89 protein-coding genes, 1 tRNA gene, 1 rRNA gene and 1 pseudogene (1 of these 92 running past the window's edge) are annotated in these 115,343 nt (G+C 70.2%); 30 read left to right on the top strand and 62 right to left on the bottom strand.

Features of this window, described 5'->3' with window-relative positions; translation table 11 throughout:
* From ACFWXQ_RS08440 to ACFWXQ_RS08430, 3 genes are all read left to right on the top strand, one after another.
* Positions 1-651, top strand: the 3' portion of a protein-coding gene (locus ACFWXQ_RS08440) for a sucrase ferredoxin (protein ID WP_383941048.1). It extends 300 nt beyond the left edge of the window; only the last 651 of its 951 coding nucleotides appear in the window; its start codon lies off the left edge, out of view; it ends in the stop codon at positions 649-651.
* A gap of 72 nt (positions 652-723) precedes the next feature.
* Complete coding sequence (locus ACFWXQ_RS08435) at positions 724-2,406, top strand: ATP-binding protein (protein WP_383941046.1); 1,683 nt, start codon at positions 724-726, stop codon at positions 2,404-2,406.
* Positions 2,403-3,083 carry a response regulator gene (locus ACFWXQ_RS08430; protein ID WP_383941043.1) on the top strand — a complete coding sequence of 227 codons (681 nt, stop codon included), beginning with the start codon at positions 2,403-2,405 and terminating at the stop codon, positions 3,081-3,083. Before ACFWXQ_RS08435 ends, ACFWXQ_RS08430 begins: the two co-directional genes overlap by 4 nt.
* Positions 3,084-3,218: 135 nt before the next feature.
* On the opposite strand, the gene ACFWXQ_RS08425 is transcribed toward ACFWXQ_RS08430, so the two are convergent.
* Together ACFWXQ_RS08425 and ACFWXQ_RS08420 are read right to left on the bottom strand one after the other, a co-directional pair.
* Positions 3,219-4,271, bottom strand: coding sequence for an ABC transporter substrate-binding protein (locus ACFWXQ_RS08425; RefSeq protein ID WP_383941041.1), 1,053 nt, complete (start codon positions 4,269-4,271; stop codon positions 3,219-3,221).
* A gap of 495 nt (positions 4,272-4,766) precedes the next feature.
* Positions 4,767-4,997, bottom strand: a pseudogene (locus ACFWXQ_RS08420) (ABC transporter ATP-binding protein); the annotation flags it as partial.
* Between the two features lie 160 nt (positions 4,998-5,157).
* On the opposite strand from ACFWXQ_RS08420, the gene ACFWXQ_RS08415 reads away from it, so the two are divergent.
* Complete coding sequence (locus ACFWXQ_RS08415; RefSeq protein ID WP_383941038.1) at positions 5,158-5,850, top strand: response regulator; 693 nt, start codon at positions 5,158-5,160, stop codon at positions 5,848-5,850.
* A 120-nt stretch (positions 5,851-5,970) separates the two neighbouring features.
* Here the strand turns inward: ACFWXQ_RS08415 and ACFWXQ_RS08410 are convergent, their stop codons facing one another.
* The 6 genes from ACFWXQ_RS08410 to ACFWXQ_RS08385 all read right to left on the bottom strand — a co-directional run bounded on the left by ACFWXQ_RS08410 (position 5,971) and on the right by ACFWXQ_RS08385 (position 12,871).
* Complete coding sequence (locus ACFWXQ_RS08410) at positions 5,971-7,563, bottom strand: cation acetate symporter (protein WP_383941035.1); 1,593 nt, start codon at positions 7,561-7,563, stop codon at positions 5,971-5,973.
* Positions 7,560-8,048, bottom strand: coding sequence for a DUF485 domain-containing protein (locus ACFWXQ_RS08405; RefSeq protein WP_383941032.1), 489 nt, complete (start codon positions 8,046-8,048; stop codon positions 7,560-7,562). The genes ACFWXQ_RS08410 and ACFWXQ_RS08405 overlap by 4 nt, the downstream gene beginning before the upstream one ends.
* Before the next feature lie 104 nt (positions 8,049-8,152).
* Positions 8,153-8,839 (bottom strand): response regulator, encoded by a 687-nt coding sequence (locus ACFWXQ_RS08400; RefSeq protein WP_383941029.1) that lies wholly within the window; start codon positions 8,837-8,839, stop codon positions 8,153-8,155.
* Complete coding sequence (locus ACFWXQ_RS08395; protein ID WP_383941026.1) at positions 8,836-9,987, bottom strand: sensor histidine kinase; 1,152 nt, start codon at positions 9,985-9,987, stop codon at positions 8,836-8,838. The genes ACFWXQ_RS08400 and ACFWXQ_RS08395 overlap by 4 nt, the downstream gene beginning before the upstream one ends.
* Positions 9,984-10,508, bottom strand: a complete 525-nt coding sequence (locus tag ACFWXQ_RS08390) for a DUF1453 domain-containing protein (RefSeq protein WP_383941023.1) — start codon at positions 10,506-10,508, stop codon at positions 9,984-9,986. The genes ACFWXQ_RS08395 and ACFWXQ_RS08390 overlap by 4 nt, the downstream gene beginning before the upstream one ends.
* A 239-nt stretch (positions 10,509-10,747) precedes the next feature.
* Positions 10,748-12,871: a type IIA DNA topoisomerase subunit B gene (locus tag ACFWXQ_RS08385; RefSeq protein ID WP_383941019.1), complete on the bottom strand. Its 2,124-nt coding sequence runs from the start codon at positions 12,869-12,871 to the stop codon at positions 10,748-10,750.
* A 440-nt stretch (positions 12,872-13,311) separates the two neighbouring features.
* Here ACFWXQ_RS08385 and ACFWXQ_RS08380 point away from each other — a divergent pair, with 440 nt between their 5' ends.
* Entirely contained in the window at positions 13,312-13,542 is a 231-nt protein-coding gene (locus ACFWXQ_RS08380) for a hypothetical protein (RefSeq protein ID WP_055513118.1), read from the top strand.
* Between the two features lie 140 nt (positions 13,543-13,682).
* On the opposite strand, the gene ACFWXQ_RS08375 is transcribed toward ACFWXQ_RS08380, so the two are convergent.
* From ACFWXQ_RS08375 to ACFWXQ_RS08345, 7 genes are all read right to left on the bottom strand, one after another.
* Complete coding sequence (locus tag ACFWXQ_RS08375; protein WP_383941015.1) at positions 13,683-14,498, bottom strand: S1 family serine peptidase; 816 nt, start codon at positions 14,496-14,498, stop codon at positions 13,683-13,685.
* A gap of 132 nt (positions 14,499-14,630) precedes the next feature.
* Entirely contained in the window at positions 14,631-16,178 is a 1,548-nt protein-coding gene (locus tag ACFWXQ_RS08370; RefSeq protein WP_383941012.1) for an RNA polymerase sigma factor, read from the bottom strand.
* A gap of 400 nt (positions 16,179-16,578) precedes the next feature.
* Entirely contained in the window at positions 16,579-17,466 is an 888-nt protein-coding gene (locus tag ACFWXQ_RS08365; RefSeq protein ID WP_383941009.1) for a FadR/GntR family transcriptional regulator, read from the bottom strand.
* Between the two features lie 162 nt (positions 17,467-17,628).
* A complete protein-coding gene (locus ACFWXQ_RS08360; protein ID WP_383941005.1) occupies positions 17,629-19,392 on the bottom strand; it encodes an ATP-binding cassette domain-containing protein in 1,764 nt (587 codons plus the stop codon).
* A gap of 214 nt (positions 19,393-19,606) precedes the next feature.
* On the bottom strand, positions 19,607-20,365 hold the full coding sequence (locus ACFWXQ_RS08355) for an NUDIX domain-containing protein (RefSeq protein WP_200395482.1): 759 nt from the start codon (positions 20,363-20,365) through the stop codon (positions 19,607-19,609).
* A 128-nt stretch (positions 20,366-20,493) separates the two neighbouring features.
* Positions 20,494-22,569: a glycogen debranching N-terminal domain-containing protein gene (locus tag ACFWXQ_RS08350; protein WP_383941002.1), complete on the bottom strand. Its 2,076-nt coding sequence runs from the start codon at positions 22,567-22,569 to the stop codon at positions 20,494-20,496.
* Positions 22,570-23,577: 1,008 nt separating this feature from the next.
* Complete coding sequence (locus ACFWXQ_RS08345) at positions 23,578-25,008, bottom strand: DUF4192 domain-containing protein (RefSeq protein ID WP_383940999.1); 1,431 nt, start codon at positions 25,006-25,008, stop codon at positions 23,578-23,580.
* A gap of 78 nt (positions 25,009-25,086) precedes the next feature.
* Here ACFWXQ_RS08345 and ACFWXQ_RS08340 point away from each other — a divergent pair, with 78 nt between their 5' ends.
* The 4 genes from ACFWXQ_RS08340 (at position 25,087) to ACFWXQ_RS08325 (ending at position 28,668) form a co-directional block, all read left to right on the top strand.
* The gene (locus ACFWXQ_RS08340) at positions 25,087-25,227 is read left to right on the top strand and encodes a hypothetical protein (protein ID WP_383940996.1); all 141 of its coding nucleotides are present in this window, start codon (positions 25,087-25,089) and stop codon (positions 25,225-25,227) included.
* A 108-nt stretch (positions 25,228-25,335) separates the two neighbouring features.
* A complete protein-coding gene (locus ACFWXQ_RS08335; RefSeq protein ID WP_383940993.1) occupies positions 25,336-25,626 on the top strand; it encodes a hypothetical protein in 291 nt (96 codons plus the stop codon).
* Between the two features lie 28 nt (positions 25,627-25,654).
* Positions 25,655-27,817 (top strand): RecQ family ATP-dependent DNA helicase, encoded by a 2,163-nt coding sequence (locus ACFWXQ_RS08330; RefSeq protein WP_383940991.1) that lies wholly within the window; start codon positions 25,655-25,657, stop codon positions 27,815-27,817.
* Positions 27,818-28,041: 224 nt separating this feature from the next.
* Entirely contained in the window at positions 28,042-28,668 is a 627-nt protein-coding gene (locus ACFWXQ_RS08325; RefSeq protein ID WP_383940988.1) for a hypothetical protein, read from the top strand.
* A gap of 425 nt (positions 28,669-29,093) precedes the next feature.
* Here ACFWXQ_RS08325 and ACFWXQ_RS08320 read toward each other — a convergent pair whose 3' ends face one another.
* The 3 genes from ACFWXQ_RS08320 to ACFWXQ_RS08310 form a co-directional block, all read right to left on the bottom strand.
* A complete protein-coding gene (locus ACFWXQ_RS08320; protein WP_383940985.1) occupies positions 29,094-29,723 on the bottom strand; it encodes a hypothetical protein in 630 nt (209 codons plus the stop codon).
* 68 nt (positions 29,724-29,791) lie between these two features.
* The gene (locus ACFWXQ_RS08315; RefSeq protein ID WP_383940982.1) at positions 29,792-30,493 is read right to left on the bottom strand and encodes a ribonuclease HII; all 702 of its coding nucleotides are present in this window, start codon (positions 30,491-30,493) and stop codon (positions 29,792-29,794) included.
* Between the two features lie 93 nt (positions 30,494-30,586).
* Entirely contained in the window at positions 30,587-31,210 is a 624-nt protein-coding gene (locus ACFWXQ_RS08310; RefSeq protein WP_383940979.1) for a TetR/AcrR family transcriptional regulator, read from the bottom strand.
* Between the two features lie 203 nt (positions 31,211-31,413).
* On the opposite strand from ACFWXQ_RS08310, the gene ACFWXQ_RS08305 reads away from it, so the two are divergent.
* The gene (locus ACFWXQ_RS08305; RefSeq protein ID WP_383940976.1) at positions 31,414-32,967 is read left to right on the top strand and encodes an MFS transporter; all 1,554 of its coding nucleotides are present in this window, start codon (positions 31,414-31,416) and stop codon (positions 32,965-32,967) included.
* Positions 32,968-33,101: 134 nt separating this feature from the next.
* Here the strand turns inward: ACFWXQ_RS08305 and ACFWXQ_RS08300 are convergent, their stop codons facing one another.
* The 4 genes from ACFWXQ_RS08300 to ACFWXQ_RS08285 form a co-directional block, all read right to left on the bottom strand.
* Positions 33,102-34,952 carry a DUF4153 domain-containing protein gene (locus tag ACFWXQ_RS08300; protein WP_383954553.1) on the bottom strand — a complete coding sequence of 617 codons (1,851 nt, stop codon included), beginning with the start codon at positions 34,950-34,952 and terminating at the stop codon, positions 33,102-33,104.
* 287 nt (positions 34,953-35,239) lie between these two features.
* Positions 35,240-36,148, bottom strand: a complete 909-nt coding sequence (locus ACFWXQ_RS08295; protein ID WP_383954551.1) for an ADP-ribosylglycohydrolase family protein — start codon at positions 36,146-36,148, stop codon at positions 35,240-35,242.
* 12 nt (positions 36,149-36,160) lie between these two features.
* Entirely contained in the window at positions 36,161-36,820 is a 660-nt protein-coding gene (locus ACFWXQ_RS08290; RefSeq protein ID WP_383954549.1) for a histidine phosphatase family protein, read from the bottom strand.
* Positions 36,821-36,902: 82 nt separating this feature from the next.
* Positions 36,903-37,508 (bottom strand): YdbC family protein, encoded by a 606-nt coding sequence (locus ACFWXQ_RS08285; RefSeq protein ID WP_383954547.1) that lies wholly within the window; start codon positions 37,506-37,508, stop codon positions 36,903-36,905.
* A 154-nt stretch (positions 37,509-37,662) separates the two neighbouring features.
* Between ACFWXQ_RS08285 and ACFWXQ_RS08280 the strand changes: the two genes are divergently transcribed.
* Positions 37,663-38,196, top strand: coding sequence for a TerD family protein (locus tag ACFWXQ_RS08280; RefSeq protein ID WP_383954545.1), 534 nt, complete (start codon positions 37,663-37,665; stop codon positions 38,194-38,196).
* A 71-nt stretch (positions 38,197-38,267) separates the two neighbouring features.
* Here ACFWXQ_RS08280 and ACFWXQ_RS08275 read toward each other — a convergent pair whose 3' ends face one another.
* The gene (locus tag ACFWXQ_RS08275; protein WP_383954543.1) at positions 38,268-41,162 is read right to left on the bottom strand and encodes a vitamin B12-dependent ribonucleotide reductase; all 2,895 of its coding nucleotides are present in this window, start codon (positions 41,160-41,162) and stop codon (positions 38,268-38,270) included.
* A 148-nt stretch (positions 41,163-41,310) separates the two neighbouring features.
* Positions 41,311-41,862: a transcriptional regulator NrdR gene (nrdR, locus tag ACFWXQ_RS08270; RefSeq protein ID WP_200395495.1), complete on the bottom strand. Its 552-nt coding sequence runs from the start codon at positions 41,860-41,862 to the stop codon at positions 41,311-41,313.
* Between the two features lie 522 nt (positions 41,863-42,384).
* On the opposite strand from nrdR, the gene lexA reads away from it, so the two are divergent.
* A complete protein-coding gene (lexA, locus tag ACFWXQ_RS08265; RefSeq protein WP_055617269.1) occupies positions 42,385-43,164 on the top strand; it encodes a transcriptional repressor LexA in 780 nt (259 codons plus the stop codon).
* A gap of 122 nt (positions 43,165-43,286) precedes the next feature.
* Here lexA and ACFWXQ_RS08260 read toward each other — a convergent pair whose 3' ends face one another.
* The 5 genes from ACFWXQ_RS08260 to ACFWXQ_RS08240 form a co-directional block, all read right to left on the bottom strand.
* Positions 43,287-45,308 carry an ATP-dependent DNA helicase gene (locus ACFWXQ_RS08260; RefSeq protein WP_383953919.1) on the bottom strand — a complete coding sequence of 674 codons (2,022 nt, stop codon included), beginning with the start codon at positions 45,306-45,308 and terminating at the stop codon, positions 43,287-43,289.
* A 112-nt stretch (positions 45,309-45,420) separates the two neighbouring features.
* Entirely contained in the window at positions 45,421-47,379 is a 1,959-nt protein-coding gene (locus ACFWXQ_RS08255; RefSeq protein WP_383953917.1) for an IucA/IucC family protein, read from the bottom strand.
* A gap of 57 nt (positions 47,380-47,436) precedes the next feature.
* Positions 47,437-48,330: a GNAT family N-acetyltransferase gene (locus ACFWXQ_RS08250; RefSeq protein ID WP_383953915.1), complete on the bottom strand. Its 894-nt coding sequence runs from the start codon at positions 48,328-48,330 to the stop codon at positions 47,437-47,439.
* A gap of 39 nt (positions 48,331-48,369) precedes the next feature.
* Entirely contained in the window at positions 48,370-50,475 is a 2,106-nt protein-coding gene (locus ACFWXQ_RS08245) for an IucA/IucC family protein (RefSeq protein ID WP_383953913.1), read from the bottom strand.
* A gap of 277 nt (positions 50,476-50,752) precedes the next feature.
* A complete protein-coding gene (locus tag ACFWXQ_RS08240) occupies positions 50,753-52,261 on the bottom strand; it encodes a diaminobutyrate--2-oxoglutarate transaminase family protein (protein WP_383953911.1) in 1,509 nt (502 codons plus the stop codon).
* A 333-nt stretch (positions 52,262-52,594) separates the two neighbouring features.
* Here ACFWXQ_RS08240 and ACFWXQ_RS08235 point away from each other — a divergent pair, with 333 nt between their 5' ends.
* On the top strand, positions 52,595-53,824 hold the full coding sequence (locus ACFWXQ_RS08235; protein WP_383953909.1) for a trypsin-like serine peptidase: 1,230 nt from the start codon (positions 52,595-52,597) through the stop codon (positions 53,822-53,824).
* 256 nt (positions 53,825-54,080) lie between these two features.
* Entirely contained in the window at positions 54,081-55,280 is a 1,200-nt protein-coding gene (locus ACFWXQ_RS08230; RefSeq protein ID WP_383953907.1) for a trypsin-like serine peptidase, read from the top strand.
* A gap of 192 nt (positions 55,281-55,472) precedes the next feature.
* On the opposite strand, the gene hflX is transcribed toward ACFWXQ_RS08230, so the two are convergent.
* The 6 genes from hflX to miaA form a co-directional block, all read right to left on the bottom strand.
* Complete coding sequence (hflX, locus tag ACFWXQ_RS08225) at positions 55,473-56,966, bottom strand: GTPase HflX (RefSeq protein ID WP_383949807.1); 1,494 nt, start codon at positions 56,964-56,966, stop codon at positions 55,473-55,475.
* Between the two features lie 183 nt (positions 56,967-57,149).
* The gene (locus ACFWXQ_RS08220; protein ID WP_383949810.1) at positions 57,150-58,751 is read right to left on the bottom strand and encodes a M1 family metallopeptidase; all 1,602 of its coding nucleotides are present in this window, start codon (positions 58,749-58,751) and stop codon (positions 57,150-57,152) included.
* 113 nt (positions 58,752-58,864) lie between these two features.
* A complete protein-coding gene (locus ACFWXQ_RS08215) occupies positions 58,865-61,006 on the bottom strand; it encodes a RelA/SpoT family protein (RefSeq protein WP_383949813.1) in 2,142 nt (713 codons plus the stop codon).
* A gap of 172 nt (positions 61,007-61,178) precedes the next feature.
* Positions 61,179-62,048 (bottom strand): diaminopimelate epimerase, encoded by an 870-nt coding sequence (gene dapF, locus ACFWXQ_RS08210; RefSeq protein WP_383949816.1) that lies wholly within the window; start codon positions 62,046-62,048, stop codon positions 61,179-61,181.
* A gap of 109 nt (positions 62,049-62,157) precedes the next feature.
* Positions 62,158-62,679, bottom strand: a complete 522-nt coding sequence (locus ACFWXQ_RS08205; protein WP_383949864.1) for a hypothetical protein — start codon at positions 62,677-62,679, stop codon at positions 62,158-62,160.
* A gap of 108 nt (positions 62,680-62,787) precedes the next feature.
* Positions 62,788-63,726, bottom strand: coding sequence for a tRNA (adenosine(37)-N6)-dimethylallyltransferase MiaA (gene miaA / locus ACFWXQ_RS08200; protein ID WP_383949818.1), 939 nt, complete (start codon positions 63,724-63,726; stop codon positions 62,788-62,790).
* Positions 63,727-63,908: 182 nt separating this feature from the next.
* Here miaA and ACFWXQ_RS08195 point away from each other — a divergent pair, with 182 nt between their 5' ends.
* Positions 63,909-64,223 carry a hypothetical protein gene (locus ACFWXQ_RS08195; protein WP_383949821.1) on the top strand — a complete coding sequence of 105 codons (315 nt, stop codon included), beginning with the start codon at positions 63,909-63,911 and terminating at the stop codon, positions 64,221-64,223.
* A gap of 24 nt (positions 64,224-64,247) precedes the next feature.
* Entirely contained in the window at positions 64,248-64,532 is a 285-nt protein-coding gene (locus ACFWXQ_RS08190; protein ID WP_383949824.1) for an antitoxin, read from the top strand.
* 445 nt (positions 64,533-64,977) lie between these two features.
* Here ACFWXQ_RS08190 and ACFWXQ_RS08185 read toward each other — a convergent pair whose 3' ends face one another.
* From ACFWXQ_RS08185 to miaB, 3 genes are all read right to left on the bottom strand, one after another.
* Positions 64,978-65,727 (bottom strand): class III extradiol dioxygenase subunit B-like domain-containing protein, encoded by a 750-nt coding sequence (locus tag ACFWXQ_RS08185; RefSeq protein ID WP_383949826.1) that lies wholly within the window; start codon positions 65,725-65,727, stop codon positions 64,978-64,980.
* Between the two features lie 55 nt (positions 65,728-65,782).
* A complete protein-coding gene (locus tag ACFWXQ_RS08180) occupies positions 65,783-66,052 on the bottom strand; it encodes a hypothetical protein (RefSeq protein WP_383949829.1) in 270 nt (89 codons plus the stop codon).
* Between the two features lie 65 nt (positions 66,053-66,117).
* Positions 66,118-67,638, bottom strand: coding sequence for a tRNA (N6-isopentenyl adenosine(37)-C2)-methylthiotransferase MiaB (gene miaB, locus ACFWXQ_RS08175; protein ID WP_383949832.1), 1,521 nt, complete (start codon positions 67,636-67,638; stop codon positions 66,118-66,120).
* 133 nt (positions 67,639-67,771) lie between these two features.
* Between miaB and ACFWXQ_RS08170 the strand changes: the two genes are divergently transcribed.
* A complete protein-coding gene (locus ACFWXQ_RS08170) occupies positions 67,772-68,770 on the top strand; it encodes a TAXI family TRAP transporter solute-binding subunit (protein ID WP_383949835.1) in 999 nt (332 codons plus the stop codon).
* Positions 68,771-68,906: 136 nt separating this feature from the next.
* Here ACFWXQ_RS08170 and ACFWXQ_RS08165 read toward each other — a convergent pair whose 3' ends face one another.
* Together ACFWXQ_RS08165 and ACFWXQ_RS08160 are read right to left on the bottom strand one after the other, a co-directional pair.
* Entirely contained in the window at positions 68,907-70,310 is a 1,404-nt protein-coding gene (locus ACFWXQ_RS08165; protein WP_383949837.1) for an ATP-binding protein, read from the bottom strand.
* 9 nt (positions 70,311-70,319) lie between these two features.
* Positions 70,320-71,006, bottom strand: a complete 687-nt coding sequence (locus tag ACFWXQ_RS08160; protein ID WP_200395513.1) for a response regulator transcription factor — start codon at positions 71,004-71,006, stop codon at positions 70,320-70,322.
* Positions 71,007-71,286: 280 nt separating this feature from the next.
* Here ACFWXQ_RS08160 and ACFWXQ_RS08155 point away from each other — a divergent pair, with 280 nt between their 5' ends.
* From ACFWXQ_RS08155 to ACFWXQ_RS08120, 8 genes are all read left to right on the top strand, one after another.
* Positions 71,287-72,063, top strand: a complete 777-nt coding sequence (locus ACFWXQ_RS08155) for an amino acid ABC transporter ATP-binding protein (RefSeq protein WP_383949841.1) — start codon at positions 71,287-71,289, stop codon at positions 72,061-72,063.
* 60 nt (positions 72,064-72,123) lie between these two features.
* Positions 72,124-72,972, top strand: a complete 849-nt coding sequence (locus ACFWXQ_RS08150) for a glutamate ABC transporter substrate-binding protein (RefSeq protein ID WP_383949844.1) — start codon at positions 72,124-72,126, stop codon at positions 72,970-72,972.
* An 89-nt stretch (positions 72,973-73,061) separates the two neighbouring features.
* The gene (locus ACFWXQ_RS08145; protein ID WP_383949847.1) at positions 73,062-73,727 is read left to right on the top strand and encodes an amino acid ABC transporter permease; all 666 of its coding nucleotides are present in this window, start codon (positions 73,062-73,064) and stop codon (positions 73,725-73,727) included.
* Positions 73,724-74,635, top strand: a complete 912-nt coding sequence (locus ACFWXQ_RS08140; protein WP_383949851.1) for an amino acid ABC transporter permease — start codon at positions 73,724-73,726, stop codon at positions 74,633-74,635. Before ACFWXQ_RS08145 ends, ACFWXQ_RS08140 begins: the two co-directional genes overlap by 4 nt.
* A 190-nt stretch (positions 74,636-74,825) precedes the next feature.
* Complete coding sequence (locus tag ACFWXQ_RS08135) at positions 74,826-76,421, top strand: FAD-dependent monooxygenase (RefSeq protein WP_383949854.1); 1,596 nt, start codon at positions 74,826-74,828, stop codon at positions 76,419-76,421.
* Positions 76,422-76,486: 65 nt separating this feature from the next.
* On the top strand, positions 76,487-76,573 hold the full coding sequence (locus ACFWXQ_RS08130; protein ID WP_313960178.1) for a putative leader peptide: 87 nt from the start codon (positions 76,487-76,489) through the stop codon (positions 76,571-76,573).
* Between the two features lie 79 nt (positions 76,574-76,652).
* The gene (locus ACFWXQ_RS08125) at positions 76,653-77,198 is read left to right on the top strand and encodes a cysteine dioxygenase (RefSeq protein WP_383949857.1); all 546 of its coding nucleotides are present in this window, start codon (positions 76,653-76,655) and stop codon (positions 77,196-77,198) included.
* Positions 77,195-77,692: a rhodanese-like domain-containing protein gene (locus tag ACFWXQ_RS08120; RefSeq protein ID WP_383949860.1), complete on the top strand. Its 498-nt coding sequence runs from the start codon at positions 77,195-77,197 to the stop codon at positions 77,690-77,692. The genes ACFWXQ_RS08125 and ACFWXQ_RS08120 overlap by 4 nt, the downstream gene beginning before the upstream one ends.
* A gap of 261 nt (positions 77,693-77,953) precedes the next feature.
* Here the strand turns inward: ACFWXQ_RS08120 and ACFWXQ_RS08115 are convergent, their stop codons facing one another.
* The 6 genes from ACFWXQ_RS08115 to ACFWXQ_RS08090 all read right to left on the bottom strand — a co-directional run bounded on the left by ACFWXQ_RS08115 (position 77,954) and on the right by ACFWXQ_RS08090 (position 85,511).
* Entirely contained in the window at positions 77,954-80,485 is a 2,532-nt protein-coding gene (locus ACFWXQ_RS08115) for an FtsX-like permease family protein (protein WP_386267819.1), read from the bottom strand.
* Complete coding sequence (locus tag ACFWXQ_RS08110; protein ID WP_383943635.1) at positions 80,482-81,228, bottom strand: ArsR/SmtB family transcription factor; 747 nt, start codon at positions 81,226-81,228, stop codon at positions 80,482-80,484. Before ACFWXQ_RS08110 ends, ACFWXQ_RS08115 begins: the two co-directional genes overlap by 4 nt.
* 380 nt (positions 81,229-81,608) lie before the next feature.
* The gene (gene recX, locus ACFWXQ_RS08105) at positions 81,609-82,592 is read right to left on the bottom strand and encodes a recombination regulator RecX (RefSeq protein ID WP_383943633.1); all 984 of its coding nucleotides are present in this window, start codon (positions 82,590-82,592) and stop codon (positions 81,609-81,611) included.
* 3 nt (positions 82,593-82,595) lie between these two features.
* Positions 82,596-83,723 (bottom strand): recombinase RecA, encoded by a 1,128-nt coding sequence (gene recA, locus ACFWXQ_RS08100; protein WP_383943630.1) that lies wholly within the window; start codon positions 83,721-83,723, stop codon positions 82,596-82,598.
* A gap of 273 nt (positions 83,724-83,996) precedes the next feature.
* Positions 83,997-85,256, bottom strand: a complete 1,260-nt coding sequence (locus ACFWXQ_RS08095; protein WP_383943628.1) for an AI-2E family transporter — start codon at positions 85,254-85,256, stop codon at positions 83,997-83,999.
* A gap of 60 nt (positions 85,257-85,316) precedes the next feature.
* Complete coding sequence (locus ACFWXQ_RS08090) at positions 85,317-85,511, bottom strand: DUF3046 domain-containing protein (RefSeq protein WP_055618504.1); 195 nt, start codon at positions 85,509-85,511, stop codon at positions 85,317-85,319.
* An 80-nt stretch (positions 85,512-85,591) separates the two neighbouring features.
* Between ACFWXQ_RS08090 and ACFWXQ_RS08085 the strand changes: the two genes are divergently transcribed.
* The gene (locus ACFWXQ_RS08085; RefSeq protein ID WP_383943625.1) at positions 85,592-86,536 is read left to right on the top strand and encodes a hypothetical protein; all 945 of its coding nucleotides are present in this window, start codon (positions 85,592-85,594) and stop codon (positions 86,534-86,536) included.
* 140 nt (positions 86,537-86,676) lie between these two features.
* On the opposite strand, the gene ACFWXQ_RS08080 is transcribed toward ACFWXQ_RS08085, so the two are convergent.
* The 3 genes from ACFWXQ_RS08080 to ACFWXQ_RS08070 are packed head-to-tail and all read right to left on the bottom strand — an operon-like array spanning position 86,677 to position 88,606.
* Complete coding sequence (locus ACFWXQ_RS08080; protein ID WP_055618726.1) at positions 86,677-86,985, bottom strand: AzlD domain-containing protein; 309 nt, start codon at positions 86,983-86,985, stop codon at positions 86,677-86,679.
* Complete coding sequence (locus ACFWXQ_RS08075) at positions 86,982-87,713, bottom strand: AzlC family ABC transporter permease (protein ID WP_383943654.1); 732 nt, start codon at positions 87,711-87,713, stop codon at positions 86,982-86,984. The genes ACFWXQ_RS08080 and ACFWXQ_RS08075 overlap by 4 nt, the downstream gene beginning before the upstream one ends.
* Entirely contained in the window at positions 87,614-88,606 is a 993-nt protein-coding gene (locus ACFWXQ_RS08070) for an AraC family transcriptional regulator (RefSeq protein ID WP_383943651.1), read from the bottom strand. The genes ACFWXQ_RS08075 and ACFWXQ_RS08070 overlap by 100 nt, the downstream gene beginning before the upstream one ends.
* 294 nt (positions 88,607-88,900) lie before the next feature.
* On the opposite strand from ACFWXQ_RS08070, the gene ACFWXQ_RS08065 reads away from it, so the two are divergent.
* From ACFWXQ_RS08065 to ACFWXQ_RS08055, 3 genes are all read left to right on the top strand, one after another.
* Positions 88,901-93,889, top strand: coding sequence for an ATP-dependent helicase (locus ACFWXQ_RS08065; protein WP_383943621.1), 4,989 nt, complete (start codon positions 88,901-88,903; stop codon positions 93,887-93,889).
* 87 nt (positions 93,890-93,976) lie between these two features.
* Positions 93,977-94,777: an Fpg/Nei family DNA glycosylase gene (locus ACFWXQ_RS08060; protein ID WP_383943618.1), complete on the top strand. Its 801-nt coding sequence runs from the start codon at positions 93,977-93,979 to the stop codon at positions 94,775-94,777.
* 108 nt (positions 94,778-94,885) lie between these two features.
* Positions 94,886-95,650 (top strand): SDR family NAD(P)-dependent oxidoreductase, encoded by a 765-nt coding sequence (locus ACFWXQ_RS08055; protein ID WP_383943615.1) that lies wholly within the window; start codon positions 94,886-94,888, stop codon positions 95,648-95,650.
* A gap of 162 nt (positions 95,651-95,812) precedes the next feature.
* Here ACFWXQ_RS08055 and ACFWXQ_RS08050 read toward each other — a convergent pair whose 3' ends face one another.
* The 10 genes from ACFWXQ_RS08050 to ACFWXQ_RS08005 form a co-directional block, all read right to left on the bottom strand.
* Positions 95,813-96,079 carry a hypothetical protein gene (locus ACFWXQ_RS08050; RefSeq protein WP_383943648.1) on the bottom strand — a complete coding sequence of 89 codons (267 nt, stop codon included), beginning with the start codon at positions 96,077-96,079 and terminating at the stop codon, positions 95,813-95,815.
* A gap of 244 nt (positions 96,080-96,323) precedes the next feature.
* Positions 96,324-96,794 (bottom strand): Dps family protein, encoded by a 471-nt coding sequence (locus tag ACFWXQ_RS08045; protein WP_383943645.1) that lies wholly within the window; start codon positions 96,792-96,794, stop codon positions 96,324-96,326.
* A 217-nt stretch (positions 96,795-97,011) separates the two neighbouring features.
* Positions 97,012-97,386, bottom strand: coding sequence for a helix-turn-helix domain-containing protein (locus tag ACFWXQ_RS08040; RefSeq protein ID WP_055509692.1), 375 nt, complete (start codon positions 97,384-97,386; stop codon positions 97,012-97,014).
* A 109-nt stretch (positions 97,387-97,495) separates the two neighbouring features.
* Complete coding sequence (locus ACFWXQ_RS08035; RefSeq protein ID WP_383943610.1) at positions 97,496-98,041, bottom strand: CinA family protein; 546 nt, start codon at positions 98,039-98,041, stop codon at positions 97,496-97,498.
* Positions 98,038-98,802, bottom strand: coding sequence for a CDP-diacylglycerol--glycerol-3-phosphate 3-phosphatidyltransferase (gene pgsA / locus ACFWXQ_RS08030; protein ID WP_383943608.1), 765 nt, complete (start codon positions 98,800-98,802; stop codon positions 98,038-98,040). Before pgsA ends, ACFWXQ_RS08035 begins: the two co-directional genes overlap by 4 nt.
* Positions 98,799-100,289 carry a 30S ribosomal protein S12 methylthiotransferase RimO gene (gene rimO / locus ACFWXQ_RS08025; RefSeq protein ID WP_383943604.1) on the bottom strand — a complete coding sequence of 497 codons (1,491 nt, stop codon included), beginning with the start codon at positions 100,287-100,289 and terminating at the stop codon, positions 98,799-98,801. Before rimO ends, pgsA begins: the two co-directional genes overlap by 4 nt.
* A 111-nt stretch (positions 100,290-100,400) precedes the next feature.
* Positions 100,401-101,243, bottom strand: coding sequence for a helix-turn-helix domain-containing protein (locus ACFWXQ_RS08020; RefSeq protein WP_383943601.1), 843 nt, complete (start codon positions 101,241-101,243; stop codon positions 100,401-100,403).
* Positions 101,244-101,532: 289 nt separating this feature from the next.
* A complete protein-coding gene (locus ACFWXQ_RS08015; protein WP_383943598.1) occupies positions 101,533-104,298 on the bottom strand; it encodes a DNA translocase FtsK in 2,766 nt (921 codons plus the stop codon).
* A 212-nt stretch (positions 104,299-104,510) separates the two neighbouring features.
* Entirely contained in the window at positions 104,511-105,197 is a 687-nt protein-coding gene (locus ACFWXQ_RS08010; protein ID WP_189841047.1) for a two-component system response regulator, read from the bottom strand.
* A gap of 297 nt (positions 105,198-105,494) precedes the next feature.
* The gene (locus ACFWXQ_RS08005; RefSeq protein ID WP_383943594.1) at positions 105,495-110,978 is read right to left on the bottom strand and encodes a HAMP domain-containing protein; all 5,484 of its coding nucleotides are present in this window, start codon (positions 110,976-110,978) and stop codon (positions 105,495-105,497) included.
* A gap of 321 nt (positions 110,979-111,299) precedes the next feature.
* Between ACFWXQ_RS08005 and ACFWXQ_RS08000 the strand changes: the two genes are divergently transcribed.
* On the top strand, positions 111,300-114,047 hold the full coding sequence (locus tag ACFWXQ_RS08000) for a SpoIIE family protein phosphatase (protein WP_383943642.1): 2,748 nt from the start codon (positions 111,300-111,302) through the stop codon (positions 114,045-114,047).
* A gap of 72 nt (positions 114,048-114,119) precedes the next feature.
* Here ACFWXQ_RS08000 and ACFWXQ_RS07995 read toward each other — a convergent pair.
* The 3 genes from ACFWXQ_RS07995 to rrf all read right to left on the bottom strand — a co-directional run bounded on the left by ACFWXQ_RS07995 (position 114,120) and on the right by rrf (position 115,168).
* Positions 114,120-114,192 (bottom strand) — tRNA-Thr (locus ACFWXQ_RS07995).
* A gap of 82 nt (positions 114,193-114,274) precedes the next feature.
* Positions 114,275-114,937 carry a DegT/DnrJ/EryC1/StrS family aminotransferase gene (locus ACFWXQ_RS07990; RefSeq protein WP_383943639.1) on the bottom strand — a complete coding sequence of 221 codons (663 nt, stop codon included), beginning with the start codon at positions 114,935-114,937 and terminating at the stop codon, positions 114,275-114,277.
* A gap of 114 nt (positions 114,938-115,051) precedes the next feature.
* Positions 115,052-115,168: ribosomal RNA gene (gene rrf, locus ACFWXQ_RS07985) — 5S ribosomal RNA — on the bottom strand.
* Positions 115,169-115,343 lie beyond the last annotated feature (175 nt).

The raw sequence follows: 115,343 nt of genomic DNA, 5'->3' as shown, positions 1-115,343 counted from the left end.
TCTGACCCCGAGCGACTGCTCGAACTTGACTTCACCGAGCTCGGTGAGGGCCTGCCCGGGACCTTCGACACCACCCTCGACGGTGCGCCGCACGCCGGCGACCCGCTCGCGCTCGTGTGCACGAACGGCAAGCGCGATCGCTGTTGCGCCCTTCTGGGCCGCCCCCTCGCCGCCGAACTCGCCGCCTCCGGAGTGGACGGCATATGGGAGGTCACGCACCTGGGGGGCCACCGCTTCTCCCCCACCCTCCTCGTACTGCCGTTCGGATACGCCTACGGGCGGGCCGAGGCCCATGCCGTCAAGGAGATCCTCCAGGGCGTACGGGAGGGCCGTGTCGTCACCGAGGGGTGCCGTGGGAGCTCTGCCTGGGAGCGTCCAGGGCAGGCCGCCGAACTGGCCGTGCGCACTGCCGCGCACGAGGACGCCGCGGGCGCGCTGAGCGTCGTCCGTACGGAGGGTTCGGCGCCCCGCTGGGAGGTGACGGTCGCCCACAGCGACGGCCGCCAGTGGCTCGTCACGGTCGCCCAGGGCGCGGCACTGCCGCCCCGCCCCGAGAGCTGCGGCTCGGCTCTCGGCTCTCCGGCCCGGATGGACGTGATGGCGGTGCGCGAGCTGTTCCGTACGGCTGTCGCGCACCACGTGGCCCACTGATCGCACCTTCCAAACGAGATCCACGCCACACCCCCTGCGGCACCGCGCGCCCCTCCCCGTACCGTCGTAGGCATGAGCCCCACTCCCCCTCGACGACTCCGCCTGGGCATGCCGAAGCGGATGTTCTCGCAGGTGCTGCTGATGCAGGTGGCGATCGCCGCCGGAGTCGCCGTCCTCGCGACCGGTCTGTTCCTCGCTCCGCTGAGCGAACAGCTGGACGACCAGGCGATGCGCCGCGCTCTCGCGATCGCGCAGACCACGGCGGCGCAGCCGAGGCTCGCCGAGGAGCTGAAGTCCACACCGGCCTCGGCCGACGGGCCCGTACAAGCCGAGGCGGAGCGGATCCGCAAGGCCAGCGGCGCCGAGTACGTGGTCGTGATGAACGTCGACGGCACCCGCTGGTCGCACACGAACCCCTCCGAGATCGGCGGGCACGTCTCGACCGATCCGAGGTCCGCCCTGTCCGGCCGTGAGGTCATGGAGATCGACAGTGGCACCCTGGGCCGCTCGGCGCGCGGCAAGGTTCCGTTGCGCGACACCGACGGCCGGATCGTCGGCGCGGTCTCGGTCGGCATCGGGTACGACAGCGTGCGCGCCCGCCTCATCCACGCGATCCCCGGGCTCTTCGCGTACGCCGGAGGAGCCCTGGCCGTCGGTGCGCTGGCCGCCTATCTGATCTCACGACGGGTGCAACGGCAGACCCGTGACCTGGCTTTCTCGGACATCGCCGGGCTCCTGGCGGAGCGCGAGGCGATGCTGCACGGGATCAGGGAGGGTGTCGTCGCGCTGGACCGCGTGGGCAGGATCCGGCTCCTCAACGACGAGGCCCGGCGCCTGCTGGGGATCGGCGACGAGGCCGTCGGACAGCCCCTCGACAGCGCGCTCGGAGAAGGCCGTACGACCGACGTGCTGGCCGGGACCGTCACCGGAACCGATCTGCTCACCGTCCGCGGCCAGCGTGTGCTGGTCGCCAACCGCATGCCCACCGACGACGGCGGTGCCGTCGCCACCCTGCGCGACCGCACCGAACTGGAGCAGCTGGGCCGCGAACTCGACTCCACCCGCGGCCTGATCGACGCCCTGCGCGCACAGGACCACGAACACGCCAACCGCATGCACACGCTGCTCGGGCTGCTGGAACTGGAGATGTACGACGACGCCGTGGAGTTCGTCGGCGAGGTCGTCGGTGACCACAGGGCGACCGCGGAACAGGTCACGGAGAAGATCCACGACCCGTTGCTCGCCGCCCTCCTGGTGGGCAAGGCCACCGTCGCGGCGGAGCGCGGAGTCGCCCTGTGGATCTCGGACACCACGCTGTTCCCGGACAGGTTGATCGACCCGAGAGGGCTGGTCACGATCGTCGGGAACCTCGTCGACAACGCGCTCGACGCCGCCGCGGGCACGCTCCACGCGCGCGTGGAGGTCGAATTGCGCGCGGAAGGGCGTACGGCCGTCCTGAGAGTGCGGGACACAGGTCCTGGAATTCCCGCCGAGCAACGTGAGTTGATCTTCACGGACGGGTGGTCCACGAAGAAGCCCCCGGCCCACCGAAAGCGCGGGATCGGCCTCTCCCTGGTACGCAGGCTCGCCGAGCGGCAGGGTGGCAGCGCCCGGGTCTCGGAGGCGGACGGCGGGGGCGCCGAATTCACCATCGTGCTGCCGGAGGCACTGGCGGAGCCGGGACTCGCACCGGAGCCCACGCCCGGCCTCATGCTGGAGAGCGCCGCCACGACCGTCAACGAGGAGTCGCGATGATCGAGGTACTGGTCGTGGACGACGACATCCGGGTCGCCCGGGTCAACGTCGCCTACGTGGAGAAGGTCGCGGGCTTCCATGTCGCGGGCGAGGCACACTCCGCGGCGGAGGCGCTGCGGCAGCTGGAGGCACTGCCCCGGCTGGACCTGGTGCTTCTCGACCACTACCTGCCGGACGAGACGGGCCTCGCGGTCGTCCAGGAGATGCGCAGACGCGGCCATCAGGCCGACGTGATCATGGTGACCGCGGCCCGTGACGTCTCCACGGTCCAGGCGGCGATGCGACAGGGCGCGCTCCAGTACCTGGTGAAACCGTTCGCCTTCGCCGGACTGCGCGCGAAGCTGGAGGCCTACGCGGACCTGCGCCGCACCCTCGACGGCGGCGGCGAGGCCGAACAGGCCGAAGTCGACCGGATCTTCGGCGCCCTGTCCGCGGGCTCGGAACCGGGTCTGCCCAAAGGGCATTCCCCCACCACCGCGGAGGCCGTACGCCGGGCGCTGATGACCGCGGAAGGCCCTCTGTCGGCCCAGGAGATCGCCGACCGGACCGGACTCAGCCGCCAGACCGCCCAGCGCTATCTGAAGCTCCTGGAGCGCACGGGACGGGCCACGCTGACCCTCAAATACGGTGACGCGGGCCGCCCGGAGCACCGTTACGTCTGGGCGACCCGCGCCTGAGGACACGGCCGCGGTACGGGGGAAGCGACCGCACCCGCCTGCGTACGGCTGTCAGGGGAGTTCAGCCGTGCACAGGGGCTCAGCCCGCGGTCGGGGGAGACCGCTGGTCGGGGGGCAGTTCACGCTGGTCGGGGGTCAGTCCTCGACCTTGTCCACGAACTCCGTGGTGTACGTCCTGCTGAGGTCCACGTCGGCCTTCTTGATGTCGGGGTTGAACGCCTTGAGGACCTTCTCGATGGTCTTGGGACCGTCCTCGGGCATCACACCGTCCTGCGTGAACATCGGCATGGTGCTCTGGATCGCGCTGGCGTAGAGCGTCCCGTTGCCCTGCGAGTAGTCGTCCGGCATCTCGTCGGCGATGTCACTGGCGCTGTGCCCGGCCATCCACCTGAGGGTCTTCACGAAGGCGTTGGCCAGCTTCTGGACCGTCTCCTTGTTGTCGTTCACCCAGTCCGTCTGCATGTAGAGGCTGGACGACGGGTACGCGCCGCCGAGCGCCTCGTCGGAACCCGCCGGGGTGCGCATGTCGAGGAGCACCTTGCCGCTGTTCTCCGCCAGGATCGTGGCGACGGTCGGGTCGGTCGTCATACCGCCGTCGATGGACCCCTTCTTGAGCGCGGAGATGAAGCTCTGTCCCGCGCCGACCGGGACGGTCTTGAACTCGTTGACGGACACACCGTTCTTGACGGCGAGGTACTTGGTGAGGAAGTCGGTCGAGGAGCCGATGCCGGTCACGCCGAGCCTCTTGCCCTTGAAGTCCGCCGGTGAACTGATCTCGGTCGCCGCCTTGTCGGAGACGATCTGCACCTCACCGGGCGCGCGCGAGAACTGCACCACCGACTGGACGTCCTCGCCCTTGACCTGCAGATCGAGGGTGTGGTCGTAGAAGCCGACGGCTCCTTGCACCTCCCCGGACACGAGTGCGGTCTCGGCCTCCACACCGGCGTGCTCGCTCAGCAGCTCCACGTCGAGGCCCTCGTCCTCGAAGTAGCCGAGCCGCTGGGTGAGCATCGCAGGCAGGTAGATGACCTTGTCCAGGCCGCCGACCATGATCTTGACGTTCTCCCCCTTGCCGCCCGCCGCGTCGGCGGCGGCCGATCCGGTCACGTCATTGGCGCAGGCGGTGAGCGAGGAAAGGACAAGCAGGCCGGCGGCTGCCAGCGACCCGTGTCTGAGGGTCTTGGGCATGTTCGTTCACGTCCTTGTGAAGAAGGCGGTGCGGGGAACACGAGTGCCCTGGAGAGACCGGTGACGGGGAACCGGCCGCTCCGCCAAGAGACCGGCCCCGAAGGAAAACCGGTGTCCTGGAGAGGGCTGTCTGCGAAATGCGCCTCCTGGGGAGACGCTCGACAAAAACGGGGACCTAGGAGGGGCATTTTGGGCCTGCGCGTGCCCTGAGAAGGGAGTTCGGCTCTCGGTCTACAACGGCGTCCACCGGGAGAAACGGCGCTCTGCGAACGTGGGCAGCCCCTCCTGGAGCGTCACCCGGCAGGCGCTCGCCCTGAGGGAACGTCGTGCGTCGGCTGCCAGGGACAGCAGGCGAGGGACGGCGACAACGGCCCTGCTTCCGCGGACGGCCAGCGCGCGGAAGACCGTACGGGCCGAATTGGCGGCCGGGGCGATGGACACCTCAAGGGTGCGGGCGCCGAGGACGACCGAATCGCGCGTGCCCTCCCGCAGGTCGAGCGGTTCGTCCGGCACCACGGCTTCGCACTCCATAAGTTCTTCGAGACCGCTGACGAGGGTCGATGTGGTCGACCTGCCTCGGCCTGTGGGGGCCACGACGGCCGTGAACCCGCAGCCTGCCACGGTCGGATCGAGTCCGATGGCGGCCGTGTGCAGTTCCCCCGACGGGGTTGTGAAGACCTTGCGCACGCCTCGCAGTGCGATGGCGGGGCCGGTGTCTGCGCTCATGCCCCGCGACCGTAGCCGTGGCCCGCACCACGGCAGCAGTCTTGTGTGCGCAAGGCGTTCTTCTGATTACAGAAGGGTGTTGTGCTCTTTCTGCTCACTCCACAACACTGGGGCCGACAGCACGGGCTCACCGCTCGCCCGGCTCGGGGGGAGAGGCCCGATGATTGACGTCCTGGTCGTGGACGACGACTTCCGTGTCGCCGAAATCAACGCCAAGTTCGTGGGGAAGGTTCCCGGCTTCCGGGTGGCCGCCCGTGCGCACAGCGCCGCCCAGGCCCTGGACGCGGCGGGCCGGGAGCCCGTCGACCTGATCCTGCTCGACCACTATCTGCCCGACCGGACAGGCCTCGAACTCGTCCAGCAGATGCGGGAACTGGGCATGGGCGCGGACGTCATCATGATCACCGCGGCCGGCGATGTGGAGACCGTACGGGCCGCGATGCGTCTGGGCGCTCTGCACTATCTGGTCAAGCCGTTCACGTTCGCAGCGCTGCGAACGCGGCTCGAGTCGTACGCCGCGCTGCGCCGCACCGTCGACAGAGTCAGCGACCAGGGCATGGCGGGCCAGGAACAGGTCGACCGCATGTTCGGCGCTCTGCGCACGGCGCCCGCCCCGTCCTCGCCGGGTCTGCCCACCGGTCACTCGGAGCCGACCACGGACCTGATCTGCACCGTCCTCCATCAGGCCGACCACCCCCTCTCGGCCCACGAGGTCGCCGCCGAAACGGGCCTCAGCCGCTCCACTGCCCAGCGCTACCTCCGCCACTTGGAACAGGCGGGCCGTCTCCGGCTCTCACTCAAGTACGGGGACACCGGGCGTCCGGAACACCGCTATGCGTGGGTCGCGCCTTGAGCCGGCGAACCCATAACCCTGCCCGTAGCCCTGCCGGACCGCCACACAGGCCTCACTAGCCTCACAGGCCTCGCGTGAGGGAGTCCCGCCGGATCTGCCCTCGCCCCGCCCGCCCGCCGGTCAGACCGCTCCCGCCCCCGTGAGCGCCCGTACCTCGGTCTCGGCGTGCTTGGCCTCGTCCGGCGGCTCGGCCGAGGTGACCGTGCCGAGCCAGCCCGCCAGGAAGCCGAGCGGGATCGACACCAGGCCGGGGTTCTCCAGCGGGAAGTACTGGAGGTCGACTCCCGGGAACAGCGACGCGGGGCTGCCCGTGACCACCGGAGACAGCACAACGAGCACCAAGGCCGGCACCAGGCCCCCGTAGACGGACCACACCGCGCCGCGCGTCGTGAAGTTCCGCCAGAACAGCGAGTACAGCAGCACCGGGAGGTTCGCCGACGCGGCGACGGCGAAGGCGAGCCCCACCAGGAAGGCCACGTTGAGGTCGCGCGCGAGCAGACCCAGCGCGATGGCGACGACGCCGATACCGACCGCGGCGGTCCGCGCCACGGCCACCTCGCTGCGCGGCTTCGCATGCCGACGTCGCAGCGACGCGTACAGGTCGTGGGCCACGGACGCCGAGGAGGCGAGCGTGATTCCGGCGACCACCGCGAGGATCGTGGCGAAGGCGATCGCCGCGACGATCGCGAACAGAACCGTTCCTCCGGTGGAGCCGGCGCCGCCGCCCAGATCGAGCGCCAGCAGCGGTACCGCGGTGTTCCCGGCCGCGTTCGACCCGCGTACGGCATCGGGGCCGACGATCGCCGCCGCCCCGAACCCCAGCACGATCGTCATCAGGTAGAACCCGCCGATCAGACCGATCGCCCAGACGACCGAGCGCCGCGCGGCTCGCGCGGTCGGCACGGTGTAGAAGCGCGACAGGATGTGCGGCAGCCCCGCCGTGCCCAGCACGAGGGCGAGTCCCAGGCTGATGAAGTCCAGGCGCGCGGTCCAGTCCCCGCCGTACCTCAGCCCCGGCGCGAGGAACGACTTCCCGTGCCCACTCCGGTCCGCCGCCGTACGCAGCAACTGGTCGAAGTCCCCGTGGAACCGCACCAGGACGAGCACGGTCAGCGCGATCGCCCCGCCCATCAGCAGGACCGCCTTGACGATCTGGATCCACGTGGTGGCCCGCATCCCACCCATCGACACATAGATGACCATCAGCGCCCCGACGCCGATCACCGTCCAGGCCTGCGCCGCCTCGCTCGTACCGCCCAGGAGCAGCGCGACCAGGCTGCCCGCACCCACCATCTGCGCCACCAGGTACAGAACGGACACGGTCACCGAGGAGGTGCCCGCCGCGATCCGCACCGGTCGCTCGCTCATGCGGGCCGCGACGACGTCCGCGAGCGTGAACCGCCCGCAGTTGCGCACCAGTTCGGCGACGAGGAACAGCACGACGAGCCAGGCGACGAGAAAGCCCACCGAGTACAGCAGCCCGTCATAGCCGAAGAGCGCGATCAGCCCCGAGATACCCAGGAAGGACGCTGCGGACATGTAGTCGCCCGCGATGGCAAAACCATTCTCCATCGGCGAGAAGAGCCGTCCGCCCGCGTAGAACTCCTCCGCCGAACCATGCCGGTGTCGGCTCACCCAGGTCGTGATCCCGAGGGTGATCGCGACGAACACGCTGAACAGCAGCAGCGCCAGCGTCTGATGGTTCCCGGTCACCGCTCACCACCCGTGACGCTTCGCGTCAGTTCCTGTGTGTCCCAGCGCAGATCGAGCGCCGCCCGGTCTCTGCGCAGCCGGGCGTGCCGTGCGTATGCCCAGGTGAACAGGAACGTCGTGAGGAACTGCCCCAGCCCCGCGAGCATCGCCACGTTCACCGCGCCGGCGACGGGCTTCGCCATGAGATCCGGAGCCGTCGTCGCCGTCACCACATAGGCCACGTACCAGGTGAAGAAGACGGCGACGGCGGGGACCACGAACCTCCGGTACCGGCTGCGCACCTCCTGGAAGGCCGCGCTGCGCTGCACCTCCAGATAGACGTCGGCCGCACGGGCGCTCCGGTCCTCCTGCTCCCCTCGCGCGGGCGGCACGGCGGGAGCGGGCGCACCCGTACTGTCCAACTCGCCCCAGCCTGAGGCGAGCGCGTCGTACCAGGGGTCGTCGAACCGGACCTTTCCGGAGTCGGGACCGTCGTACTTCTCCACCGAACTCTCCTTGTCCGCTGCCCGTTTCGGCCGCGTGCCCAAGGATGGACAGATCGGGAAGATCCCAGACTCTTCTCTCCGCGCTCTTCACCCCATCAGGTGACTCACCCCCCTGGTGGCCGCACAAGTCCCTTCCCGAAGGCGTAACGGACCGCCTGCGCGCGGTCCTTGAGCCCCGTCTTGGCGAACAGGTTGTTGATGTGGGTCTTCACGGTGGCCGTCGACACATGGAGCTTGCGGGCGATCTCCTGGTTGGTCAGACCGTCGGCGATCAGCACGAGCACCTCCGTCTCCCGCGCGGTGAGCCCGTCCGGCGCCTCGGCGCCCTCCGCGGAGGCGGCGGGTGCCGGCTCGGACAGCCGCTCCAGCAGGCGCCGTTGAATGCTCGGGGAGAGCCCGGCGTCCCCGGACAGCACGCTCCGCACGGCCCGTACGATCTCGTCGCCGCCCGCGTCCTTGGTGAGATAGCCGCGGGCCCCGGCCCTGAGCGCGGGAAACAGCGAGGCGTCGTCCGCGTACGTGGTGAGCACGACGACCTGTGTCCTGGGGTGTTCGGCCCGGATGCGTCTGGTCGCCTCCACCCCGTCGCAGCGGGGCATGCGCAGGTCCATCAGCACGACGTCCGGGTCGAGCTCGGCCACCAGCCGCACGGCCTCGTGCCCATCGGCGGCGGCCCCGACGACCTCGATCCCCGACAGCAGCCCGAGCAGCATCACGATGCCCTCGCGCACCACGGTCTGATCGTCCGCCACGACGACACGGGCCGGCGCCCTGTCTTCCTCCTCCGTCATACAGGCACCTTCAGCGTCACCACGAACCCCTCCTCGTACGGCCCGGCCTCCAGCGAGCCGCCCAGCAGCTCGGCCCGCTCCCGCATTCCGAGCAGACCGTATCCGGCGCCGGAGTGTGTGAATTCGCCCGGCGGCGCTCCCGAGTCCCTTACGTTCAGCATCACTTCGTGCTCGCCGTAGTCCAGGCGTATGCGGATCTTGGCCCCGGGCGCGTGCTTCCGGACGTTCGTCAGTGCTTCCTGGGCGACTCTGCGCACTGCCTGCGACGCCTCGGCCGGCAACGGCCGCCGTTCACCCGTGACGGTGACATCGGCTCCGGCGGTTTCGGCGACCAGCTCGCTCAGGAACTCCTCCAGCGGTGACAGCTCTCCGCGCAGCGCGGAGAGCGCCTGCCGGGTCTCGGCGAGGCCCTCGCGGGCCATTCCCCGTGCCGCCACGACCCGATCGAGGATCTGGTCCCGCTCCGCTCCCCTCTCGATCAACAGCCGTGCCGCCTCCAGGTGCACGAGTTGCGCCGAAAGGCTGTGCGCCAGCACATCGTGGATCTCCCGTGCGATCCGGGCCCGCTCCGCGAGCGCCGCCGACTCCGCCTCGGCCGCCCGCGCGGCCCGCTCCTGGGCGAGCAGCCGCTGGGCGCTGCCCCGGGCCTCGGCGTCCAGCCGCAGCACGTACCCGGCCAGAGCAAGCCCCGCGGTCGTGGCCAGGGTGGTCAGCCAGGCGTCGTTGTTCACTGCCGCGTACGTGCCCAGAGCCACGGCGCTCGCGGGCAGTGCCGCCGCGAGCGGCAGTCGTTCCATGGCGCTGACGGCGCAGGCGCACCACACGACGAGGGCAGGAACCCGCAACCCCGCGCCCTCTGCCACCGTCGCGATGGCGAAGAGCAGCACTAGCAACCCCAAGGAGGGAAGCAGGCGATGCTCGAGCGTGACCCTCCGGAAGCCCCAGACCCCGAGTCCACCGACAAGGACTCCCAGAACAGCCCCTGCGACACCCCAGCCGTGCAGGTCGCTGTCAATGAAGGTCGTGGCCAGGAGGATGCCGACGGCCAGGATGCGCCCGCCCCCGGCGAGAGCACGCCGGGCCCTGTGCACTCCCATTCGGGAGAGCGCCTCGCGGGAGGGCCAGAGCAACCAGACGTTGTCCGTCATACGCGCTCCTTCCGCGAGGGCCGGGGCATGCCGTCACCGTACGCCGTGCTCTGCCCGCTCACCGGGGGCAGTGTCTGCGCCCGGCGGACCATGATCCCGGAGCGCACCAGCAGCGTCACCGCGAGTGCGAGGAGCAGGGCGGAGCTGTCCTGGTGCACTCCCAGGGCGGCACCGAGGCCGAACAAGCCCGCCCGCAGGGCTATCCCGACGGTCCAGACGAGGGCGCCGGCCTTGCTGCCCTTGCTCCACACCGAGCCGTCCGGTGTCCTCCACATCCGGGTGGTCCACGCCCAGCCGACGCCGATGGCCAGGCCGACGAGGAGTTCGGTGCCGAGCAGGAGGACCGACAGCGTCCGATGGCCGGGATCGAGCAGACCCGGTTCGCGCAGAGCCAGGAAGGACAGGACCGCGGGCACGACCCACCAGCTCCTGTCCGTCGTTGTCCGACGGGTGCGGAACTGGCGGGCGATCACCAGGACGGCAACGGCGAGGATCGCCAAGGCATCGACAAGCCCGGACATCGCGGCCTCCGTGTGCGGGGAAGGGCGGGTGCCGGCAGCGGGCGCTGTCGACGCCTTCGACGCTACGGAAACGGGCAGGTCGGCAGATCGGAGCCAGGGTGGATCATGGGTGGATCCCGGATGTGGCCCGACTCCACCCGTGGGTGGAGGCGCCCTCGCGGACGTCTGCCGGCCCGATGCCCGCCGGGACCCTTTGCGGTCCCGACGGGCTCACTCGACCGAACCGGCTGCGGGACCGTCTACGCGTCGATGCGCGAACGGTCCAGCGTCGCCGCGGAGCTGGAGATGAACTCCTTGCGGGGGGCCACGTCGTTGCCCATCAGCAGGTCGAACACCTGCTCGGAGGCCTCCAGGTCGGAGATGTTGATCCGGCGCAGCGTACGGAAGCGCGGGTCCATGGTCGTCTCGGCCAGCTGGTCGGCGTCCATCTCGCCGAGGCCCTTGTAGCGCTGGATCGAGTCCTTGTACCGCACGTTCTTGCGCTGCAGCTCCAGCACGGTCTCACGCAGCTCGCGGTCCGAGTACGTGTAGATGTACTTGTCCTGACCCTTCTTGGGCTGGCTGAGCTCGAGGCGGTGCAGCGGCGGCACCGCCGCGAACACGCGCCCCGCCTCGACCATCGGCCGCATGTAGCGCTGGAAGAGCGTCAGCAGCAGGATGCGGATGTGCGCGCCGTCGACATCGGCGTCGACGAGGAGAATGATCTTCCCGTAGCGCGCCGCGTCGATGTCGAAGGTCCGGCCCGACCCTGCTCCTATGACCTGGATGATCGCGCCGCACTCGGCGTTCTTCAGCATGTCCGTGACGGACGCCTTCTGGACGTTGAGGATCTTTCCGCGGATCGGCAGCAGCGCCTGGAACTCGGAGTTCCGGGCGAGCTTTGCGGTGCCGAGCGCGGAGTCTCCCTCGACGATGAACAGCTCGCTGCGGTCCACGTCGTCGCTGCGGCAGTCGGCGAGCTTGGCCGGCAGCGAGGAGGACTCCAGGGCCGTCTTCCTGCGCTGCGCGTCCTTGTGCTGACGGGCCGCGATGCGCGTACGGGCGGCGGAGACGGCCTTCTCCATGACGACCCGGGCCTGCGCGGCGGCATCCCGCTTCGTGGAGGTCAGGAAGTCCTTGAGCTCCTTGGAGACCACGTTCGTCACGATCCGGCGGGCCGCCGAGGTGCCGAGGACCTCCTTGGTCTGGCCCTCGAACTGCGGTTCGGCGAGGCGGACCGTGACGACAGCCGTGAGGCCTTCCAGGGCGTCGTCCTTGACGACGTCGTCCTCGGCGACGCGCAGCAGCTTCTTGCTGCGCAGCACCTCGTTCATCGTCTTCGCGACGGCCTGCTCGAAGCCCGCGACATGGGTGCCGCCCTTCGGCGTGGCGATGATGTTCACGAACGACTTCAGGGTCGTGTCGTAGCCCGTGCCCCACCGCATCGCCACGTCGACGCCCAGTTCCCGGGTGACCTCGGTGGGCGTCATCTGCCCGTGGTCGTCCAGGACCGGGACCGTCTCCTTGAAGGTGCCCTGCCCGGAGAAGCGGAGGACGTCGCAGACGGGCTTGTCGCTTGCCAGGTACTCGCAGAACTCGCTGATGCCGCCGTCGAAGCGGAAGGACTCCTCGCCCTTGCTGCCGCCCTCCCCGAGCCCGAACTCGTCGCGGACGACGATGGTCAGGCCGGGCACCAGGAAGGCGGTCTGCCGGGCGCGCTGGTGCAGGTGCTCCAGGGAGAGCTTCGCGTCCTTGAGGAAGATCTGCCGGTCGGCCCAGTAGCGCACGCGCGTGCCGGTGCGGGTCTTGGGGATCCTCTTGAGCTTGCGCAGCCCGCTCGACGGGTCGAACGCGGCGTCGGCCCCGTCACCCTTGAACGCTCCAGGGGTGCCGCGGCGGAAGCTCACCTCGTGGGTGTGGCCTCCGCGGTCCACCTGGACGTCCAGACGGGCCGAGAGCGCGTTCACCACGGAGGCGCCGACGCCGTGCAGGCCGCCGGAGGCCGCGTACGAGCCGCCGCCGAACTTGCCTCCTGCGTGCAGCTTGGTCATCACGACCTCGACGCCGGACATGCCGGTCTTGGGCTCGACGTCGACCGGGATGCCCCGGCCGTTGTCGCGCACCTCGACCGAGCCGTCGTCGTGCAGGGTCACGTCGATGTGGTCGCAGTAGCCTCCGAGGGCCTCGTCCACGGAGTTGTCGATGATCTCCCACAGGCAGTGCATCAGACCGCGGCTGTCGGTCGACCCGATGTACATGCCCGGGCGCTTCCGCACGGCCTCGAGTCCCTCGAGGACGAGCAGGTGCCGCGCGGTGTAGTTGGAACCGTCCCGGTCTGCTCCGGTCAGCAGCGCTGTGGACGGCACGGACGTCTCGGCGGTCACGCGGTTCGCTCCTCGCTGAATTTCAGATGTGGCCCTTTTGGGTAAGGGCCCGGCTTCGGTCGCCGCTCCGAGGGTACCGAGGCCTGGTAGAGCCGTTGTAACGCCACCCTCGTCCGAAACTCAGACTAGACCAGCGTCGCATGCTTGTTCGATCCCTCGTTGGAGTGAAGTACATATCACGTTCCCTTCCAGGCATGAACCATTTAGGCTCCGGGCACGTCCTCAAGAACAACCGGCAAGCCAGCCGGGAGGACTGAACCTGAAAGAGCGCGAACCCGTAAGACACGAAGACACGCAATACGGCTCATTCGCCGCCAACCGGCAGCAGACAGCCGACTCGGAAAGATTTTTTTCGAGGAAGAGCCACGAGCGGGAACGTTTTCGGCCTGGTTGGATGTTGACCCTGGTACGACAGCTCGTCGAGCTAGAGAAGAGGCGACGTGACTACTGTTCTGACCCCCGCGAGCCCGCTGACGGCCGCTGACCGCTGCGACCGTTGCGGCGCCCAGGCATATCTGCGCGTCGTCCTCCTCAGCGGTGGTGAGCTGCTCTTCTGTGCCCACCATGGGCGCAAGTTCGAGCCGGAACTCAAGAAGATCGCCGCTGAGATACAGGACGAGACGGAGCGGTTGACTGCCGCCCCGGCAAGCGCCAACGACGAAGAGCACTGACACTTCGCGCAGACGACGAGCCATCTCCGGCACAGGCCGGTGACCGGGCGGCCGCTCCTGTCCAGGGGCGGCCGCCCGTGCTCGTGCTCCCTGAGGCCGTGACACTGCCCACGACGCCTCTCAGGGCCGCAGAAGGGCCTTCAGCGGCCCGCTCCGAGCGTCCTGACGACCTCCGAGACCCGCGTGTAGACACCGGGGCTGCCGGCCCGCCCACAGCCGCTACCCCACGACACAAGGCCGATGAGCCGCCCCTGAGCGACCAACGGCCCGCCGCTGTCCCCCTGACAGGCATCCCGGCCCCCCTCCTCCTCCCCCGCGCACAGCATGGAAGCGGCCACGTACGTTCCGTCCGCGCTCCCCGGATAGGCCTCCTCGCAGAGCGCGTCGGGCAGCACCCGGACGCGCGCGGCCCGCAGAGCGGTCGCGTAGTCACCGCTCCCCGTGGTGTCGCCCCAGCCGTAGACCACGGCCCCCGGGCCGGGCTTGTACGCGGCGTCACCGGAGCCCGCCATGGGGATGACCGCGCTCTCGGCGAGAGGCTCCGCGAGAGTGAGTACGGCGAAGTCTCCTGCGTTCGTGTAGCTGTCGTAGCGCGGGTTGATCCAGGTGTCGCTCACAGCGATCTCCCTGCCCTCGACGGACAGCAGATCCCCGCGGCCCGCGATCACCTTCAGATCGCGGACCTGCCGCGGAGGTGCGCCCAGCACCTCCTTGCTCAGACAGTGGGCCGCGGTCAGCACCGTCGAGCGGCCTATCACCACACCCCCGCAGAACTGTCCGGCACGCGTACCCCCGAACCGGTCACGGCTGGACACGGCGACCGTCCAGGGGCTCTCGGAGATCTCGACCGGGTAGCCGCCGATGATGACATCGGCCGCCGCGGGGGCCGGACAGGCCAACGGTATGACGGCCACCGTGGCCGCTACGGCCAGCGCTCGGGCAAAGGGACGAGGCATGCGCGCTCCTCACTCTGGGGTTGTCATGAGACACCCAGCGTGATCCAGATGGCGGCACTCCGCACTCCGCGCAGACAGAGGGCCCGGCTCCCTGAGCGGGAAACCGGGCCCTCGGTGACGTACGGCCGAGACCTAGTCGAGGTAGTCGCGCAGCACCTGCGAACGCGACGGGTGACGCAGCTTCGACATCGTCTTGGACTCGATCTGGCGGATGCGCTCGCGCGTCACGCCGTACACCTTGCCGATCTCGTCGAGGGTCTTCGGCTGACCGTCGGTGAGGCCGAAGCGCATCGAGACGACGCCCGCCTCACGCTCGGACAGGGTGTCCAGGACGGAGTGCAGTTGCTCCTGGAGGAGCGTGAAGCTGACCGCGTCGGCCGGGACGACCGCCTCGGAGTCCTCGATGAGGTCGCCGAACTCGCTGTCGCCGTCCTCACCCAGGGGGGTGTGGAGGGAGATCGGCTCACGGCCGTACTTCTGGACCTCGATGACCTTCTCGGGGGTCATGTCGAGTTCCTTGGCCAGCTCCTCCGGGGTGGGCTCGCGGCCCAGGTCCTGGAGCATCTGACGCTGCACGCGCGCGAGCTTGTTGATGACCTCGACCATGTGCACCGGGATACGGATGGTGCGTGCCTGGTCGGCCATCGCGCGGGTGATCGCCTGACGGATCCACCACGTGGCATACGTCGAGAACTTGTAGCCCTTGGTGTAGTCAAACTTTTCCACCGCGCGGATCAGACCGAGGTTGCCCTCCTGGATGAGGTCCAGGAAGAGCATGCCGCGGCCGGTGTAGCGCTTGGCCAGGGAGACCACCAGACGGAGGTTGGCCTCCAGGAGGTGGTTCTTGGCGCGGCGGCCGTCCTCGGCGATGATCTCCAGCTCGCGCTTGAGCTTCGGCGCCAGCTTGTCGGCGTTGGCCAGCTTGTCCTCGGCGAACAGACCGGCCTCGATGCGCTTGGCGAGCTCGACCTCCTGCTCGGCGTTGAGCAGCGGGACCTTGCCGATCTGCTTGAGGTAGTCCTTGACGGGGTCGGCCGTGGCACCGGCCGCGGCGACCTGCTGCGCGGGCGCGTCGTCCTCGTCCTCGTCGGACAGGACGAAGCCCTGGGCGCCGTCCTCGGCGGGCTCCTCGCCACCGGCCTTGGCCGCGCCGGGGGTCTCCTCGGTCGCCTCGTCGTCGACGACCTCTGCGTCGTCCTTCTTGGCGGTGGTCTTCTTCGCCGTCGCCTTCTTCGCGACGGTCTTCTTCGCTACGGCCTTCTTGGCCGTCGCCTTCTTGGCAGCGGCCTTCTTCTCGGCTGCGTCCTCGGCGGGAGCGTCTGCGACAGGCATCGCCGGAGCGGCGGTGGCGGTGGCCTTCTTGGCCGTCGCCGTCTTCGCCGCGACGGTCTTGGTGGCGGTGCGCTTGGCCGGACTCTTCGCTGCGACGCTCTTTCGGGTGCGCTTGGGCTCCGCGGCACTGACCATCAGCGTCACACCCTCTTCCTCGAGGATCTGGTTGAGGCTGCGCAGTACGTTCTTCCACTGAGTGGCCGGAATCTGGTCAGCTTCGAAGGCCCGACGCACGTCATCGCCGGCGATCTGCCCCTCAGCCTTTCCCCGCTCAATGAGCGCCATGACAGAGACGGACTCGGCGATCTCCGGCGGGAGCGTACGGGATGTGCTGGCCGACACGAACAACCTCTCGGAACGTTGGAAAACGGCTTCCGGCCCCGTCCGGTACGGACAGGAGCCGACGACCGCCGACTTGGGGATGGGCCGACGGCGCGGGCGAGGGCCGGGAAGAGTCACAGCGCCTTGAACGGCGTCTGTATTCCCTACTCGGCTGTCACCTCTTAGGTCATCGCGCTGCCCCGTGGAGCGTTACGCCCAATCTGCGTGGCCCGAGTCACACCCCGTAAGTGCTCAAAAGCTCCCAGATGCGGTCAGAGGTGGTCAGCCGATGACCTCAGTACCCCATCACACCGCCGGACCCCGCCGGATTCCAGAAGCATCCAGGGGGTCCGGCGGCAGATGGTTCGCCGGCCAAGCGATGCCACGCGGGGCACCCGCCACCGACCGCGCCGCCCTCGGTGCGCGGTCAGTGCTCGCGCGGCGCGGGCACGACGCGCTCCACCTCGGGGTGGACGGTGAGCAGTTGGCGCATGGCCGTCTCGGCGCCCGATCCGTCGCCGGCGGCGAGGGCGTCGACGATGCGGGCGTGGTGCCCGAGGGACGCCTCGGTCGGCCGGTCGCAGCCCGTGACCGGGTTGCCGGACACCTGGAGCGCAGCGGACACGATCCCGGAGAGATGCTCCAGCATGCGGTTGCCGGCGACCTGGATGAGCAGGGAGTGGAACTCCGCGTCGGCGCGCGAGAAGGTGAGGGCGTCACCCTGCGCCATGGAGTGGCCCATGATCTCGACCATGTCGGCGAGCCGCTGCTGCACCTCCTCCCGGCCGTGTCCGGCGGCGAGGCGGGCGGCGAGCGGTTCGATCGTCCAGCGCAGCTCGCTCAGCTCGCGGCGCTGGTCGTCGCGCTGCGGCCCGAAGGCCCGCCACTCGATGATGTCCGGGTCGAGGAGGTTCCAGTCACTGACCGGACGTACGCGCGTGCCGACATTGGGGCGGGCGCTGACCAGGCCCTTCGCCTCAAGAACGCGGAGCGACTCACGGACGACGGTACGGGAGACCTCGAATCGCTGGCCGATCTCCTCGGGCACCAGCGGGCGGTCCGCGCCCAGGTCACCGGAGACGATCATCTGCCCCAGTTGCTGGACCAGTTGGCCATGCAGGCCGCGGCCGCGGCTGCCGGCGGCACGTCGGCCCATGCGGCCCAGCTCCGGGTCCGTGCTGTCCCACACGGAGGCGCTGACGCGATCTACGCCGGGGACCTCCCCATAGGGGTAGCGGTCGAGTTCGCCCGGGCCGGCGAGGCCGGAGTCTGCGGAACGGGCGGCGGTCATCATGGTGTGCGCAAGGGTACTCACGGATCCTTTGTCGGCTCCGTCTCCAACTCCCTTGAGGTCTTTGGTGAAAAGCACACGAAAGGGTGATCGCTCACCCCGTCGCAATTGACGCCTTATCGGAAAGAAATGGGCGTTCTGCGCGGAGTTGCGCACACGAAGGGAACGCATGTGCACGGGCCGTCGTCATCGGACCCTGCTCCGTAGGGTGGTGAGCAGGTATGCGCAGAGCAGGGCGCTGATCGACAACATCAGTGCGCCGCCGACGGGTTGGGCGATCACTCGCGCCACAGCACCCACATAGCGCTCGCCCCCGAAGGGCCACTGCACCAGCACGAGCTCGCGCAGCCGCGTCGAGAACCCGGCTGCGGTCCGCACGGACGGTCCCTCCAAGACCTTCTGTACGAGCGGTACGACGAGGACCGGAACGGCCAGTACGGCCGCGAGTCCGGCGGTCGTCGACCGGAAGATGCCGGCCGCCAGGACGCCCGCCCAGGCGCAGCCCACCACTAGGCCGATCCAACTCACGCTCAGCGAAAGCCAGTCCTCGGGAACTCCGGTGAGCTCCCGTCCGTAGACGAGATAGAGCAGTTCGGCGTCCACACCCACCGCGAGGAGGGCCAGCAGCAGCGCGGTGCCGGTGGCGACGAGGAGTTTGGCGGCGAGCAGACCCAGGCGGCGGGGGACGTTCCCGCGATCGGCGGCCAGGGCGGGGTGACGGAACTCGTCACCGAAGGCGATGGCACCGAGGAGCCCCGCACCGAGCGCCGCGGGCGGCAGAGGGAAGTCCCGTGGCCACGCGGCGAGCAGACGCGGCTGTGGGGTGTGCCCTGCCCTGGCCAGGAGCACGGAGATCAGGGCGGAGGCGACGAGCACGGCGACCGCGGTGAGGTAGCCGGTGGCGACCCCGGCCGCACGGCGCAGTTCGTAGCGCAGCGGCCGCAACGGGCTGGAGCCCGGCCTGGCAGTGATGGGCGGCGGGAGGGGAGACAACTCGCTCGCGCCGTCTGCCGTCGAGGGGCGCGCGGGCTTCTCGGCCTCCGGGGAGTCACTCGCCGGGTGCCGCGCGGGAACGGGCCCCATGTCGCCGATCTCGTCCGCGAGTTGGTGTACGAGGATGCTGTGGCGGTAAGCGGTTTCGCCGATGTCGGCGCACGTGCTGCCGTACACGGACAGGCGGTTGCCCTCTTCCCGTACGACCTCCACGGAGCGTCGCGTGGTGCGGGCCTCCTTGGTGAGCACGGCGCCGAGCCGGGCGGCGTGCGGGCTGCGGACGGCGACGCGGGGCCGGAGACGGGTGCGGGCGAAGTCGGTGACGTCCTGGTCGGCGACGAGCCTGCCCTCCTCCAGCGTGACGACACGGTCGGCGGTCCCCGCGGCCTCCTTCGGGTCACCCGTGGCGAACAGCACAGTGCCGCCCCCGGCGGCGTGGGCTCGCAGAATCCCGTGCAGCCAGCGGCCCTCGCGGGAGGAGAGCCCGTCGGCGGCGTCGTCTAGCACGAGCGTGTGCGGGTCGGACAGCAGTGCGCAGGCCAGCCCGAGGCGACGGTCCATGCCGCGGGAGAGCATGCCCAGACGCTGGTCGCGCAGGCTGACCAGACCCACCACTTCGAGGACGTCGTCGGCGCGCCGGGCCGGCACGCCTGTCGCGGCGCACAACATGCGGAGTTGGCCGCGGACCGTGCGTGCCGGGTGGCCGGGGACCTCTCCGAGGAGCACGCCGACCTCGCGCGAGGGATGGGCGATGCGATGCAGCGGGCGGCCTCTGAAGTAGGTGATTCCGCGGCCCTGTTGGAGTTCGAGCATGAGCCTGAGCGCCGTCGTCTTGCCCGCGCCCGGGGCTCCGAGGAGCGCTGTGACGCGACCCGCGGGCACCTCGAAGGAGACGTCGTCGACAGCGAGGGGAAGCTCCTTGCGGGCGTTGCTGGTCAGTCCGATGGCCTGGATCACCCGAAGCAAGATAGCGCGATATGTACGGTTTTCCGGGCATCCTGGGCACGCTGGACGGCATGCCCCGTGCCAGTCCGACCACTTGGCCTGACGGCGGATCTCAGGGTGGCCTCGGGTCTCGGCACCCATCTCGGGGCCATGCCCGGTCTCGCCACGAACCCGGGCCGCGCCCGTCTCGGCACGATTCCGTCTCGGCGACGCTCCAAGAGCGGTGTCAGACCTCGGGGCGGAGCATCGGCGGGTTGAGCAGCGTGGCGCCACCCGCGCGGAACAGCTGGGCAGGGCGGCCGCCCTGCCGGGTCGTCGTACCGCCCGTGGGGACGAGGAATCCCGGCGTGCCGGTCACCTTGCGGTGGAAGTTGCGAGGGTCGAGCGCCACGCCCCACACCGCCTCGTACACCCGGCGCAGTTCACCAACCGTGAACTCCGGCGGGCAGAAGGCCGTCGCCAGCGACGAGTACTCGATCTTCGAGCGGGCGCGCTCCACACCGTCCGCCAGGATCTGCGCGTGGTCGAAGGCCAGCGGCGCGGCCTGTTCGCCGTCGCGGCCGTAGCCGCCCCGCTGCAGCAGTTCCTCGACCGGGGCCCAGCGCGCGCTGTTCGCGTCTCCGCCGGCCCTGGGCGCGGGCAGATCGGGGGCGAGCGCGAGGTGGGCGACGCTGACGACCCTCATCCGTGGGTCGCGCTTCGGGTCGCCATAGGTCGCGAGCTGCTCCAGGTGCGCCCCGTTGGCCTGCGCGGGGGCTGCCGGGTCATGGGCGCACAGCCCGGTCTCCTCGCCCAGTTCCCGCGCCGCCGCCTGCGCCAGGTCCTCGTCCGGCCGTACGAAGCCGCCGGGCAGCGCCCACCGTCCCTGAAAGGGCGGTTCACCCCTCCGTACCGCCAGCGCGCACAGGGCATGGCGACGCACGGTCAGCACGACCAGGTCAACGGTGACGGCGAACGGCGGGAAGGCTGACGGGTCGTAGGGCATGTCGAGATCATAGTCGTCTGCCTGACGATAAACACTCCCTTCGTCGGTCGCTTCAGTGGCTGATCCACTCCTCTCCGGTACGGGCCTCTGGGGATACCTCCGCCCGCCCCTCGTCGGCTTCCGCCCGCTCACACTCCCAGCTGGAGCCCGTCGGCAGCCTCCTCGACCATGGCGAGGCCGAGCCTGCTGACGCGTACGGAGAAGGGGGCGCCCGCGACGCGCAGGCCGGTCAGCCCGATCTCGCCCAGGGGCGCGCCACGGACCGGTCGCAGCGTCACCGTTCCGGCAGGGGCGTCCGGACGGATTCCGGCGAGGGTGGTGAGCACAAGGACCCCCGCGGCCGCGGCCGTGGCCGCAGGCCGACAGGCCGCCGGATGCGGCAGCGGGGCACCGCCTTCCGTGCGCTGCTCCCCCGCGTACATCTCAGGCAGTCGGTGCCCGAAGGCCTCGGCAGCCGACAGCACGCCCCGCAGCAGTGAGCTCGCCTCTTTTTCGTAGCCCGCGGCGGCCAGTCCGGCAACAGCGACAGCCGTCTCGTGGACCCGCACGGCCCCGCCTCGATGCCCGAACGGGTTGTACGCCGCTTCCTTCGCGCCGAGGCTGCGCAGTCCCCAGCCCGAATCCATGGCGGGCCCGCCGAGCAGCCGCGCCAACTGTTCCGTCTGCACCTTGTCGAGCAGCCCCTGGGCCGGGGCGCCCACGCCGAGCAGCCCGGTGTCGAGTAGGTGCACGCTGGCCGCGCCAAGGTGCGGCACGATGCGCCCGTCCGGCAGGCGGGCCGCGGCCGGTCTGCCGCCTCCCCTGTCCTCGATCCAGAAGTCCTCCTGGAACGCGGCCCTCATTCCGCGAGCCCACCCCCGCAGCTCGGGGCCGCCTCCCCTGCCGTACGCGTCCAGGAGATCGGCGCCCAGTAGCGCGGCCCGGTGGGCGTGCGCCTGTGTCTCGCAGCGCCACGGTCCGCCGGGGCGCGGGTCGGACAGATACGTGCCGTCACCGACCGCCGTCCGCAGCCACTGAAGGCAGCGCTCGGCCACAGGCAGCAGTTCCTCGGTCTCCTGTTCAGGGAGCCCCCAGCGCCTGGCTTCCGCGAGAACGACGGGGAACAGGAGGGTCGCCTCCTCGCCCGTGCAGCTCGGTGGCAGATGCGTACCGGAGTGCCGTCGCGGCCCGGGGAGCAGCCCGGATCGCGGCCCCGCGCCCACCAGTTGGGTGCGCGCGAGGGTACGCAGGGTGCCCGCGGCCAGTCGCGTGCCCAGCGGCAGGATCATGCGCGCCGCTGCCAGGGCCTCGGCCGGTGCCATGCCGCAGCGCCAAGGCGCGCCGGCCGCGAGGTGGTTGTCGGACGGACGCACGGGGTCACGCAGCAGGAGGGCCTGGAGGTCCTCGATGCTCGTGCGCAGGAGCGCCTCGACCCTCGGGTCGTCGCTCACGGCCCGCGCCGGGGCAAGCGGGCTCGTGGCAGCGCGCGCGACGGCCCGGATGGGACCCGCTCCGGTCGGCCGTACCCTCAGCTCCACGCTTCGAGTGTCACCGGGTGGCAGTTCCAGCTCCCATCGGAGCAGCCCCGCGGAGGCCAACGCGTCCGAGGGCGGCGGGTTGGCCGTAACGACCGAGTGTCCGGTGGCGCAGGACCACCGCATGCCCGAGTCGTGAACGCTGGCGGGCAGATCGGGACCGGCCCGCCCGGAGGCGACCGCGCCCAGTTCCGCCAAGTCCGTGCCGAGCGACACCTCGACGGGCAGACGCAGGTGGCGGTGGGCCGCGCTGCGCAGGGTGATCCGCTCCGTGCCGTCCGCGTATCGCGTCCGTTCGACGATGACATCCGGGTCGGGGCCGCCGTCGGCGGACAGACTCAGCGTCGCCACGAAGCGGGCCTGGTCGGCCGCGATCATCCGAGCCTGGATCGCCAGGGGTTCCCGGCCCGCGACGCGCAGTCGGCATCGGGAGAGCATGCGTCGGCCCTCGCGGTAGAAGCCCTCCAGCCCCTGCCCGGTCAGCTGGCCGTGCTCCGTGGAGATCGCAAGCCCGGGCAGCGCGACGCAGATCAGCGCGTTGTGCGCGGGAGGCAGATTCGCCGTCGCACGCGGCAGGGACGGGGGTGCCTTCGGAGTTGTGGCACCGCCGGGGGTTATGGGGAGCTGTGCGGGCCTGCGGAGCAGAGGGTGATTGTCGTGCTGAGTGGAGGACCGGGTGGGCAGGGGCATGGGGCAGCTTCTTCTGTGCTCCGTGCGCTGAGTGCGCACTCAGCGGCGTGTGGGGGGCTCCGGAAGGGCGGGTTCGATGCGATGGCGCGGCCCGGCCGCGGGCTGCGCCACTCAGGTGAACGGAACGGGCCTGTCCCGGGTCACGCCCCGGTTCACGGAAGCCGACCGATTGGCGGTGAGCCGGGCGCTCCGGGGTGCGGTGGTGGTTGCTCCCCGGAGCGGGGTGGGCGTGGGTGTGGATGCGCGCGGGCTGCGCTGGCGTCCCGCCTGGGCATGTGCGGCTGAGAGCCGGGGCGGGGCCGGTCTGGGAGTGGCATACGCGGAGGACGCCGGTCTCGGTCTGGAGACGGGGATGGGGATGGCATACGCGCAGGGCGCCGGTCTGGGGGTGGCACACATCCAGACCGGCTGTCGCATGTGGGCGGTCCCAGTCGGGGGCTCCGGCGGGGAAGGGCCACAGGTAGAGAACGGCGGGGGCAAGTGGCACAACTACCGCCTTGTCGCCCTCGCCGCATCCGGCGACCCGGGACCGGGACCAGGCAAGGCTTTCGGTCTCGCGGAGCGCTACGCCACTCGCCTCCGGCAGGCCGCTCGGACCGCATGTGTCTTCCGGCCAGCGCATCGGGTCGGACGCACCTCCCGACCGTCGACTCGAATCGGACACGCCTTCCGATGGTCGACTCGGATCGGAGGTACCTCCCTGCAATGCGCCCGGGCTGCATACGCCTCCCAACGGCCGGCTCGGACCTGATGCTTCTTCCGACAGCCGACCCGAGGCGGAGGCACATTCCGTCCAGCCAGCCCCACCCGGAGTCTCGTCAGAAGTCCCGCCCTTCCCGGGCACACCCTCTCCCGGGCCCCGAGCGCGCACCCCACACCACACCGCCCCAAGTCCGGCAGACCTCCACACCAACCCAAGCCCCGCCAGCCCCCACGCCATCGCCCGAAGCAGCCAGGCCGACCATCCGAACCGAGTCGGCCAACTCGCTCGGCACCACTCCCCCGCCCTCATGTCTCGCCTTGCTTCGTCCCATGCCGACCGACCCCTCGGCGGGACCGAGTACCGCTGCTCGTACCGTCAACAGCCCTGGTGGGTGCTTCCGGCGTCGGGGAGTCGTCGGTGGGCAGGGGGCGGCGCGTGCCCGCGGTTCCCGAGGGCCGAGAACCCGGTCGGCTCGCCGCGCTCCCAGTGGACCGCGGCTTGCGTCGGCGGCGGGAAACCACTCGGGTCGACGGTGTCGAGGCGACCCCGGACGGTCCACCAGCGTCGACCGGGAACACCAGTGCCGCCGGTGACACCAGTGCCGCCGGTGCCGCCGGTGCCGCCGGTGCCGCGATCATCTCCGCGTCAGCACGGTCCACCCGCTCCTTGCGAAGGCAGCGGCGAATCGACTCCGGGTCCAGGCCCTCGTTGCAGGCCTGGTGGAGAAGGCGGGCGAACAGGTATCCCGGATCCGCTCCGAGAGCCATCGCCAGGGCTTCGCGGGCCTCCAGCTCGTCACCGGAGGACCAAGCGACCCATCCCACGAGTGTGAGAGGCGCCGCGGCATGCTCGCCGTACGGGCCGACACAGCGGCGGGCCAGAGCCCGCCAGAGACGGAGGGCGGGGCCGGCCTCGTCGCCCTCCATCCACTCCGCCGCCCGGTCGCGCGTCGTGCGGTCCTGGAGGCCGAGGATCAAGGTGGCTGCCTCGTCGTGGCGCAGGAGTTCGTCGTCCAGGAGATCCGCCGACAGTGCACCGGACACACCTGCCGCACCGGACACAGCCGATACAGCAGGTACAGCAGGTACGCCGGACCCACCCGGTGCACCGGCCGCAGACGTGGAGTCGGCGAAGCGGCGCATGACCCGATGGGCCAGGTCCAAGGTCTCGGTCGCCACGGTCGTGCGGCTCTCGTCGTCCAGGATTCGAGGGATCAGCGCCATGCTCACCGCGTTGAGCGCGGACTCCTGCTCCAGCGCGGCCGCGGTTTCCCACGGAATGAGCCTCGCCCTGAACTCTCGCAGGGATCCACGAATCTGAAGGCCGGCATACGTGGCTGCGGCGGCCAGCACGGACGTGCCCGGCAGCCCCATGGGGGTCCCGTCGGACGGGCAGCACTGTGCACTGGGGCAGCAGTACGACCAGAAGCGGCCGTCGGAGATACACAGAGCCTCGATGACGGGCACGTCCAAGGCACCGCAGGCCGTACGCAGCAACTGCGCGAGTGGGCGCAGTCGTTCCATGACTTCCCGGGCCGACTCTCCGTCCTTGGGGTCCTGGCAGAGGAAGGCGACCATGCTCTCGGGCAGCGCGCCCCTGCGTTCGCTGCCCTTCACAAGGCCTTCGGTCAGCTGTCGGGCGACGGACGCCCAGTCGTCCGAGTTGCCCGGGATGCCGAGCCTGGCCCGTCCGCCGAACCTGCCACGCCCGTCCCTGTCGTGCAGAGCGGCGAGCACGATGCTGTCCTCGGGCCGGTATCCGAGCAGGTACGGCAGCGCGTCCGCCAGTTCGGCGGGAGTACGGAGTGTGACCTGATGCTCGGCGAAGGGAACGCCGGACGCACCGTGGGCGGGGCCGACACGGCTCTCACCCCGCCCACCCGGCCCCGAGCCGCGCTCTCCGCCGCTCCCCGAACCACGCCCACCGCTACCTGGACCGTCTCCACCGTGCTCTGAGCCCAGCCCGCCACGCCCCGAACCGTGTCCGCCACGCCCTGACCCACGTCCGCCCCAGGCTTCGCCCTGCCCGCCACCCGCTTCGCGATCACCTCCACAGACTTGGCCATGCTCACCACCCGCGCCCCCGCTCCTTCCAAGCCCTCCGAGCCCTCCGAGCCCATCGGGACCTCCAATCCCGTCGGACCCTCCAAACCCACCGAGCCCCTCAAACCCGTCGCGCTCGCCACGCTCGCCACACCCGCTGATGTCACCGTCGCCGAGATTCCCGGTCGCTTCGCTGTGATTCGTCATGCCGTGACCATCCCGCGGATCTCGGCATTCCGCTTTGGTCTGTGGATAACCACGACCATGATCACGTCAGAACTTGTCCACAGGCTGACCGCCTCATTCGCGTGATGTCCGACCCATCGGGTTGCATGGGGTCATGAGCAACGCAGAGCTGCGCACCGCGGCCGACACCGTCCTCGCCCGCCTCGTCGGCGCCCCGGCGGGTGACGCCCGGCTGCGCGAGGACCAGTGGCGCGCCATCGAGGCACTGGTCGCCGACAAGCGCAGAGCCCTGGTCGTGCAGCGCACCGGCTGGGGCAAGTCCGCCGTGTACTTCGTGGCGACGGCGCTGCTGAGGGAGCAGGGCGCAGGTCCCACCGTCATCGTTTCCCCGCTCCTGGCCCTCATGCGCAACCAGGTCGAGGCGGCCGCGCGCGCCGGCATCCGGGCGCGGACCATCAATTCGTCCAACACGGAGGAATGGGACACGATCCAGGACGAGGTGGCCGCCGGCGAGGTGGACGTCCTCCTGGTGAGCCCCGAGCGGCTCAACAATCCGGACTTCCGCGACCAGGTGCTGCCCAAGCTCGCCGCCGCGACCGGCCTCCTCGTGGTCGACGAAGCACACTGCATCTCCGACTGGGGCCACGACTTCCGGCCGGACTACCGTCGGCTGCGCACCATGCTCGCGGATCTCCCGCCGGGCGTCCCGGTCCTCGCCACCACCGCCACGGCCAACGCGCGCGTGACGGCCGATGTCGCCGAGCAGCTGGGCACAGGAGGCAGCACGGACGCTCTCGTCCTGCGCGGCCCACTGGACCGGGAGAGCCTGAGCCTCGGTGTGCTGCAGCTGCCCGATGCCGCACACCGGATGGCCTGGCTCGCCGAGCATCTGGGCGAGCTGCCCGGCTCCGGAATCATCTACACGCTCACGGTGGCCGCGGCCGAGGAGGTCACCGCGTTCCTGCGGCAGTGCGGGCACACAGTTGCCTCGTACACCGGGAAGACGGAGAACGCGGACCGTCAGCAGGCCGAGGAGGATCTGCTCGCCAACCGCGTCAAGGCCCTTGTGGCCACGTCGGCGCTGGGCATGGGCTTCGACAAGCCCGACCTCGGGTTCGTGGTGCACCTGGGGTCGCCGTCCTCCCCCATCGCGTACTACCAGCAGGTCGGCCGTGCGGGGCGCGGGGTGGAGCATGCCGAGGTGCTGCTCCTGCCCGGGAGGGAGGACCAGGCGATCTGGCAGTACTTCGCGTCGATCGCCTTTCCTCCGGAGGAGCAGGTCCGGCGCACCCTGGACGTCCTCGCACAGGCCGGTCGGCCGCTGTCGCTGCCCGCGCTCGAACCCTTGGTGGAGCTGCGCAGGTCACGTCTGGAGACGATGCTCAAGGTCCTGGACGTGGACGGCGCGGTGCACCGCGTCAAGGGCGGCTGGATCTCCACGGGCGATCCGTGGACGTACGACACCGAGCGCTATGCCTGGGTCGCCAAGCAGCGTGCGGCCGAGCAACAGGCGATGCGTGACTACGTAACGACGACCGGCTGCCGAATGGAGTTCCTGCGGCGCCAGCTGGACGACGAGGGAGCCACCCCGTGCGGTCGCTGCGACATGTGCGCGGGTCCCCGGTTCACCGACGCCGTGTCCTCGTCGTCCCTGGACTCCGCGCGCGGCGAGCTGGGCCGGGCGGGTGTCGAGGTCGAGCCCCGGAAGATGTGGCCGACGGGCCTGCCCGCGGTCGGTGTCGACCTGAAGGGGCGCATTCCGGCCGGTGAACAGGCCGCTTCCGGGCGAGCGTTGGGACGGCTCTCGGACATCGGCTGGGGCAACCGGCTGCGGCCGATGCTCTCGCCCCAGGCCCCTGACGGGCCCGTTCCGGACGATGTGGCGAAGGCCGTGGTCGGTGTGCTGGCCGACTGGGCGAAGGGCCCCGGCGGCTGGGCCTCGGGGAGCCCCGACGGGCAGCCGCGTCCCGTCGGCGTCGTCACCATGGCCTCGCACGGCCGACCGCGCCTGATCCAGTCGCTGGGGGCGCGGATCGCGGAGGTGGGACGCCTGCCCCTGCTGGGTTCCATCGAGTACGCCCCCGGCCACGAGGCGGCGCAGGTCTCCAGGAGCAACAGCGCGCAGCGGTTGAAGGCCCTCGACGGGGCGCTCGCGGTGCCGCCCGGCCTGGCCGCCACGCTGGCCCAGGCCCAGGGACCCGTCCTGCTCGTGGACGACTCGACCGAGACCGGCTGGACGCTGGCGGTGGCCGCACGTCTGCTCCGGCGGGCCGGTGCACAGGGGGTGTTGCCGCTGGTCCTTGCCGTGCAAGGGTGATCCAGGCGTGACAGGGAGGGTTACGGGCAGGGATATATGAGGCGGATCACCGGATAACGGTCGGTGGCCCCAATTGCTCGTTGCCGCAACCAAGTTCGACAGGAAGAATTGGCCTCGCGCCCCGCGCGGTCCATTCAGGGCCGCCCGTTCGGGCTGTGTCGCGGTGCGCTCCCCCAAGTCCGACCCCCCGCCCGTTGTATGGGCGCGTAGCCGAAGGGAGGACCGTGACCTTCGGATTCGCTCCGTCCTCGGCGGCATCGATGTCGACGTCCGCCGCTTCCGCCAACTCACTCGCCCGGATGCTCGAACCCGCCGAATGGGCCGCCGCGGGGATTCCGCTGCTGCGCAATCCCCGGGAAGTCGTCAGCGGGCTGCACTCCCGGCATCGGCCCCGGCCGGACACCGCGATCGTCGCCGTCCTCGATCCGGACGAACGGCTCAGGGCCAGCGCCTCCTTCGTCCGGCGGCCGGCCCCGGCGGACGGCTGGATGTTCCGCAACACGCTGCTCGCGCAGCTGCGCCGGGTCATCCCGCACGATCTGCGGCGCCGCACACCGGTGCGTACGGCCGTCCTGCTCTACTGCCGTGAGGGCGACGGGCGATGGACGGAGGAGGACGGGGCGTGGATGTGGGGGTTGCGAGACGCCTGCACGCTGCACGGGCTGCGTTGCGGGGCGTACATCACGCTGACGCGTGAGGGCTGGCAGGTGCTCGGCGAAGGACGAGGCGGGCGCAGACCGAGCGCGGACTCGAAGCCGGAGTCCCTGGACGCCCTCGCCGCGGTCGAGACCATTCAGCCACGCACCGGTGGCTCGGCCTCGGAGGTGCTGCGCCGCGCCGCGGCCCGCTGAGGCGGAGCCGTGACCGCCACACGCGGCATCGGTCAGCCGTTCGTCCGACCGACCCTCAGCACCGGCCCACGGGCCGCCGCGCAGCCGCACAGGACCACCTGCCTCACCTAGGCAGGACGGGCAGACGGGCACAACACCGGCTGACCGAAGACCGCAAGGGAACGGTGAAGTTGGTGCCCCGAACCCGCACGGCCCCCTCGTACACGTGCGGCCCTCCGGGACACGTGCGGCCCTCTCGGACATGCGACAACAACGCTGAACGGCCGCGCAGACCACGACAGCCGTGCCAGCGGCCAGCACGTCCCCCCGTACCGGTCGTACGGGCCGTTCCGGCACACGTCGGACCGTCCACCGTGCTCATGCCACCGCAGCCTGGGCCGCAGTGGCACTCCACCCCCCAAGTACCCCCAGAAGAACGGGGGTCCTCAGACCCCCGCGCCCAGCACCGAGTTGATCTGCTGCGGATCCCCGCAGACGATCAGCAGGGTGCCGGCTCGGCCGAGGGCCAGCGGCAGGGCGGTGGCGGCAGTGGCGTCGGGTCCGCCATTGACGGCGACGACGACCACGGGCCGGGACGCGGCACGACCGAGGGCGGACGCGTCGGCGTAGAAGACGTCGTCTCCCGCGTCGTGCTGGGCCCAGTAGGCGGCCTCGCCGAACGAGAGCTCGTGCGCGGCCCACGGGTGCGGTTCGCCGGTGGTGATCACCAGAACCTCACCGGGGACGCGGCCCGAGTCAAGGAGCAGGTCGACCGCTTCCTCGGCCGCGTCCAGCGCGCCCTCGGCCGAGGCCGGGATCAGCTGGATCTGCGGAGTCGAGGGGGCGGTGGGGGCCGCCGGGGCGGATGGCCCCGGCTTGGCCACGGCCGTGTCGCGCGGCGCGCGTTGCACCGGCGGCGCAGGCCGGACAGGACCCGGACGGCCAGGACGCGGCGGAGCCGCGGGACGGGGTCCGGGTACAGGACGGGGGGTCGGCGCGGTACGGCCGGCGGCCGGGGTGGCGCGGGGACCCTGGGCACTCTCGTGAATCTGAGGCTCCTCGGGAATGAGAGGCATGAGCTGATTTTTATCAAACGCCGGTGCGAGTCGCGTCGGCGGGTGGCACATGAGTGCGAACGGAACCGTCAGAAATCGAAGCCGAGCTGCCCTTCGATCTCCGGAACGCTTCCATCCGCCCAACTGCGGACCTTCTTGAGGTGCCGCCACTGGGGCAGCGCATCAAGATACGCCCACGTCATCCGGTGGTACGGGGTGGGGCCCCGCATCTCCAGCGCGGCCTTGTGCACCGGTGACGGATACCCGGCGTTGGCCGCAAAACCGAAGTCTGCATGGTCGATACCCAGTTCGGCCATCATTTTGTCGCGCTGCACCTTGGCGATCACCGAGGCCGCCGCGACGGCGACGCAGGACTGGTCGCCCTTGATCACCGTACGGACCCGCCAGGGATCCCCGAGGTAATCGTGCTTCCCGTCGAGGATGACCGCGTCGGGACGCACCGGCAGGGCTTCGAGGGCACGGCAGGCGGCCAGTCGCAGCGCGGCCGTCATCCCCATGTCGTCGATCTCCTCCGAAGAGGCGTGCCCGAGGGCGTACGACGTCACCCACGTCGCCAGTATCTCGGCGAGCGCGGTACGCCTCTTGACGGTCAGGAGCTTGGAGTCGGTGAGGCCTTCGGGCGGGCGGCGCAGGCCCGTGACCGCCGCGCAGACGGTGACCGGGCCGGCCCAGGCGCCACGGCCCACCTCGTCGACACCGGCGATGACCTTCGCTCCGGTCGTGGCGCGCAGGGAGCGCTCGACAGTGTGGGTTGGTGGTTCGTACGGCATGGCGCCCTCAGCCTACGCCGCTCGGAACCCCACGCGACACCCAGGTTTCCCCAGGCAACCTCGGCGCTGCGGCCCCACCGCCGCTGAGACCGCTCACGCACTCGGCGGCCGCAGCAGCGGAACCATGAGCCGGTCGATCATCTCCTCGATGTCCCGCTCGCTCCATTCGCTCGCGCACACCTTGGACCGGTACATCATCATGGCCGGAATGACGTCGAAGACATACGAGTTCGCCGCGTCGGGCCGCACCTCTCCCCGCTGGATTCCACGGTCGACGACCTCACCGAGCAGCCGGATGGTCGGCTCCACAGCGGCTCCGAAGAAGATCTCCTGGAAGCGCTGGGCCTGCGACGCGTCACATTCGTGAATCACCGAGCGCAGGGCGAATCCGGGGCGCGAGAACATCGCCTCGCGCGCGCGGCGGCACAGTTCCAGCAGGTCGTCCCGCACGCTCCCCATGTCGGGCACGTTCTCGAACGGCGGCAGCCCCGCCCGGAGTGCGTCCGCGACCAGATCCTCCTTCGACGGCCAACGGCGGTAGACCGCGGCCTTGCCGGTCTGGGCGCCGGCGGCGACGCCCTCCATCGTGAGTCCGTTCCAGCCGACCGTACTGAGCTGATCCAGCGCGGCTTCGAGGATCGCACGTTCGAGTACGGCACCACGGCGGCGCGGGGAGGCCGCCTGAGCGGAGGCGGCCGTCCAACTCGAAGTAACCATGAGCGTGTCTCCGTCTGAGCGGGCCAACGGCACGCACGCACGCGCGTGCAGACGTGCCGTGCGGACCGGGGTCCGCAAGCGGTCAAGTGACGCAAAGCGATAGCGACTTCAGTGAACGCTTGCGTTCACTGTCGGGGACTCACTACCGTTTGACGCGGCAGTGAACGCGAGCGTTCACTAACGCACTCGTGGGGGACTTGATAGTGACAACCTCTCCGTTGACCAAGGAACCAAAGCCAGGAGCGGCCCGCCGGGAGGGGCATCCCGGCATCGCGCTCACCGTCATCGCGGCCTGCCAACTCATGGTGGTACTCGACGCGACGATTGTGAACATAGCCCTCCCGCACATTCAAAACGCGCTCGAGTTCTCCACCACCGACCTCACCTGGGTCGTCAGCGCGTACACGCTCACCTTCGGCGGTCTGCTGCTGCTCGGCGGCCGGGCCGGTGACATTCTCGGCCGTCGCCGGGTCTTCATGGCCGGCATCCTGCTCTTCACGCTCGCCTCGCTGCTCGGCGGATTCGCCCAGGAACCCTGGCAGTTGCTGGCCGCACGCGCCCTCCAGGGCGTCGGTGGCGCGATCGCGTCACCGACCTCGCTCGCACTGATCACCACAACGTTTCCCGAAGGGCCCGAGCGCAACAGGGCGTTCGGAGTCTTCGCCGCGGTCTCGGCCGGCGGTGGCGCGATCGGCCTGCTGGCCGGCGGCATGCTCACCGAGTGGCTCGACTGGCGCTGGGTGCTCTTCGTCAACGTACCCATCGGTGTACTGATCGCCGTGCTCGCGCCGCTCTACATCAGCGAGTCCGAACGGCATCCGGGGCGCTTCGACATCGCGGGTGCGCTGACCTCGACGGCCGGTATGGCGTCGCTCGTCTACGGCTTCATCCGAGCCTCCGAAGAGGGCTGGCGGGACAGCCTCACCATCGGGTCCTTCGGCGCGGCGGTGGTCCTGCTGGCCGCCTTCGCACTGGTCGAGTCCCGGGCGAAGGAACCGATCACACCACTGCGGATGTTCGCCGACCGCAACCGCTCCGGTACGTACGTGATCATGCTGAGCCTGGCCGCGGCGATGTTCGGCATGTTCTTCTTCATCGTTCTCTTCGTGCAGAACGTGTTGAGCTACACGCCGATCGAGGCGGGCCTGGCCTTCCTCCCCGTGACGGTCGCGATCGCCGTCGGTGCGGGTCTGTCGCAGCGGTTCCTGCCGGTGCTCGGCCCGAAGCCGTTCATGATCGTCGGCTCGGCCCTCGTCGCACTCGGGCTCGGCTGGCTGACCTTCATGGACCCCGGGAGTACGTACGTCGGCGGGGTGCTCGGTCCGATGCTGCTGTTCGCCTTCGGTATGGGTCTGAACTTCGTGACGCTGACCCTGACAGCGGTCTCCGGGGTCGCCGTGCACGAGGCGGGCGCGGCGTCCGGCCTGCTCAACGCCACGCAGCAGGTGGGCGGTTCGCTCGGCCTCTCCATCCTGACCACGGTCTTCGGCACGGCCAGCCGTGACGAGGCGGAGAAGCAGGTCGCGGACTTCATGGCCACCGCCTCGGCCGAACAGAAGGCGGAGTTCGCCAAGACCCAGCAGCTGCCCGCCCCCTGGAGCCACGAGGTGCTGTCCCAGGGGATCTCCACGGCCTTCATCCCGGCCGTCGCAATGGCGGTGCTCGCCCTGGCCGTCGCCGCGTTGGTGATCCGGGTCCGCAAGAGCGACCTCGACGCCCTGGCGGGCACGGCCGGGGCCGGACCCGCCGCGGGCTGAACGACACGACAGGGCCGGGCCGCCGTACCGGGGACGGCGGCCCGGCCCTGTCGTTCGTACGAGTCCGTCAGCGAGGATTCCTCGCAGACGTGTACGTCTTCGTATACGTGTACGCGGTCCGTGCGCGCCCCGTCTCAGCGGCGGTACGCCAGCTCGGCGCTCAGCCGGTTGCACACGTTCCAGTCGGCGTCGGGAGACAGCGGCCGTCCGTCGAGGATGTCCCGGGCGCGTGCCTCGCCCAGACTCGTGGCATACCAGGACTCGTCCAACCCCTCCAGGCCCAGGGCGATGGACCGCAGGGCACAGGAACGCAGCGGCTCGTCAAGTTTGTCCAGAGCCGGTGCGGCGTCGGCGGACAGCCCGCGCGCGTAGTCGAGGTCGAACGAGCCCTTCGACTCGTACCGCTGGACATTGCGTTCGGCGATCAGAGCGTCCGGTGACACCAGCCCGAAGGCGAGCACTCCCGCGGCGGCGCTCGCCAGCACCGCACGCGGCAGCCAGCGGGCGCCCCAGACGCCGGCCGCCATGATGAGCACGATGACCAGACCGAGCCAGAGCTCCACGGTCACCACGGAGATCCTCAGTCGCGTCAGCCCGTACGCCTCCACGTACATGTCCATACGCCGTACAGCCGATGCCACGACGACGAGGGCGAGGACGCACAGAGTTCCGAGGACGGCACGCACCAGCGTCCAGTCCCCGGAGCTGTCACGCGGGGCCCAGCGCAGGGCGAAAACGATGACGAGCAGGGTGAGGAGCGTGACCAGCAGCAGCTGCCAGAAGCCCTGGCGCGCGTACTCGGCGTACGTCTGGCCGGTCTTCTCCAGCACGGCGTCGTATCCGCCGAACAGGACGGCGAGCTGGACCGCGTTGAAGACCGCGAAGAGCGCGGCGAGCACGATCAGGGGCAGCGCCCACTCGACACGTCCACGAGGGCGGCCCGCCGGCACCTCGACGCGGTCCCACTGAACGGGTGCGGCAGCCGTGTGCGCCACGATCAAGGCCCCGACCACGCCCATCACGAACAGGACGGCGTGCCAGGGCCCTCCCGAGACCGACGCGTCCGGCACGAGACCGCCGAGAAGGTCCGCGAAGGCGGCGTCCGCCCCGGCGAAGAGCGCGCCGAAGACCACCAGCAGGACCGCGGCGACGGCGACCGCGCGGACCACCGGGCCCACGTTGCCCCGGGCACCGCCGGACCGCTCCCGCAGGCCGCGCCAGCCCCAGAGGGGGCCGGTGACCAGCGAGGTGTAGAGACCGATCGGGCCGAACAGCACTCCTGTCCAGGTGCGACCGCCGTGCAGGGCGAGCGAGCCCGCCGCCACCGCGGCCACGACGGCGAGGAACGACGGCCAGTCGGCGTCGCGAAGCGCCGGCACGCTCAGCAGGGCAAGCCCTCCCACGCCCCACAACAGCGTCCAGCGGTGCGGGCGCCGGCCCGCTGCCTGAGCCGCGTAGTACGCGCCGAGCGCGGCCGGTATCGCCACCAGCAGGAGGTTGAGGGCCAGGCCGTCGCCGAGCAGGAGCATGCTGAGCACGCCGGTGGCGAGGGCGGCCCAGAGCGTGGCGTCGCGGACCGGGGCCGGGGGCTGCGCCTGCACGTCGGCGAACCAGGACTCGACGACGGGGCCGTCCCACTCTTCGTCGTCTTCGTCGTCTTCCTCGTCGGCGCCCTGCCGGTCGACGTCTCGCGTGGCGACGGTACGTTTCCTGGACTCGGCCCCGCCTGAACCGGTCCCGCTCGAACCGATCCCGCTCGAACCAGCTCCGACTGAACCGGTCCCGTCGGAGTCGCCCCGCACAGAGTCGCTGCGCACAGAGTCGCCCTTCGAGAGGGCGTCCCCGGCACGGGCCGCGGGCACCTCGTCCGCGGGCCCCTCCCGCACCTCGCGTACCTCGGGCTCCCCGGCATCGAGGCCGGGCTTCACCCCTGAATTCTTCGAGGCCGACCCTCTCGGCTCGGCCTCGGACGGCGTGTCGGACACGGGACCCCCTCCCGACCGGTCCGGGCAGCGCAGCTCGTGGCTGCCGCGGAAGCCCAGGGACCGGTGTCTCGTCGGCGCACGCCCGTGATCATCAACGAGCGGCGTGGCGGAAAGGTTAACCGTGGGACACGCGGCACAGCCGGGCGCAGGCCCTCTGTGGCAGGGCTGTGACAGTGACAGACGCTTGGGACGGGAGGAAACGGGCAGGCCCGGCGCTCGCGCCGACAACCGAACGCAAGCCCTTCCCCTCAGCCCAGACCCACAGCCCTAACCCGCGCCCCTCGCCCTTAAGCGACCCTCGCCGACAGCCACTCCGGAAGCGCCTCGGTCCGCTCCACCCACTCCGCGGGCGGCGTCCCGGCCTTCCCCGCGGCCACGACGCCTCCGACGATGGCGCAGGTCGTGTCCATGTCGCCGCCGACCTGGGCGGTCGCCCAGAAGCCCTCTTCGTAGTCACCGAGGGCCCGCGCCGCCGACCAGAGGGCGAACGGCACGGTGTCGTGCGCGGTCGTACGCCGCCCGCAGCCGAGGACCGCGGCGACGGTCGTCGTGTCGCCGTAGTCGAGCATGTCCCGGGCGCGCCGCAGACCGGCCTCCACCGCGCTGCGCGGTACCAGGGAGATGACGCCGTCGAGCAGCGCCCCCGGGCTCGGCGGACCCCCCGGTGCGGCGGCCAGCGCGGCCGCCGCAGCGACTGCCATGGCGCCGACCACGGCTTCGCGGTGCTGGTGCGTGGGGTAGGCCGAGATCTCGGCCTGGTGCGTGGCCTGCTCCGGATCGTCCCCGTACCAGGCACCCAAGGGAGCGATCCGCATCGCCGCGCCGTTCCCCCACGAACCCTGTCCCTTGAAGAGGGCCGAGGCCAGCTCGCGCCAGTCGCCGCCCTCCCGGACCTGCCGCAGCAGCCGGTTCACCGCGGGGCCGTAGCCGCGGTCGAAGTCGTGGTGCTCGGCGAACGAGCGGGCCAGCGCGTCCTGGTCGATGCGGCGGTGGACGGCCAGAGTGGCCACTACGGAGGAGGCCATTTCCGTGTCGTCGGTCCACTGCCAGGGGCCGGGCGGCAGTCCGCGGCGCTTGAGCAGTGGATAGTTCGCGGGCACGAAGAACTGCGAGCCCAGCGCGTCCCCGACCGCGAGTCCGCGCAGGCTGGCCAGGGCGCGGTCCAGGCGCACGTCGGGAGAGGAGTCAGCGGTCATCGCCCTGCCACTCTATCCGGTGACTCCGTACGGTTCCGGATCACGCCAGCGTTCGAAGGGACGGTCGAGCGTGTACTTGCCGTCCTCCCCGAGAACGAGCATGCGCACCTCCGCGTTCCCCGGGTTCGACAGCGACTCGAATTCCGCGACCGTCCAGTGGAACCAGCGCATGCAGAACAGCCGCATGGCGAGGCCGTGGGTCACGAGGAGCACGTTCGGCGGGTGATCGGGGGCCTCGAAGCTCCGGAAGAGGCTCTCCAGGAAGCCGCCGACCCGGTCGTACACATCGGCACCGGACTCGCCCTGCGCGAAGCGGTAGAAGAAGTGCCCGTACGCGTCGCGGTACGCCTTCTGCAGCCGTACGTCGTCCCGGTCCTGCCAGTTCCCCCAGTCCTGTTCGCGCAGCCGCGGCTCCTCGCGTACGCGTACGTTCCCGGGGTCGAGGTGGAAGGCCCGGAAGGTCTCGTGGGTGCGGCGGTACGGGGAGACGTAAACGCTTACGCGCTCGTCGCCGAGGACCTCTCGGATCCGTGTGCCCGTCTCCTCCGCCTGCCGCCACCCCTTCTCGGTGAGCGCCAGGGCGTGGTCGGGTTCACGTTCGTACACCGAGTCATCGGCATTGCCCACCGACTCGCCGTGCCGGACAAGGACGATGCGCCGTGGACGTGCCATACCGAAACCCTAGATCGAGTTATGCCCGATCGAGCACCCGTACGGGCTCTATACGGCACAGGTCACATCAATCGCGCGCGTCTCAGACCGTCCAGGACGGTTCCAACTGGACTATGTCGCCCGTGAGCGCCGCGACGTCCGCCTCCAGCTGGGCGCGCAGGGCGAGCCGCTCCACCCGCTCCGCCCGGTATTTGCCGTGCTCGGCGGCCGACTGCCACATGGACAGGACCAGGAACTCGTGGCCGGGCGCCTCGCCGAAGAGGCCCCTCACCATGCCGGGCGAGCCGGCCATCGCCGGGTTCCACACCTTTTCCTGCATCAGCGCGAAGTGCTCGGCGCGCTCCTCGTGGACGCGACAGTGCGCCACCCGGACCAGATCCGTCTCCGTGAAGCGCGGCTCGAAGCCGGTCTTCACGTCGAAGCGGTGGTCGAAGAGTTTGCTCTGCGCGTCCTTGAAGGTGCCCGACTGGGCTGCGGCCAGCCGGGCATGGGAGCGCGCCATGAAGGAGTCGTAGAAGGCACGGCTCTCCCAAAAGGCGAAGATGTGGGCCACTCCGGGCCTTCCCCGGCTCCAGCCCCCGCCCTGCCCCCGGAAACCCGGCTCCCCCAGAAGTCCCGCCCATTTCCGCTGCCCCCGTTCAAAACCGCGGCGGTCCACCACGGTGCAGCGAATCCACTTGACCAGCACCGCGCCATCGTACGGCCCAGGAACGTGGCGTCGGTCACGCTCGGGCGGACTGCGGCCGCCCGTGCGCCCCCATGCGCGTGGCACGATGGGCAACACGCCTCACCTGCCAGGCAGTTGAGGCGACCGATGCAGGGGGACCACGAGGGGAGAACCGGTGAACGGCCTCAACAAGGGCATCAACAAGGTCGAGATCTCGGTGAAATGGGATCCCGGTCCCGTCGGCGAACCGGCCACCGATCTCGACATCGTCGCCGCCACCTACCTCGCGACCGACACACACAAAAACCCTGACTACGTAGTGCACTTCGACAGCCGCTCGCCGGACGGCACGATCTACCTCAACCGGGACAGCAAGGACGGCAAGGGCTTCGGCTGGGACGAGGTGATGACCCTGGAGCTCACCCGCCTCGACAAGCGGTACGCGCGCGTGGTCGTCGGCGTCGCCATCCAGCAGCGCTCCGGACGGGCCACCTTCGTCAGCGTGCACAACCCGGGCCTGCGGATCCGCGAGGGCTACAACGTCCTGGCCGAGGGCGATTTCGGCAGCGTTCTGGGATCGACGGCCACGACGGTCGCGGACTTCGTACGCGACGACTCCGGAGAGTGGACCTTCCAGTCGGACATCCGCGGCTTCGACGCCGACCCGGCGACCTTCGCCAGGATCATGGGCAACCCTCAGGAGTCCTGACCCACGACACACTCATGCACGCCGAAGGGGCGGTACGGCCGATGGCCGTACCGCCCCTCACGGTTTGTGGATCAGCTGCAGCCGCTGGTCGAGCCGCAGCCCTCGCAGATGTAGCAGGAGCCGGCCCGCTGCATCTTCGTACCGCAGGAGAAGCACAGGGGGGCGTCCGCCTGGATGCCCAGCTGCATCTCCACCAGTTCGGCGCTGGTGTGGGCCTGCTGCGGGGCGGGCTTGGCCGCCTCGACCACGGCCTTCGGCGCGGCGACGGCCTTCAGTTCCTGCGCGCGGGGCGCGGACTGGGCGAGACCCTCGACGTCCAGCTCGTCGTCGGTCGGCTCGTACGAGCCCGTCTCCAGGTGGCGCTGACGCTCGTCGGCGGAGTGGATGCCGAGCGCGGAGCGCGTCTCGAAGGGCAGGAAGTCGAGCGCCAGGCGGCGGAAGATGTAGTCGACGATCGACTGCGCCATCCGCACGTCCGGGTCGTCCGTCATACCGGCCGGCTCGAAGCGCATGTTGGTGAACTTGGAGACGTACGTCTCCAGGGGCACGCCGTACTGCAGGCCTACGGAGACGGCGATCGAGAAGGCGTCCATCATGCCCGCGAGGGTGGAGCCCTGCTTGGACATCTTCAGGAAGACCTCGCCGAGACCGTCGTCCGGGTAGGAGTTGGCGGTCATGTAGCCCTCGGCGCCGCCCACCGTGAAGGAGGTGGTGATGCCGGGACGTCCCTTGGGGAGGCGCTTGCGGACCGGGCGGTACTCGACGACCTTCTCGACCGCGGTACGGATGGTCTCCTCGGCCTTGGCCGTGACCTCGACCTTCTCCTTCTCCTTGGTCTTCGCGGAGAGGGGCTGGCCGACCTTGCAGTTGTCGCGGTAGATCGCGAGCGCCTTGACGCCCATCTTCCACGCCTCGAAGTAGACCTCTTCGACGTCCTCGACGGTCGCCGTCTCCGGCAGGTTGACCGTCTTGGAGAGCGCGCCGGAGATCCACGGCTGGATCGCGGCCATCATGCGGACGTGACCCATCGCGGAGATGGAGCGCTCGCCCATGGCGCAGTCGAAGACCTCGTAGTGCTCGTGCTTGAGGCCCGGGGCGTCGACGACATTGCCGTGATCGGCGATGTGGGCGACGATCGCCTCGATCTGCTCCTCCTGGTAGCCCAGGCGGCGCAGGGCCTGCGGGACGGTGCCGTTGACGATCTGCATCGAGCCGCCGCCGACCAGCTTCTTGAACTTGACCAGTGCGAGGTCGGGCTCAAGGCCGGTGGTGTCGCAGGACATCGCGAGACCGATGGTGCCGGTCGGGGCAATGACCGAGGCCTGCGCGTTGCGGAATCCGTTCTTCTCACCGAGGCGCAGCACGTCCTGCCAGGCCTCCGTGGCGGCGGCCCAGACCGGCGAGTCCAGGTCGTCCACACGGACCGCCACGGCGTTGGCGTCGGAGTGCTGCTTCATGACCCGCTGGTGCGGCTGCGCGTTGCGGGCGTAGCCGTCGTACGGGCCGACGACCGCGGCGAGTTCTGCGGAGCGCTTGTACGAGGTGCCGGTCATCAGCGAGGTGATGGCGCCGGCGAGGGAGCGGCCGCCGTCGGAGTCGTACGCGTGGCCGGTCGCCATCAGGAGGGCGCCGAGGTTGGCGTAGCCGATGCCCAACTGGCGGAAGGCGCGGGTGTTCTCGCCGATCTTCTGCGTCGGGAAGTCAGCGAAGCAGATGGAGATGTCCATCGCGGTGATGACCAGCTCGACGACCTGCGAGAAGCGCTCGACCTCGAAGGACTGGTGGCCCAGGCCGTCGTCCTTGAGGAACTTCATCAGGTTCAGCGAGGCGAGGTTGCAGGACGTGTTGTCCAGGTGCATGTACTCACTGCACGGGTTCGAGCCGTTGATCCGGCCGGACTCCGGGCACGTGTGCCAGGCGTTGATGGTGTCGTCGTACTGGATGCCGGGGTCGGCACAGGCCCAGGCCGCCTCGGCCATCTTGCGGAAGAGCTCCTTGGCGTCGACCTCCTCGATGACCTCGCCGGTCATACGGGCGCGCAGGCCGAACTTGTCGCCGTTCTCCACGGCCTTCATGAACTCGTCGTTCACGCGGACCGAGTTGTTGGCGTTCTGGTACTGGACGGACGTGATGTCGTCGCCGCCCAGGTCCATGTCGAAGCCCGCGTCACGCAGTGCGCGGATCTTCTCCTCTTCCTTCACCTTGGTCTCGATGAAGCCCTCGATGTCGGGGTGGTCGACGTCGAGGATGACCATCTTGGCCGCGCGGCGGGTGGCGCCGCCCGACTTGATCGTTCCTGCGGAGGCGTCGGCACCGCGCATGAAGGAGACGGGACCCGAGGCGTTGCCGCCCGAGGAGAGCAGTTCCTTGGAGGAGCGGATCCGGGAGAGGTTCAGGCCTGCGCCCGAGCCGCCCTTGAAGATCATGCCCTCTTCCTTGTACCAGTCGAGGATCGACTCCATGGAGTCGTCGACGGCCAGGATGAAGCAGGCGGAGACCTGCTGCGGCTGGGGCGTCCCGACGTTGAACCACACCGGGCTGTTGAAGCTGAAGATCTGGTGCAGGAGGGCGTAGGCCAGCTCGTGCTCGAAGATCTCGGCGTCGGCGGGCGAGGCGAAGTACTTGTTGTCCTCGCCGGCCTTCCGGTACGTCTTCACGATGCGGTCGATGAGCTGCTTGAGGCTCACCTCGCGCTGCGGGGTGCCCACAGCGCCGCGGAAGTACTTACTGGTGACGATGTTGACCGCGTTCACCGCCCACTCGGCGGGGAACTCGACGCCACGCTGCTCGAAATTGACCGAGCCGTCGCGCCAGTTGGTCATGACGACGTCACGGCTCGCCCACTCGACCTCGTCGTACGGGTGCACACCCGGGGTCGTGTGGATCCGCTCGATGCGCAGGCCCTTGTTCGCCTTCGTCCCCTTGGCTCGGGAACTCCGTGCCGGACCGCTCGCCGTCTCTGTCATGCCGCCTCCCTGTATCGGGCTAAAACGCCCAGAAGTGCCTCGTTCTTCCCGTGGCACGGTGTGTGTCTGAATGCCACGAGCTCCGCGTACGCGTCCGCTCGCAACAGGTCTGTGGTCGCCGCCGTCCGGGCCGGGCCGGCCCCTCTCGTCAGTCGGCGGCGCTGGCGGGCACGGGGACTTCGACAGTCTCTCCGGACCCGCGGTCGATTCCCTGGCACCCCTGGCCCGCGTCTTCGTCGGCCGCGGCGGGGTGCTGCGTCTCTTCCCTGAGTTCAGTGATGGCGGCCTCGAAGTCCTCCAGCGAGTCGAACGCCCGGTACACGGACGCGAAGCGCAGATAGGCGACGAGGTCGAGCTCCTGCAAGGGGCCGAGTATGGCCAGTCCCACGTCGTGGGTGGTCAGTTCGGCGCTTCCGGTGGCCCGCACCGCCTCCTCGACCCGCTGGCCGAGCTGAGCGAGTGCGTCCTCCGTGACAGGCCTTCCCTGGCACGCCTTGCGCACGCCGTTGATGACCTTGGTACGACTGAAGGGCTCGGTGACTCCGGACCGCTTGACCACCATGAGCGAGCACGTCTCCACGGTCGTGAAACGACGGGAGCAGTCGGGACACTGGCGGCGCCTGCGGATCGACGTACCGTCGTCCGTCGTACGGCTGTCGACGACGCGGCTGTCGGGGTGCCTGCAGAAGGGGCAGTGCATCGAACTCCAACCCTCCTTACACAAGCACGACTCAATAGCCTCGTCAGGGCCCTTGAGCCCCTCGAAGCAGGCTCCAGCATAGGCGATGACCATGGGTCCGGAAGACCGGGGGACCACAACTTCTGGGCTGCTGCTGCAATCCAACCACTAGATGTGGGGCTTGGCCCGTAAATTCGCACCTTGCGCGCGTGTCGCACCCGTATTGGCATGTGCCGCACGGCCATACCCGTGAGAGGCGTACGGGGATACGGTGGGCGCCACAGGGACTGGGGGCCGGTTCCGGGCCGACGGGACTCCTGGTGGCAGACTGACCCCCGCCCCGCTCCGGCCCACAAGGCCATCGCCCCGGCGGTGAAGAGTACAGCAATGAGCGCTTTTGTCCGCCCGGTGCAGCGTTAGCCATACACCCAGACACGTGATCGCGTCAGGCCATCCACACTTTTTCACTCGAACGTGTGTTTGGCGCAACCTTTCGAAAGCAACTACCGTTGTCCAGCAGGGAGACGAACGAGAGGGGCCGACGTGACCACCACCGCAGACAGTGCCACCATCACTGCCCAGGACCGCTCCCAGGGCCGATTTGAGCCGGTGCATGCCATGAATGAAGTGAACCAGGAGGGGCCCAAGCCCACACGCTCCCTGCCGGGCCGACCTCCAGGTATCCGGGCGGACAGCTCCGGACTCACCGACCGGCAGCGCCGGGTGATCGAGGTCATCAGGGACTCCGTGCAGCGGCGCGGATACCCGCCGTCGATGCGGGAGATCGGACAGGCCGTCGGCCTCTCCAGCACCTCCTCGGTCGCACATCAGCTGATGGCACTGGAGCGCAAGGGCTTCCTGCGCCGCGACCCGCACCGACCGCGGGCCTACGAGGTCCGGGGATCCGACCAGTCCACCGCGCAGCCCACCGACACGGCGGGCAAGCCGGCCGCGTCGTACGTCCCGCTGGTCGGCCGGATCGCCGCCGGTGGCCCGATCCTCGCCGAGGAGTCGGTCGAGGACGTGTTCCCGCTGCCCCGGCAGCTGGTGGGTGACGGCGAGCTGTTCGTCCTGAAGGTCGTCGGAGACTCGATGATCGAGGCCGCGATCTGTGACGGAGACTGGGTGACGGTCCGCCGCCAGCCGGTCGCGGAGAACGGCGACATCGTGGCGGCCATGCTGGACGGCGAGGCCACGGTCAAGCGCTTCAAGCGCGAGGACGGTCACGTCTGGCTGCTCCCGCACAACTCCGCGTACCAGCCGATCCCCGGCGACGAGGCCACCATCCTCGGCAAGGTCGTGGCGGTGCTGCGGCGGATCTGACTCCGCCCCTGACCGGGCCCCGGGACCCCTGCGCCGGTTCCGGGGCCCTGTGCTGTCCCCGATCGCGCATGTCAGTGGCCTGCTCCCAGCCTCGGCCGAGGCTGGGAGCAGGCCACTGACGTCTACGCCTCTTCTGTCTTCGCCTCTTGGGTCGTCCGTTCCGCTTCTGGCTCCTGTTCCGCCTTCTTCGCCACCTCGTCGATGGCGGCCAGGGACCTTCGCACCTGGTTACGGTCCGTCGTGAACCAGAAGTCGGGCAGTGACGCCTTCAGATAGCTGCCGTAGCGCGCCGTGGCCAGCCGCTGGTCCAGCACGGCGACGACACCACGGTCCCCCGTCGCCCGTACGAGGCGGCCGGCGCCCTGGGCCATCAGCAGGGCCGCGTGGGTGGCCGCGACGGCCATGAAGCCGTTGCCCCCGGCGTCCTCGACCGCCTTCTGGCGGGCGCTCATCAGCGGGTCGTCGGGGCGGGGGAAGGGGATCTTGTCCATGACGACCAGCTGGCAGCTGGCGCCCGGGACGTCCACGCCCTGCCAGAGCGAGAGGGTGCCGAAGAGGCAGGTCTTCGGGTCCGCCGCGAAGTTCTTGATCAGCTCGCCGAGTGTCTCCTCGCCCTGGAGCAGGATGGGGAACTCCGGGATGCGGGAGCGCAGTTCCTCCGCGGCGAGCTGGGCTGCCCGCATCGAGGAGAACAGACCGAGCGTGCGGCCGCCGGCGGCCTGGATCAGCTCGGTGAGCTCGTCGAGCATGTCCCCGCGGTCGCTGTCGCGCGCGGGCCGCGCGAGGTGCTTCGCGACGTACAGGATGCCCTGCTTGCCGTAGTCGAAGGGCGAACCGACGTCGATGCCCTTCCAGGGCGGGATGTCCTCGCCCTCGACGCCTTCCGGGGCCAGGCCCAGTGAGGCACCCACGCCGTTGAAGTCGCCGCCGAGCTTGAGCGTGGCCGAGGCCAGGACGACGGAGCGGTCCGTGAAGAGCTTCTCGCGCAGCAGGCCCGACACGGACATCGGGGCGACCCGCAGGGAGGCTCCGAAGCGGTCGTGCCGCTCGTACCAGACGACGTCCCACTCCGAGCCGTTCGTGATCCGCTCCGCCACGTCGTGGACCGACTCCACGGAGGCGAGGGCCTGTTTGCGGACCGCGTCCTCGTCACTGATGGACTTGTCGCGGGTCGCGCCGATCGCCGAGATGACCGTCCGCGCGGCGTCCCGCAGGGCCATCAGCGCGTACCCGAGATCCTCGGGGACCTCCTCCAGGCGGCCGGGCAGAGCGAGCTCCATCAGGCGCTCGAAGCCCTCGGCGGCTGTCTGGAGCTGGTCGGCCGCCTTCTCATTCACGAGCCTCGAGACGCGGCGCACGGCACGGTTGACCTGGCCCGGGGTGAGCTCGCCGGTCGCGACTCCGGTGACGCGGGAGACCAGCTCGTGGGCCTCGTCCACGATCAGCACTTCGTGCTGCGGGAGGACCGGGGCGCCCTCGATGGCGTCGATCGCGAGGAGGGCGTGGTTGGTGACGACGACCTCGGCGAGCTTGGCGCGCTCGCGGGCCATTTCGGCGAAGCACTCCGCTCCGTAGGCACACTTCGAGGCGCCGAGGCACTCCCTGGAGGACACCGAGATCTGTGACCAGGCACGGTCCGAGACGCCCGGGGTGAGATCGTCGCGGTCGCCCGTCTCGGTCTCGTCCGCCCAGTCCCGCATCCGCAGCAGGTCCTGGCCCAGCTTGCTGGTGGGCGCTGCCGCCTCGAACTGGTCGAAGAGGCCCTCCTCCTCGTCCTGCGGGACGCCTTCATGGAGGCGGTGCAGGCACATGTAGTTCGACCGGCCCTTGAGCATCGCGAACTCGGGGCGGCGGCGCAGCAGCGGATGCAGCGCGTCCACCGTGCGCGGCAGGTCCCGCTCCACGAGCTGGCGCTGCAGCGCCAGGGTGGCCGTCGCCACGACGACCCGCTCCCCGTGCGCGAGCGCGGGCACGAGGTAGCCGAGCGACTTTCCGGTACCCGTGCCGGCCTGGACCAGCAGATGGGAGCCGTCGTCGATGGCCTGCTCGACGGCTTCGGCCATGGTCACCTGGCCAGGGCGCTCCGTACCGCCGACAGCTGTGACGGCGGCATGCAGGAGTTCGGGGAGTGAGGGCTCTGTCATAGCCCGACCACCCTACGGGGCCGCACTGACAACCGAGCGATCAAGGCCGGGGCGAGGGACGCGATCAAGACGCGTGCACGGTCGGTGACGAGGTCCGTCACGTCGTCGATGATCACGGCTGGTGCAGCGGGTTCGGAACGGTGCCGTGCACGGCGGCGTGCGGGCGCTGGGGGCGGTCACGGTAGCCGTCCAGATGCAGTCGATTGCGGTTGAGGCACAGGCGCTCGATACGCGGAGTGAGCAGGTCGAACGTTTCGTAACGCTCCTTGAGCTCCGGGAAGAGCCTGTGGTGACGCACGATCTCCGCCCGGACGAGCGACCAGAACTCGGCCTCCGGAACGCCCAGTTGCGCCTCGCAGAGCGGGGCCAGATAGCGGAAGACACCGACGAAGAGCCCGGAGTGGATGAACTGCGTGAGGAATGCGGCCGGTTCCGTGAGCAGAACGGCCCGTACGTCGTCCGGCATGGAGGCGTGCTCGGGCAGCCGCTCGGCGCTGACGTTCACGTCGTCCACGAAGTCCTTCACCGCGAGTCGGACGGGTACGTCGTGGCCGTCGAAGACAACGATCGCGTTCTCGCCGTGTGGGCTGAACACAGTGCCGTAGCGGTAGAGAAAGTGCAGCAGGGGCGGCAGCAGTGCGGCGAAGAGACGGCGCAGCCAGATCCGGGGGTCCAGGCCCGAGCGCTCGACGAGCTCTGCCGTGAAGGCTCGGCCGTCGGGGTCGGTGTGGAGGAGCGCGGCCAGGGTGCGGGCGCGTTCGCCGGGCGCCAGATGGCGGGAGAGCGGCTCGCGCCAGATCGCGCCCAGCAACTCCTTGTACTGGTACGGGACCTCCGGCAGCGTGTCGTACACGGGGTGCCCGACCGTGACGGACGCGACCTCGCCCAGGAGGATGACCCCGCAGGTGTCGCGCAGAAAGGGGTCCGCGTCGCGCAGGCCGTGCATCCAGGCGGTGACGGCGGGCGCCGCGAGAGTGCGTTCCGTCGGAAGGCCGCGCCACACCAGGGTGTTGAGGACGGACAGCGGCAGTTTGACGGTGTGCCGGTCCGGGCGCGATGTGTTGAGGAAGGTACGGACCGACTGCTGGGGCAGGCGTAAATCGGTGTCCGGGAGCAGCGGAACGATGGCGCCGGCGGCAACGGAGGGCGCGAACAGCGGCAGCACGACGTCGTTCCACTGCCAGGGGTGCACGGGCAGGTAGAGATACGACTCCGGTGTCAGCCCACGCGCGCGTAGTGCGACGTCGTAGGACGCCCTGGTGGCGGGATCGAGCTCGCGCGCGTACAGCTCGTCCGCTGTCTCCAGGCCCGCGACGCCCCGGTATGTGGCCAGTGAGGTGTGCACCGCGATCCACGGCAGGGCCGTCCCTCTGCGGCCCTCGGGTGCCCAGTGGGCGGCATCCGTGGCGGAGAAACCGAGGCGGCCTTTGTTGAGGACGATCCAGGGGTGGCCCGTCTGATGGCCTTCCAGCTCGGCGTATCCGAGGTCGGCGAGCCGGGCGGCGGGCAGTGCGGTGTGGTCGAGGCGTGCGTCCGCCGCGAGTGTGGTGGTCAGTTCCCTGATGACGTGCCCGAGTGTGGCGCCGTCGAGTCCGAGGGTGGCGCGGGCGCGGGTGAGGAAGTCGAGGGGGTCGGTGTAGGGGTGTGGGGGCTGCGGACCCGCGGGCTCGCTGGTCGCTGCGGCTGCCTCCGTCAAGGTGAGGGAGGACGGATCGACCTGCCAGCTGTCGTACGCGCCTCGGCGGGCGCGGAAGCCGATGATGCCGCCGGCGTCTAGGCGGAGGGTGTACGAACGCTCGTCATCGGCGCCTGGGGCGGGCGGCGAATCGTCTCCTCTGGGATCCGGGGCGCTGACCGGTGCCATGACCTCGGGAGGGTCGGTGGCTGCCGCCGCAGCACCGGGGCGGTTCCCGTCCGCCTCCGGTACCAGGATCTCCTCGTGCGCGAACTCCCCGATCATCTTGGCGAGCAGGCGGCGCCCCGCTCTTTCCCATCGCTCCGGGCTCAGTTCTGGCGGGTCGTAGAGCCACGACGGCTCTCCAGGAGTCGGGGCGGCGGACGGGTTCGGCACGGGGACTCCTCGACTGGGAACCTGATCGGGGCGAGCGGTGTACTAAAAGTGACGGCGCTACAACAGATCGCGCAGGGCCCGGTCCCGGACCATGAGGGCTGCCTTCTTGTCGGGCAGATCGACCTCGGCGGAGAACCGGAAGCCGGCACTGAGAAAGGCGGACACGGAGGGGATGTTGCGGAGGTCGGGTTCAGCGATGACGCGTGCACATGAGGGACGACGGTCGAGGACGAGATCGGAGACGGCTCTGAGCAGAGTCGTGCCGAGTCCACGCCCGCGATTGGCGACACCACCGATAAGGAGGTGGATACCGGTGTCGTGAAGGCGGGCGGGGTAGTGGCGGGCCAGGGGGTCGAGGTCCGCCCGGTAGATCTCCCAGTAGCTCATCGGTGTGCCGTCCAGCACGCCGAGACAGGGGACGCTGCGTCCGTCGCCGCCGAGCTGGGCGCGCAGATGGTCCTCGGTCGCCGTCCCGGGTCCGGAGAGCTCCCAGAAAGCGGCCACGGCAGGGTCGTTCATCCAGCGGCTGATGAGCGGGAGGTCTCGGTCGAGCTGTACGGGGGCCAGGTGGAAGACGCCCGCGGCGGTGGCGATCGGCCCCCAGTCACCGACGCGGTCGAGCAGGTCGTCACCGGCCGGGGCTGCCTGGGCGACTTGGGCGGGCCACGCTGTGCCCGGCGCCGAGGCCTGCGCCGTGCCCACCGTGCTCCTGCCCCCGCCGTTCCGCTCTGCCCGTTCCGCGGCTCCCCGGGCCGCTTCGGCCTTCGCTCCCCCGGCCGCCTCGGCCTGCTCGCCCTTCGCTTCCTCGGCCTTCCCGGCGAAGAACGCGAGGAGTTCGTCGGGCAGGCGCAGATCGAGGGTGTCCTCGGTGTCCGCACCGGGGCCCCTGTCGCTGCCGGCGGTGGTGTAGGGGGCGGTACCGGCGTCGGTGCTCGCATCGGTGGGAGGCACGGCGACGCTCCTCTCAGGAGACGGGGTGGGTCATGTTCCTCAGGAATGAAGGGGGTTGGCGATGGTGACGTAGACGGACTGGGTGTCGACCGGGCCGACGAGTTCATCGAGGCCGTGCAGCCGGGTCAGCAGGTTGGCCTTGCAGCGCAGAACAGGTGAGTCGAGCAGCTGCGCGGGCAGGGAGGTTCGCAGTCGGGCGGGCCCCGAGGCGACGTCGGTGAGGAATCGGCGGAAGGCGGCGAGCAGCAGCCGTTCGTCGGCGAGGCGCTGGGAGCCGAAGGCCCCGATGAGGCCGAGCACGTTGTTGATGCCGAGGTAGTAGGCGAAGCGCTCGTCGGTGACCTCGTCGGAGACGAACGTGTCGCTGTTCTCGCCGATGCCGGGGAGCCGTCCGTTCAGCTCCGCGCGCCGGGATTCGCGGAAGTAGTAGCCCTGGTTGTCGCGGTAGCGGCCGCCCGCGGGCCACCCTTCCTGGTCCAGCAGGAGCAGGGTGTTCTGCTGGTGGGCCTCCAGCGCGATGCCCGCCTCGCTGTCCAGCCAGAGGACGGGACGGACGACCTGCTCCAGGTAGCGCAGGAACCACTCGGCGGCGACGGCGCCGCGTGGCCGGCCCGTGCGTCCGGCGAGCCGGGTGACGATCTCGGTGAGCCTGGCCCGTGTCGTGGTCCTGCTCTGCTCGGCGTGCTGCTGTCCGGTGGGCTGGGCCTGTGGCCTGGGTGAGACAAGTCCGGCGACACAGGAGACGTCGTCCGTCGGCGTGAACGGATTGTGGCGGATCATCACGTCGAGGCCGGGCACGGCGTTGCCGTCGGGGTCGTTCACCGCGAGCCAGGCCGGGTCGCGGACGATGTCGAAGCCCGGGTGGGCGGCCTGCCACTGTTCGGCGAGGCCGCCGCGCAGCAGTCGGTGGACCTCGACACCGCGGTGGAGTTCCTTGCGGAGGTTCTCCCGGCGGGAGTTGGTGATGCGCAGGCCCAGCGAGAGCTTCAGCATCGCGGGGGCGTCGGAGCGGTAGAGGGTGCGTACGGAGGAGGTGGGGTGCCACGGGGAGCCATGGGGACCGAGGTCCAGGAGCAGGCCGGCGTCCAGAAGTTTCGCCGTGTCCGGGCGGTGGCGGATCTCGCGGATCTGCCAGGGGTGCATCGGCAGCGCGGCGTATCCGTCGGGCAACCGCAGTCCGGCACCGGCGAGCCGGGGGGTGAGCTGCTCTGCGGGCACGAGGCGGCCTCGCTCGGTCCAGGCCGAGTCGGTGGCGAGCGCGGAGGGGGCGACGGCCATCCAGTGCAGGGGGAAGGAGCCGCGCAACTCGGGTGAGTAGAGGCGGGTTTCGGCCCCGGAGAGTCCCTCGCGGCTCTTCGGCGTGGGGTGCAACGGGTGGCCGAGCAGCAGCGCCTGCTCCGCCGAGAGGAAGAGGTCGGGGCCGTCGGCGGGATTTTCCCGGCGGTCCGTGATGAAGACGACGGTCCGCCGTACGGAGTCGGCGACCCGGCCTACCAGGTCACCGCCGTCGGCCGAGGCGTGGGAGTGGGCGGGGGTGTCGGGGGCGCCCGTCGGGGCGGAGGTGTGGGGTTCAGCAGGAGCGTCCGTCGCATCGGAGGCGATTGGCTCAACAGGAGCGTCCGGTGCGTCGGAGGCGAATCGCTCGGCGGGAGCGTCCGGGGCCATGAGGGCAGTCGGCTGGGCTAGGGCGGTCGGCTGGGTGGGAGCCCCGGTCGTCGGGGTCTCGCGTCCCAGGAGGGCCGCGAGGGTGACCGCGTCTGTGGGAGGTGCCTGGTCGGGGGCGTCGGAGAGGTAGGGAGGGCCGAGGCGGTGCCAACCCGTGGGGGACCAGTAGTGGACGGGGACGACGAGGGCTGTGCCGCTCGCGGGGAGGGGGATGCGGAGGGTGCCGTCGTCGGGGGCGGCGAGGTCGTGCTCGCGTACCCAGCAGCGTAGCAGGTTCTCGATGGCGGCGGCCTGGGCCGCGGTATGGGGATCGGGGTGTTCCAGCAGGTCGGTGGTGGCGCCGCGCAGCCGTTCGGACTCCTGGGAGCCTGTCTTCTGCCTGGGGACCGATTCGGCCCCCGCCCCGAGCGGGGCCTGTGTGCCGCGCCCTCCTCGCTCGTGGGTGTAGGGATGGCCGTCGGGTGCGGGGATGGCGTTCAAGAGGCTTCCTCGGGGGGTGGTTCAGGTTCGTGCGGCGACGAACCGGGGCTGTTCCGGCGTGCGTTGGGCCCGTGCGGTTCCTGGTTGAGGCGGTGCGGTGCGGGTGCGGGTGTCGTCCGGTTTCGGAGGTGCGGAGATGTTCGGGGGTGCGGGGATGGAGCATGCGGGGATGAGGGACACAGTTCTGGTGGTGCCTTGCGGGTGTCACCGGAGGGCGATGTCCCCAGGGCCCCACCGCCGGGTCACCCACCGCCGGGCCAGCCACCGGGCAGGCCGGCTATCCGGATCGCTCGGCCTGTTGGGTGTGCTCGGTGCCTTGGGTGGGCCCGACCCTTTGGGCGTGCCCGGTCGCTGTCCGACGGGTGCTCTCGGCCGCCGGGCCGGTGTGCGCCTTGGCGACCTCCGCCACCGCGTCCGCCAGCCGGTTGAGGACCGCACTCGCCTGTTCGTCGCTGATCGTGAGCGGTGGAAGCAGGCGCACCACACTGGAGTTCCGTCCGCCGAGTTCCACGATCAGCCCGCGGCGCAGGCACTCCCGCTGGACGGCGGCCGCCAGTTCGGGGGCCGCGGGAGCCGGTCCGCCGGGGGACGGGGGCGGCTTCTCGGGGTCCACGAGTTCGACGCCGATCATCAGCCCCCGGCCGCGCACGTCTCCGACGCAGCCGAAGTCGTCGGCGAGGCTCTGGAGTTGGGCGATCATGCGGGTGCCGAGAGCCGCGGCCCGATCGGCGAGGCCGTTCTCACGGACGTACGCGAGCGTCGCGGCGCCGGCGGCCATGGCGAGTTGGTTGCCGCGGAACGTGCCCGCGTGGGCGCCCGGTTCCCACACGTCGAGTTCCTCGTGGTAGACGACGACCGCCAGCGGCAGGCTGCCGCCGATGGCCTTGGAGAGGACCATCACGTCGGGTGTGATGCCGCTGTGTTCCACCGCCCAGAAGGCACCGGTCCGCCCGACTCCCGTCTGGACCTCGTCGGCGATCAGCGGGATGGAGCGCGCCGTGGTGATCTCCCGCATCCGCCGCATCCAGTCGTCGCGGGCCGGAATCACCCCGCCCTCGCCCTGTACCGGTTCCAGGATCATCCCGGCGGGGCTCGGCACCCCGGACTTGGTGTCGTCGAGGATGGACTCGGTCCAGCGCGCGGCGAGTTCGGCGCCCGGCTCGCCGCCGACGCCGAACGGACAGCGGTAGTCCTGCGGATAGGGCAGGCGCGCGACACGTACGTCGGACGCGCCCCCGGATGCCGCGAGCGCCCCCGCGGTCATCCCGTGGTACGCGCCGGCGAAGGCGAGAATCCCGCTGCGCCCGGTCGCCGCACGTACCAGCTTCAGGGCTGCCTCCACAGCGTCCGTTCCGGCGGGCCCGCAGAACTGCACACGCGCGTGGTCGGCGAGACCGGGCGGCAGCGTGCGGAACAGTTCGGTGGTGAAGGCGTCCTTGACGGGCGTGGCCAGGTCGAGGACCTGCAGTGGCGCCCCGGAGTCGAGGACCTTCCTGATGGCTTCCAGTACGACCGGGTGGTTGTGGCCGAGGGCCAGCGTCCCGGCGCCGGAAAGACAGTCGAGGTAGCGGTTCCCGTCGGCGCCCTCGATCGTCAGACCTCGCGCGCGGACGGGGACGATCGGAAGGGCGCGTGCGTAGGTGCGCGCCGCGGATTCACGCGCCGCCTGACGCCGCAGAATCCCCTCGTGCGCCGCGCGCGCCCCCACGTTCTCCTGTGTCGCGCGCGCCCCCGTGCCCTCGTATATCACGGGCGCCGTCTCGGGCGCAGACTCGGTCACAGCCACGTCTGTCGGTCCTCCCGCTGTCCAGAAGAGGCGAGTTGCTCGGCCGCCCGGTGGGAGGCGACAGGGGAATGAACGCAGCCGGAACGTCCCCCGTACGTACCAACGACGAGGACCGCGAGGGGCAACGGTGGGGCGAAGATCCTTGCCGTGACGGAACCGTTGCGGTTCCGTCGGAAGTCCCCCACAGCAACGGCATAGTCTGTGGTGCCGTTCAGCGAATCCCCGCTGATCAGCACCCACGGTCCACGTCGGACACATCCGGGTCACCGGATGCTTACGAAGTCCCATGTGGCAGCACAGAGTTGTTCGTTCACCTCCAGGGGGAGTCACACCATGCGACCCATACGCCCGCTCTTCGCCGCCCGTCGAGGGAGGAGCTCGCGCCGCAGAACCTCCCCCATGCTGGCCGCGGTCGGACTGGCCACCGCACTGGCGTTGACCGCCACCGCCTGCGGTGCGGACAAGGACACCAGTGCGGACGCCCAGGCGTCGGCGTCCGCTGCGGGCGACGGCAAGATCAAGATCCCGGACGACATCAAGGACAGGCTCAAAGAGCACGGGATCGACATCGACCAGTGGAAGGGCGGCGCCTGGAAGAACTGGGACAAGGACGACTGGCTGCGCGAGGCCGGGGACTACATCAACCCGATCATCAAGGACCTGTGGGACCCGGACCGTATGCGCGAGGCCGAGGACCCGGACCAGGGCAAGGGCGTCGACGAGAACGACCTCTCGGGTGACCAGGGCGTGACCGACCCGGAGCCCGCGCCCGTGGAGGCGAAGGGCGTCCCGGCGGCGTACCACGAGAACGCGCCCGAGGCCGGCAAGGTGTTCTTCGACTCGCCCGAGGGCACGATGGTCTGCTCGGCGACCGTGGTCCAGGACCCGGCGCACCCGGGCAAGTCCAACCTCGTGTGGACCGCGGGCCACTGCGTGCACGCCGGCAAGAAGGGCGGCTGGTACCGCAACATCGCCTTCGTGCCCTCGTACAACAACGACGCCATGCCGGCGGCGGAGCTCGCGACCGCCACCAAGGAGGAGGTCGCTCCGTACGGTCTCTGGTGGGGTGACTGGGCGCAGACCTCGGACCAGTGGATCGAGCAGGGTGGCGCGACGGGCGGCGACGGTGCCTCGTACGACTTCGCGGTCATTCATGTGACACCGGAGAAGGGCAGCGGGGGCAAGTCCCTTGAGGAGACCGTCGGTTCGGCGCTCCCGGTGGACTTCAACGCTCCGGCCGTGTCGGAGGTCGGGGACATCACCGCGACCGGCTACCCGGCGGCGAAGCCGTTCGACGGGGAGACCATGTTCCAGTGCGCGGACAAGCCGGGCCGGCTCTCGATCGCCGAGTCCCAGCCGACGATGTACCGCATCGGATGCACCATGACGGGTGGTTCGTCGGGCGGCGGCTGGGTCGCGGAGGGTTCGGACGGCAAGCCCTCGCTGGTGTCCAACACCTCGATCGGCCCGGTGACCGCGGGCTGGCTCGCGGGCCCGCACCTGGGCACGGAGGCCAAGGGGATCTACGACGCGGTGAGCAAGAAGTTCGCGGCGCAGCAGTAGCGACGCGGCAATAGCGGCCCAGCCTCAGCGGTACAGCGGTGGCGCAGCCGATGCAGTACCGCAAGTAGCGGCACAGGGACGGACGGCGGCAGGGTGGGCCTCACGGAAACCTTCACCGCCTGGCCGCCGTTCGTCCTCGACTCCCCGGGCATAGTGGGGTGTCGCGGTGACACGGGCTCCGCGGAGAGCCTTCTTCGCGCTCTTCGCGCCTGACCCGCAGACGAAAGCTGCACGTTCAATCGGGGGTAACAACATCATGCGTTCCACACGTCCGTCCTTCTCGGGGATGCGCGGGCGACGCCGCGTCCTCGTCGCCGCCGGGCTGGCAGCGGCTCTGGTGCTCACCGCCACCGCCTGCGATTCGGGCGACGACAATGCCGCCGACAAGCCTGCCGCCACCGGCTCCGGGGCCTCCGGCGGAGACAAGATCGAAATTCCGGCCGACATCGCCGACAGGCTCAAGGAGCACGGCATCGATGTCGACGACTGGAAGGACGGCGAATGGAAGAACTGGGACAAGGACAAGTGGCTCACTGAGGCCGAGGACTTCGTCAACCCGGTGATCGAGGGCCTCTGGAAGCCCGAGCGGATGAAGTCGGCCAAGGACCCGGACAAGACGATCTCCGCGAAGGACGCCTCGGCCGACCAGGGCGTGAGCGACCCGGCGCCCGCGCCGGTCACCGCGACTCAGGAAGAGACCCCGTACCACGACAACGCCGCCCCGGTCGGGAAGGTCTTCTTCGACTCCCCCGAGGGCTCGATGGTCTGCTCCGGCACGGTCGTCAAGGACCCGCGCAACCCGGGGAAGTCCAACCTCGTGTGGACCGCCGGCCACTGTGTCCACGCGGGCGGTGGCGGCGGCTGGTACCGCAACATCGCTTTCGTGCCCGCCTACAACGACCTGGGCAAGTCCGAGGCCGAGCTGGCCAACGCGACACAGCAGGAGATCTCCCCGTACGGCCAGTACTGGGCGGACTGGGCGTCCACCTCGAACGAGTGGATCCAGGGCGGCTCGGAGACGGGCGGAGCGGGTGCCGCGTACGACTACGCGGTGCTGCACGTGAAGCCGGAGTCGGGCTCCAAGTCCCTTGAGGAGACCGTCGGTACGGCGCTGGACGTCGACTTCTCCACCCCCGCCGCGGCGGACGCGGGCACGATGGGCGCCTGGGGTTACCCGGCCGCGCCGCCGTACAACGGTCTGATCATGCACAAGTGCGTCGACCGGCCGGGCCGGCTCTCGCTCAGCCCGAGCCTGCCGACGATGTACCGCATCGGCTGCACGATGACCGGCGGTTCGTCGGGCGGCGGCTGGTTCCGGGTCGTGGACGGCAAGACCGTGCTCGTCTCGAACACCTCGATCGGCCCGGCCGACAACACCTGGCTCGCGGGACCGCAGCTGGGTCAGGGCGCCAAGACGCTGTTCGACGACATGAGCAAGGAGTACGGCGCCAAGTAGGCGCCCGTACACACGCCGGTGCCGGAGCGGTGGGCGAGGTCGGCCTGCTGCCCCGGCACCGCGCCCACGGCTCCGCGCCACGACTACGGCGAAGGCCCGCCCCCTGCCAGAGGGGGCGGGCCTTCGCCGTTTTCGATCAGAGCAGACCGATCAGAGCAGACCGATCAGGGCAGACCGATCAGGGCAGACCGATCAGACGGCCGGCACCGGAACGTACGCCTGCAGCTCCGCCGCCAGCTCCTCGTGCACCCGCACCTTGAGCAGGGTGCCCTCCGGGGTGTGCTCCTCGGAGATCACCTCGCCCTCGGAGTGGGCGCGCGCGACCAGCCGGCCGAGCGTGTACGGCACGAGCACCTCGATCTCGACCGAGGGGTGCGGCAGTTCGATGTCGATGAGCGCGAGCAGCTCGGCGATGCCCTGGCCCGTGCGGGCCGAGACGGCGATGGACCGCTTCTCGTTCCGCATGAGCCGCTGGAGCACCAGCGGGTCGGCCGCGTCCGCCTTGTTGATCACCACGATCTCGGGCACCTTGGTCGCGCCCACGTCACGGACGACCTCGCGCACGGCGGCCAGCTGCTCCTCCGGCGCCGGATGCGAACCGTCCACCACGTGCAGGATCAGGTCGGAGTCCCCGACCTCTTCCATCGTGGAGCGGAACGCCTCGACGAGGTGGTGCGGCAGGTGCCGGACGAAACCGACGGTGTCCGCGAGTGTGTAGATCCGCCCGCTGGGCGTCTCCGCACGGCGCACGGTCGGGTCGAGGGTGGCGAACAGCTCGTTCTGCACCAGTACGCCCGCGCCCGTGAGGCGGTTGAGCAGCGACGACTTGCCGGCGTTGGTGTAGCCGGCGATCGCCACCGAGGGCACCTTGTTGCGACGGCGCTCCTGGCGCTTGATCTCGCGGCCGACCTTCATGTCCGCGATCTCCCGGCGCATCTTCGCCATCTTCTCGCGGATACGACGCCGGTCGGTCTCGATCTTGGTCTCACCGGGACCACGGGTGGCGAGGCCGCCGCCCTTGCCGCCGCCCATCTGACGGGACAGCGACTGACCCCAGCCTCGCAGCCTCGGCAGCATGTACTGCATCTGCGCGAGCGCGACCTGCGCCTTGCCCTCTCGGGACTTGGCGTGCTGGGCGAAGATGTCGAGGATCAGGGCCGTACGGTCGATGACCTTGACCTTGACGACGTCTTCGAGGTGGATCAGCTGGCCCGGCGAGAGCTCACCGTCACAGATGACGGTGTCCGCGCCGGTCTCCAGCACGATGTCCCGCAGCTCGTTGGCCTTGCCGGAGCCGATGTAGGTGGCCGCGTCGGGCTTGTCGCGGCGCTGGATGACGCCGTCGAGCACGAGCGCGCCGGCGGTCTCGGCGAGGGCGGCGAGCTCCGCGAGGGAGTTCTCCGAATCGGTCGCGGTCCCGGAGGTCCACACACCGACGAGCACCACGCGCTCCAGACGGAGCTGTCGGTACTCGACCTCGGTGACGTCCTCGAGCTCGGTGGAGAGGCCCGCGACGCGGCGCAGGGCCGCACGCTCGGAGCGGTCGAACTGGTCGCCGTCCCGGTCTCCGTCGACCTCGTGGCTCCAGGCGACGTCCTCTTCCATCAGGGCATCGGCCCGAAGACCGTCGGGGTAGTTCTGCGCGAAGCTCTGCGTGTCCTGGGAAGGGGAAGAAGAGGAGGTCATTGGGTCCTTACGTCGATGGGGATACCTGTGGGGCGACGGACTTCCGTCCGACATTCACGACAACGTCCGGGGCCGCCGGGAGATTCCCGTGCGGATTCCGGTGGGCCGTGCCGCCGACCCGAAGTGGCGCCGACGTGAAGATGTTCGCACGGCACGGCCCGTCTCGTCACGGGGTTTTCGGGGCTATCGCGTGGGCTTGGCGGGCTTCTCTGCCGCCTTTTCGGCGGGCTTCGCTGCCGGCTTCTCGGCGGGCTTCCCTGCCGGCTTCTCCGCAGGCTTCGCTGCGGGCTTCTCCACGGGCTTCTCGCTGCGCCAGTCGGGGTGGCCCGGCATGGGCGGGGTCTTCTCCCCGTAGAGCCATGCCTCGAAGAATCCGCTCAGGTCACGGTCCGCGATGCCCGAGGCGAGGTGCATGAAGTCCGCGGTGTCCGCGACCCCGTCGTGGTGGGTGCTCACCCAGGTCCGCTGCAGTTGCTCGAAGGAGCGGCGGCCGATCTCCTCGCGCAGCGCGTACAGGACCAGGGCGCTGCCGTCGTAGACGTTCGGGCGGAAGATGCTGAGCTTCTCGCCCGGCGCGGCCCCCTTGGGCGCGGCGGGCGGGCCTCCCGTGGCGCGCCAGGTGTCGGAGGCCCGGTAGGCGGCCCGCATCCGCGTCTCCATGGGCCTGTCGGCCTTCTCCTCGGCGTAGAGGGCCTCGTACCAGGTGGCGTGGCCTTCGTTGAGCCACAGGTCGGACCAGGTGCGCGGGGAGACGCTGTCGCCGAACCACTGGTGTGCCAGCTCGTGCACCATGATCGCCTCGACGTACCACTTCGGGTACTCGGGCCGGGTGAAGAGCTCCTTCTCGAAGAGGGAGAGCGTCTGCGTCTCCAGTTCGAACCCGGTGCGGGCATCGGCGATCAGCAGCCCGTACGTCTCGAAGGGGTAGTCGCCGACCTTCTCCTGCATCCAGGAGATCTGGTCGGGTGTCTTCTTGAGCCACGGTTCCAGCAGCTCGCGGTCCTTGGTGGGCACGACGTCGCGTACGGGAAGGCCGTCCGGCCCGCTCCGGTGCAGGACGGAGGAGCGGCCGATGGAGATCTGGGCCAGCTCGGTGGCCATGGGGTGCCCGGTCCGGTACGTCCAGGTGGTCGCCGCGGCGCGCCGGTTCACGTCCAGGGGCAGCCCGTTGGCGACGGCCGTGTAGCCGTTGGGCGCGGTGACCCGGAAGGTGAACAGGGCCTTGTCCGAGGGGTGGTCGTTGCTCGGGAAGACCCGGTGTCCGGCGTCGGCCTGGTTGGCCATCGCGAGGCCGTCCTCGGTCCGCACCCAGCCGCTGTCCTGGTCCTTGCTCGACACGGGGTTGCTGTGGTGGTACACGGTGATCCGCATCCGGATGCCGGGCGGCAGTGGCTCCGCGGGTGTGACCACCAAGTCCTCCCCGGCACTCCGGAACTCCGCAGGCTCGCCGTTGACCTCGACGGATCGCACTGTTCCGAGCGAGTAGTCAAGATTGACCTGCTCCAGCCAGTCTGTCGGCCTTGCCACGATCGTGGTGACGGCCGGCAGCGGCTTGCTGTTGCTGCCGGTATAGGTGAAGGCGAGGTCGTACGCCGTGACGTCGTACCCGGGGTTGCCCAGGTGCGGGAAGAGCCGGTCGCCGATGCCGAGCGGAGCCGGAGCGGGGGCGCTGGCGGCGATGAGGCAGACGGAGGCGGCGGAGGCGAGCCACGCCGTGCGGAGCCGTCTGGGGGCCTTCTGGCGTGGAGTCCCGGTGCGGGGGGTGGTCCTGGGGGTGCGCAGCATGGACCACGGCTATCAGCGACCGCCCGCCCCACGGCGACGACTCGCGCCGAGCCCACCCGAACGGGCGCTTTCCGCCGAGTCGCTGTTCTACAGAGTCGTCGTCTGGTGCTGTTCTACGGAGTCGTCGTCTGGTGCTGTGCGCGGCCCACGTCGAAGACACCCGGAACGTTGCGCATCGCCCGCATCAGCACGGGAAGGTGGGCGGCGTCCGGGAGTTGGAGCGTGTAGGTGTGGCGTACGCGCTGCTGGCTGGGCGGTTCGACGGTCGCCGAGACGATGTCGACACCCTCCAGGGCGATGGCCTCGGTGAGGTCGGCGAGCAGATGGGGCCGGCCGAAGGACTCCACGAAGAGTGTGACGCGGCACTCCGAGGTGTCGCCCCACCGCACTGCGACCTCAGTGCGCCCGAGGCCTTTCATGCGGGTCACGCCCGCGCACTCGACGCGGTGCACGGTCACCACTCCACCGCGTACGGCGAAGCCGGTGATGTCGTCGGGCGGCACGGGCGTACAACAGCCCGCGAGACGTACGGTCGCGCCGGGCTGATCGACGACGACGTCCGCGGCGGCCGGGCGCGCGGCGGGCGCGTCCGCGGACGGGCGGCGGGTCGTGGCGGGAGCCTCGGGCGGCGTCGCGGGCGACGGGTGCGCGGCCAGCCAGCGGGTGATGGCGATCCGCGCGACGGGCGTGTGCGCGTGCTCCAGCCACTCCCTGGAGGGCTCGGAGGCCGCGTCCTGGCCCATGAGCAGTTGCACGGTGTCGCCGTCGCTCAGAACCGTACTGAGCCTCACCAGACGGCCGTTGACACGGGCGCCGATGCAGGCGTGCGCGTCCTCGCCGTACTGGGCGTACGCGGCGTCGACGCAACTGGCGCCCGCGGGCAGCCCGAGCGTGCCGCCGTCGGGCCGGTAGACGGTGATCTCCCGGTCCTGGGCGAGGTCCTCGCGGAGTGTCGACCAGAACGTGTCGGGATCCGGGGCCGCCTCCTGCCAGTCGAGGAGGCGGGAGAGCCAGCCGGGACGGGTCGGGTCGGCGCGCTCGCCGTCCACCGCGTCGCCGGCGCGCGTGCCGTCGCCGTCCGCCTGCTCCTCCGAAGGAGGAGCGTAGGGATTGCCGAGCGCGATGACGCCGGCCTCGGCGACCTTGTGCATCTGGTGCGTACGGATGAGGACTTCGGCGACCTGGCCGTCGGTGCGGGCGACCGCGGTGTGCAGCGACTGGTACAGGTTGAACTTGGGGACGGCGATGAAGTCCTTGAACTCCGAGACCACGGGTGTGAGACAGGTGTGCAGTTCGCCGAGGACCCCGTAGCAGTCGGCGTCCTCGTTCACGAGCACCAGGAGGCGTCCGAAGTCGGAGCCGCGCAGTTCGCCGCGCTTGCGCGAGACGCGGTGCACGGAGACGAAGTGCCGTGGCCGGATGAGGACTTCGGCCTGCAGTCCGGCCTCGCGCAGGACCACCCGCACCTCTTCGGCGATCTCGTCGAGGGGATCGTCGGCGCGTGAGGCGTTGTCGACGATGAGTTGGCGTGTGTAGGCGTACTCCTCGGGGTGCAGGATCGCGAAGACGAGGTCCTCCAGCTCGGTCTTCAGTGCCTGCACGCCCAGGCGTTCGGCGAGCGGGATCAGCACGTCCCTCGTCACCTTGGCGATGCGCGCCTGTTTCTCGGGGCGCATCACGCCGAGGGTGCGCATGTTGTGCAGCCGGTCGGCGAGCTTGATCGACATCACGCGTACGTCGCTACCGGTGGCGACGAGCATCTTGCGGAACGTCTCGGGCTCGGCGGCCGCCCCGTAGTCGACCTTCTCCAGCTTCGTCACGCCGTCGACGAGATAGCGGACCTCCTCGCCGAACTCCTCACGCACCTGATCGAGCGTCACTTCCGTGTCCTCGACGGTGTCGTGGAGCAGAGACGCCGTCAAAGTCGTGGTCTCCGCGCCGAGTTCGGCGAGGATCAGCGTCACGGCGAGCGGATGCGTGATGTACGGCTCACCGCTCTTGCGCATCTGGCCGCGGTGCGAGGACTCGGCGAGGACGTAGGCGCGGCGCAGCGGGTCCAGGTCGGCGTCGGGGTGGTGGGCGCGATGGGCCTCGACCACGTGACCGATCGCGTCGGGCAGCCGGCCGCGGACCGTGGGCCCCAGGAGAGCGGCCCGGCCGAGGCGTCGCAGGTCGATCCGGGGGCGGCTTCTCCTGCGCTGTGCCCCGGGCGTCATGGGGCCGGGCGTCGCGGGGTTCGTGGCCTCCGCACTCATGGGCACCTCCGGCTGCGTGGACCGGCGGACGGGGTGCCCCATGGCGTACTGCGCGGCTCTGGGGATGGCGTCGTTCCCCCGTCCGGGCCGGTGCTTGATGCTACCGAGCCCACCACGCCCGGCTGACCGCCTCTCGCCGAGCGTGAAACGGATCACCCATTCGAGCGAAGGTTCAAGGGGTCACGGTTTCGAGCCATCCGGCGTCGATCTCACCCTCTGCGACGATCACCGCGGGCCCGGTCATCTCGATCTCGCCGTCGGGCCGCTCGGTGATCACCAGACGCCCGCCGGGCACATCGACCGTGTACGTCGCCGGTGCGCCGGTCACCGCGGGGTCGGCGCCGTCCCTGCGTGCCGCCGCCACGGCCACGGCGCACGCGCCCGTGCCGCACGAGCGGGTCTCGCCGGAGCCGCGCTCGTGGACACGCAGAGCGACGTGACGAAGACCACGGTCGACGACGAACTCGACGTTCACGCCGTCCGGGTACGCGGAGGCGGGGCTGAACGGCGGCGCGGTGTACAGATCTCCGGCGTGGTCGAGGTCCTCCACGAAGGCGACCGCGTGGGGGTTGCCCATGTTGACGTTGCGGGCGGGCCAGCTGCGCTCGCCGACGCTCACGGTGACGTCCCCTTCGGGGAGGAGCGCCTTGCCCATGCCGACGGTGATGTCGCCCTCCTTGGCGATGTGCACCGTCTTGACGCCTCCGCGGGTGGCGACCGCGATGTCGCCTTCGGCCACATGTCCGGCGCGCTGGAGGTAGTGGGCGAACACACGCACTCCGTTGCCGCACATTTCCGCGACCGAGCCGTCGCCGTTGCGGTAGTCCATGAACCATTCCGCTTCGGCCGCCATCGACCGGGCCTCGGGGTGCGCCGCGGACCGTACGACATGCAGCAGACCGTCTCCGCCGATGCCCGCGCGGCGGTCGCACAGGGCGGCGACGGCGGCCGGGGGCAGGTCGATGACGTTCTCGGGGTCGGGGATGATCACGAAGTCGTTCTCGGTCCCGTGCCCCTTGAGGAAGGCGATCCGCGTGCTCATTCCTCGATCGTAAGGGGTCGGTACGACAACCCGGCCGATCAGTCCGGCAGCCGGACCACACCGGACCCAGGGCAGGACCGCACACGCGGGTGCAGGCTGCCCGGGAGGCTCAGCGCAGCCGGGCGACGCGCCACACGGCGAGCACCACGACCGCGGCGACGACCACGGCGTACGCGATGGCGACCCGCCAGTCCGGGCGACGGCCGGAGCCGCGCTGCGGGAGGCCCGGCCACGTGTAACCCACGCGGCGGGCCGCCATCATGCCCCAGCCGGCGGCACAGGAGCAGATCAGCAGGCCGAGCATGGCGATCATGGCCCCGCTGTCGCCGAAGTCGAAGGCGAGCGGGAAGGCGAACATCAGGGAGCCGAGTGCGGCGAGGCTCACGATGGGCGCGAGCTGCCAGATGCGCATGCGGCGCTGCGGGCGGAGCTCGACCTCGACCTCGGGCCCGGGGAACATCTCGTCGGGCTCGGGACCGTCGGCGGTGACCCCGCCGGTGATCTCGTCGGGCCCGTCCGGGCTCAGTCGGTCCTCATCGGGGTCTTGCTGCTCCTGTGCGGTGTCGTGCGCCCCGCCGGCGGCGGTGCCTTGTTCCGCGCCTTGTGCGGTGTCACGAGGGCCGGCCTCCATCGCCACGCGCCCTCCCAACTCGGACTCCACTTGGTCGATCGAAGCTCGATGATGGCACGGCCTCGGAGACCGGGATGACGGCCGGAGCGTCCCGATGCCAGGACGTGATCAGGCTGTGACCGGTCGTTCGACCAACGCCAGCGCGAGCTGCGGAAGTTCTGTGAGATCCGCCGCAGCCCCACTCAGCCAATGCACCCGCGGATCGCGTCTGAACCAGGAATCCTGACGGCGCGCGAAGCGCTTGGTGGCCCGTACGGTCTCGGCACGCGCCTCTTCCTCCGTGCACTCCCCCGAGAGCGCCGCGAGCACCTGCTGGTAGCCGAGGGCACGCGACGCCGTACGCCCTTCGCGCAACCCCTGCGCCTCCAGTGCGCGCACTTCCTCGACGAGGCCGGCCTGCCACATGCGGTCCACCCGCAGGGCGATGCGGTCGTCGAGCTCGGGGCGTGCCACGTCGACGCCGATCTGCACGGTGTCGTAAACGGAGTCGTGGCCGGGGAGGTTGGCGGTGAAGGGCTTGCCGGTGATCTCGATGACCTCCAGGGCCCGGACGATCCGGCGGCCGTTGCTGGGCAGGATCGCGTGGGCGGCCTCGGGGTCTGCGACGGCCAGCCGGGCGTGCAGGGCACCGGAGCCACGCAGAGTGAGCTCTTCCTCCAGGCGGGCCCGTACCTCGGGGTCGGTGCCGGGGAACTCCAGGTTGTCGACGGCTCCCCGAACGTACAGCCCGGAGCCGCCGACGAGGATCGGCCAGCGGCCCTCGGTGAGGAGTGCGTCGATGCGGTCGCGCGCGAGGCGCTGGTACTCGGCGACGCTCGCGGTGACCGTCACGTCCCAGATGTCCAGGAGGTGGTGCGGAATGCCGCCCCGTTCCCCGGGCGTCAGCTTGGCGGTACCGACGTCCATCCCCCGGTAGAGCTGCATCGAGTCGGCGTTGACGACCTCGCCGCCCAGGCGCTGGGCCAGATGGACGCCGAGATCGGACTTTCCCGCCGCGGTGGGACCGACGACGGCGATGACCCGCGGGGCGGGGGCAGGACTACTCACCGCAACAGTCTCGCAAACCTCGGGGCCTCTTCTCGAACGAGCGACGTGACGGCGCGGGACCGGGGTCGTTGCCTGTTGCGAGGTTCCAGCCGCCGGTCGTGAGGGCCGGTGACCCGGGCGACGCAATGGGACGCACCGGGCAACGCGGAATTTCGCCCACATGAGTAGAGTATGGAGATGATATGGGCGTTTTTGCACGACTTCTTCGTAAGGATGGGCCTAAGTCCAAGGGTTCGGAGGAGGCGTCGACCGCCGAACCCGAGACCGGCACTGTGACGGCCGAGTCCGGGGCGGATCCGGAGGACACGGCGGAGGACACCGCGGAGGACGCACCGAAGGGGTCGGCGAAGGCCGAGACCGAGGCCTCGTCCGGAGCGGCGACGGAGTCGGAGTCGGCGGAGTCCGACGAGTCCGCGGCGGAGGGCGTCGAGATCCCCAAGCAGCAGTCCGCCGAGGAGGCGGCCGACAGCGAGGCCGGCGAGGGCGCCCGCAAGTAACTGTCCCGCGAGGGAAGGTGAACCATGGGTCTCCTGGACAACGTGAAGGCCAGGCTCGCGCCTGCCAAGGAGAAGGCCTCCGACCTCGCGCAGCAGCACGGGGGAAAGATCGACAAGATCGAGCAGGGTCTCGACAAGGCCGCGAAACTGGCCGATGAGAAGACCAAGGGCAAGTACAGCGACAAGATCCAGACGGGCACGGGCAAGGCCAAAGGCGCCCTGGACCGACTCGCGCACAAGGAGGGTGACGGTACGGACGGTGGCGCGATGCCCCCGTCTCCCCCGGCATCACCGCCCTCGGCATCCTGAGCGACACCACATCGGCGGACGGCCTCGGAGCATGTTGAGCTCCGGGCCGTCCGCCGTGTTGGCAACACCCTGACGCCCCACGCCCTCGCGGCCGGCCGCCCGCGTGTTGCCCCCTACCCGCCGCCTCGCGTCTGACGGCTTCGCCGCTGCCCGAATCCCCGGCAGAGGCGCAGAGGGCGTCCAGGCCGGTACCGCGTACCCGACGCGCGGGCACTACGACCAGCTCGGGGCCAGGACGAGCGCGGTCACAACCGCCTCTGGCGCTATGACCGACCATCTCGGGCAATCGGACCGGCCGACCCGAGTTCTACGCCAGGCCAGGGCCTACTCCAGGCCCAAGCCTCCGCCCAGGCCCAGGCCCTAGTCCAAGCCCGACCTCAGGTCCAGGCCCCACGCCAGGCCCAGGTCCAATCCCAGGTCTTACGCCAGAAGCCCGGTCCAGCCACTACGACCAGGCCGCCACCACGTACCCCACGCCGTAGGGCGCGTCCTCGTACAGGAGCGCGCCCGCGAGCCCCGCGCCCTCGGCCGCGCCGGCGAGCACCTGCCAGGGGGCGCGGCCGGAGACCTTCAGCTCGGACGCCAGCTCCGCGTCCAGTGTCTTGAGTGCGGCCACGTCGGCCGCTCCGAGCACACGCGCCACCTCCGCGTCGAAGCCCGCCGCCCGGTCGTCCAGATACCCGGGTGCCTTGAGCGTGCGGCACGCGCTGGCGTCGCCCATCACCAGCAACGCCACCCGCTCGGCACGCGCGGCGATTTCCCTTCCGCTTTGGATACACCGCTCGGCCGCGAGAGGTTCCCCCACGCCGAGACCTTCGACGGGGGCGTCCGACCAGTCCGTACGGCCGAGGAGCCAGGCCGCGACCGCGAGCGAGGGCGGCAGGGGCCGATCAGTGCCCTCGACGGGTCCGGATCCGGCCGGGCCCTCCGGCGGCCGGGCCCCGTTCCGGCCCAGCCGGACGTCGAGTTCCACGCCGAAGCCGCGGAACGTGCCCCGAGCGCCCTCCGCATGCGGCCCACGCCCGCTCTGCTCGGCGGGACCCACGACCACCAGCCGGTCGGGCCGCGCGGCGGCCAGTACCCCCAGCGCGTCCGTGCAGGCGGCACGTGCGGCGTCCAGTTCGGGTGCGGCGCCCGCAGCGACGTCGGGCACGAGAAGAGGCGGGCAGGGACAGACGGCGGCGGCGACAAGCATGATCGGCAGCGTAGCCCCGTGCGACGGCCGGACGGCACTCCCCGGCGCCCGGGCGTCACTCCTCCAGGAGCACGTCGGTCAGGTCGATGACCGTGAGCACGAGCACCACCAGCTTGCCCTCACTGATCACGTACTCGATGAAGAGGTTGCGTGACAGGGCGATCTCACGAGTGGACTCGTCACCCAGCACGGAACGGGAGAGTTTGTGCCGCGGGTCGGTCACCAGTATGGCCAGGCCACGCTCCAGCAGGTCGCGCCGGTCGGCGGTCAGGCTGTCGCGCACTTGAGCGGCCTGCTCGGTGAACGCAACGGGGTACGGCAGCATGTGGTGCTCCTTTCCCGTGCGGATTATGCCGGGCCCTCATTTCCCGTCCTGATTGTGCCGGGCTCTCAGTCGCAGCCGCAGCCACTGCCCGTGGCGACCGGCAGCGGGGCGGGCGCACCGATCTTCGGCAGCCCCAGCATGACGCCCGCCGGCTTCGCGGCCTCGGTGGCGTTGCGCTTGTCCCATGCGTCCCCCGCGCGCGTGCGGCGCACATCGAGGACGGCGCCCTCGGCAAGCAGGTGGTGCGGAGCGGCGTACGTGATCTCGACGGTGACGACGTCGCCGGGGCGGACCTCGGTGTCGGGCTTGGTGAAGTGCACCAGGCGGTTGTCGGCGGCGCGGCCAGAGAGGCGATGCGTGGCGCCGTCCTTGCGGCCCTCGCCCTCGGCGACCATGAGCTCCAGCGTGCGGCCGACCTGCTTCTTGTTCTCGTCCCAGGAGATCTCCTCCTGGAGGGCGACGAGACGCTCGTAGCGCGCCTGCACGACCTCCTTGGGGATCTGTCCCTCCATGGTGGCCGCCGGGGTGCCGGGGCGCTTGGAGTACTGGAACGTAAACGCTTGCGCGAAGCGGGCCTCGCGGACCGCGTGCAGGGTCTGGTCGAAGTCCTCCTCGGTCTCGCCGGGGAAGCCCACGATGATGTCGGTGGTGATCGCGGCGTGCGGGATCGCGGCGCGGACCTTGTCGATGATCCCGAGGTACCGCTCCTGCCGGTACGAGCGGCGCATCGCCTTCAGGACGGTGTCCGAACCGGACTGCATCGGCATGTGCAGCTGCGGCATGACGTTCGGTGTCTCGGCCATCGCGGCGATGACGTCGTCCGTGAAGTCGCGCGGGTGCGGAGAGGTGAAGCGCACCCGCTCCAGGCCCTCGATCTTCCCGCAGGCCCGCAGGAGCTTGCTGAAGGCCTCACGGTCGCCGATGTCGGAGCCGTAAGCGTTTACGTTCTGCCCGAGCAGCGTGATCTCGGAGACGCCCTCGCCGACCAGTGCCTCGATCTCGGCGAGGATGTCGCCGGTCCTCCGGTCCTTCTCCTTGCCGCGCAGCGCCGGGACGATGCAGAAGGTGCACGTGTTGTTGCAGCCGACGGAGATGGAGACCCAGGCCGCGTACGCGCTCTCGCGGCGGGTCGGCAGCGTCGAGGGGAACGCTTCGAGCGACTCGGCGATCTCGACCTGTGCCTCTTCCTGTACGCGGGCGCGCTCCAGGAGGACGGGCAGCTTGCCGATGTTGTGCGTACCGAAGACGACGTCCACCCAGGGCGCCTTCTTCACGATGGTGTCGCGGTCCTTCTGGGCGAGGCAGCCACCGACGGCGATCTGCATGCCGGGCCGCTTCGTCTTCATCGGCGCGAGCCTGCCGAGGTTCCCGTAGAGACGGTTGTCGGCGTTCTCCCGTACCGCGCAGGTGTTGAAGACGACGACGTCGGCGTCACCGTCGGAGCCGTCGGGCGCGCGTACGTATCCGGCGTCCTCGAGCAGTCCGGAGAGCCGTTCCGAGTCGTGGACGTTCATCTGACATCCGTAAGTGCGTACTTCATACGTTCTCGTCAGGTCCACTGCACGGCTCCGGTCGCTGCTGCTCATGCGACAAGGGTAGGCGGTGCGCGGAGTACGTCCCGCCCTGGAGCCTGTCGTGCGGGGGCGTGCGGACCGCGGCGTCCGCCTCCGGGAGCCCGGCCCTGGTCATCGTGGGCGGTGTGCTGGCAGGATCGCGCGCATGTTCCAGGCATTTTCCCGTATCGGCAGACGCCGGGCCCTGCAGGGTTCGGCCGCCGCCTTCGTGGCCTTCGGGCTGCTCCTGTGGTGGCTGCTGCCCCTGGGCAAGAGCTCACCTGGCGGGACGGTGTCCTTCAGTACGGGCTCGGCGACCGGCGTGTACCAGCTGTACGGGACGCTGCTGCAGGAGGCGCTCGCGAAGGACATGCCACGCCTGGACGTGGAGCTGCGGGAGAGCGTCGGTTCGCAGGAGAACGTGCGGCGGGTGGCGACCGGGCAGGCCGACTTCACCATCGCGGCCGCCGACGCGGTGGCGAAGTACCAGCGGGAGGGCGGCCGGGGCGCGGACCTGCTGCGCGGCTGCGCCCGGCTGTACGACGACTACGTGCACGTGGTCGTCCCCCAGACGTCCTCCGTGGAGTCCATCGGGCAGCTGAAGGGCAAGAAGGTCGCGGTGGGGCAGCCGGGCTCCGGGGTGCGGCTCGTCGCCGAGCATGTGCTGAGAGCGGCCGACCTCGGCCTGGACAAGGACATCCAGCCGGTGTCCGTCGGCATAGGAGACATGCCGAGGCTGCTCGAATCGGGGAAGATCGACGCCTTCTTCTGGTCCGGCGGGCTCCCGACGAGTGCGGTGACCGACCTGTCGAACAGGTTCGACATCAGGCTGGTCCCGATCACCCCCGACCTCGTGGAGAAGCTGCACGACCAGGGCCAGGAGGCCGAGTACTACCGGTCCGCCGTCATGCCGGCGGAGGCCTATCCCCGTGCCCAGTCCGGAGTCTCCGTGCAGACGGTGGCGGTGGCGAACCTGCTCGTGACCCGGGCGGGAACGGACGCGACGCTGACCGAGGGGATGACCCGCACGGTGATCCACAGTCGCGACCGCATCGGCGAGAAGGTGCACGCGGCACAGCGCGTGGACCTGCGGACCGCCATCTACACCGATCCGCTGGACCTGGACGAGGGCGCGAGGCGCTACTACCGCTCGGTCAAGCCGTAGCGGTTCGCGGGGCGACGACTGCGGGGCGACGGCTGCGGCTCGGGCGACTCCGGCCGCCGTGGGCCCCGCCGCGTGGATGCCGTCGGTCCCGTCTGGCCCTCGACAAACGGCCTCATGAGGGCTCGTGGCGGCCCCTTCAGGCTCCCGGCACTGTCCGCGGCACGCTCACGGTCACCTTGAGGCCGTGCGGCTCGTGGTGCTCGTACGCGATGGTGCCGCCGCCCGCCGAGAGCAGGGCCCGGGAGATGGACAGGCCGAGGCCCGAGCCCTTGACGTTCTGGTGGCCGGGGCTGCGCCAGAAGCGGTCGCCGACGCGGGTGAGTTCCTCGTCGCTGAGGCCGGGACCGAGGTCGGTGACGACGATGGTCGAGACCTCGCCGTTGGAGGCCACCTCGACCTCGACGGACTCTCCTTCGGGGGTGAACTTCAGCGCGTTGTCGATCACCGCGTCCAGGGCGCTGGAGAGGGCGACGGGGTCGGCCCACGCGGTCGTGGCGGGGCAGGTCCCGACGAGTCGTACGCCCTTGTCGTCGGCGAGCGGCGACCAGGACGCCACGCGCTCGGCGGTCAGCTCGCCGATGTCGGTGAGCCGCAGATCCGCCTCGGCGTGCTCGGCGAGCGCGAGGTCCAGGAGGTCGTCCAGGACCTGCGCGAGGCGCTTGCCCTCGGTGCGGACGGAGGCGATCTCCTCATTGCCCTCGGGGAGTTCCAGGGCGAGCAGTTCGATGCGCAGCAGCAGGGCGGACAGGGGGTTGCGCAGCTGGTGCGAGGCGTCGGCGACGAAGGCGCGCTGCTGCTCCAGCACGTCCTCGACGTTGTCGGCCATCTCGTTGAACGACCGGGCCAGGCGCCTGAGTTCCGGCGGCCCGCCCGCGACGGCGACACGGGACTTGAGACGGCCGGTCGCGATGTCGTGGGTGGTGGCGTCGAGGACTCGTACGGGCCGCAGCACCCAGCCGGTCAGCCGCAGCGCGGCGCTGAGCGCGAGGATCATCGCGGCGATCTCGCCGGCGCCGATGACCAGCCAGCCGCGCAGGGTCTTCGAGCGCATCTGCCCGGTGGGCGAGTCGGTGACCACGACGGCGATGACGTCGCCGTCCCGGATGACGGGGGACGCCACGACGAGACGGTCCCGCTGCCATGGCCAGACCTGTTCGGGGTCGTGGCTGCGGCGGCTCTGGAAGGCCTCCTCGAAGGCGTCGCGGGCCTCGCCCTTCGCGGGGATGTACCAGTCCGCGGGCGCCTTGGCCATGATGTTGTCGCGGTAGAACACGCCGACCTTGATGCCGTACAGCCCGTTGTACTTGATGAGTTCCCTGCCGAGCGTGTTGAGGCGCTCGTCCGAGGAGTCGACCCGTGAGCCCTTGGGCGGGTCGGTGACGAACTGTGCGAGGGACGCGAAGCGGGCCGTGTCGTCGATCCGGTCGACGACCACCTTCTGCTGCTGGGCGGCCGCCAGGCTGACGGCGAGTGGGACGCCGAGGGCGAGCAGTACGGCCGCCATCAGGACGATGAGCAGCGGGAGGAGACGTGCGCGCACCTGGCCCCGCTACGCGGCGGGCGCGACGAGCCGGTACCCGACGCCGCGCACGGTCTCGATCAGGGCCGGCATGCGCAGCTTGGAGCGCAGGGACGCGACGTGCACCTCCAGGGTGCGGCCTGTCCCCTCCCAACTGGTGCGCCAGACCTCGCTGATGATCTGTTCCCGACGGAACACGACGCCGGGACGCTGGGCGAGGAGGGCGAGAAGGTCGAACTCCTTGCGGGTCAGTTGGACAACCGAACCGTCCACGCTGACCTGACGGGTGGGCAGTTCGATCCGTACGGGCCCGAGGTGCAGTGCGGTCTCGCCGGGGGCCGCGGCCTCGTCGGCGACGGTGCGCCGGCTGACGGCGTGGATACGGGCGAGGAGTTCCCCGGTGTCGTACGGCTTCACCACGTAGTCGTCGGCGCCGAGGTTGAGGCCGTGGATACGGGAGCGCACGTCGGCACGCGCGGTGACCATGATCACGGGGATGCTGGTGCGCTTGCGGATCTTGCCGCAGACCTCGTAGCCGTCCTGGTCGGGCAGGCCGAGGTCGAGGAGCACCACTCCGAAGCCGGCGCCTTCGGGGACGAGCGCCTGGAGAGCCTCCTCGCCGCTGCGGGCGTGCGTGACGTCGAAGCCGTGACGTGCGAGGACCGCGGACAGAGCGGCGGCCACGTGGTTGTCGTCCTCGACGAGGAGCAGTCTCATCCCGGCCCCCTTCGGTTCATCGGTCGTACGTTTTCGGTGGATAGACGTGGGCACGCGCGCGTGCCCCCTGGAAGTCAGTCCGATGAGGCTGACGGCGTCAAGTGTGTTCGGGGCGCGGCCGACTTCCGTTACGCAGCCGGTACGTGCCCGCCGCGGCCTTCACGAAGAGTGTCCGGTTGCTACCAGATCGTTATGCTCAATTTCCCCTCAGATGTAATGACGCTGGTCGTGCGGCATCACTACTGTCCTCCGCAACCGAGGAGGACGGAGCAAGAGGCCGATGACCGAAGTATCGGTGACCAAGGACGCCGTACCCGCGGCCGACGATCTGGTCGTACTGAAGAACGTCAACAAGCACTTCGGTGCGTTGCACGTGCTTCAGGACATCGACCTGACGATCGCGCGTGGTGAGGTCGTCGTGGTCATCGGGCCCTCCGGGTCCGGAAAGTCCACCCTGTGCCGCGCCATCAACCGCCTGGAGATGATCGACTCGGGAGACATCTCGATCGACGGCAAGCCGCTGCCCGAGGAGGGCAAGCAACTGGCCCGGCTGCGGGCCGACGTCGGCATGGTCTTCCAGTCGTTCAACCTCTTCGCGCACAAGACGGTGCTCGAGAACGTGATGCTGGGCCAGCTCAAGGTCCGTAAGGCGGACAAGAAGACCGCGGAGGAGAAGGCCCGCGGGCTGCTCGACCGGGTGGGTGTCGCCACGCAGGCTGACAAGTACCCCGCCCAGCTCTCCGGCGGTCAGCAGCAGCGTGTCGCGATCGCGCGGGCGCTGGCGATGGACCCCAAGGTCATGCTCTTCGACGAGCCGACGTCGGCTCTCGACCCGGAGATGATCAACGAGGTCCTCGAAGTCATGCAGCAGCTTGCGCGTGACGGGATGACGATGGTTGTAGTCACACACGAGATGGGTTTCGCCCGTTCGGCCGCCAACCGCGTCGTCTTCATGGCGGACGGACGCATCGTCGAAGAGGCTGTGCCGGACCAGTTCTTCAGCAACCCCCGCAGCGACCGGGCGAAGGACTTCCTGTCGAAGATCCTGCACCACTGACGGCCTGCGTCACCCGCCACCGACGGATCGCACATCTTCACCACTCAAAGGATGTTCATCATGAAGCTCCGCAAGGTCACCGCCGCCTCGGCCGCCGTCCTCGCACTCGCCCTCACGGCCACCGCCTGCGGCTCGGACGACAAGGACAGCGACAGCGCTGACACCGGTTCCTCCGGCGGCGACAAGAAGATCACCATCGGCATCAAGTACGACCAGCCCGGCATCGGCCAGAAAACGCCCGACGGCTACGCGGGCTTCGACGTCGACGTCGCGACGTACATCGCCAAGGAACTCGGCTACAGCGAGGACCAGATCCAGTGGAAGGAAGCGAAGAGCGCCGACCGCGAGACCATGCTCCAGCGTGGTGACGTCGACTTCATCGCCGCCTCCTACTCGATCAACGACGAGCGCGCGGCGAAGGTCGACTTCGCCGGTCCGTACCTCCTGGCCCACCAGGACGTCCTGATCCGTGCCGACGACGACTCGATCAAGACGCCGGCCGACCTCAACAGCAAGAAGCTGTGTTCGGTGACGGGCTCCACCTCGGCGCAGAACGTCAAGGACAAGCTCGCCCCCAAGGCCCAACTGCAGGAGTACCCGGCGTACTCGGCATGCCTGTCCGGTCTGCAGAGCGGCGCCATCGACGCGCTGACCACGGACGACTCGATCCTCGCCGGTTACGCCTCGCAGGCGAACTACAAGGGCAAGTTCAAGCTCGGCGGCTTCAAGATGACCAACGAGAACTACGGCATCGGCGTCAAGAAGGGCAGCGACCTCAAGGCCAAAATCAACACGGCCCTGGAGAAGATGGTCTCCGACAAGGCCTGGGACACGGCCGTGAAGGAAAACCTCGGCCCGGCCGACTACAAGAACGAGCCCGCCCCCCAGATCGGCAACATCGTCAAGTGAAGCGGGTCCTGATCTGACAGGTGCGCCGCCCCGGAGGGCGGCGCACCTGCTGGAAAGAGCCCTCCACACACGCGGAAGCGCGGGAGATCGTGTTCGACTTTCTTGAAGGTTACGACCTGTGGGAAGCCTTCTGGACGACGGTGCAACTCACCGTCCTCTCAGCCGTCGGCTCCTTGATCTGGGGGACCCTGCTGGCCGCCATGCGGGTCGGTCCGGTGCCTCTGATGCGCGGTTTCGGTACCGCCTACGTCAACATCGTGCGGAACATCCCACTCACCGTGATCATCCTGTTCACGTCGCTCGGCCTCAACCAGACGTTCAGGGTCACCCTGGGCTCGGATCAGACCGCCACCACCAATTTCCGGCTCGCGGTACTCGGTCTGATCGTGTACACCTCCGCGTTCGTGTGTGAGGCACTGCGGTCCGGCATCAACACGGTGCCCGTCGGCCAGGCCGAGGCGGCGCGCGCCATCGGCCTGAACTTCACACAGGTGCTGACGCTGGTCGTACTGCCCCAGGCGTTCCGTTCGGTCGTGGGCCCGCTGGCCAACGTCCTGATCGCGTTGACGAAGAACACGACGGTGGCCGCAGCGATCGGTGTCGCCGAGGCGGCGCTGCTGATGAAGGAGATGATCGAGAACGAGGCGCAGCTCCTCGCGATCTCCGCGGTCTTCGCGTTCGGATTCGTGTGTCTGACACTGCCGACCGGTCTGATCCTCGGCTGGGTGAGCAAGAAGGTGGCGGTGAAGCGATGAGCTCGGTCCTCTACGACGCCCAGGGCCCGCGGGCCAAGCGGCGGAACATCGTGTTCTCCGTGGTGTTCCTCGCCGCCCTCGCCGCCGTGCTGTGGTGGGCGTACACCATGCTCGACGAGAAGGGCCAGCTGGAGTGGGTGCTGTGGAAGCCCTTCTTCACCGGCACCGAAGCCTGGAGCACCTACCTCTGGCCGGGGCTGCAGAACACGCTCAAGGCCGCGGCGCTCGCCATGGTCATCGCGCTGCCGCTCGGTGCGGTCCTCGGTATCGCGAGGCTGTCCGACCACGCCTGGGTACGCATCCCGGCGGGCGCGGTGGTGGAGTTCTTCCGCGCCATCCCGGTGCTGGTCCTCATGATCTTCGGCCTGGCGCTGTTCTCCGAGTACACGAACGTCAGCGCGGACGACCGTCCGCTGTACGCGGTCGTCACCGGCCTCGTGCTCTACAACGCCTCGGTCCTCGCGGAGATCGTCCGGGCAGGCATCCTGTCGCTGCCCAGGGGCCAGTCCGAGGCCGCCTCGGCGGTCGGTCTGCGCAAGAACCAGGTGATGCGGTTCATCCTGCTGCCGCAGGCGGTCACGGCGATGCTGCCGGCGATCGTCAGCCAGCTCGTGGTGATCGTGAAGGACACGGCGCTCGGCGGCGCCGTCCTCACCTTCCCCGACCTGATGGCGTCCGTCAGCCCGATGAGCGCCTACTACGCGAACGTCATCGCCAGCTTCACGATCGTCGCGGTGATCTACATCGTGATCAACTTCGCCCTCACGAGCTTCGCGAGCTGGCTGGAGGGCAGGCTGCGCCGCGGCAAGAAGTCCACCGGCGCGGTCCTCGGAGTGGACGCGGTCGACGAGCTCAGCGCACCCGGCGACCACGTGGACGTCACCCACGAGGTCGACAAGGGTCCGTGAACGACCCGCGCACAACGAAGAACTGACGAGATGTGAGCAACCGGAGGCAGTGGCATGATCGCCACTGCCTCCGTCACTTGACGCAAGCACCGGCAATGGGTTGCATACGTTCTGTGATCGTGCACCCCGCTCCACCTGCCACTCCCGGTAAGTCCCTCGGTACACCTCTCCGGGCAGGGGGCGCCGCGCCGTGGACCCGGTGATCATCGTCGGAGCGGGGCCCGTCGGACTCACGCTCGCCCTGGCGCTGGCCCGCCAGGAGGTCCCGTCCATCGTTCTGGACGAGGGTCCCGGCAAGGACGAACAGAGGCTCGCGCGGACCGTCGTACTGCGTGAGGACACCACCGCGCTGATCGAGCGGCTGACGGGGTTCCCGCTCGCCGAGGCCGGTTTCCGTTGGGCCGGATGGCGGTCGATGCGGCGCAAGCAGGTGATGCGGCAGATCACGTTCGGCGACGACGAGCCCGCACCGCTGCACGTCCCCCAGCACGTACTGACCGCCGCGCTCAGGGCCGCCATCGCGACCGAGCGCCTGGTCAAGGTCGCCGTGGACAGCCGCCTCGACTCGATCGAGCAGGAGACCTCCGGCATCACGGCGCACACCCGCGAACCCAAGGGCACGTGGTGGCGCGGCAGCTACCTGATCGGCTGCGACGGACCGCGCTCGACGGTGCGCAAGCTCCAGGACATCCGCTTCCCCGGTCGCACCGCCGTGGAGCGACACGCCGTCGCCGCACTGCGTACGGAACTTCCGTGGCCCGGTGAGGCGTTGTTGCACCGGATGCCGCCGTGGCGGACGTCCGGCCCCTCGGCCGGAGAGGTGACCGCACGCCCGCTCGCCGACGACGTGTGGCGCCTGGACTGGCTGCTGCCGCCGGGCAAGGACCTGGTCACACCGGACCTGCTGGTGGCGCGCGTCCGCGAGACCCTCGCGGGCTGGAGCGGGGGCACCACACCTCCGTACGAGCTGCTGGACACCGGGGTCCACACGGTGCATCACCGGCTGGCGCGCCGGTGGCGGGCCGGACGTGTCTTCCTGGCCGGGGACGCCGCGCATCTGCTCGGTGCGCTCGGCACGCAGGGCCTCGACGACGGTCTGCGGGACGCCGACAACCTCGCGTGGAAGCTGTCCCTCGCCTGGCACCACGGCCCGCGCGAGGCGCTGCTCGACAGCTACCAGGTGGAGCGGCGCGCGGTCGTCGCCGCACGCCTGCGCGCCGCCGACCAGGCACTGCCGATACTGCGTGCCGGAGGACTGCGCTCCGCGGTGCCCGGGTCGGCCCGCGGCCATGACTCGTTGCTCACCGACGGTCATCTGGGGCGCGGCCCGCTGGGCGCGCCGGGGGCGTACGCCGATTCGCCTCTCGCGCCTCCACGCGCCGAGTCGTCGGCCGAGGTCGGCACGGCGGTGGGCGACCAGGTCGCCGATGTACGGGTGACGGCGGAGGACGGTTCCTTCGTACGGCTGCGGGACCGGCTGGGCCGCGGGGCGCTGCTGGTCCTGCTGATCGCGCCGGGGACCGGGGTGTGGGAGCGCAAGCACTGGGTGACGGCCGGGATCATGCCGCGTCTCGCGGCCGCCGTGACCGCGCTGCCGCACCACGCCGAGCTGCTGGTCGCCGAGAGCTACCCGGGTGCTGCGGCGCACACGGTGCTGCTGATCCGCCCGGACGGGCACCTGGTCACGGCGTTGAGCGGGGTGCGCCCGGCGGATCTGTACGAGGCGGCGGAGGCGGCCCTGGGCGGCCCCCGGGCCACGGCGGAGGCCGCGGCGGGGACGTCCTGAGTGCGGTCTGTCCAGTCGGTGACACTGAGTTGACCGGTCCGGACCGTCATGGTGTACTCCGGATCGTGACCGACACCTGTGTGCGCCTGTGGCGGAGGGTCCATATGGACCTCGTCCGCTATGCGGGCTGCGTGTGTCGCCCGTCCTGCTGAATTCGCATCCTCTCCACCCGCGCGCGTCGCCGACGTCGTTCCCGCGCGCTCCACGCGAACGCTGACCAGGACGGTACCCGTGTCTGTCTCCCCTTCCCTGACGCCCGCTGCCTCTGCCGCCGCTCCGGCTCCCGGCCCCACGCAGGCCGAGCTGCTCGACTTCGTCCGGCGCACGGCCGGTGACGCCGAGCTGATCTCCTCTCTCCCGCTCGACCCCGAGGGCCGTACGTGGGTGCGCCTCGAAGGGCCCGGCGGCAGCGAGGCCTGGCTCATCGGCTGGCCGCCCGGTACGGGCACCGGCTGGCACGACCACGCCGAGTCGGTCGGCGCCTTCCTCACGGCGTCGGGCGAGCTCAAGGAGCACTCGCTCACCGCCCGGCTGCCCACCGACGGCTGGAAGACCCTCGAACTGACGGAGGGCATCGACCGGGAACGGCGGCTGGGGGCCGGCAAGGGCCGTTCCTTCGGTCGTCACCATGTGCACGAGGTGCTCAACGAGTCCACGGAGGAGCACGCGGTCTCCGTCCACGCGTACTACCCGCCGCTGCCGCAGATCCGCCGTTACAGCCGCAGCGGTCAGGTCCTGCGCCTCGAGCAGGTCGAGCGCCCGGCGGACTGGCAGTGACCGCCGAAGGTTCCGTACGAGCGGTTGGCCCGGTCGGAACCGAAGGCCCGGTCGGGATCGACGAGTTGCTGGAGCGGGTCCGTGAGGGTCTCGACCGGGTCGAGGCGGAAGCCGCCCACGAGGCCGCGCGGGCGGGCGAGGCCCTGCTGGTCGACATCCGGTACGCGGCGCTGCGCGAGCGCGACGGGCTGATCCCCGGCGCCCTCGTCGTCGAGCGCAACGAACTGGAGTGGCGCCTCGACCCCCAGGGCAGCCATCGCGCTCCCGAAGCAACGAGCCACGCCCTGCGCGTCGTGATCGTCTGCAACGAGGGCTACGCGTCCAGCCTCGCGGCCGCGTCCCTGCGCCAGTTGGGACTGCACCGGGCGACAGACCTGGTGGGCGGCTTCCAGGCTTGGCGTGCGGCCGGCCTGCCGGTGTCTTCTCGGACGTCCGGTCAGATGTCCGGTCCGTCCGGTCAAACGTCCGATCAGGCCTCCCGTCAGACTTCCTGATCCGACTGCGGTCTCACGACTGCCGCGTCTCAGGCATACGTCGTCTCGGGGGTACGTCGTCCCGGGGATACGTCCCAACCGTGTGCCCGGGGCGGGGACGCTCGGCCCTGCCCGGGGTGCGCGGGGGCGGCTCCTGTCGCACACCGTGCCTCTCCTGTCGGCGTACTCCGGCGCCTTCTTGGGCATATGTAGCGGTGGGGGCCCCTTCGTGTAAGGGGCCCCCACCATTGCGTATCACCCCTTACTCCCGGACCACTCAGGTCACTCCCTGGCCGTTGCCACCGTGACCGGCCGCGCCCTGAGGGCCACCCGGCCCGGCACCGCGGTGCCGACGAGGGCGAGCAGTCCGGCGGCGGCGACCACCGTGACGTACACCAGGGGTGTGACGGCCGGGGCAGCGCTGCCTGTCATCCCGATGCTGAAGGCCGTGAGGACGGCGAGCGCGATGCCGCTGCCGAGGGTGGTGGCCAGGAGCAGTACCGACAGGGCCTCGGTCCGCAGCATCCTCAGTACCTGGCGACGCGTGGCACCGGCGAGGCGGAGCAACGCGAACTCCCGTACGCGCTCGGAGACCGACATGGCGAGCGTGTTGACGACCGCGATGGCGGTGAAGGCCAGAACGAGCCCCATGGCGAAGTAGTTGACCTCGGCGTTCGCCTGCAGGCGCTCGGCCTGCAACGAGTCCGCGGTGGCCGGTGAGACGACCCTGACTCCCGGGAACTTCCGGACGGCGGCCGCGAGTTCTTCCTGTGAACGGGCGGTGGAGACGAGGACGGTGGCCGCGAGCGGGTTGTCGACGTGGCGGGCGACCAGCTCGTGGGCCATGGTGAGGTCGCCGAAGCCAAGGCCCTTGGCGTAGACGGCGGCGACGGTGAGGGTGGCGGGCGTGCCGTCGCCGAGGGTGAGTTTCAGCGTGCTGCCGGGCTTCAAGTGGAGCTGGTCCGCGGCGAGTTCGCTGACGGCGACGGTGTCGTGCGTGAGGTCGGCGAGGGAGCCCGCGGTGACGTCGGGATCCCAGGTGCGGGTCAGGCCGGCGGGTGTGACGCCCTGTGCCGCGTACTTGTCGAGGCCGACACGGACGGTCGTCCGGACGACTTCGGTGGCGACATCGCGGTCCGTACGCAGCTGCCGTGCGGCCTGTGCCGGGACGCCGGGGCCCTCGGCGGCGAGGACCCAGTCCGCGCGGATGCCCTCGCGGGCCTGGGCGCGGGCGGCGTGTCCAAGGGTCGGCTGGACGAAGAGGACGGTGCAGGTCATACCGATGAGGAGGGTGAGCGGGGTGACGACGGAGGCCATGCGGGCGGCGTTGCCCCGCAGATTGGCGGTGGCGAGCCTGCCGCCCGGGCCGCTGAGTCGCAGCGGGGCGCCCAGGACCGCCGCGGCCGCCCTCACCAGGAGCGGGCCGAGCAGGGCGACGGACGAGGCGAGGACGACAACGGCCAGGAAGGTCACGGGAGTCGACGCCGGCTCGGTGCGCAGAACGCTGAGTACGGCGACGAGAACCGTACCTCCGGCGAGCAGCACGAGCCCGGCGAGGATGCGCCCCCAGGCGGGGCGGCCGCTCTCGGCGGCGGCTTCGGCGAGCGCCTCGGCCGGGCGAATACGGGCGATGCGGCGTGAGGAGACACGGGCGGCGGCCCAGGCACCGATGAGCGTGGCGGCGACAGCGGCGAACAGCGGGAACACACTGACGGTGTGCTGAAGCGTGGCGGGCACGGCGCCCAGGGCGACGAACCTGCCGTGCAGCCAGCTGCCGAGCGGCAGCCCCGCGAGCGCTCCGGCGACTCCGGCGGCCGCGCCGACCAGCAGGGCCTCGCGGCCGAGGAGCTTTCGGATCTGTCCTGGTGTGGCGGCGATGGCGCGCAGCAGGGCGAGTTCGCGGTGCCTCTGCTGTACGGAGAGCGCGAAGGTGCCGACGACCACGAGTACGGCGACGAGCAGGGACGTGCCTCCCATCGCTCCGCCCGTGCTGACGAGCTTGATCCGGGCGGCGGCCGCGTCCAGGAACTCGACGGGACCGCGCTCGTCACCCGTGCTGACCTGCGCGGTCGTGCCGCTCAGCGCCTTGGCCACGGCTGCTTTGAGGTCGGCGGTGTCGGTGCCCTCGGCCGGGACGACGCCGATCGCCGTGACCTGGCCGGGGTGCGCGGCGAGGCGCCGGGCTTCGGCGGCGGAGAAGAAGAGCGAGGTCTGGTGGCGTATCCCGTCTCCGCTGGGCGCGGCGATGCCGGTGACGCGATATGTGCGCGGGCTCCGGGTGGACTGGACGGTGAGGCGGTCGCCCGGCTTCAGCCGGGCTCGGTCGGCCAGGTAGCGGTCGACGACCAGGTCGTCCCGGGCGCGGGGAGGGGTTCCGGTGGTGAGGGTGTAAGGAGTGAGGGCCGCGGAGTCCCAGGCGTGGCCGTAGGCGGGGCGACCGCCGGTGCCGGTGGGTGTCAACGGCTCGGCGAGGAAGGTCAGTTCGGGGATGACGCGATCGGCGCCGGGGACTCGGCTGAGCCTCGTGGTAAGGCTCTCGGACAGCCAGGCCCGTTCGGCGATGGGCTTGGCCTTGTATTTGGTCTTCGTCTTGCCCTTCTTGTGTTTGACGGTGGTCCGGTGGACGTTCTGGTCGGCGGAGACCACGACGGGGGTGGCGGCGTAGCGCTCGGTGCCGATGGTGCCGCGCAGTCCGGTTTCGAGGAGGGTGCCGCAGGCCGTGATGAGGGCCGCCGCGCACATCAGGGCGAGGAAGGCACCGAGGAATCCGCCTTTGCGATGACGGACGGTCCGCAGGGCGTAGCGAAGCATCATGGGGTCTCGGTCTCTCTTCCGTCGTCTGCGGTGTCGGGAGCGGAGTCTGACGCCGAGTCGGGCGAGGCATCGGGGGTGGGCGCTCCCGCCGAGGCGGCCTGGGCGGGGAAGGCGAGGAACCGGGTGAGTACCGTGCGCGCGTCGGCCGGTGTCTCCGCCTCGGAGCGCTTGTAGCGGTTGAGGAGCGCGATGTACTCCTCGAAGAACTCGCGCAGTTCGGGGAGCGTCAGCCGGATCGTGCCGCGCGAGTACGGGAAGGCGTCGGCCCATGGCTCGTCGGCCGCGTCCCGCTGGAGCTGCTCGAAGAGTTCGAGGTCGGCGGCGTACGCGTGGTGGTTCAACTCGTCCATCACGAGCCGCATCTCGGGGCTCTGGCGGCTGCGCGGCGGAAAGCGGCGGTCACCGGGGACGGCTCGCCACCAGCGTTCGCGGCCATGCCCGGTGGCGCCTGTCTCCTCGACGAAGCCGTAGCGCGCGAGTTCACGCAGGTGGTAGCTGGTGGCCCCCGTGTTGAGCCCGAGCGCCCTGGCGAGCGTCGCGGATGTGGCGGGGCCGTGCACGGTGAGGTGCTGCAGCATCCACTGCCGCCGGGGCTGGGCGAGTGCCTTGAGCGCGGCGAGGTCGGAGAGCTCGACGGGGGCCGGGCGGGGGTCGGGGTCGGGAGCTGTGTGCTCCGGCTTCGCGGGATCGGGACGCGTGTGTCCCGGCTCAGCGGGGTCGGTGGCGCCGGGTTCCTGTGCCATGCGTACACAGTCGCCTGTGCACAGGGGTCTGTGCACTGCGGTCGACCAGCGTCTTGGACCGGGGGTTAACCCCACCCTCGCTCATGGCAACGGAGGCTCCCTGGCAGGGAGTTGTCACTCGTCAGGGGCACTCATCGGGGGTCCGGGGGGCTCCGGCACTGGCGCCGAAGCGGGGGTCAGCGCGGGGGCCGGCGTCGGTGTCGGAAGCCCGCGCCCAGCCCAGCCCCTCCGCCCTGCCCTGTGCTGCCCCGCTCCGGCCCCGGATGCGATGGGCGCCCCCGCGCGTCCACCGTGCCCGGGGCCCGGAACCGGTCGGCCCGGAGGCAGCCTCACGCCTCCTCAAGGGCCCGTCTCGGAACCACCGTCATCGAGGGCCCGTCTCAGAACCCCTCGCCGTCATCGAGGAACTCCGTGTCCTCGCCCTCTTCCTCCAACGCCTGCCGGACCACTCTGAGGGCCATGCCTTCGGAGTAGCCCTTGCGGGCGAGCATGCTCGCGAGGCGTCGTATCCGCTTGTCGCGGTCGAGGCCGCGCGTGGAGCGCAGCCTGCGGGCGACGAGCTCGCGTGCGGTCGTCTCCTCCTGCTCGGAGTCGAGCTGTCCGACGGCCTCGTCGATCAGTGCGGAGTCCACGCCCTTGGTCCGCAGCTCCCGGGCGAGCGCCCGCCGGGCCAGGCCCCGGCCGTGATGCCGGGACTCCACCCAGGCGTCGGCGAAGGCACTGTCGTTGATCAGCCCGACCTCTTCGAAGCGGGAGAGCACCTCGTCCGCCACGTCATCCGGGATCTCGCGCTTGCGCAACGCGTCCGCGAGTTGTTTCCGCGTGCGCGGGGTCCCGGTGAGCAGGCGCAGGCAGATGCCCCTCGCCCGCTCAGTCGGGTCCCCTGGGGGCTCCCCCTTCTCGGCCCTCGACGAGGAAGAGGGGCCTCCGTCCTGTGGGTCGCCGTCGGCGGACGATTCGCCGAAACCACGCCGCCGACCGCGACCCCGTCCACCTCGGCCGCCACCGCGCGGGGCTCCGGCGCCCCGCTCCCCCGTGCCCTGCGGCCCGTCGCCCCCGTACGACCAAGCATCGTCACCACGTCGGCCGGAGCCGCGACGCGAGCCGCCGCTCGGCGTGGTGTCACCGTCCCGCGGACCGTCGCCGCGGTACGGACCGTCATCGCGGCGCGGACCATCGTCCGGCCGTCCGTCCCCCTCCACATCGCCGTACCCGGCCTCGGCGTCCCAGGCCCCGAGACCGTACGGCCCGTCAGCGTCGTACGCCCTGTCGCTGTCTGTGGCCGTGCCTCTGTCACCCCCGCGCCTCTTTCCTTCGGAGGCTGCGGGGTGGACGTACTCGGCCCAGTCGGTTCGCCGTGTCACGGACTAGCTCTTGGCCGCCGCGGCCTTGGGCTTGACGGCCTTGGCGGCGGGAGCGGGAACCGTCTTCGCGGCCTCGTCCGACGCTGCCGGCACCGCCGCGTCCGCGCCCGGCTCGGCGGCGGGCTTCTCCGGCTTCACACCGACGCCCAGCTTCTCCAGGATCTTCTTCTCGATCTCGTTGGCGAGGTCGGGGTTGTCCTTGAGGAAGTTGCGCGCGTTCTCCTTGCCCTGGCCGAGCTGGTCGCCCTCGTACGTGTACCAGGCGCCGGCCTTGCGGACGAAGCCGTTCTCCACGCCCATGTCGATCAGGCCGCCCTCGCGGCTGATGCCCTGCCCGTAGAGGATGTCGAACTCGGCCTGCTTGAAGGGCGGGGCGACCTTGTTCTTGACGACCTTCACGCGGGTGCGGTTGCCGACCGCGTCCGTGCCGTCCTTCAGCGTCTCGATACGGCGGATGTCGAGCCGCACCGAGGCGTAGAACTTGAGCGCCCGGCCACCGGTCGTGGTCTCCGGGGAGCCGAACATCACGCCGATCTTCTCGCGCAGCTGGTTGATGAAGATCGCGGTGGTCTTCGACTGGTTGAGCGCGCTGGTGATCTTCCGCAGGGCCTGGCTCATCAGACGGGCCTGCAGACCCACGTGCGAGTCACCCATCTCGCCCTCGATCTCCGCGCGCGGCACCAGGGCGGCGACGGAGTCGATGACGATGAGGTCGAGAGCGCCGGAGCGGACCAGCATGTCGACGATTTCCAGGGCCTGCTCGCCGTTGTCCGGCTGCGACAGGATCAGGTTGTCGATGTCGACGCCGAGCTTCTTCGCGTACTCGGGGTCGAGGGCGTGCTCCGCGTCGATGAAGGCCACCTGGCCGCCGGCCTTCTGCGCGTTCGCCACCGCGTGCAGGGTCAGGGTCGTCTTGCCGGAGGACTCCGGGCCGTACACCTCGACCACGCGGCCGCGCGGCAGACCGCCCACGCCGAGTGCGACGTCGAGTGCGGTCGACCCGGTGTGGATGACCTCGATGGGCTCGTTCGGCCGCTCGCCGAGGCGCATCACCGCGCCCTTCCCGAATTGCCGTTCAATCTGGGCGAGAGCGGCGTCGAGCGCCTTCTCGCGGTCAGTACCTGCTGCCATGGGTTCCACCCGATTTGCTTGAGTCGATCGCTTCACGTCAAAGACGCTAACGCCTGCCACTGACAATGCGCCCCGACGCCCGTCCGGCCTGTGGATAACTCGGGCGCTTCTCCACCAAATCCCCGTCGACATCCCGTCTCGGGCTTCGCCGGAGCCTCCATCAGAATGGATGTTCGATTTTGGTGTCAAGCGCACCACGCGCTTCGACGAGAGCGTGTCGCGAGCCGTGTCTCCCGCCTGTTTCCAGGGTCGTACGGGCGCCGCGTCGGTGCGCTACGAGGCGTCGCGGGGTTCTTCGTCCTGCGCCGTCCGCGCTTCCCGGGGCCCCTTCAGCGCGCGTCGTATGCGTGCGAGGAGAGTGCCCGTGGTCCGCTGCCGACGCCCGTGGACCCGGGGGTCGTCCGTGACGTCGTACCGCTTCACGTAGGCCCCCAGGAAGGCCTGCAGCGTGGCGACCGCAGGGATTGCTATCAGCGCGCCGACGGCGCCGAGCAGGGCGGTGCCCGCGATGACCGACCCGAAGGCGACCGCCGGGTGGATGTCCACGGTCTTCGCGGTCAGCTTGGGCTGCAGCACGTAGTTCTCGAACTGCTGGTAGACCACGACGAAGATCAGCACCCACAGCGCGTACCAGGGGTCGACCGTGAAGGCGATCAGCATCGGCAGGGCGCCCGCGAGGTACGTGCCGATGGTGGGGATGAACTGCGAGACCAGGCCCACCCAGACGGCGAGCACGGGCGCGTAGTTCACGCCGAGGGACTCCAGCAGGATGTAGTGCGCGACACCGGAGATCAGCGCCATCAGCCCGCGCGAGTACAGATAACCGCCGGTCTTGTTGACGGCGATCTCCCACGCGCGCAGCACCTCGGTCTGCCGGGCGGGCGGCAGTACGGAGCACAGGGCGCGTCGCAGCCGCGGGCCGTCGGCGGCGAAGTAGAAGGCGAACAGCGTGATCGTCAGGAGCTGGAAGAGTCCGCCCAGCACCTGTGTGGACACGTCCAGGACACCGCTCGCGCTGTTCTGCACGTACCTCCGCAGCCAGTCGGAGCGCAGCAGGCCCTCCTGGATGTCGACGCGGCTGAGCTCCGTGTGGAAGGTCGTGTTGATCCAGCTGATCACCGAGTCCACGTACTTCGGGAAGTCCTCGACCATGTCGATGATCTGGCCCGCGAGCATCGAGCCGAGCAGCGTGACAAAGCCCGCGCTCGCGATCATCACGAAGAGGAACACGATCCCGGTGGCCAGGCCCCTGCGCATGCCGTACGAGGCCATCCAGCTCACCGCGGGTTCTATGGCGAGCGCCAGGAAGAACGCGATCAGGATGTTGATCAGCAGCCCGGTCAGCTCGTGGAAGGCCCAGCTGCCCAGCTGGAAACAGGCGATGAGAGTGAGGGCGAGCACCATGGCCCTCGGCAGCCAGCGCGGCATGCGGGCACCCGTCTCGGCCGCGCTCCCGGCCGGGGGCCTGGGAGGGGTCGTGCCGAGCGGGGATGCCTGCTGACCGACGTGCGCGGTCTCATCTGTCGATGCCACGGAGCAAGTCTCGCCCACGCCTCCGACAATCGGCCCCCGCCCCCGGATCTTCGTGGCCCGTCAGCGGTTTTCGTAGGGAACGTTCACCGCTGTACACACCGCGCGCCACACGTCCTTCGCCTCCCAGCCCGCGTCCAGCGCCTGCCGCACCGTGCGCCCGCCGAGTTCCGACATCACGTGGTCGCGCGCGAAGGTGTCGGCGTACCCCGCTCCGAAGTGATCCGCCATTCGCTGCCAGAAGACCGTCAACCGCATGACTCCAGTATCCCGCCCCTGAGAGTGGGCCCGAGCCGGGACCGCTTGCCGAGAACGCTTTCCGTCCTACGGTCTGACGCATGGCCGAAACAGGAGCATCCCCACTCCCCCCGACGCCCCCGGCGCACACCCCCCTCGCCCGCGCCGAGCGCTTCGTCTGGCTCACCGCGCGCGTGCTGGAGCAGCATCGTTTCGCATACCACTTCCTGGGCGGCGGTGCGGACGCGGTCGAGACCGCGCTGTCCGCCTACCGCAACGAGGACGACGGGTACGGTCACGCGCTGGAACCCGATCTGCGCGGCCCGGTCAGCCAGCCCCTGCACACCGGGCACGCACTGCGCGTCCTGGACTCGATCGGGCGCTGCGGCGGGCAGCGGGTGGAGCGCATGTGCCGCTATCTGACCTCCGTGTCGACGCAGGACGGGGCCCTGCCGACGATCCATCCCAGCCAGCGCGGCTTTCCGGCGGCGCCCTTCCTGCCGATCGCCGACGACCCGCCCAGCGAACTCCTCGCCACCGGACCCGTGGTCGGCCTGTTGCACCGCAACGAGGTCTGGCACGCCTGGCTGTTCAGGGCCACCGACTTCTGCTGGCAGGCGGTGGAGTCCCTGGACAAGTCACATCCGTACGAGATCGGGGCGGCCGTGGCCTTCCTGGACTCGGCACCCGACCGCCCGCGCGCGGAGGCGGCCGCCGACCGGCTCGGCCGTCTGGTGCGCGAACACCGGCTCGCGGCGCTGGACCCGGCGCGTCTTGACGCGTTCCCCGTGGCCCCCGGTTACGCGCCCGGAGAGCACCACTTCCCGTACGACTACGCGAAGACCCCGGCCTCACTCGCGCGCGCGTGGTTCACCGACGCCGAGATGACGGGCTCCCTGGAGTTCCTGGTCAGCCGACAGCAGGAGGACGGCGGCTGGCCGAGCCGCCGACGCCCGTGGGCACCGAGTACGGCCCTGGAGACACGCCCGATCGTGACGATCGAGGCCCTGCGCACCCTGCGGGCCTATGGACTGCCCGTCGGATGACGTCGCCGCCCATCCCGCTCGCAGACCTGTCCAAGCCAATGGCCGCCAAAATCCGCTGCCGATCGCCGACGGAACCTTGATCAGGAGGCACACACACGCGTGCCCCTCCTCAGCCCGCCCCTCCCCAGCCCAGCCCCTCCTCATCCGGCCATCGCCCGCACCCCCGCCGTGACAAGCACGGCCGCAGCGACGACCAGCAGAAACGGGGCACGCAACAGCAGCGCCACGGCGGCCGCCGCAAGCCCCGCTGCCTTCGCGTCCAGCACCAGGACGCGGCCGTCGGCGAAGGTCTGCTGGGCTGTGAGGGCGGCCAAGAGGGCGACGGGCAACAGAGCGGCGAGCCGCTGGACGAGCGGCCGCTCCAGCAGACCCGCAGGAATCAGCAGCCCGATGAGCTTGACGGCATAGCAACCGACGGCGGTGAGGCCGATCGCGATCCAGATGTTCAACGCCCCTCCCCCACAGTGTCGTCGTCTTCGACCGGCTCGGTACGCGCCTGGCGGCGCCCTTCCGCCCACAGGACTGCCGGGGCGGCGAGCGCGGCCACCAGGACGGGAACGCCGGCAGGCAGGACAGGCAACAGCCCGAGCCCCAGGACGACCGCGAGCCCCGCGACGACCCGCTCCATGGTGGTCCTGAGCATGGGCGCGAGCAGCGCCAGAAAGACTGCTGGCCCGGCCGCGTCCAGGCCCCAGGCGTCGGTGTCGCCGATCGCGTCGGCGCCCAGCGCGCCGAGCAGCGTGGTGAGGTTCCACAGCACGTAGAGGGTGAGCCCGGTGACGGTGAAGCCGATCCGCACGCTGCGCCGCGTGGGCTGGGCAAGGGCCACGGCCGTGGTCTCGTCGATGACCCACTGGGCGGCGAACGGCCGCACCGCGCGCGGGAGGGCCAGCAACTGCGACAGACGCAGCCCGTAGAAGGCGTTGCGCACCCCCAGGAAGAACGCGCCCGCCGCGGCGGTGAACGGGTTGCCCCCGCCGGCCAGCGCCCCCACCAGAGCGAACTGGGAGGCGCCGGTGAACACCAGAAGGCTCAGTGCGCAGGTCTGCAGCAGCGTGAGCCCGCTGCCCGCCGAGGTCACCCCGAAGGCGAAACCGGACAGTCCGACGGCAACCCCGACTCCGAGGGCGTCCCGTACGACGGCGGCGTCGGGTTTTCCGCCGTCTTCACTGCGTATGTCTGCGAGAGCTGCATGTTCTGCCACGCCCCGGACGGTACGAGAATCTCCCGCCGCGGTTCTTGTACGTTCTTGCGCTCGCGCTGATACGCGCCCGGCGGCACGCCCACGATCCGCGTGAAGTGCCGATTGAGGTGCGGCTGATCCGTGAACCCCACCGCGACGGCCGCCTCCGCGGGCGCGATGCCCGAGTCCAGCAACCGACGCGCACGCCGTACCCGGACGTCGGTCAGCCACGCGTGCGGGGGCATGCCATAGGCGTCCCGAAAGGCGCGCAACAGCGCGAAGGGGCTGGTACCGAGATCGCCGGCGAGCCGCTCCAGCGTGGGCGGCTCCACGATCTGCTCTTCAAGAACGGCACGCGCGCGTGCCGCAACCCCGGCTCCCGCAGTCCGCAGGACCCGCTCCGGCAGCGGCCCGCCGTTCACCCGCAGCAACCGGGTCACGGCAACGCGCAACAACGTGTCGGCAGCCAGCGCGTTGCCCTCCTCGGCGGCCCGCAACACCTGATGAACCAGCATCACGGCATACGGATCATCGAGAACCGGACTCACGAACCCCGGAGTACCCCGGAGAACGGTGGTCTCGGCAGCGATCTCCGCAACCAGCTCCGGCGACGGATAGACGGCCCCGTACCGCCAGCCCTCGGGAACACCGGCCCGCCCCGTGTGCGCCGTATCGGGATTGACCAACGCCAGCGAACCGACCCCCACGTACTGATCCGCCCCGCCGTGACGGAAGACCTCGACACCATCGGTGATGGCGGCGATGACGAAGTTCTCATGCGTATGCCGGACAAAGGTCTTCTGCACATACCGAGCCCGCAGCAGATCGACACCGGGCAACTCCGCAAACCGCCAGTGCCGAGCCCGCTCCTTCCCAGCTCCAGCCATGCCACCATTCTCCGCCACCGGGGCAAACACGAGACGGGCACGCCCCCACGCCCCGCAGCCGCCGGACGGTCGAAGGGGACGGTCCGGGGGTGTCCGCCCGCAGCGGATGGCGCGTCGACTGGAGCTCCCGTGAAGGCAAACCGATTCCGCGCCAGACCGAGGACGGATACCCCCGGGCCGTCCCCGACCCACAACGAAGGCATGCGAGCGAACCACCGGCTCGCAGCCGATCCCCCGCAATCGATCCCTCCGCAGGTCAGCCCCGTTGTCAGTGCCCGGGTGCAGGATGGACGCATGGTCAGCTCCGCACACCGAGCCCTGAGCGGTTTCTCGCAAGCAACCCGTGCCTGGTTCACGGGTGCCTTCGACGCGCCCACCGCGGCCCAGGCCGGAGCGTGGCAAGCCATCGGCGAGGGCTCGGACGTGCTGGTCGTCGCCCCCACCGGCTCGGGCAAGACCCTGGCAGCGTTCCTGGCCGCCCTCGACCAGCTCGCCTCGACCCCACCCCCCGCCGACCCGAAGAAGCGCTGCAGGGTCCTGTACGTGTCACCGCTGAAGGCCCTAGCGGTCGACGTGGAGCGAAACCTGCGAAGCCCGCTGACCGGCATCCGGCAGGAGGCGGTGCGCCAGGGCCTGCCCGAGCCCGAGGTGAAGGTCGGCATCCGCTCCGGCGACACCCCGCCCGCCGAGCGCCGCGCACTGTCCACCCGCCCGCCGGACATCCTGATCACGACCCCGGAGTCGCTGTTCCTGATGCTCACGTCGGCCACGCGCGACGCGCTGACGGGCATCGAGACGGTGATCCTGGACGAGGTCCACGCGGTCGCGGGCACGAAACGCGGCGCCCACCTCGCCCTCACCCTGGAGCGCCTGGACGAGCTGCTGCCGAAGCCGGCGCGCCGGATCGGCCTCTCTGCCACCGTCCGCCCGGTGGACGAGGTCGCCCGCTACCTCTCCCCCCACCGCAAGGTCGAGATCGTCCAGCCCCCGTCCGGCAAGGAATTCGACCTCTCCGTAGTCGTGCCCGTCGAGGACCTGGGCGAGCTCGGCGGCTCCCCCGTCGCGGACTCCGACACGGGAGCCGAGCGCCCCTCGATCTGGCCGCACGTCGAGGAGCGGATCGCCGACCTCGTCCAGTCCCACCGCTCGACGATCGTCTTCGCCAACTCCCGCCGCCTGGCGGAGCGCCTCTGCAACCGGCTCAACGAGATCGCGTACGAGAGGGCGACCGGCGAGCCCCTGGAGGAGCACCACGCACCGGCCGAGCTGATGGGCGGCTCGGGCGCGGCCCAAGGAGCCCCGCCGGTCATCGCCCGCGCCCACCACGGCTCGGTCTCCAAGGAGCAGCGCGCCCTCGTCGAGGAGGACCTGAAGGCGGGCCGCCTGCCCGCGGTGGTCGCCACGTCCAGCCTGGAGCTCGGCATCGACATGGGCGCGGTGGACCTCGTCGTCCAGGTCGAGTCACCGCCGTCCGTGGCCTCCGGCCTCCAGCGCGTGGGCCGCGCGGGCCACCAGGTCGGCGCGGTGTCCACAGGCGTGGTCTTCCCCAAGTACCGGGGCGACCTCGTACAGGCCGCCGTGGTCACCGAGCGGATGCGCACCGGCTCCATCGAGTCCCTCCGCATCCCCGCCAACCCCCTGGACGTGCTGGCCCAGCAGATCGTCGCGATGACCGCGCTCGACACCTGGCAGGTCGACGACCTGCTCACCACGGTCCGCCGCGCGGCGCCCTTCGCGTCACTTCCGGAGTCGGCGTTCACGGCGGTGCTCGACATGCTCGCGGGCCGCTATCCCTCCGACGCCTTCGCCGAGCTGCGGCCGCGTGTGGTGTGGGACCGCGTCGCCGGTACGGTCACGGGCCGCCCCGGCGCCCAGCGCCTCGCCGTCACCTCCGGCGGCACCATCCCCGACCGCGGCCTCTTCGGCGTCTTTCTCGCCGGCGCCGACCCCAAGAAGGGCGGCGGCCGGGTCGGCGAGCTCGACGAGGAGATGGTCTACGAGTCCCGCGTGGGAGACGTCTTCACGCTCGGCACCAGCTCCTGGCGCATCGAGGACATCACGCGCGACCGCGTCCTGGTGTCCCCCGCCCCCGGCGTGCCGGGCAGGCTGCCGTTCTGGAAGGGCGACCAGCTCGGGCGTCCGCTCGAACTGGGACGCGCGGTGGGCGCCTTCCTGCGCGAGGTCGGATCGCTGCCCAAGGACGACGCCCGCCTCCGCCTCCTCGCGGCGGGCCTGGACGCCTGGGCCGCCGACAACGTGCTGTCCTATCTGGCCGAACAGCGCGAGGCCTGCGGCCACATCCCGGACGACCGCACCATCGTCGTCGAGCGCTTCCGTGACGAGCTGGGCGACTGGCGGGTCGTCGTGCACTCGCCGTTCGGCGCCCAGGTCCACGCCCCGTGGGCCCTCGCACTGGGCGCCCGCCTCTCCGAGCGGTACGGCATGGACGCCCAGGTCATGCACGCCGACGACGGCATCGTCCTGCGCCTCCCGGACGCCGACCTGATGGGCCTGGACCTGCTCGACCAGGAACCCGCCAAGCTGGGTACGGAGTACGACTCGGACCAGGCCCCCGTGGGCGCGGCGGACGTCGCGTTCGACAAGGGGGAGGTCAATCAGATCGTCACCGACCAGGTCGGCGGCTCCGCACTGTTCGCGTCCCGCTTCCGCGAATGCGCAGCCCGCGCCCTGCTCCTGCCGCGCCGCAGCCCCGGCAAGCGCACCCCCCTGTGGCAGCAGCGCCAGCGCGCCGCCCAACTGCTTCAGGTGGCCAGTGAGTACGGCTCCTTCCCCATCGTTCTGGAAGCGGTCCGCGAATGCCTCCAGGACGTCTTCGACGTACCGGGCCTCACGGAACTGATGGGCGACCTGGAGTCCCGCAAGGTACGGCTCGTCGAGGTCACGACACCGGAGCCGTCCCCCTTCGCCCGGTCACTGCTGTTCGGCTATGTCGCCCAGTTCCTGTACGAGGGAGACTCCCCGCTCGCCGAGCGCCGTGCCGCGGCCCTGTCGCTGGACTCGCGTCTGCTCGCCGAGCTCCTCGGCCAGGCGGAGCTGCGCGAGCTCCTGGACGCCGATGTCCTGACGGAACTGGAGAGCGAGCTCCAGTGGCTCACGGAGGACCGCCGCACCAAGGACGCCGAAGGCGTCGCGGACCTCCTGCGGATGCTCGGCCCGCTCACCGACGCAGAACTGGCCGAGCGCGGCGCGGAAGCGGAGTGGGCCCGGGACCTGGCTTCGGCCCGCCGCGCCATCCGGGTCCGGATCGGCGGGTCCGACCACTGGGCGGCGATCGAGGACGCGGGCCGACTGCGCGACGCGCTCGGCACAGCCCTGCCGGTCGGCGTCCCGGAAGCCTTCACCGAACCGGTCAAGGACCCGCTCGGCGACCTCCTCGCCCGGTACGCGCGCACGCACGGCCCGTTCACCTCGACCACGGCGGCGGCCCGCTTCGGCCTGGGTCCGGCCGTCACCGAAGGGGCGCTGCAGAGGCTCGCCGCGGCCGGTCGCGTCGTACAAGGGGAGTTCCACCCGGCGGGGATCGGCCAGGAGTGGTGCGACGCGACGGTTCTGCGCCGGCTGCGGCGCCGTTCGCTGGCCGCGCTGCGCCAAGAGCTGGAGCCGGTGCCGCCCGCCGCGCTGGCACAGTTCCTGCCGCAGTGGCAGCACCTCGGCAGCGGGCACGGCCTGCGCGGCATCGACGGACTCGTGCGCGCCATCGAGCAGTTGCAGGGCGCTTCGGTGCCCGCGTCGGCACTGGAGAAGCTCGTCCTGCCGTCCCGCGTCGCGCACTACGCCCCGGCGATGCTCGACGAACTGACCGCCGCCGGAGAGGTCGTCTGGGCCGGAGCGGGCGCACTCCCCGGCAAGGACGGCTGGGTGTCCGTCTACCTGGCGGACACCGCTCCCCTCCTCCTGCCACCCCCGCATCCCCTGGAGTTGACCGCGCTCCACCAGTCGGTCCTGGACGCGCTCTCCGGCGGCTACGGCCTCTTCTTCCGCCAGATCACCGACCAGATCCGCGCCACCACGCACCCCGACGCCACCGATCCCCAACTCGCCGACGCCATCTGGGATCTGGCCTGGTCGGGCCGTCTGACGAACGACACACTCGGCCCGATGCGCTCGCTCCTCGGCTCGGGCCGCACCGCCGGTTCCACCGCCCACCGCGCGAAACGCACAGTGCCCCGTGGACGGTACGGAAGCCTGACGGCCGCCGCGCGCCCCCAGTCCCGGACGGGCCCGCCGACCGTCGCGGGCCGCTGGTCCCTGCTCCCCGGTCTCGAACCCGACGCCACGGTCCGCGCCCACGCCCTGGCCCGTACCCTGCTCGACCGGCACGGCGTGGTCACCCGGGGCGCGGTCGCCGCGGAGGGTGTGGAGGGCGGCTTCTCCGCGGTCTACCGCATCCTGTCCGCCTTCGAGGAGAGCGGCCAGGCCCGCCGCGGCTATGTGGTGGAGGGGCTCGGCGCCGCCCAGTTCGCGATGGACGGCGCGGTGGACCGGCTGCGCGCGGCGGCCAACGCCCGCGAGCGGGGCGAGGCCCTGCCCGAGCCCGGCTTCCCTGGCATGCCCCTGCCCGGCGGCCGCCCGAGCGCACGCCCACCGGGCCACGCCGACGGTCCCACCGAACACCCGGACCCCTTCGCCGACATGGGCGAAACCGCCTTCCCTGCCTCCGACGCTCCCGGGTCAGACAACGACCCGTACTCCTTGCGCGACGGTTCCGGACCACCCTTCCCCGGCGCCCCGACACCCAGCTCCGACCACCGATATCCGCCCTCCTACGCCGACACCCCGCGCACGGCACCGCAGGCCTTCCCCGGAGGCCCCGCTTCCTCCCGTACCCGCGCGGGCAACGGCAACCGCGCGATCGTGCTGGCCGCCGCCGACCCCGCGAACGCCTACGGCGCGGCCCTCCCCTGGCCCGAGCCCCCCACCGGCGCCGGTCACAAGCCAGGCCGCAAGGCGGGCTCCCTGGTCGTGCTGGTGGACGGCGAGCTGACCCTCTACATGGAGCGCGGCGGCAAGACACTCCTGGCCTGGCCGTCCACCCATGACGGCTCTCCCTCCGACAGTTCGCCTCCAGACGACTCCCCGCTCCACGACCCACGCCTGCGCACAGCCGCCGAGGCACTTGCAGCGGCCGCCCGCGCGGGATCCCTCGGCACGGTCACGGTGGAGCGGGTCAACGGCGCCTCCGCGCTGACATCCGCCTTCGGCACCCTCCTGGAAGGAGCCGGTTTCCACGCGACCCCACGAGGATTGCGCCTCCGCGCGTAAAGCAGCCCGCCCAGCGCAAGCCCGCCCCCTCCCGAACCATCCCCACCACACAAGACACCCCGCCCGCCCCATGCCACCCTGGACCCCATGCCCGAAGGAGACACCGTCTGGCAGACCGCCCGGCGCCTGCACACCGCGCTCGCGGGCCATGTGCTCACCCGCTCCGACCTCCGGGTGCCCAAGTACGCCACGGCCGACCTCACTGGACGCACGGTCCTGGACGTAACACCGCGCGGAAAGCACCTGCTCACCCGTATCGAGGGCGGTCTGACCCTGCACTCGCATCTTCGGATGGACGGCTCCTGGAAGGTGTACGCCCCGGGCGAGCGCTGGAGCGGCGGCCCGGGCCACCAGATCCGGGTCATCCTCGGCACCGCCGACCGCACGGCCGTGGGCTACCGGCTCCCCGTACTGGACCTGCTCCGCACCACCGACGAGGCCCTAGTCGTCGGCCACCTCGGACCCGACCTCCTGGGCCCGGACTGGGACCCCGACAAGGCCCTGACGAACCTCCTGCGCGACCCGGCCCGCCCCCTCGGTGAGGCCCTCATCGACCAGCGCAACCTCGCCGGCATCGGCAACATCTACAAGAGCGAGCTCTGCTTCCTGCTCCGCGCGACCCCCTGGCTCCCCATCGGCGACCTCCCCGCCGAACACGCCGCCCGGCTGCCCGCCCTCGCCAGGAAGCTCCTCGAAGCCAACCGCGACCGCCCGGCCCGCAGCACCACAGGCCGCCGCGACCAGAACCTGTACGTGTACGGCCGCGCGCCCCGCCCCTGTCTGCGCTGCCGCACCTCGATCCGCACCGCGAACCAGGGCAACGGCTCCCGCGAGCGCCCCACGTACTGGTGCCCGACCTGCCAACCGGGCCCATCCCCACACCCCTGACCATCCCCACGCCCCGACCAACCCCACACCCCTCACCAACGGCACCGCGCGCAACCGGCCACGCACGACCAATTGACGACCCGTCAGAAACCCTCGTACGGTCCCCTCATGCCCGTCACGGCGTACGACCTCACCGGACGCACCGCTTTCGTCACCGGCGCCGCAAGCGGTATCGGCCGCGCCAGTGCCGTGCTGCTCGCGGAGGCGGGTGCCACCGTCCACTGCGCGGACCGCGACGCCCAGGGCCTGGACGAGACGGCGGCCCTCATCAAGGACACGGGCGGGACCGCACACTCGCACCCCCTCGACGTCACCGACCGCGCCCAGCTCAACGAGGCGGTCGCGGCCTGTGAGCGCCTGGACGTCATGGCCGCGGTCGCCGGGATCATGCACAGCAGCCCGGTCCTGGAGACCCTCGACGAGGACCTCGACCGCGTACTCGGCGTCAACTTCAAGGGTGTTCTGTACGCCTGCCAGGAGGCGGCCCTCTCGATGATCGCGTCAGGCACGCGCGGCAGCATCATCACGATGGCGTCCGGAGCCGTCGACACCGGCGGGCCGGACCTGCTCTGCTACGGCGCGGCGAAGGCGGCCGTCGTCCAGCTGACGAAGACCCTGGCGACGGAGATCGGTCCACACGGCATCCGCGTCAACGCGGTGGCGCCGGGCTGGATCCGTACGCCCATGACCGACCGCCATGACGGCGAGGCCCAGGCGCGGACCGAGGGGTTCATGGCCCGGATGTCACCACTGGGCCGGGTCGGCGAGCCGCAGGACATCGCCCACGCGGTCCTGCACCTCGCCTCCGACGCCTCGTCGTTCACAACGGGCCAGATCCTCCGCCCCAACGGGGGCGTGGCAATGCCTTGGTAGCGAGGCGCCGACGCACGTCCCGCACCCACCCCGACGCATGCCCGGCGCCAACCGACACACGCCCCCTCCAGAGCCCTCCCAGAAGCCCCCCGCGAGGCCCACCCAAGCCCTCCAAGCTTTCCGAAGCCCTGCGGAAACGCGCGGTCTGCGCCGGCGTACGCCTCAGGAAGACTCCCCGCGCCCCAGAAGCGGCCCCCGCCACCTCCGCCAGACCTCCGAAACGCGCCGCGCCCACTGATCCGACCCGGCCGCCCCCGCAGCACGCCCCTTCGGCACACAGTGCACCGGAAGCAGACTCAGCCCCCACCCGCCGGCCGCGACCGCCCCCTCAAGCACGCCGGCGTCCGACGCGAACGCCAGCCGCATCACGGCCCACCACCACAGCCCTCCAACACCGAGGGCCAGCCCCCACCTGCCTATTCGCCCCATGCGACCCATCCGCCCAATCCGCCCCGCCATGGCACCACCTCCAGCCGGACGCCCGACGCTAGACCGCCGAGTTCACCCATCGACAGGGCGCATCGACACGAACGGGGCGCCCGGCGCACAACCGCGCGCCCGAACCCGAAGCCGAGGCCACCCCCAACCTCAACCCCAGAACGAGAACCACAGCCGCAGCCACAGCCACAGCCACAGCCACAGCCACAGCCCAGATAACCCGGCAGAGCCACCCTCACCCGTTCTCCGCCTGGAACATCCAGTGATGCTTCTCAAGATCCGCGGTGATCCCGATGAAGATGTCCTGGCTCACCGGATCCGCCTCCCCCGTAGCCCCGACCCGCATCCGCATCCGCTCGATGACGGCGGCGAGCGCGTCCACGAGCGCCCCCACCGCGTCGGTGTCCTTCACCCACCCCTCCGGCGTGGCCCCGATACCGCTGCTGGTCGCGACGGTCGCGGCACGTCCGTCCGGCGAGACCCCGAGCGTGGAGGCACGCTCGGCCACGGTGTCGGAGTGCAGCCGGGCGGTGTCCACGACCTCGTCGAGCTGGAGATGGACGGACCGGAAGCGCGGTCCGACCACGTTCCAGTGAATCTGCTTGGCCACGAGCGACAGATCCACCAGATCGACCAGCGCACCCTGCAACGCCTCGGACACGGTCTTCAGATCAGCATCGGTCAGCGGGCTCTTCACGACGTACATGGACATCCTCCGGTCAGCAACGACCCCCGGCTTCCGCCCCCGCTCCTCCACCATGGCCGTCTCAACCATTACCGGCAAACGGTAAAAAACCACCGGCTCCTGCCCCGCCCACGCAAAAGCCCCGACCGCCCCCCTCCAGGTCTCCCCGGAGAAGGCCCCGGCCGGGGCTCTCACACAGTTCTTCGCATCTCAGCTCGCGGGCGCGAGCCCGTGAGCGTCAGGCGGCGACGACGTCGACCGCCTCCGCAGGCGCCTTGATGGTCACCCGTTCCGGCGGCACACCGGTCACCGATACGGAATTGAGCCTCGGGCGCACTGGTGTGGGCACAGGCTCGGTGGCCGCTGCCGACCGGGCCAGCTCGGCGAGTGCGAGTTCGTCGCTCACTTCCCGCATGAGCTCGGACATCCGTACGTCCAGCGCGTCGCAGATCGCGGAGAGCAGTTCAGAGGAAGCCTCCTTCTGCCCCCGCTCCACCTCGGAAAGATAGCCGAGTGAAACTCGGGCGGACGAGGAGACTTCGCGCAGAGTACGGCCCTGGCGCTGGCGCTGCCGACGCAGCACGTCACCAAGCAGGCGACGGAGCAGAATCATCGGTGGCTCCCTCCTCGGACCGCGTAGCCGCATCCTTCTCGCCCCACCGTACCGCCTTGCGCCGCGGCCGTGCGGGGAGCGATGTCGTGTTCACTCAGGGCTGCAAACATCAAAACCCCCCGTTCTGTTCCGTATCCTGTGCCCGCTCATTCTCAGTGAGTTCGCCCACAAGCTGCTGCAGAAGCAGTGCGAGCACGCTCCGTACACTCTCCATACGGATTTCCGTCCGGGAGCCGTTCAACCGCAACGCCACCACTTTCCCGCCAAGAACGCCTTGGCCGGAGGTGCCGTGCGGCCCTTCCACGGCAACGAAAACCGTGCCGACGGGCTGGCCGTCCTGGGGTTCGGGGCCGGCGACACCGGTTGTCGCGATGCCCCAGTCCGCGCCGAGCACCTTGCGGGCGCCGACCGCCATCTGGGCCGCGACCTGCGGATCCACCGCTCCACGCTGATCCAGCAGAGTGGCGTCGACACCAAGTACATCGCGCTTGAGATCGGTGGCGTAGGCGGTCACCGAGCCGCGGAAGGCCTTGGAGGCTCCGGGCACCGCCGCGAGGTCCGCCGCCACCAGACCGCCGGTGAGCGACTCGGCGACAGCGAGCGTCTCGCCCCTCACCGTGAGTAGTCGCAGCACTTCGGCGGCCGTGGAGGTCACGCTTCCGCCTCCTCGGCGGCGGCCTTCCGATCGGCCAGGCCCTGACGCCGCAGCACAATGGCCTGTCTCACATAGTCGAGCCCGGTGACGACGGTCAGGGCGACCGCCACAGCCATCACCCAGAACCTCAGGGTCGCCAGCGGCCCCGTCAGCGCCAGGACGTACATCCCGACGGCCACTCCCTGCGTCAGCGTCTTTATCTTCCCGCCGCGGCTGGCGGGGATCACGCCGTAGCGGATCACCACGAAGCGCAGCAGGGTGATCCCGAGCTCACGCCCGAGGATCACGCCCGTCACCCACCACGGCAGATCGCCGAGCGAGGAGAGACAGATGAGCGCCGCTCCCATGATCGCCTTGTCGGCGATCGGGTCGGCGATCTTCCCGAAGTCGGTGACGAGGTTGTACGTACGTGCCAGATGGCCGTCGAAGACGTCCGTGATCATGGCTACGGCGAAGGCGGCCCAGGCCCAGGCCCGCCACACGGGGTCGTATCCGCCGTCGGCCAGCATCAGTGCCACGAAGCCCGGCACGAGCACGAGCCGGAGCATGGTGAGGAGGTTGGCCACGTTCCACAGGCTGGCCTGGTTGACGGCCGCGGCGCTCAGCTTCGCGCCACGCGGTGTCTTCGAGCCCTGGGCGCCGGTGGCACCCGTACCGGAGGTTCCGGAGGTTCCCTTGCCGGAGGCGCTGGAGGCGCCGGCAGCACCGCGCGTACCGGGCGCACCGGGGCCGCCCGCCGCGGGTGCCGGGACTCCGGTCATCTGGCCGCCTCCTCTGTACTTGCGAGCGAGCCCGGGAGCGGCTCGGCCACCAGGTCGACACCTTCCGTACCGACCACCTTCGCCTCGACCATACGGCCGACGGTGAGACCTTCGCCGCTTGTGAACAGCACCTGACCGTCGGTCTCGGGCGCCTGATGCGCGGCACGGCCGTACGCGGGCTCCTCCTCGCCGTCGGAACCGGCGGAGCCCAGGGACTCGACCAGCACCTGCAGGGTCTCCCCGACGCGCTCCTCCGCCCGCTGCGAGACCAGCTCCTCGGCGAGCCGGGACACGCGCGCGAGGCGCTCGGCGACGACGTCCTCGTCCAGCTTGTTCTCGTACGTCGCCGCTTCGGTGCCGTCCTCGTCGGAGTACCCGAAGACGCCGATGGCGTCGAGCCGCGCGCCGGTCAGGAAGCGCTCCAGCTCCGCCAGGTCGTCCGCGGTCTCGCCGGGGAAGCCCACGATGAAGTTGGACCGCACACCGGCCTGCGGGGCCTTGGAGCGGATCGTGTCGAGCAGCTGCAGGAACTGGTCGGTGCTCCCGAAGCGCCGCATCGCGCGGAGCACCCCGGGGGCGGAGTGCTGGAAGGACAGGTCGAAGTAGGGCGCGATCCCCGGCGTCGAGGTCAGTACGTCGATGAGCCCGGGCCGCATCTCGGCGGGCTGGAGGTAGCTGACCCGCACCCGCTCGATCCCGTCGACGTCGGCGAGCTCGGGCAGCAGGGTCTCCAGGAGGCGGATGTCGCCGAGGTCCTTGCCGTACGAGGTGTTGTTCTCGGAGACCAGCATGACCTCCTTGACGCCCTGCTCGGCCAGCCAGCGCGTCTCGCCCAGGACGTCGGACGGCCGCCGCGAGATGAAGGAGCCGCGGAAGGACGGGATGGCGCAGAAGGAGCAGCGCCGGTCGCAGCCGGAGGCCAGCTTCACCGAGGCGACCGGTGAGCCGTCGAGCCGGCGGCGCAGGGGTGCGCGGGGGCCGGACTCCGGAGCCAGGCCCTCCGGAAGGTCGACGGGAGCGTGCCCCGGAAGGGCGACCTCCGTGCCCGCGCTCTGCCGCTCGGCCGGGCTGATCGGCAGCAGCTTGCGCCGGTCGCGCGGGGTGTGGGCGGCGTGGATTCCGCCGTTCAGGATGGTCTGGAGGCGGTCGGAGATGTCGGCGTAGTCGTCGAAGCCGAGCACTCCGTCGGCCTCGGGCAGGGCCTCGGCGAGCTCCTTGCCGTACCGCTCGGCCATGCAGCCGACGGCGACCACGGCCTGTGTTCTCCCATGGCCCTTGAGGTCGTTGGCCTCCAGGAGGGCGTCCACGGAGTCCTTCTTGGCGGCCTCGACGAAGCCACAGGTGTTGACGACCGCGACGTCCGCGTTCTCGGCGTCCTCCACGAGGTGCCAGCCGTCCGCCTCCAAGCGGCCTGCGAGCTCCTCCGAGTCCACCTCGTTACGGGCGCAGCCAAGAGTGACGAGTGCGACGGTACGGCGTTCAGGCATGGGCTCAAGACTACTTCGTCCCACTGACACCCCACGTCGACGGGGTTGGCCGATCTTGGCCAACCCCGTACCCGCATGCCCCATGAGGTCGCTTGTCCGACCTCGGGTCGGTCATCCGACCTCGGGGTCGCCCTTCGTGTAGGTGAGGCGCTCGACCCCACCGGGCTGGAACTCGTCCTCGATCTTCTTGCCGTTGACGTAGAGCTGGAGCGCTCCCGCGTCACCGAGGACGAGGTCGATCTTCTCCTTGTCCTGGAAGGTCTTGGAGTCGCCCTGCTTCAGGAAGCCGTCGAAGAGCAGCCGGCCGTTGTGGTCCTTGGCGGAGATCCAGCTGCGCCCGTCGGGGGCGGTCACCTGGACGGTCACCTTGTCCTGCGGCGCGGCCGCGATGGCGCTGTCCGACGGGTCGGGCTTGGGGTCGGCGGGCTTGGAAGGGGTCGGCTTGGTCTTGGCGGGCTTGCTGGCGGTGGGCGTGGATCCCTCGGCGACCTGCGTCTTCGAGCCGTCCGAGTCGTCCTTGACCATCGTGAACCCGACGAAGCCGATCACCGCGACGATCGCGGCGACCATGGCGGCGGTCCAGTTGGGACCCCTGCGCTCCGGACGGATCCGCTCGGCCTCGAACATCGGTGCCGCGGGGGTCGGCGCGGGTCGGCCGCCGTGATCGTCGTCGTACTGGGCGAGCAGTGGCGCCGGATCGAGGTGGACGGCGCGCGCCAGCGTCTTGAGGTGACCGCGCGCGTACACGTCGCCGCCGCAGGGCGTGAAGTCGTCCTGTTCGATCGCGTGCACGATGGCGATGCGGACCCGGGTGGCGTTACTGACGTCGTCGACTGTCAGCCCCGCCGCGATGCGCGCCTGCTGCAGAGCACGGCCGATCGAAGGGCGATCACCCTTTTCGATGGGAGGCTCGTCCTGAGGGGAGTTGTCGTCAGGGGAGTTGCCGATGGACACGGGGGCGCCTTTCGAGCGTGTAGCCACCTGTGCTGGAGGTTCAGTCTAGGGGGGTTGCGAAAGGGTGGGGCAACCGGGCGGTGGGACTTTGTACGCCATCAGAACGGCCGGTCATCCTGATGGTGGGACACGTGCCTTTCCCTTCCCTCAACTTGACGTGCGACGAAGGGAAACGGTTGCTCACGGTTCCCTTACGGGTGAGTCACGTTCGAATCACCCACGTGGCCCTGACGTGCTCACCCACGTGGCCGTGGCCCCTCCGCAAGAGGAAACGGACTTCCCCGTTTCTCTACGGATGAGCCTCCCCACGGATCACCGCGAGCACTCCGTCCAGCTCGTCAGGTTTCACAAGAACATCACGTGCCTTGGAACCCTCGCTCGGACCGACGATGTTGCGGGACTCCATGAGGTCCATCAGCCGGCCGGCCTTGGCGAACCCGACGCGTAGTTTGCGCTGGAGCATCGAGGTGGACCCGAACTGCGTGGAGACGACCAGTTCGGCGGCCTGGCACAGCAGGTCGAGGTCGTCGCCGATGTCCTCGTCGATCTCCTTCTTCTGCTTGGTGCCCACGGTGACGTCTTCGCGGAAGACCGGCGCCATCTGGTCCTTGCAGTGCTGGACGACGACGGCGACCTCCTCCTCGGTGACGAAGGCGCCCTGCATACGGGTCGGCTTGTTCGCCCCCATCGGCAGGAAGAGCCCGTCGCCCTTGCCGATCAGCTTCTCGGCGCCGGGCTGGTCGAGGATGACCCGCGAGTCCGCGAGCGACGACGTGGCGAAGGCGAGCCGCGAGGGCACGTTCGCCTTGATCAGACCGGTGACGACGTCCACGGAGGGCCGCTGCGTGGCGAGCACCAGGTGGATGCCGGCCGCGCGCGCGAGCTGCGTGATGCGCACGATCGAGTCCTCGACGTCCCGTGGCGCGACCATCATCAGGTCGGCGAGCTCGTCGACGATGACCAGTAGGTACGGATAGGTCTTGAGCTCCCGCTCGCTGCCCTCCGGCGTCTTGAGCTTGCCGTCGCGGATGGCCTGGTTGAAGTCGTCGATGTGCCGGTAGCCGAACGCCGCCAGGTCGTCGTACCGCAGATCCATCTCCCGTACGACCCACTGCAGCGCCTCGGCGGCCCGCTTCGGGTTGGTGATGATCGGCGTGATCAGGTGCGGGATGCCCTCGTACGCGGTCAGCTCGACGCGCTTGGGGTCGACGAGGACCATGCGCACGTCCTCGGGGGTCGCGCGGACCATGACGGACGTAATCAGGCAGTTGATGCATGAGGATTTACCGGAGCCGGTCGCTCCGGCCACCAGCACGTGCGGCATCTTCGCCAGGTTGGCCATCACATAGCCGCCCTCGACGTCCTTGCCGAGCGCGACCAGCATCGGGTGGTCGTCCTCGGCTGCGTCCGCGAGGCGCAGCACATCGCCGAGGTTGACCATCTCGCGGTCGGTGTTGGGGATCTCGATGCCGACCGCGGACTTGCCGGGGATCGGGCTGATGATCCGCACGTCCGGGCTGGCGACTGCGTACGCGATGTTCTTGGCGAGTGCCGTGATCCGCTCGACCTTCACGGCGGGGCCGAGCTCGACCTCGTACCGCGTGACCGTCGGGCCGCGGGTGAAGCCGGTGACGGCGGCGTCGACCTTGAACTCCATGAAGACGTTCGTGAGCGAGGCGACCACGGCGTCGTTGGCGGCGCTGCGCGTCTTGCCCGGGCCGCCGCGCTCCAGGAGGTCGAGCGACGGCAGGGAGTAGGTGATGTCGCCGGAGAGCTGCAGCTGTTCGGCGCGCGGCGGCAGGTCGCGCGGAGCCTCGGGGGCGGGCTTGGTCAGGTCGGCGACCTCGGCCTTGAGCATCTCCTGCTTGGGCTTGGCGCCCTTGCTCCCCTTGGTACGCGCGGCGGGCACCGGCGTCGGCTCCCCGCGCCGGCCCGTGTCCTGTCCGCCGGTGTCCTCACGGTCCCCGCGGTCGACGCCGACGCCCTGCGTCAGATCGGCCACCAACGCACTGGGAGGCATCCCGTGCATCACGGCACCGTCGAGCGCCGCCGCGGCGGCCGCTGCCACGTCCACGGCGTCCATGGGCCTGTCCAGGGCGGGCTGCTGCACGGCGGGCCGCCTGCGGCGGCTCCGGCGCGCAGAGAGCGCCTCCTGCTCGGCACTGTCCGGGTCGTACTCCTCGGGCGCCGCCCGGCGCCGCCGGGGGCTCGCGGGCAGCGCCTCGCGCCACTGGTCGTCGTAGCGCTCGTCGTCCTCGCCGAACCCGTCGTCCGTCTCACGAGGGTGTACGAGTCCGAGCCGGGCGCCCAGCATGCGCAGCCGCTGCGGAATGGCGTTGACCGGCGTCGCGGTGACCACCAGCAGCCCGAAGACCGTGACCAGCACAAGGAGCGGTACGGCGAGGACCTCGCCCATCGTGTACGTCAGCGGTGTCGCCGCGCCCCAGCCGATGAGCCCGCCCGCGTCCCTTATCGCCTGCATGCCGTCGCTGCGCGCGGGCGCCCCGCAGGCGATGTGGACCTGGCCGAGCACACCGATGGCGAGCGCGGACAGACCGATCACGATGCGGCCGTTGGCCTCGGGCTTCTCGGGGTGCCGGATGAGGCGTGCGGCGATGACCCCGAGCAGTATCGGCACGAGCAGGTCGAGACGGCCGAAGGCACCGGTCACCAGCATCTCGACGAGGTCACCCACCGGACCACGGAGGTTGGACCAGGTCCCGGCCGCGACAATCAGTGCCAGCCCGAGCAGCAGCAGCGCGAGACCGTCCTTTCGATGCGCCGGGTCGAGCCCCTTCGCGCCCCGCCCTATGCCGCGGAACACGGCGCCGACGGCGTGCGCGACACCCAGCCACAGGGCGCGCACCAGTCTGTACACGCCCCCGGTCGGGTTGGGCGCCGGCTTCGGAGGCGCGGCTTTCTTGGCCGTGGCCTTCTTGGCGGGCGCCTTTTTCGCCGGGGCTTTCTTCGCGGGGGCCTTCTTCGCCGCAGCCTTCCTCGGAGCGGCCGCCTTCTTCGCGGGCGCCTTCTTGGCTGCGGACTGACGTGGGGCCATGAGTGTGAGGTTACCGGTGGAGACCACTGCGGACACGTGTGCCTACTGCTTCACCCGTTCGTGTCGCCCACACAGGGCGCCGAACTGACGCCGCCTCAACCGGCGAAGCTCCGTAAGGGGCGCGGGCCGCAGTATGTGCGGCTCCGCCGCGTGGGCGCGATCAGCGCCCACCAACCCGCAGGCCACACACCTGCCTTGACGACCGGTGCGACTCAGTTCGGCGAGGGCAGCGAGGCCGCCCCGCTCCCCGTCCCCGGCTCCAGCGCGTCCAGCGCCCGCCGCAACCCCGTGAGTTTGCGTTCGAGATGGGCTGCGGTGGCCACCGCGGCCGCGTCCGCCGAGTCGTCGTCGAGCTGCTTGGAGAGGGCCTCGGCCTGCTCCTCGACAGCCGCGAGCCGCGCGGAGAGTTCGGCGAGCAGCCCGGCAGGCTCCTTGGTGTCGCCGACCGCCGCCTTGCCGCCGCCGCCTTCGAGCTGGAGCCGCAGCAGCGCGGCCTGCTCCCGGAGTTGGCAGTTCTTCATATAGAGCTCTACGAAGACCGAGACCTTCGCGCGCAGCACCCACGGGTCGAACGGCTTCGAGATGTAGTCCACCGCACCCGCCGCGTATCCCCGGAAGGTGTGGTGCGGACCGTGGTTGATCGCCGTGAGGAAGATGATCGGGATGTCCCGGGTCCGTTCTCGCCTCTTGATGTGCGCGGCGGTTTCGAAACCGTCCATGCCCGGCATCTGGACGTCCAGCAGAATGACCGCGAAGTCGTCCGTGAGCAGTGCTTTGAGCGCTTCCTCCCCGGAAGATGCCCGAACCAGTGTCTGATCGAGCGCGGAGAGAATCGCCTCCAGCGCCAGCAGATTCTCCGGCCGGTCATCGACCAGGAGGATCTTGGCCTTCTGCACCATGGCCCGCCCTCCTCGCCCCGGCAGTGCACCGGGCGCCGCCCCAGGGGACGACTCCCTTGCGTCGCCCGTCCTTGTGCCGGTCATGGTAGCCGCACCCCGCCTGTCGCCACACCCTGTCACCGCGATGTCACTGTGCACGTAGCAGAAACGTAGCGGGAGACCAGAAGGTTCCCCGAATCCCGGGTTTCTACACCGCCTCGGGCACACTCAGTCAACAGCCCGGTGCGCCCGGGCCATCGCCCGGGCGCCCCTGGCCACCCGGCCGTTCCCGGCCGGCCGATCACTCCTGCCACCCTGTCACTGTCCGCTCATCCACTGCTGCATCACCGCGAGCAGATGATCGGGATCGACCGGCTTCGTCACGTAGTCGGAAGCACCGGACTCGATCGCCTTCTCCCGGTCGCCCTTCATCGCCTTCGCGGTGAGCGCGATGATCGGCAGCCCGGCGAACTGGGGCATCCGACGGATCGCCGTCGTGGTCGCGTATCCGTCCATCTCGGGCATCATGATGTCCATCAGGACGACCGTCACATCGTCGTGCTGCTCCAGCACTTCGATGCCCTCGCGGCCGTTCTCGGCGTACAGCACCGACAGTCCGTGCTGCTCCAGGACGCTGGTGAGGGCGAACACGTTGCGGATGTCGTCGTCGACGATCAGTACCTTCTCGCCCTCGAAGCGGATGACACCGCGCGAGTGCACGGACGTCTCCTCGCCTCCGACGGCCCAGGGCTCCCGGGCCTGCTGCGGCCCCGGAAGGGCGGGCCGCTGCTGTGCCGAGGGCATCGACCTGCGACGCCGCCTGAAGAGCGCGGCGGCCCCGTTCTGGGTCTCCTGGTACGACTTGACCTCCGCGGGGGCCTCCATATGGCTCCCGTTCTCGTCGTCGGAGCCGGCCGGAAGCGCCCCGCTCTCCATGGGCGCACCGAGTTGCGGATAACCCTGGGGAGGCAGTTCGCTCGGGTGCAGCGGCAAATACAGCGTGAAGGTCGAGCCTCGTCCCGGCTCGCTCTGCGCGTGGACCTCGCCGCCCAGCAGCCGCGCGATCTCCCGGGAGATGGACAACCCCAGTCCCGTACCGCCGTACTTGCGGCTCGTCGTGCCGTCCGCCTGCTTGAACGCCTCGAAGATCACCCGCATCTTGCTGGCCGCGATACCGATACCGGTGTCCGCCACGGAGAACGCGATCAGATCGGCGTCCGCATCCCGCAGCGAACCCGCCTCCAGGAGCTGTTCCCGGATGGCGACCGGCACCTCCGCGCCCGCAGGCCGGATGACCAGTTCGACCGCTCCGGAGTCGGTGAACTTCACCGCGTTGGACAGCAGGTTGCGCAGCACCTGAAGGAGCCGCTGTTCGTCCGTGTGCAGCGTGGCCGGCAGCTCCGGCGACACCCGTACGGAGAAATCGAGCCCCTTCTCTGCCGTCAACGGACGGAAAGTGGCCTCTACGTAGTCGACGAGTTGGACCAGCGCGATACGCGTCGGCGACACGTCCATCTTGCCCGCCTCGACCTTCGACAGGTCGAGGATGTCGTTGATCAGCTGGAGCAGGTCGGAACCCGCGCCGTGGATCGTCTCGGCGAACTCGACCTGCTTCGGGGTGAGGTTGGAGTCCGCGTTGTCGGCGAGCAGCTTGGCCAGGATCAGCAGCGAGTTGAGCGGCGTACGCAGCTCGTGCGACATGTTGGCGAGGAACTCGCTCTTGTACCGCATGGAGACCGCGAGTTGCTCGGCGCGCTCCTCCAGGACCTGCCGCGCCTCCTCGATCTCGGTGTTCTTGACCTCGATGTCGCGGTTCTGCTGGGCGAGCAGCTCGGCCTTCTCCTCCAGCTCGGCGTTGGACGCCTGGAGGGCCTTCTGCCGGTTCTCCAGCTCGGCCGACCGCTCCCGCAGCTGCTCGGTCAGCTCCTGCGACTGCTTGAGCAGTACCTCGGTCTTCGTGTTGACCGCAATCGTGTTGACGCTCGTCGCGATCATCTCGGCGATCTGGCTGAGGAAGTCCTTCTGGATGTGCGTGAAGGAGTGGAACGACGCCAGCTCGATCACACCGAGCACGGTCCCCTCGAAGAGCACCGGCAGCACGATGACATGCGCGGGAGGCGCCTCACCGAGCCCGGAGGCGATCTTCAGATACCCCGGCGGCACGTTCTCCACGAGAATCGTCCGCTTCTCCTTGGCGGCCGTCCCGATCAGCGTCTCCCCGGGCCTGAACGACGTCGGCATGGAGCCCATGGAGTACCCGTAGGACCCGAGCATGCGCAGTTCGTACGAGTCGTCGTGCGCGGCGCCCACGTCCTTGCCGTCGTCCAGCGGCATCGCCAGGAAGAACGCGCCGTGCTGCGCGGAGACCACCGGAGTCAGCTCGCTCATGATCAGCGAGGCCACGTCGGCCAGGTCGCGCCGGCCCTGCATCAGACCGGAAATCCGGGCGAGGTTGCCCTTCAGCCAGTCCTGCTCCTTGTTGGCGATGGTGGTGTCGCGGAGGTTGGCGATCATCTTGTTGATGTAGTCCTGAAGCTCCTGGATCTCGCCCGAGGCGTCCACGTCGATCTTCAGGTTGAGGTCGCCACGGGTCACCGCGGTCGCCACGCGCGCGATGGCACGCACCTGCCGGGTGAGGTTCCCGGCCATCTCGTTCACCGACTCGGTGAGGTCGCGCCAGGTGCCGTCGACGTCACGGACGCGCGCCTGGCCGCCCAACTGGCCCTCCGTGCCCACCTCGCGGGCGACCCGGGTGACCTCCTCGGCGAACGACGACAGCTGGTCGACCATCGTGTTGATGGTGGTCTTCAGCTCCAGGATCTCGCCGCGCGCGTCGATGTCGATCTTCTTGGTCAGGTCGCCCTTGGCGATGGCCGTGGTGACCATCGCGATGTTGCGCACCTGGCCGGTCAGGTTGGACGCCATGCCGTTCACGGACTCGGTGAGGTCCTTCCACGTACCGGACACGCCCGGTACGCGCGCCTGGCCGCCGAGGATGCCGTCCGTGCCCACCTCGCGGGCCACCTTGGTGACCTGGTCGGCGAACGAACTCAGCGTCTTCACCATGGTGTTGAAGGTGTCTGCGAGCTGCGCGACCTCGCCGCGCGCCTCGATCGTCACCGTCCGCGTCAGGTCGCCGTTGGCGACGGCCGCCGCGACCTGCGAGATGTTCCGCACCTGCATGGTGAGGTTGTAGGCCATCAGGTTGACGTTGTCGCTCAGGTCCTTCCAGATGCCCGTGACCCCGGGCACCCGCGCCTGGCCGCCCAACTGGCCCTCGGTGCCCACCTCGCGGGCCACCCGGGTCACCTGCTCGGCGAACGACGACAGCTGGTCGACCATCGTGTTGACGGTCGTGACCAGTTCGAGGATCTCGCCCTTGGCGTCGACGGTGATCTTCTTGGACAGGTCGCCCATGGCGACCGCGGTCGTGACCTCGGCGATGTTGCGCACCTGGATCGTCAGGTTGTTCGCCATGAAGTTCACGGACTGCGTGAGGTCCTTCCAGGTGCCGGAGACACCCTGCACCTCGGCCTGTCCGCCGAGGATGCCCTCCGTGCCCACCTCGCGGGCGACCCGCGTGACCTGCTCGGCGAAGTTCGAGAGCTGGTCCACCATCGTGTTGAGGGTGTTCTTCAGTTCCAGGATCTCGCCGCGCGCGTCCACGTCGATCTTCTGCGACAGGTCACCGCGGGCCACCGCCGTCGCGACCTGCGCGATGTTGCGCACCTGGGCGGTGAGGTTGCCGGCCATGCCGTTCACGGAGTCGGTCAGGTCGCGCCAGACACCGGCGACGCCGGGCACCTGCGCCTGACCGCCCAGCCGGCCGTCCGTACCCACCTCACGGGCCACCCTGGTCACCTGCTCGGCGAAGGCGCTGAGCTGGTCGACCATCGTGTTGATGGTGTTCTTCAGCTCAAGGATCTCGCCGCGCGCGTCGACCTCGATCTTCTGCGACAGGTCACCCCGGGCAACGGCCGTCGTCACCTGGGCGATCTGCCGCACCTGCGACGTCAGATTGCCCGCCATGAAGTTGACGGAGTCGGTGAGGTCCTTCCACGTGCCGGACACACCGTCCACGCGCGCCTGGCCGCCCAGCCGGCCCTCCGTGCCCACGTCACGCGCCATCCGCGTCACCTGGTCTGCGAAGGACGACAGCTGGTCCACCATCGTGTTCACGGTGTTCTTCAGCTGGAGCATCTCGCCGGAGACGTCCACGGTGACCTTCTGCGACAGGTCGCCGTTGGCCACCGCCGTCGTCACCTGCGCGATGTTCCTCACCTGTCCGGTGAGATTCCGGAACGCCGTGTTGACGGAGTCCGTGAGGTCCTTCCACGTACCGGCCGCGCCCGGCACCGCCGCCTGACCGCCCAGCTCACCCTCGACACCGATCTCCCGCGCCACGCGGGTCACCTCGGCACCGAAGCTCGACAGCTGGTCGACCATCGTGTTGACGGTGTTCTTCAGTTCCAGCATCTCGCCGGCGACCTCGACGCTGACCTTCTGCGACAGGTCACCGTTGGCCACGGCCGTCGTCACCGCGGCGATGTCGCGCACCTGAGTGGTGAGGTTCCGGAAGACCGTGTTCACCGAATCGGTGAGGTCCTTCCACGTTCCCGCCGCGCCCGGCACGTTCGCCTGCCCGCCGAGCCGCCCCTCGCCGCCGACCTCGTTGGCCACGCGGGTGACCTCGTCCGCGAACGTACGCAGCGTCTCGGTCATCTGGTTGATCGTCTCGGCGAGCTGCGCGACCTCGCCGCGCGCCGACACGGTCACCTTCTGCGACAGGTCGCCGTTGGCCACCGCCGTCGTCACCTGGGCAATCCCGCGCACCTGTGCGGTCAGGTTGCCGGCCATAAGATTCACCGAATCGGTGAGGTCCTTCCACACACCCGCCACACCAGGCACCTGTGCCTGGCCGCCGAGCTCACCCTCGGTGCCCACCTCGCGCGCGACTCGCGTCACCTCGGAGGAGAAAGAGGACAGCTGGTCCACCATCGTGTTGACGGTGTTCTTGAGCTCCAGCATCTCGCCGGCCACATGAACCGTGACCTTCCGGGACAAGTCACCCTTGGCGACCGCCGTGGTCACGAGCGCGATGTCCCGAACCTGAGCGGTCAGCCGGTACGCCATGGTGTTGACCGAGTCCGTGAGGTCCTTCCACGAACCGGACATACCGCGCACCCGCGCCTGCCCGCCCAGCTTGCCCTCGGTGCCCACCTCGCTGGCCACGCGCGTGACCTCGTCGGTGAACGTCGACAGCTGGTCGACCAGGTTGTTGACCGTGCGCCCGACCTTCAGGAACTCCCCGCGCAGCGGATGCCCGTTCCCGTCCGCGGCCTGCGCCCGCAGCTCCATACGCGGCGACAGATCGCCCTCCGCCACGGCGGACAGCACCCGCCCGACCTCGGAGACGGGCCGCACGAGGTCGTCGACCAGCGCGTTGGAGTTGTCGATCGCGGTGGCCCAGGAGCCCTCACAGGCGCCCGACTCCAGCCGCTCCGTCAACTTGCCCTCACGGCCGACCATGCGCCGCACACGCGCCAGCTCGCCCGTCAGATGCAGATTCCGGTCGGCCACTTCATTGAAAACCGCTGCAATCTCGGACATCACGCCATCGCCCGAGACCGTGAGCCGCTTACGGAAGTTGCCGTCCCGCATCGACACCAGGGCCGCCAGCAGCCTGTTCAGGGCAGCCGTGTCCACATCGGTGGTGCCATTGCGCGGTTTGCGCTGATTGCTCAGGGACTGTCCGCCTTTCGCGCGCGTTTTGTTGCCCCGCGTCGCTGCGCCAGACTCCACTGTGTCCCTCCCGCAAGGGTCGACCATTTACTGCTCGGCGTACTCGGGTACTACTGCTCGGCGTACTGGAAGGCACTCAGCCTGCCCGGACCTTCCCTTTGAGCCTGCCCAGTGTTTCACCATGGCTGAACCAGGCCATAACAGTTCGGCAGCTTCGCACATGGTCCGCACACACGCTCCGGAGTGGAAACAGTGGTGACCGGCATCCGCACGGACGGCGAAGGTAAGTAACCTTGCATGCGGCTGTCCAGCCACGCCGGTCCTTCCGGCCTGGGCGGTGGCACGAGCACGAGCGGGCAGGCATCGGAGGGGCACCGCACCATGACCACCGAACTGCATCCCGGGGGACCACCCCAGGATCCCCGGCCGACGGGGAACCAGCCCCTGCCACGGCAGGAGCGGGTCGGCCACGCGGCGCTGCCCTCCGACAACCGGACAAGGAGTTCTGTGATCACCGCGCGCGCGGCCGCCAGCTTCGATCCTGTCGGGCGGTCCGTCGCGACCGCTCGGTCCTTCGTCCGTGACACCCTCCAGGGTTGGGGCTTCGCCGACATCGTCGACGACGCCGTGGTCCTCACCAGCGAGCTTGTCACCAATGCCGTGGTGCACGCGGGCACGTCCGCCGACGTCCTGTGCCTGCGCAGCGACGAGGGCGTACGGATCGAGGTGGGGGACCGCTACCCGGAACGTGAGATTCCACTCCAGGCGACCGCCATCAACATGGGCAGCCCCGACCGCGAGGGAGGCCGCGGCCTCCAGCTCTGCGCCGCCCTGGCCGGCCGCTGGGGTGTCGAGTACACGCCCACGCACAAGCAGGTCTGGTTCCAGCTGGAACTGCCGGAGCGCTCGGTGGGCACCCGCACGGCCGGCCCCGCCCTCCCGGCCAACCTCCTCCCGCTCGCCGACGGCCGCGTCCGCGTGGCGGTCGTCCAGATCGACCGCACCGGCGCCATCAACGCCTGGAACGAGGACGCGGAGGAACTCTTCGGATACGCGGCCGAGCAGGTCATCGGCAAGCCCCTCACCGACCTCGCGGCCTGGCCGCACACGCCCGGCACCAGCACCGGCATCGTCGAGGCGCTCCAACTCTCCCGCTGGGAGGGCAGCTACGGCCTCCGCGCCGCCGACGGCCGTGTGACGCCGGTCTACGCCTCGCATCTGCGCGTCCGGGACACCGGCGGCGAACCCTCGACGGTCTGCCTTCTCGTCCGCGACCACGAACGCGCCGTCCTGCAGACCCCATTGCGCGTCAACGCCTCGGACACGACCACCAGTTCGGAGGGCCAGGCGTCGGACCCCTTCGAGGTCTTCATCGGCTCGCCGGCCCCCGACGACCTGGACGGCCTCCTCCAGCGCACGGTGGAGCGCGCCCGCGACATGCTCGACGGCGACTCCGCCTTCCTCCTCCTGGCGACCGACGACGAAACGGAGTTGGAGGTCCGCGCCTCCACCGGCCTCCCCTCCGCCCGCCAGCGCTTCGCCCGCGTCCCCGTGGAAGCGGGCCCGGGTCGCTACGGCTCGGCCCGAATGCCCGCCGTGCACGAGGATCTGACGGTCGTTCCGGGCGCCGTACCGCTGCTGAGCGGCACGGGCATGCGTTCCGTCGTCACGGTCCCCCTCAAGGTCGAGGGCCGCCTGACCGGTTCGCTCGGCGTCGCGGCCGAGGCCCAGGGGCGGTATTCGAACGAGGAGGCCCTGCGCCTCCAGTTCGCCGCCGACCGCATCGCGCTCGCCGTGGAGTCGGCGCGCCTGGGCGAGCTTGAACGCCTGCGCCGCGGCTCCCTCTCCTTCCTCGTCGAAGCCTCGGACCTCCTCGCGGGCACGCTGGACCGCGACCAGACACTGGCCCTGATGGCCCAGATGACGGTCCCCACCCTGGCCACCTGGTGCGCCGTCTACACGATCGCCGACCAGGCATCGGATCCGTATCTTTCGTACGTCCTGCACGAGGACGAGGAGCGCATCGACGGCCTCAAGGCCCTCCTGTCGAAGATCGCCCCTCCGGACCCCGTCCCGACCCCCGGCGCCCGCGTCTGGGGCGCTCCCGCGGAGGCGGCCCACCAGGCCGCCCTGCGCACCTCCATGCGCAGCCTCGGCCTCGGCGAGCCCGCCACCGTGAGCTCCGGCATCGGTACGACGCTGCAGACGGCCGCAGCGGTCGGCGGCGAGACCGTCGTACTCCCCCTGGTGGCCCGCAACCGCGTCATCGGCATGCTGACGCTCGGCAAGCCGTCGGACGAACACTTCCGCCAGGAAATCCTGGAACTCGCCGAGGACTTGAGCCGCAGGGCCGCCCTGGCCCTCGACAACGCCCGCCTGTACTCGGAGCGCACGGCCATCAGCCAATCCCTCCAGCGCAGCCTCCTGCCCCCGGAACTCCCCCAGATCGACGGCGTGGAGGTCGAGGTCATCTACCGCGCGGCGGGCGAGGGCAACGAAGTCGGCGGCGACTTCTACGACCTCTTCCCCATCCGCGACGGCGCCTACGGCTTCGCCATCGGAGACGTCTGCGGTACGGGACCGGAGGCGGCCGCGGTCACCGGACTCGCCCGGCACGCGCTGCGCCTGCTCGCCCGCGAGGGTTACGGCGGCCCGGCGGTCCTGGAGCGCCTGAACTCCGCAATCCTCGACGAGGGCGCCCGCAGCCGCTTCCTGACGCTCCTGTACGGGGAGTTGTGGCCCCAAGAGGACGGCTCGGCGCTCCTCAAGGTCGTCTGCGCCGGCCACCCGCTCCCCCTGCGCCTCCGCCAGGACGGCACGGTCGAACCGGCCGCCGAACCCCAGCCGCTCCTCGGCGTGATGGAGGACCTGGAGCTGTACGAGCAGACGATCACGCTCGATCCGGGCGACGTCCTGCTGTGCGTGACGGACGGCGTCACCGAACGCCGCGAGGGCACCCGCATGTTGGGCGACGACGGCCTCACCGACGTCCTCACCACCTGCACAGGCCTCACAGCCGGAGCCGTTGCCGCCCGCATCATGCGCGCGGTGGAACGCTTCGCGTCGGACGCCCCGTCGGACGACATGGCCATTCTCGCGATGCGCGTTCCCGGCCTTCAGAACGACTGATCCCGGCCCGGAGAAACCGGTCCCGGACACACGAAAGGCCCCCGCCCACAAGGGCGGAGGCCTTTTTGTCTGAGCCCCCCAACGGAATCGAACCGTTGACCTTCTCCTTACCATGGAGACGCTCTGCCGACTGAGCTAGGGGGGCCAGTTACCTTTCGAGGTCTCCCTCGCGGCAACGAAATAGATCATACCCCGAACGGCGGCGTGCTCCCAACCCTGTTCGACCGCTAGAAAGCGGGCTGCAGGAGCCCACCGAGCGCATTGCACGCGGACACCATCCGCTGCATCTGCCTCTTCGACAACGACGCGTCGACAGGCAGAGCCAGCGTCTCGTCGGAGGCCCGCTCGGTCTCCGGCAGACAGACGTCCCGTCGGAACACAGGCATCCGGTGCACGGGCGTCTTCACCGGCACCCGGCACTCGACTCCCTTGGCCCGCACGGCCCGTGCGAAGGCGTCCCGGTCCGGCCGCCCATTGCCCGGCACCCGCACGACGTACTGCTGGTACGTGTGTCCGATGCCGCGCACCGGCGTCCGCACGCCCCTCAACCGCCCGTCGAGGTACGCCGCATGCGCCCTGCGCTCCTCGATCTCCCCGTACGGCGCCTCGGACTCGCCCTGCTCCAGCACGAGCAGCCCGTGCCGCTGCCCGACGTCCCGGAGCCGCGCGATGTCAGCGGGCCGACCGAAGCGGTGCACGGCGACGACAGCGACCGTCCGCGGACCGACGGCCGCGTTCACCTCGGTGGCGTCCAGGCAGTACGTGGCCGGGTCTATGTCGGCGAACACCGGCATCGCACCGGCCTGGATCACGGCCTCGGCGACCTCGACGTTGCCGAACGCCGGCACGATGACCTCGTCACCGATTCCCACGCCCGCGGCCCGGAGCATTGCAGCAGTACCCATGTGCGGGATGTTGGTCGCACAACGTGAACTCCAGGTGACGCACAACAAAAAAGAGCTGGTCCCTGAACCTAAGTTCAGGGACCAGCTCTATTAATAATAGTTCGGCGGTGTCCTACTCTCCCACAGGGTCCCCCCTGCAGTACCATCGGCGCTGTAAGGCTTAGCTTCCGGGTTCGGAATGTAACCGGGCGTTTCCCTCACGCTATGACCACCGAAACACTATGAAATTCTGAACCGATGCCTCAACCCCCCTGTGGCCCAGGAAGGGAGACGTGTCGTTCGTTATTTCAGAACCGACACAGTGGACGCGAGCAACTGAGGACAAGCCCTCGGCCTATTAGTACCAGTCAGCTTCACCCCTTACAGGGCTTCCACATCCGGCCTATCAACC

The organism is Streptomyces sp. NPDC058697 (assembly GCF_042715345.1).
GTDB classification, from domain to species: domain Bacteria; phylum Actinomycetota; class Actinomycetes; order Streptomycetales; family Streptomycetaceae; genus Streptomyces; species Streptomyces liliifuscus.
The sequence above is the reverse complement of the archived record's forward strand: the minus strand, read 5'-3'. Positions and strand labels throughout refer to the sequence as shown.

Excerpts from the sequence above, each read along its gene's own strand:
- ACFWXQ_RS08435 (WP_383941046.1), top strand. The coding sequence starts at position 724 with ATGAGCCCCACTCCCCCTCGACGACTCCGCCTGGGCATGCCGAAGCGG.
- ACFWXQ_RS08430 (WP_383941043.1), top strand. The coding sequence starts at position 2,403 with ATGATCGAGGTACTGGTCGTGGACGACGACATCCGGGTCGCCCGGGTC.
- ACFWXQ_RS08425 (WP_383941041.1), bottom strand. The coding sequence starts at position 4,271 with ATGCCCAAGACCCTCAGACACGGGTCGCTGGCAGCCGCCGGCCTGCTT.
- ACFWXQ_RS08415 (WP_383941038.1), top strand. The coding sequence starts at position 5,158 with ATGATTGACGTCCTGGTCGTGGACGACGACTTCCGTGTCGCCGAAATC.
- ACFWXQ_RS08400 (WP_383941029.1), bottom strand. The coding sequence starts at position 8,839 with ATGACGGAGGAGGAAGACAGGGCGCCGGCCCGTGTCGTCGTGGCGGAC.
- ACFWXQ_RS08395 (WP_383941026.1), bottom strand. The coding sequence starts at position 9,987 with ATGACGGACAACGTCTGGTTGCTCTGGCCCTCCCGCGAGGCGCTCTCC.
- ACFWXQ_RS08390 (WP_383941023.1), bottom strand. The coding sequence starts at position 10,508 with ATGTCCGGGCTTGTCGATGCCTTGGCGATCCTCGCCGTTGCCGTCCTG.
- ACFWXQ_RS08375 (WP_383941015.1), bottom strand. The coding sequence starts at position 14,498 with ATGCCTCGTCCCTTTGCCCGAGCGCTGGCCGTAGCGGCCACGGTGGCC.
- ACFWXQ_RS08355 (WP_200395482.1), bottom strand. The coding sequence starts at position 20,365 with ATGCCCTACGACCCGTCAGCCTTCCCGCCGTTCGCCGTCACCGTTGAC.
- ACFWXQ_RS08350 (WP_383941002.1), bottom strand. The coding sequence starts at position 22,569 with ATGCCCCTGCCCACCCGGTCCTCCACTCAGCACGACAATCACCCTCTG.
- ACFWXQ_RS08340 (WP_383940996.1), top strand. The coding sequence starts at position 25,087 with ATGCTCGGCGAAGGGAACGCCGGACGCACCGTGGGCGGGGCCGACACG.
- ACFWXQ_RS08335 (WP_383940993.1), top strand. The coding sequence starts at position 25,336 with ATGCTCACCACCCGCGCCCCCGCTCCTTCCAAGCCCTCCGAGCCCTCC.
- ACFWXQ_RS08330 (WP_383940991.1), top strand. The coding sequence starts at position 25,655 with ATGAGCAACGCAGAGCTGCGCACCGCGGCCGACACCGTCCTCGCCCGC.
- ACFWXQ_RS08320 (WP_383940985.1), bottom strand. The coding sequence starts at position 29,723 with ATGCCTCTCATTCCCGAGGAGCCTCAGATTCACGAGAGTGCCCAGGGT.
- ACFWXQ_RS08315 (WP_383940982.1), bottom strand. The coding sequence starts at position 30,493 with ATGCCGTACGAACCACCAACCCACACTGTCGAGCGCTCCCTGCGCGCC.
- ACFWXQ_RS08310 (WP_383940979.1), bottom strand. The coding sequence starts at position 31,210 with ATGGTTACTTCGAGTTGGACGGCCGCCTCCGCTCAGGCGGCCTCCCCG.
- ACFWXQ_RS08295 (WP_383954551.1), bottom strand. The coding sequence starts at position 36,148 with ATGACCGCTGACTCCTCTCCCGACGTGCGCCTGGACCGCGCCCTGGCC.
- ACFWXQ_RS08290 (WP_383954549.1), bottom strand. The coding sequence starts at position 36,820 with ATGGCACGTCCACGGCGCATCGTCCTTGTCCGGCACGGCGAGTCGGTG.
- ACFWXQ_RS08275 (WP_383954543.1), bottom strand. The coding sequence starts at position 41,162 with ATGACAGAGACGGCGAGCGGTCCGGCACGGAGTTCCCGAGCCAAGGGG.
- nrdR (WP_200395495.1), bottom strand. The coding sequence starts at position 41,862 with ATGCACTGCCCCTTCTGCAGGCACCCCGACAGCCGCGTCGTCGACAGC.
- ACFWXQ_RS08260 (WP_383953919.1), bottom strand. The coding sequence starts at position 45,308 with ATGACAGAGCCCTCACTCCCCGAACTCCTGCATGCCGCCGTCACAGCT.
- ACFWXQ_RS08235 (WP_383953909.1), top strand. The coding sequence starts at position 52,595 with ATGCGACCCATACGCCCGCTCTTCGCCGCCCGTCGAGGGAGGAGCTCG.
- ACFWXQ_RS08230 (WP_383953907.1), top strand. The coding sequence starts at position 54,081 with ATGCGTTCCACACGTCCGTCCTTCTCGGGGATGCGCGGGCGACGCCGC.
- hflX (WP_383949807.1), bottom strand. The coding sequence starts at position 56,966 with ATGACCTCCTCTTCTTCCCCTTCCCAGGACACGCAGAGCTTCGCGCAG.
- ACFWXQ_RS08220 (WP_383949810.1), bottom strand. The coding sequence starts at position 58,751 with ATGCTGCGCACCCCCAGGACCACCCCCCGCACCGGGACTCCACGCCAG.
- ACFWXQ_RS08215 (WP_383949813.1), bottom strand. The coding sequence starts at position 61,006 with ATGAGTGCGGAGGCCACGAACCCCGCGACGCCCGGCCCCATGACGCCC.
- dapF (WP_383949816.1), bottom strand. The coding sequence starts at position 62,048 with ATGAGCACGCGGATCGCCTTCCTCAAGGGGCACGGGACCGAGAACGAC.
- ACFWXQ_RS08205 (WP_383949864.1), bottom strand. The coding sequence starts at position 62,679 with ATGGAGGCCGGCCCTCGTGACACCGCACAAGGCGCGGAACAAGGCACC.
- ACFWXQ_RS08195 (WP_383949821.1), top strand. The coding sequence starts at position 63,909 with ATGGGCGTTTTTGCACGACTTCTTCGTAAGGATGGGCCTAAGTCCAAG.
- ACFWXQ_RS08190 (WP_383949824.1), top strand. The coding sequence starts at position 64,248 with ATGGGTCTCCTGGACAACGTGAAGGCCAGGCTCGCGCCTGCCAAGGAG.
- ACFWXQ_RS08185 (WP_383949826.1), bottom strand. The coding sequence starts at position 65,727 with ATGCTTGTCGCCGCCGCCGTCTGTCCCTGCCCGCCTCTTCTCGTGCCC.
- ACFWXQ_RS08180 (WP_383949829.1), bottom strand. The coding sequence starts at position 66,052 with ATGCTGCCGTACCCCGTTGCGTTCACCGAGCAGGCCGCTCAAGTGCGC.
- miaB (WP_383949832.1), bottom strand. The coding sequence starts at position 67,638 with ATGAGCAGCAGCGACCGGAGCCGTGCAGTGGACCTGACGAGAACGTAT.
- ACFWXQ_RS08170 (WP_383949835.1), top strand. The coding sequence starts at position 67,772 with ATGTTCCAGGCATTTTCCCGTATCGGCAGACGCCGGGCCCTGCAGGGT.
- ACFWXQ_RS08160 (WP_200395513.1), bottom strand. The coding sequence starts at position 71,006 with ATGAGACTGCTCCTCGTCGAGGACGACAACCACGTGGCCGCCGCTCTG.
- ACFWXQ_RS08155 (WP_383949841.1), top strand. The coding sequence starts at position 71,287 with ATGACCGAAGTATCGGTGACCAAGGACGCCGTACCCGCGGCCGACGAT.
- ACFWXQ_RS08150 (WP_383949844.1), top strand. The coding sequence starts at position 72,124 with ATGAAGCTCCGCAAGGTCACCGCCGCCTCGGCCGCCGTCCTCGCACTC.
- ACFWXQ_RS08140 (WP_383949851.1), top strand. The coding sequence starts at position 73,724 with ATGAGCTCGGTCCTCTACGACGCCCAGGGCCCGCGGGCCAAGCGGCGG.
- ACFWXQ_RS08115 (WP_386267819.1), bottom strand. The coding sequence starts at position 80,485 with ATGATGCTTCGCTACGCCCTGCGGACCGTCCGTCATCGCAAAGGCGGA.
- ACFWXQ_RS08110 (WP_383943635.1), bottom strand. The coding sequence starts at position 81,228 with ATGGCACAGGAACCCGGCGCCACCGACCCCGCTGAGCCGGGACACACG.
- recA (WP_383943630.1), bottom strand. The coding sequence starts at position 83,723 with ATGGCAGCAGGTACTGACCGCGAGAAGGCGCTCGACGCCGCTCTCGCC.
- ACFWXQ_RS08090 (WP_055618504.1), bottom strand. The coding sequence starts at position 85,511 with ATGCGGTTGACGGTCTTCTGGCAGCGAATGGCGGATCACTTCGGAGCG.
- ACFWXQ_RS08085 (WP_383943625.1), top strand. The coding sequence starts at position 85,592 with ATGGCCGAAACAGGAGCATCCCCACTCCCCCCGACGCCCCCGGCGCAC.
- ACFWXQ_RS08070 (WP_383943651.1), bottom strand. The coding sequence starts at position 88,606 with ATGGCTGGAGCTGGGAAGGAGCGGGCTCGGCACTGGCGGTTTGCGGAG.
- ACFWXQ_RS08065 (WP_383943621.1), top strand. The coding sequence starts at position 88,901 with ATGGTCAGCTCCGCACACCGAGCCCTGAGCGGTTTCTCGCAAGCAACC.
- ACFWXQ_RS08060 (WP_383943618.1), top strand. The coding sequence starts at position 93,977 with ATGCCCGAAGGAGACACCGTCTGGCAGACCGCCCGGCGCCTGCACACC.
- ACFWXQ_RS08055 (WP_383943615.1), top strand. The coding sequence starts at position 94,886 with ATGCCCGTCACGGCGTACGACCTCACCGGACGCACCGCTTTCGTCACC.
- ACFWXQ_RS08050 (WP_383943648.1), bottom strand. The coding sequence starts at position 96,079 with ATGGGGCGAATAGGCAGGTGGGGGCTGGCCCTCGGTGTTGGAGGGCTG.
- ACFWXQ_RS08045 (WP_383943645.1), bottom strand. The coding sequence starts at position 96,794 with ATGTACGTCGTGAAGAGCCCGCTGACCGATGCTGATCTGAAGACCGTG.
- ACFWXQ_RS08040 (WP_055509692.1), bottom strand. The coding sequence starts at position 97,386 with ATGATTCTGCTCCGTCGCCTGCTTGGTGACGTGCTGCGTCGGCAGCGC.
- pgsA (WP_383943608.1), bottom strand. The coding sequence starts at position 98,802 with ATGACCGGAGTCCCGGCACCCGCGGCGGGCGGCCCCGGTGCGCCCGGT.
- rimO (WP_383943604.1), bottom strand. The coding sequence starts at position 100,289 with ATGCCTGAACGCCGTACCGTCGCACTCGTCACTCTTGGCTGCGCCCGT.
- ACFWXQ_RS08015 (WP_383943598.1), bottom strand. The coding sequence starts at position 104,298 with ATGGCCCCACGTCAGTCCGCAGCCAAGAAGGCGCCCGCGAAGAAGGCG.
- ACFWXQ_RS08010 (WP_189841047.1), bottom strand. The coding sequence starts at position 105,197 with ATGGTGCAGAAGGCCAAGATCCTCCTGGTCGATGACCGGCCGGAGAAT.
- ACFWXQ_RS08000 (WP_383943642.1), top strand. The coding sequence starts at position 111,300 with ATGACCACCGAACTGCATCCCGGGGGACCACCCCAGGATCCCCGGCCG.
- ACFWXQ_RS07990 (WP_383943639.1), bottom strand. The coding sequence starts at position 114,937 with ATGCTCCGGGCCGCGGGCGTGGGAATCGGTGACGAGGTCATCGTGCCG.